The sequence below is a fragment of the Paracoccus sp. S3-43 genome (assembly GCF_029027965.1).
In the GTDB taxonomy this organism is placed as follows: domain Bacteria; phylum Pseudomonadota; class Alphaproteobacteria; order Rhodobacterales; family Rhodobacteraceae; genus Paracoccus.
This window is the reverse complement of sequence record NZ_CP119082.1, coordinates 2,235,092-2,344,722: the sequence shown is the minus strand read 5'-3', so window position 1 is coordinate 2,344,722 and position 109,631 is coordinate 2,235,092. Positions and strand designations below refer to the sequence as shown.

Below are 109,631 nucleotides of genomic sequence, written 5' to 3'. Positions count from 1 at the left end.
ACCGCCAGCACGTTCGGCACCAGCACCAGCAGCGACACGGGCGCGAAATCGGCCACCGGATCATAGGGTTTCTGCTTCAGGATCAGCGGGTTCAGCGCATGGGTCGCGACCGTGCCCATCAGGATCGTATAGCCGTCCGCGTCGGCCTGGGCGACCTGGTCCGCGCCCAGCGATCCGCCCGCGCCGCCGACATTCTGGACGACGACCTGCTGGCCCAGTTCCTGGCCCATGCGTTCGGCGACGATGCGGCCCACCACATCGGTGGACCCGCCCGCCGCGAAGGGGATCACCAGGGTGACGGGGCGGTCGGGAAATTCGGCGGCGGCGGCGCCGGCAAGGCCAAGCGCCAGGGCCGTGCCCAGCAGGATGCGGCGGGTGATGGTCTGCATGGTTTCCTCCTTGGTTGGGTCAGGCGTCGCTTTCGGTAAAGACCTCGTCGCGGCGCTTGCGGATCTGGGGCAGAAAGACCAGCACCAGGATCGCCAGCGACAGGACCAGCAGGCCCGCGCTGATCGGACGGGTCACGAAGGTGGTGGGATCGCCGCGCGACAGGATCATCGCCCGGCGCAGGTTCTCCTCCAGCAGCGGCCCCAGGACGAAGCCCAGAAGCAGCGGCGCGGGCTCGCAGCGCAGCTTGGACATGACATATCCCAGCAGGCCGAAGAAGGCGACGGCAAACAGGTCATAGGCGTTCGAGTTGACCGAATAGACACCGATGGAACACATCGCCATGATGATCGGGAACAGCACGTAATAGGGCACGGTCAGCAGCCTGACCCACAGCCCGATCAGCGGCAGGTTCAGCACCACCAGCATCAGGTTGCCGATCCACATCGACGCGATGATGCCCCAGAACAGCGCGGGCTGTTCGGAAACCACGTTCGGTCCCGGCACGATGCCCTGGATGATCATCGCCCCGATCATCAGCGCCATCACCGGGTTCGCCGGAATGCCCAGCGTCAGCAGGGGGATGAAGCTGGTCTGCGCGCCCGCGTTGTTGGCGCTTTCCGGCCCGGCGACGCCTGCCAGGGCGCCCTTGCCGAATTCCTCGGGGTGTTTCGACAGCTTCTTTTCGACGGTGTAGCTGGCGAAGGACGCCAGGATCGCGCCGCCGCCCGGCAGGATGCCCAGCACCGAACCGACCCCTGTGCCGCGCAGGACCGGGCCGATCATCTGGCGGAATTCCTCGCGCGTCGGGAACAGGCGGGTGATGTTTCTGGTCGTCACCTGGCGGTCGTGTTCGTCTTCCAGGTTGCGCAGGATCTCGGCGATGCCGAAGACGCCGACGGCGACGGCCACGAAGTTCAGCCCGTCCGCGAACTGGGTCATGCCCATCGTGAAGCGCGGCGCGCCGGTATAGACATCGGTCCCGACCATGCCCAGCAGCAGGCCCAGAACCACCATCGCCAGGGCCTTCAGCACCGATCCATGCGCCAAGGCCACCGACATCACCAGCCCCATGACCATCAGGCTGAAATACTCGGCCGCGCCGAATTTCAGCGCGATGGTGGTCAGCGGCGGCGCGAAGATCGCCACCAGAAAGGTCGCCACGCTGCCCGCGAAGAACGATCCTAGGGCCGCCACCGCAAGCGCCGTTCCCGCGCGGCCCTTGCGCGCCATCTGGTATCCGTCGATGGCGGTCACGGCCGAGGAGCTTTCGCCCGGCATGTTGATCAGGATCGCCGTGGTCGAGCCGCCATATTGCGCGCCGTAATAGATCCCCGCCAGCATGATCAGCGAGGACACGGGTTCCAGTTGAAAGGTGATCGGCAGCAGCATGGCGATGGTGGCCGTGGCGCCGATGCCGGGCAGCACGCCGATCAGCGTGCCCAGCAGCACGCCGATCAGGCAGAACATCAGGTTCGCCAGCGATGATGCGACGCTGAAGCCCAGGGCCAGGTTGGAAAGCAGGTCCATGCGCGCGACCCTTACAACGGCAGCCAAGGGCCGAAGCGCCGGAAGGGCAGGCCCAGGCCATAGGAGAAGATCAGCGTGGACAGGATCGTCACCGCCACCGCCAGGATTAGCGCGGCCAGCGGCCGCATCCGCACCGATGCCTGCGTGGCGATCAGCGTGGTGATGAACAGGGCGGGCACGAAGCCCAGGCCGCGCACCGTCAGGCCGAAGAAGATCGGCGCGGGCAGGATGAACAGGATGCCGCGCCAGGCGACGGCTCCGAAGGGTTCGTCATCGGCGCGCCCGAAGGCCTTGACCAGGATGATCGCGCCCAGCAGGAACAGCAGTCCCGACAGGACCATCGGGAAATAGCCCGGCCCCATGCGGATCGAGGTTCCCATCTCCAACCCCAGGCTCTGCCAGGCGAAGAAGGCGGCGATGGCCATGAACAAAAGGCCCGCCGCGATATCGGTGCCGTCTTTCGGTTTCGTGGACATGATCCCCTCGCGTGCCGGAAAAACCCGCCGCCCGTGGGACGGCGGGGCATGGGTCAGTCGGCATAGACGCCCGCGGCCTCGATCACCGGCTTCCAGCGGGCGATTTCGGATTCCAGCTTGGCCTTCAGCGCCTCGGGCGTGGCGTCCTCGGACGAGAACGGCGCGGTGCCCAGGTCGGCCATGGCCTTGGCCACGCCTTCGTCGGCCAACGCCTTTTGCAGCGATTCCGACAGGCGCTGATTGATCTCGGGCGCGGTGCCCTTGGGGGTATAGATGCCGTGCCAGATGCCGAACTGCATCGCCTCCAGCCCGGATTCGGCGGCGGTGGGCAGGTCGGGGAACAGGTCCAGCCGTTCGGGCGTGGTCACGGCATAGGCCTTGATCCTGCCCGCCTTGATCTGCTGGGTGGTGTTGGTGGTCTGGTCGCACATGATGTCCACCTGCCCCCCCAGCAGGTCGGTCATCGCGGGGCCGGTGCCCTTATACGGCACAGTGACCAGGGGCGCTTCCAAAGCCTGCATCAGCAGCATCCCGCACAGATGGCTGGCCGCACCGATGCCCGCATTCGCCAGGGTCAGTGAATCGGCGTTCGCCTTGACGTAGTCGATGAAGGCCGGGAAATCGGCCGGTTCGAAATCGGCCCGCGCAGTGACGACCATAGGCACCTCGGTGACAAGGCCGACATATTCGAAGGCGTTCAGCGTGTCATAGGGCAGGTTGCGATACAGCGTGGCCGAGGTGGCCATGCCGATGTGATGCAGCAGCACCGTGTATCCGTCGGCCTCGGCCTTGGCGACCTGGGCCGCGCCCAGCGTGCCGCCCGCGCCGCCGACATTCTGGATCACGATCTGCTGTCCCAGGTCGTCCGACATGCGTTCTGCGACCAGCCGGGCCACGGTGTCGGTCGGGCCGCCTGCGGAAAACGGCACCACCATGGTGATCTGGCGTTCGGGATAGCCCTGGGCAAAGGCGGGCGCGGTCAGGATCGTGGCGGCGAAAAGCGCGCCGATCAGTTTCGAAGCGGTCATGTGTCCTCCCAGACTGGCCGGCGGCGCGGTTGACGCCGCCGTCATGCTGACGACAGCTTGCGCCAGCATTCGGACAAGGCACAATCTTTTTTTTAGCCTTTGGAAAGCGCCGCGACCGGGTCCATCCGCGCGGCGCTGCGGGCGGGCAGAAAGCCGAAGGTGATGCCGATCAGGGTCGAGCTGATCAGCGCCGCTATCATCGCGTTCGGCGACTGGATCATGGTGAAGCTGGTGCTGAAGCGGTCGAAGACCAGGCCGAATCCAAGCGCCGCCGCGATGCCCAGGATGCCGCCGATCATGCAGACCAGCACGGCCTCGATCAGGAACTGTTGCAGGATGTCGCTGCGCCGTGCGCCGACCGCCATGCGCAGGCCGATTTCCGACACCCGTTCGGTGACCGAGACCAGCATGATGTTCATCACCCCGATCCCCCCGACCACCAGCGAGATGACGGCGATGGCCGCGATCAGCAGGGTCAGCGCGCCGGTGGTGCTGGTGATGGTCTGGCGGATCTGGTCGGTGTTGACGATGAAGAAATCCTGCGTGCCGTGCCGCTGGGTCAGGAACGCGGTCACGGCCGATTGCGCCGCCCCCATGTCGGCATCGTCGGCGATCCGCAGCGTCAGGCTGGACAGGGTGCTGGTCCCCAGATAGCGCGCCTGCACCGTGGTATAGGGCGCGTAAAGCCGCAGGCTCTGGCTGCCGCCCGGCCCGCGCGAGGCGATCTCGGCCACGCCGACCACCTGCAACAGCGCATTGCCCGCGTGGATCACCTGGCCCACGCCGCCGTCCGCGCGGTCCGGGAACAGGCTGTCGCGGGTGTTGGTGTCGATCACCACCTCTTGCGCCATGCGGTCGATGGCCGCCTGGCCGAAGCTGCGACCGGCGACGATGGCCGACCCGGTGACAGCGAAGTAATCTGCGCCGACGCCGCTGATCTGGGCGCTGGCCTCGGTCCCGCCGAAGCGGATGGTGGCGGTGGTGGCGGTGCCGGGGGTCGCGGCGGCGACGAAGGGCAGGCGGCCCAGGGCCTCGGCATCCGCCGCGACCAGGGTCTTGATCCGGCCCGAGCGCATGTCGCCGAAGTCGCGGCCCGGAAACACCTCCAGCGTGTTGGTCCCCAGCGACGAGATATTGGCCAGCACCTGCTGGCGCGACCCTTCGCCAAGCGCCACCACCGACACGACCGAGGCGATGCCGATGATGATCCCCAGCATGGTCAGGAAACTGCGCAGCTTGTGCGCGCGCATCGACACCAGGGCCATGCGCAGCGCCTCGCGGAAGGCCGAGCCGGGCAGGGCGGATGCGCCCCGGTCAGCCTTGTCGCGGCGGACGGGGGCGGTTTCGGGGCGGTTCTGGCGGTCGGCGATGATGCGGCCGTCGCTGATCTCGATCACGCGGCGGGCGCGGGCGGCGACCTTGGGGTCGTGGGTGACGATGATGATCGTGCGCCCGTCGGCGTTCAGTTCTTGCAGGATCGACAGCACCTCCTCGCCGCTGCGGCTGTCGAGCGCGCCGGTCGGCTCGTCCGCCAGGATGACGCTGGCGTCGTTCATCAGCGCGCGGGCGATGGACACGCGTTGCTGCTGGCCGCCCGACAGGGCCGCCGGGCGATGGTCCAGCCGCGCGCCCATGCCCAGCCGGTCCAGCAGCCCGGCGGCCCGCGCCCGGCGGACCGATGCGCCCTCGCCCCGATAGACGGCCGGGATCTCGACATTGCCAAGCGCGGTCAGTTCCGGCAGCAGGTGATACCGCTGGAAGATGAAGCCGAAGCGTTCGCGCCGCAGCGCTGCCAGTTCGGAATTGTCCAGCCCGCCGGTATCCTGGCCCGCGAACAGATAGCGGCCGGTGCTGGGCCGGTCCAGGCAGCCCAGGATGTTCATCAGCGTCGTCTTGCCCGACCCCGACGCGCCCATGATCGCCACGAATTCGCCGGGCCGGATGGTCAGGTCCACGTCGCGCAGCACCGTCAGGCTGCCCTCGCCCTGGGGATAGCTGCGCCCGATGCCCGTCAGCTGGATGATCGGCCGGTCCACCGGATCAGCCCCGCATCCCGCGCGGCATCCCGCCCAGCGGGTTGCGGGCGGGGGCGCCGCCGTCTGCGCCGCCGGTGCCGGTCACGATCTTCTCGCCCTCGGCCAGGCCCTCGGTGATCTCGGCCATGACCTTGTCGTTCAGCCCGACGCTGACCAGGCGTTCGGACAGCGTGCCGTCGCTGCCCTGGACCTGAAGCCGATAGCGCCCGTCCGGGCCGGGCGATCCAAGCGCCATCGACGGCACCGTCAGCACGTCCTGCGCGCCGCCCAGCACGATGTGGACCTGGGCGGTCATATAGGTGCGCAGGGTGCCGTCCGGGTTCGGCACGGTGAAGCGGCCGTTGTAATAGATCGCCTCGGACGTGGCGCTGCTGCCGGTTGCGGCGCTGCCGGCGATGCTGGGATCGTTGACGATGGAATCGGGGGCGGGGGCCAGGGCCTCCAGCACGGCGTCATAGCGGCGGTCGGGCGCGCCCAGGGTGGTGAACCAGACCGCCTGTCCGGGCCGCACCTGGCCGATATCGGCCTCGGATATCTCGGCGAAGACCTCCATCTGCGTCAGATCGCCCAGCACGACGATGGTGGGGGCGGATTGGGCGGCGTTGACCGTCTGGCCCTGCTGCGCGGTGATCGCCAGCACGGTGCCGTCGCTGGGCGCGGTGATGCGGGTATAGTCCAGGTTCGCCTGCGCCGTCTCGATGGCGACCTGGGCCTGGGCGATCTGGGCGTCCAAGGCCTCGATCTGGGCCTTGGATACCGCGACATCCGACACGGCCGTATCGTATTCGGCCCGCAAGGACAGGTTGCTGCGCTGCAATTTCGCCAGCCGGTCCAGGGTGCGTTCGGCCAAATCCAGCGTCGATTCCCGCTCGACCCGCTGGGCGCGGGCGACGGCCAGGTCGGATTGCGCGGATTTCAGCGCGTTCTGCTGGTTGACGGAATCGATCTCGGCGATCAGGTCGCCCTTCTTCACGGCCTGGCCCAGGTCCACGGCGATGCGGGTGATCCGCCCCGAGGCCTGCGCGCCCACCGCGACCAGGTTCCTGGGCTTGAGCGTGCCCTGGGCCAGCACCGTCACCTGGATGTCGCCGCGTTCCACGGGGGTGGTCAGCACGGTCGCGCCGCCGCGCGCGGTCTGGCCGATGCCCACCGCCGCCGCCCCGGCGGCAAGCGCCGCGCAGATCGCCAGTGCCAGCACCCCGTGGCGAAACCGAACCCGCATCTGCCCGTCCCTTTTCGGAAAACCATTCTCCGTCCCATAGATAGCGTCGGGGGCGGCAGATCCAATGCCGCACGCGCGGCTGGCGCGACAGATTTGCAAACCACTGTTGCGGCGACGGCGCGGGAAACGTCCGGTTGCGGATTTCCGCGCCGGCGGCGCGCCGGGCGTTCTGGTCCGGGTCGAACATGCGCCCCCACGGGGAGCGGCAGCGGGCGGTGTTGCCGACAAGATGATTGCAAGATGATTGCTGGCGGGCGGGATCAGGAAACGCATCGCGTTTCCCCCGCCCCTGGTGTGAGGTTTCCACCAGAGACGGTCCGATCCCACGACCACGGAAGGTCGGCGCCCGCCTGGGGGCGGGGCGGGCGCTGACCGGGCCTTGAAGGCCCGGCGGTTCGGGAAGGACAGGGCATCGCGTGGCGAAGGCGATGGCCTTCGCCAATCGGTTCGTCCGGCCTTACTGCACCGCCCGGATCGCCGGATAGGCGGCGCGGAACGCCTCGTATCCCGCCTCGAAGCGGTCGCGCAGCGCGGCGTCTTGTGCGATCTCCTCGACCACGTCGGGGGCGGTCATCACCTGGGCCACGCTGCCCGCCCCCGCCGCGACCATGCCCAGCCGCGCCGCGCCAAGGGCCGCGCCGAATTCGCCGTCCGCAGGCAGGGTCAGCGTCACGTCCAGCACCGTGGCGATCGCCCGCAGCCAGTATCGCGACCGCGTCCCGCCGCCGATGGCCATCATCCGATCCAGCCGCGCGCCGGTCGCCTTCAGCGCCTGATGGCTGTCGCGCAGGCCGAAGGCCACGCCCTCCAGCACGGCGCGCACCATGTCGTCGCGCGTCGTGCCCGACCCCAGGCCGGTGAAGGCGCCGCGGATGACCGCGTCGTTATGCGGCGTGCGCTCGCCCGACAGATAGGGCAGGAACCGCACCGCTCCGGGCGCTTGCAGCCTGTCGCCCAGGCCCGCCGTCAGGTCGGCGGGCCGCGCCCCGGTGATCCGCGACAGCCAGTTGAGGCTGTCGGTCGCCGACAGCATCACCCCCATCTGATACCATGTCCCCGGCACCGCATGGCAGAAGGTGTGCAGCGCCGTCCGGGGCGCCGGGTGATAGCCGTCGCGCGCCGCCACCAGCACGCCCGAGGTTCCCAGCGACACGAAGCCTTGGCCCTCGGCCATGGCGCCGATCCCGCAGGCGGCGGCGGCATTGTCGCCCGCCCCGCCCGCGACGGTCACGGGATGCGACAGCCCCCAGGACCGCGCCAGATCGCCGCGCAGCTGACCGGCGGGGTCCGACCCCTCGACCAGCCGGGGCATCTGGTCGCGGCGCATGTGGCCCGCCGCCAGCAGCGCGTCGGACCAGTCGCGCGCGCCGGTATCCAGCCAGGACGTGCCCGCCGCATCCGACATGTCGGTGACGTGATCGCCCGTCAGATACAGGTTCAGGAAGGCCCCGGGCAGCAGCACGCGCGCGATGCGGGCGTAATGGTCGGGTTCATGCGCGCGCACCCAGTCCAGCTTGGGCGCGGTGAAGCCCGGAAAGACGATGTTGCCCGACAGATCGCGGACGCCGGGGGTGGCGTCCAGGGCGGCGGCCTGTTCATGGCTGCGGGTGTCGTTCCACAGGATGCAGGGGCGGATCACCCGGTCCTCGGCATCCAGCAGCGTCGCGCCATGCATGTGGCCCGCCACGCCGATGCCGCGCAGGGCGGCGAATGCGGGATGGCGGTCGCGCAACTGGGCGACGGCGCCCTCAAGCGCGGCGATCCAGTCGGCGGGATCCTGTTCGGACCAGCCGGGATGGGGATGACTGACGGGATAATGCCGCTCGGTCGCGCCGATGGGCCTGCCGCCGCTGTCCACCAGCAGCGCCCGCAACCCCGATGTGCCAAGGTCGATCCCCAGAAAGCTCATGTTTCCCCCCGAATGCGTTCATCGCTCTGTCGGCTGCCGATCCAGAAGCGCGTCCAGCATCCCGTCCATGTCCGGCAGCACCACGGCGGCCCCGGCCTCGGTCAGGCGGCGCGCGTGATCGGCCTGCATCCCGGCCAGATGGCTGCCCCCGGTAAAGCCCACGGCGCGCATCCCGGCGGCGCGCGCGCCGACGATGCCATGGGGCGAATCCTCCATCACCGCGCAGGCTTCGGGTGGGATGCCCAGCCGCTCGGCCGCCAGCAGGAACAGGTCGGGGGCGGGCTTGCCGCGCTTGACCTGATCGGCGCTGAAGACGCGGGCGCCGAACCGGTCGGCCAGCCCCGCCACCCGCAAGGTCACGCCCAGCCGGTGGACCGAACTGCCGGTGGCGTTGGCCACCGCCACGCCGCGCGCCGCCAGATCGTCCAGCAGCGCCGGAATGCCGGGGATCACCCGCAATTCGGCGGGATAGCGCGCCAGCAGCCGGGTTTCGAACTCGCGGGCGAAATGGGGCAGGTCGTCGCGGTCCAGGGCCTCGGCGATGTGGCTGACGATGGACTGGATCGACACGCCCAGGAACCTGCGCCGCAGCTCGTCGATGGTGGTGTCCAGCCCCTCGGCCGCCATCAGGTCGGCCAGGGTTTGCAGCGCCATCGGCTCGCTGTCGACCAGGCAGCCGTCCATGTCGAAGATCACGGCGCGGATATCGGACATGCGGCCCCCGTGTGTTGGCGTTAACGGCCCGATCCCTACACCCAACGGGCGCGGATGACAAATGCCGCCGCCTGCGCTATGGCCGGGACCATGACCCATCCCCATCTTTCCCCCGTCCGAGAGCTTTACGTCTCGCCCGACGCCGCCGCCGCCCTGTTGGCCGAGGCCGGCAAGCTGCCCGCCTGGAGGCTGGAGGGGCGGCAGGCGGGCGACCTGGCGCTGCTGATGAACGGCGGCTTCTTCCCGCTGCGCGGCTACATGACCCAGGCCGACCACCACGCCGTCCCCGAGGCGGGCTGGCCGGCGCCGCTGGCCTTGCAGGTGACGGCGCATTTCGCAGCGCGGATCCAGCCCGGCGACGACATCGCCCTGTGCGACGAAGACGGCGTGGCGGCGGTGATGTCGGTGACCGACGCCTGGGGCGATCCGGTGCTGCTGGGCGGCAAGGTCAAGGGGCTGCGCCGCCTGGGGCAGGGTCCGACACCCAACGCCCTGCGCGCGCTGTTCCGCGACAGGGGCGCGGACCGGGTGCTGGCGGTCCAGCCGGACCGGCCCGATCAGGTCGCGCCCGCCGCCCGGCTGGCGCGGGATCTGAACGCCGCCCTGCTGATCCAGCCCCTGCCGGGCGTGGTGGCCGATGTCCCGGACGGCGCGATCCTGGCGCCGCTGCCGGTGGCCCCGCCCGCCGGTCCCCAGGGCGCGCAGTGGCAGGGGCAATGGCAGTGGCAGGGAATGGTCGCGCGCAACCACGGGGCCACGCATCTGATGCTGTTCGACGCCGCCGCACGGGACGGCTATCGCCCCCATCAGGACCGGATCGGGGTGAGGATGATCGGGCCGGACGAAACCCCGTGACAGCGGGGGCCGCCCGGTCCTGAGGGGCAGGGCGGCCCCCGCCCGCCGTCACCCGCCCGCCGTCAGTGGACGCTGACCGGCGTCAGTTCGTTCTGGCGCGCCAGCAGGAAGGCCAATGAGCGTTCCTTGACCAGGGCCAGCCGTTCGCCGTCCGCGTCGTGGACGGCATAGAGGCTGTCGATGCCCTCGAGCTGCCTGCGGACCTCGACGGGCAGGGTGCTGGTCTCGACCTGCCGGATATAGACGGTCTTCGCGGCGTCGCTGCCGCCGAAATCGAATTTGGTATCCATGATGATCCCCTTTACTTGCGGCTGATCGGAATGGTCTGGACGATCTGCCGGGGCTGCACACGCTTCAGATCCACATGCAGCAGTCCGTTTTCGATGGTCGCGGCCTCGACCTCGACCCCGTCGGCCAGAACGAAGCTGCGCTGGAAGGCGCGGGCGGCGATGCCCCGGTGCAGGAACACGCGGTCCCTGTCCGGTTCCGCCATCCGGCCGCGGATGACAAGCTGCCGGTCTTCGGTCGTGACGGACAGGTCCGGCTCGGCGAAGCCGGCGACGGCCAGCGTGATCCGAAACCCGTCGGGGGCGATATGTTCGATGTTATAGGGGGGATAGCCCTCGGCCCCCTTGGCGGCCCGTTCGGCTAGGCGTTCGATCTGGTCGAAGCCCAGAAGATAGGGATGCGCCCCCAGTGAAATCTTCGTCATGTCAGCCCTTTGCCCATCAAGCGACTGTGGCGCGGACCCCGTTTGCGGCAATCCGCCTGGGTTCAATATGTGGACGGGGCGGGGACCGTGCAAGGGGCGGTCCGGGATCAGGCCCGCCGGGGCCAGGAATATTCCGGCCGACACCGGGCGCAACGAAGCATCTTGTTAACATGCGCCCTGCTAACGATTATAGTCGATGCGAAGACCATTCGCGTCCAGCCGGGCAAGCCAGATGAACATGCACCACGAAATGTCCCATGACGAAATCGCCCGCGCCAAGCTGGCGGCGCTGCGCTGCGAACATCGCGACCTGGACGAGGCGATTGCGGCGCTGTCGGCCCAGCAACTGACATCCTCGCTGGCGCTGCAACGGCTGAAGAAGCAGAAGCTGGTGCTGAAGGACCAGATCGCCCGGCTGGAGGATGAGATCACCCCCGACATCATCGCCTGATTGCGGCGACGCGCCCCCCGCGCTATGGCAGGCGGGCAGATGCGGGGGATAATGATGGACAAACCTGTGGGAATCGTCATGGGCAGCCAGTCCGATTGGCCGACCATGCGCGAGGCCGCGGCGATCCTGGACGACCTGGGGATCGGTTACGAAGCCCGGATCGTCAGCGCGCACCGCACCCCCGACCGGCTGTGGCTTTACGGCAAGACCGCCGTGGAACGCGGGCTGCGGGTGATCATCGCGGGCGCCGGGGGGGCTGCGCATCTGCCGGGCATGATGGCATCCAAGACGCGGCTGCCGGTGATCGGCGTGCCGGTCCAGACCAAGGCGCTGTCCGGGGTCGATTCGCTCTATTCCATCGTGCAGATGCCCAGGGGCTATCCGGTCGCCACGATGGCCATCGGCGCGGCGGGCGCGGCCAATGCCGGACTGATGGCGGCGGGGATCCTGGCGCTGTCCGACCCGGCCCTTGCGCTTCGGCTGGATGCCTGGCGTCACGCGCTGTCCGATTCCATCCCCGAGGAGCCGCGCGATGAGTGACATCCGGACCATCGGCATCCTGGGCGGCGGTCAGCTGGGCCGGATGCTGTCGGTCGCGGCCAGCCGCCTGGGCCTGCGCTGCCACATCTATGAACCCGGCGCGGCGCCTGCGGGCGACGTGGCCTGGCGGGTGACGACCGCGCCCTACGAGGATCAGGCCGCGCTCCGCGCCTTCGCCGACAGCGTGGACGTGATCACCTATGAGTTCGAGAACGTGCCGACATCGGCGCTCGACCTGCTTGAAAGCCTGCGCCCGATCCGGCCCAACCGCCGCGCCCTGGCGGTGTCGCAGGACCGACTGACCGAAAAGACCTTTTTGAACGAGATCGGGCTGGCGACCGCCCCCTTCGCGGACGTGCCCGAACAGGCCGATCTCGACCCCGCCATCACCCGGATCGGCCGCCCCTCGATCCTCAAGACCCGCCGCATGGGCTATGACGGCAAGGGACAGATCCGTGTCGGCGACGGTCCGGCCGAATGGACCGGCGCGCCCTCGGTCCTGGAAGGCTTGGTCACCTTCAGCGCCGAGATCAGCGTCGTCATCGCCCGCGGCACCGACGGTCAGGTCGCGGCCTTCGACCCCGGCCTGAACGTCCACGACGGCGGCATCCTGCGCACCACCACCGTCCCCTGCGGCCTGCCCGGCAAGGTGACGACCGACGCGGTTCTGATCGCCGCGCGCATCGCCAATGCGCTGGATTACATCGGTGTCATGGGGGTCGAGCTGTTCGTGACCCCGCAGGGCCTGATCGTGAACGAGATCGCGCCGCGCGTCCATAATTCCGGCCACTGGACCCAGGCGGGCTGCGCCGTGGACCAGTTCGAACAGCATATCCGCGCGGTCGCGGGCCTGCCGCTGGGCGACGGCCGCCGCTACGCCGATGTGGTGATGGAGAACCTGATCGGCGACGACCTGGACCGCGTCCCCGACCTGCTGAAGGCGCCGGACACGCAGATCCACCTGTATGGCAAGGGCGCGCCGCGACCGGGGCGCAAGATGGGGCATGTCAACAGGATCATCCGGTGAAACCGCCCCGGCTGGCCGTCCGCGCCGCGATCCTGCGGGACGACCGGCTGCTGATGGTCAACGCCTATGCCGGGCGGAAATACGACCTGTGGTGCCTGCCCGGCGGCGGGGTCGAACCCGGCCAGTCCCTGCCGGAAAACCTGATCCGCGAAGTGGCCGAGGAAACCGGCCTGACAATTGCCGTCGGCGCGCCGATCCTGGTGAACGAATTCCATGACCCCACAGGCGGCTTCCACCAGATCGACCTGATCTTCCGCGCCAGACTGGCGGATGACAGCCCGGTCACGCTGAACGACCCCGAAGGCGTGGTGAACCGCGTCCTATGGGCGACCCGCGCCGATCTCCGCGCCCTGCGCCACTAGCCCGACACCCTGGCCCGCGCGGTCTGGGGCCAGCACGCCGCCTGGTATGACCCGCTGGAACGGATCGTCCGCTAATTCGTCTTCACCTAAATATCTTCGGGGGGTCCGGGGGGCGAAGCGCCCCCGGCTTATTCCGCCGCCTCGTTCATCGCCGTCTCGGAGCCGGCCTTCATGCGGAAGCCGCGCTCCAACTGATCGAAGGGCGCCACCGGATAATCGCCGGAAAAGCAGGCGTCGCAATATTGCGGGCGGGCATTGTTGCGGCCCTGCGCCTCGCCCACGGCGCGATAGAGGCCGTCCAGCGACACGAAGGCCAAGCTGTCCACGCCGATCCAGTCGCGCATCTCCTCGGGCGTCATGTTCGCGGCCAGCAGCTTGTCGCGGTCGGGCGTGTCCACGCCATAAAAGCACGGCCAGGCGGTGGGCGGCGAGGCGATGCGAAAATGCACCTCGGCCGCGCCGGCATCCAGGATCATGTCCTTGATCTTGCGGCTGGTCGTGCCGCGCACCACCGAATCGTCCACCAGCACCACCCGCTTGCCCGCGATCAGCGACCGGTTCACGTTCAGCTTCAACCGCACGCCCATGTTGCGGATCTGCTCGGTCGGCTCGATGAAGGTCCGGCCCATATACTGGTTGCGGATGATCCCCATGCCATAGGGGATGCCCGATTCCTGGGCATAGCCGATGGCGGCGGGCGTGCCGCTGTCGGGGACCGGGCAGACCAGATCGGCCTCGATGGGCGCCTCGCGGGCCAGTTCCACGCCGATCTGGCGGCGGGTTTCATAGACCGACCGCCCGCCGATGATCGAATCGGGGCGCGAGAAATAGACATGCTCGAAGATGCAGAAACGGCCGGTGGAGGGTCCGAAGGGACGCGAGCTTTCGACCTCGCCGCGCGAGATCACCACCATCTCGCCCGGCTCGATCTCGCGCAGGAAATCGGCGCCGATGATGTCCAGCGCGCAGGTTTCCGACGCCAGCACGAAGCCGTCGTCGCCGACCTTGCCCAGCACCAGCGGGCGCACGCCCAGCGGATCACGCACGCCGATCAGCTTGGTCCGCGTCATGGCGATCACGGAAAACGCGCCCTCGATCCGGCGCAACGCGTCCTTCATCCGTTCGGGGATGTTGCGCTGGATCGACCGCGCCATCAGGTGGATGATGCATTCGCTGTCGCTGGAGGACTGGAAGATCGAGCCGCGCTCGATCAACTCGCGGCGCAGGGCGGCGGCGTTGGTGATGTTGCCGTTATGGGCGATGGCGCAGCCGCCCATGTGGAACTCGCCGAAAAAGGGCTGCACGTCGCGGATCGCGGTGGCGGCCTTGGTCCCGGCGGTGGAATAGCGCACATGGCCGATGGCCAGCGGCCCCGGCAGGGTCGCCATCACATCGGCCTTGGTGAAGTTGTCGCGGACATAGCCGAAGCGGTGGGCGCTGTTGAAGCCGCTTTCCGGGTCGTGGGCGACGATGCCGCCTGCCTCTTGCCCGCGATGCTGCAAGGCATGCAGGCCCAGGGCCACGAAGTTCGAGGCATCGACGACGCCGATGGCCCCGAAAATGCCGCATTCCTCGTGCAGGCGGTCCGAATCGAACGGATGGGCCAGGAAGGGTTTCATCGCGGCATCCTGAATGGCTTTGGGCTGTCACGCCCCATGTAGTGCGGGTGCGTCCCAAAGTCACGCCCCCACGGCGCGGCAGGGGCGGATTTTCGTCATCGAAGCGTCATGCACAGGACAGCCATGCGGCCCCTGCATCAGTTCGCGGCAGGCGGGGTTTCCTGGGCCGAGGGCGTGGAGGCAGCCGTGCAGCCCGCCACCATCTGCTCGTAGCGGCTGACGATCCAGCCCGGCGCGTCGTCGGGAACCTGACTGTCCAACTGCCCGCGCATCCGTTCGAACACCTGGGCGGACCGGCTGTTTTCCACGACCGCGACCTGCTGGCTTGTCATCACGCGGTCATAGACGATGAAGGCGATGGCGACCAGCAGGATGCCGCGCGCCACGCCGAACAGGAAGCCCATGCCCTGATCGACCCCGCCAAGCGCGGACCGCTGCACCACCGAGGAAAACAGCGGCGTGATGATGGAAAACACCACAAGCGCCAGGGCGAAGACCACGGCGAAACCGGCGATCGTGGCAAGCTCGCAACTGTCGCCCAGGAAACGGTCCAGCACCGGAAGCTGCGCGATCAGCGGGCGCATGGCGGCGGCGAAGATGAAGGCCAGGATGGCCGCGCCGATCCAGCCCAGGATCGCCAGCGATTCGCGCACGAAGCCGCGCGACCAGGCCAGGATGGCCGAAAGGATGATGACCGCAGCCACCACCGCGTCGATAATCGTGAAACCGTCCATGGAACTGCCCCTCGCGCCGGTTATGGTTTCAAGTCAAGCACTTCAGCCGGCGCCGAAGACCTCGCCCACAAATCCCGTCAGGTCGGCGATGCGCCTTGTGCCCATGCCGCCCCCACCCTCGACCTTCTGGCTGTCGGGTAAAATCGCCTGTGAAAAACCAAGTTTCTGCGCTTCTTTCAACCTGTTTTCCGCCTGCGCGACGGGACGTAGCGCGCCGGACAGGCTGATTTCGCCAAAGAGCACCGCATCCGGGGGCAGGGCGCTGTCCTCGCGCGCCGACAGAAGCGCGCCCGCGATGGCCAGATCGGCGGCCGGTTCGTTGACCCGCATCCCGCCCGCGACGTTCAGGAACACGTCGAGGCCCGCGAAGGGGATGCCGCAGCGCGCCTCCAGCACCGCCAGGATGGTGCTGACCCGGCCTGAATCGAGGCCGACGACCGTGCGACGCGGGGATGCCAGGGTCGAAGGCGCCACAAGCGCCTGCACCTCGGTCAGGACCGGCCGCGTGCCCTCGATCCCGGCGAAGACGGCGCTGCCGGGAACCGGCTGGCCGCGTTCGGACAGGAACAGGGCCGAGGGGTTGGCGACCTCGGCCAGACCCGCGCCGGTCATCTCGAAAACGCCGATCTCATCCGCCGGGCCGAAGCGGTTCTTGACGGATCGCAGGATGCGGAACTGGTGGCCGCGCTCGCCCTCGAAATAGATCACCGTGTCGACCATGTGTTCGACCACGCGCGGCCCGGCGATCTGGCCTTCCTTGGTGACATGGCCGACCAGGAAGATCGCCACGCCCTTGCGCTTGGCGAAGGTGACAAGCTCATGCGCGGCGGCGCGGACCTGGGCGACGCTGCCCGGCGCGGCCTCGACCTGGTCGGACCACAGCGTCTGGACGGAATCGATGATCGCCAGATCGGGGCGTTCATTGTCCAGCGTGGTCAGGATGTCGCGCAGGTTGGTTTCCGCCCCCAGCCGGACCGGCGCATCGGCCAGTCCCAGACGCTGCGCGCGCATCCGAACCTGGGCGCTGGCTTCCTCGCCGCTGATATAGACGGCGTTCAGCCCGCGCCGGGCAAAGGCGGCCGCGCCCTGCAACAGCAGCGTGGACTTGCCGATGCCGGGATCGCCGCCGACCAGCACCGCGCTGCCGGGCACCAGCCCGCCGCCCAGAACCCGGTCCAGCTCGTCCATCCCGGCCAGGTGGCGGGGCGGCGCGGCCTCGGTCGTTTGCAGGCTGGACAGGGGCACGGCGCGGCCCTTGTGGGCGCCGAGGCCACGGCCCGGACCCTGGGACAGGGGCGCCTCCTCGACGATGGTGTTCCAGGCGCCGCAGGCATCGCAGCGCCCGGCCCATTTCTTGTGCGCGGCGCCGCAGGCGGTGCAGGTGAAAGCGTTGACGGGTTTTGCCATGGGGCCGATGTGGCACCTGGCGGCCCCTGTCGCAAGATGGATATTTGAGTGAAGAAGAAGCCCCTCACGCCTTTGTCGGCTTGATCTTCGCGCGGCGTCCGGTCAGGTTCCGGGCGCAAAATCAAGGCGTCCCGATGGCCAACCCCCGACCGTTCTCTCGATACGAGTTCCTGATCGCCTGGCGATACCTGCGCGCCCGCCGGGCGGAAGGGGGCGTCAGCGTGATGACCTGGATCAGCCTGATCGGCATCGCCCTGGGGGTGATGGCGCTGATCGCCACGCTGGCGGTGCGGGCGGGGTTCCGGGCGGAATTCGTGGACACGATCCTGGGGGCGAACGCTCATACGACCGTCTATATGGCGCCGCAGCGGATCACCAACGACTTCACCGACGACGTCTATGTGGTGCCGGGCCGGATGGCCGATTACGACGCGATGGCCGCCAGGCTGGCGCAGGTTCCGGGCGTCACCCGCACCGCGCCGGTGGTGCGCGGACAGGTCATGGCGACCGCCAACGACAGCTCGAACGTGGCCGAGGTTTTCGGCATAAGCCTCGACAATCTCAAGGCAATGCCGCGGATCGTGGATCCGGCGACCTCGGTCGGCAGTCTTGAGGATTTCGACCGGGGCATCGCCATCGGCTCGGGCATCGCGCGCGAACTGGCGGTGGGCCTGGGCGACCGGATCCGCCTGATCGCCCCCGAAGGCGCGCGCACCGCCATAGGCACCACGCCGCGCGTCAAGGCCTATGAGGTGACCTATATCTTCAGCGCCGGGCGATACGACATCGACCGCACCCGCATCTATATGCCGATGGCCGAGGCGCAATCCTATTTCAACCGAGAGGGTGTCGCGGACGAGATCGAGGTCTTCGTGACCCACCCCGAACAGGTGGACGACTGGACCCTGCCTCTGCTGGCGGCGGCGGGCGAGGGGGCGCAGGTCTGGAACTGGCGCGACAGTTCCGGCAGTTTCCTGGCGGCGCTGGACATGGAGGATGACGTGATGTTCGTGATCCTGTCGGTGCTGGTGCTGATCGCGTCGATGAACATCACGTCCGGCCTGATCATGCTGGTCAAGAACAAGGGCCGTGACATCGGCATTTTGCGCACCATGGGCCTGACCGAGGGCGCGGTGCTGCGGGTGTTCTTCCTCTGCGGCGCCTTCACCGGGATCATCGGCACCATCGCGGGCGTGATCCTGGGGGTGCTTCTGGCGCTGAACGTGGACGGCATCATGGCGGCGCTGAACGCGCTGACCGGCGGCGGCGCCTGGCAGCCCGAGGTGCGCGGCATCTATCGCCTGCCGGCCGAGTTGCGGGCCTGGGACATCTTCCGCGCGGTGGCCCTGTCGCTGGTGCTGTCCTTCGTCGTCACCATCTTCCCCGCGCGCCGGGCCGCGCGCATGAACCCGGTCGAGGCGCTGCGCTATGAATGAGGTGCTGCGGCTGGAAGCGGTCGGCAAGACCTATGGCAAGGGCGGTCCCGCCCCGGTCGAGGTGCTGCGCGGCCTGGATCTGACGGTGGCGCGGGGCGAGGTGGTGGCCCTTGTCGCGCCCTCGGGGGCGGGGAAATCGACGCTGCTGCATATCGCCGGGCTGCTGGACACGCCCGATGCGGGCCGGGTGATCCTGAACGGGCGCGACATGACCGGCCTGCCCGACAGGCCCCGGACCGAGGCGCGGCGGCGCGAGCTGGGCTTCGTCTATCAGTTCCACCACCTGCTGCCGGAATTCAGCGCGGCCGAAAACATCGTCCTGCCGCAGCTTGCCAATGGCGTGGCCCACCGCGATGCCGCCGCCCGCGCCGCCGACCTGTTGGGCCGGGTCGGCCTGTCGGCGCGCGCCGATCACCGCCCGGCGCAACTGTCGGGGGGCGAACAGCAGCGGGTGGCCTTCTGCCGCGCGCTTGCCAATGCGCCCAGCCTGCTGCTGGCGGACGAGCCGACCGGCAACTTGGACCCCGAAACGTCCGACCGGGTGTTCGACATGCTGATGGCCCTGGTCCGCGACACCGGGCTGGCGGCGCTGATCGCCACCCACAACCATGGCCTTGCCGCCCGGATGGACCGGGTGATCGGCCTGAACGCGGCGGTTGCCTGAGGCATCCCGCCGGGGCAAACTTGCCGAAAGCAACCAGAGAGGCAGCGATGAAGGCGATATATGGGGCGGCCCTGACCGGACTGGCGATGGCGGGCGTGATCGCCGCCTGCGCGCCCACCCCGACCGACCAGGCCCGCGCGCGCAATGATTTCAACACGCTCTGCGTGGATTGCCACGGCCCCACCGGCCATGGCGACGGCCCGGCGGCCGAGGGGATGGTGCCGCATCCGGTCGACCTGACCCGCGTGGCCGCCGAGAACGGCGGCGTCTTCCCGCGCCTTCAGGTGATGGGCCATATCTACGGCTTCACGCCGGGGCGCAGCGAATCGCCGATGCCGGAATTCGGCGACCTGCTGGACGGACCGACCATCCCCTATGACGCGGGCGACGGCGTGCTGACGCCCACCCCGGTGCGGCTGGTGGCGCTGATGGAATATGTCGAGGCGATGCAGCGTTGAAGATCCTGCCCGTCGCGGCCCTTGCGGCGAGTCTGGCCCAGCCCGCAGCCGCCGACCCGTTCGAGGATTTCGGCACCGCGATGAAATACGGCCTGCCGCTGGCCGCCGCCGTCTGCGCTGCCCGCGACGACCGGCTGGAGGATTTCGCGATCCGGGGCGCCCTGCAAGCCGTCATGGTGCTGGGCCTGAAGACCTGGCTGGACGGCACGCCGATCTCGGTCAGGCCGAACGGAGAGGGGCGGGGCTTTCCCTCGGGCCATTCCGCGTCGGCGGCCTTCGGCGCGGCCGACCTGGCGGGCAAGTGCTTTCCCGACGACCGGGCGGCGGGGATCGGGCTTTACGGCGCGGCGGGCCTGACGGCGGCCAGCCGGGTCCATGCCGGTGAACACAGGATGCAACAGGCCCTGACGGGCGCGCTGATCGGCGTTTCGTTCGGCGCCGCCGATTTCGGCATCGGGACCGAGGGCGCCAGCTTCAGCGTCGGAATGCGCTTCTGAGCCGTCCGCAGCGGTCCAGCCAGGCGTCGAACGCGGCCAGCGAGTCCGGTTCGTCCAGCCAGGGGACATGGGCGCGGCCCGGCACCTCGGCAAAGATCGTGTCGGGGCGGCGACGGACCATCTCGGCCGCGACCCCGGCGGACAGCAGGTCGGAATTCGCGCCCCGGATCAGCGCCACCGGCAGGCCCGCCGTGGCGTCCCACAGGGGCCATTGATCCGGCGCCCCGCCCTGGAAGGCCCCCAGGAAGGCCTCGCGCAGGGCCGGGTCATAGCGGATCCGCAGCCCGCCCGGCGTTTCCTCGTAATGCCGCCGCGCATCCTCCAGCCAGCGGCCCTCGGGGACATCGGCAAAGCCCGGCATCGCCGCGGGCAGCCGGTCCGCAAGCGCCTGATGCGTCCGCGCGGACGGGTTGCGCCCCACATAATCGAAGATCCGCTCCAGCCCCGTCCGTTCGATCACCGGGCCGACATCGTTCAGGCACAGCCCCAGCAGCCGGTCATGGGCCAGGGCGGCCAGCAGAAGCCCGATCAGCCCGCCGCGCGACGTGCCCAGCACCGCCGCCCGCTCGATCCCCAGATGGTCCATGAGCGCCAGGGCGTCCTGGCCCTCCTGCGGCACGGTATAGCTTGCCGCGCCGGTGAAATCCGACTGCCCGCGCCCGCGATAATCCATGCGGATCAGCCGCACGCCCGAAAGATGCGGCGCGACATAGTCGAAATCGCCCATGTTCCGCGTCAGTCCCGACAGGCACAGGACCGGCAGCCCCCGACCCTCATCCGAATAGGCCAGCCGCGCCCCGTCATTCGCCGTGAAGAACATGGCCCGCCCCTTTGCCTTGGCCGAAATATCCCGCAGGGGCCGCCGGACGGTGCGCCACCGGTTTCAGAACCGGCGGGCGACGGGCTGGCCCCCGGCTTTGCTCACAGATTCTCGCTCTGCGGCATTCCCAGAATGTGATAGCCGCCGTCCACCAGCACCACCTCTCCGGTCGTGCAGGCGCCCCAGTCCGACAGCAGCCAGACGGCGGTGCCGCCGATCGCCTCCAGCGTCGCGTTCCGGCGAAGGGGGGCGTTTGCCTCGGTATGGCGGAAGGTCTTGCGCGCCCCGCCGATGGCCGCGCCGGCCAGCGTCTTCATCGGGCCGGGGCTGATCGCGTTCACGCGGATCCCGTCCGGTCCCAGGTCGTTCGCCAGGTAACGCACGGTCGATTCCAGCGCCGCCTTGGCCACGCCCATGACGTTGTAGAAGGGCGTCACCCGGTTCGACCCGCCATAGGTCAGGGTGATCAGCGACCCGCCTTCCGCCATCAGCGGATGCGCGCGCCGCGCCACCTCGATCAGCGAATAGCACGAGGTTTCAAGGCTGTGCTTGAAATTCGCCCGGCTGGTATTCATGAACCGGCCGGTCAGTTCGTTCTTGCTGGAAAAGGCGATGGCGTGGATCACGAAGTCCAGCTTGCCCCAGCGTTCGGTGATTGCCCCGAAGGCCGCGTCCAGCGATGCGTCGTCGGTCACGTCCACGTCCAGCAGGACATCCGACCCCAGAGACGCGGCCAGCGGCTGCACGCGCTTGCCGAACGCCTCGCCCTGATAGGAAAACGCAAGCTCGGCCCCCTGGTCCGCCACCGCCTTCGCGATGCCCCAGGCAATGGAATGGTCGTTCGCGACCCCCATCACAAGCCCGCGCTTGCCCTTCAGAAGATCGCCCATCCATGACCTCGTTTCTTATTCTTTGTATCGCGACATCAGCAGGGTGGCGTTGGTGCCCCCGAAGCCGAAGCTGTTCGACAGCACGGAATCCAGTCCCGCATCGTCCACCCGGCTTGTCGCAATCTCGCCCGGCTGGATCTCTGGATCCAGAGTAGCCACATTTGCAGATGCTGCAATGAAGTCATTTTGCAACATCAGCAGGCTATAGATCGCCTCGTGCACGCCGGTCGCGCCCAGCGAATGCCCGGTCAGCGACTTGGTGGAACTGATCGGCGGCGTGTTGCCCTCGCCCCAGATGCGGCGGATCGCCTTGACCTCGCCGATATCGCCCACCGGGGTCGAGGTGCCATGCGCGTTGATATAGCTGACCTTGCGCCCCTCGGGCAGGGTGGCGAGCGCCAGCCGCATCGACCGCTCGCCGCCCTCGCCGGACGGCGCCACCATGTCATAGCCGTCGCTGGTCGCGCCATAGCCGGTCACTTCGGCATAGATTTTCGCGCCGCGCGCCAGGGCGTGTTCCAGCTCTTCCAGCACCACGACGCCGCCGCCGCCCGCGATGACGAAACCGTCGCGCGTCGCGTCATAGGGGCGGGACGCCGTCTGCGGCGTGTCGTTGTATTTCGACGACATGGCGCCCATCGCGTCGAACAGGCAGGACAGCGTCCAGTCCAGTTCCTCGCCCCCGCCGGCAAAGACGATGTCCTGCTTGCCCATCTGGATCTGCTCCACCCCGTTGCCGATGCAATGCGCCGAGGTCGAACAGGCCGAGGTGATGGAATAGTTCACGCCCTTGATCTTGAAGGGCGTCGCCAGGCAGGCCGAATTGGTCGAGGACATGCAGCGCGTCACCATGAACGGCCCCATCCGCTTGGGGCTGCCCTTCTGGATGACGGTCTGGTGGGCCTCGAAGAAGTTGCTGGTCGACGGCCCCCCCGATCCCATGATCAGGCCGGTGCGCGGGTTCGACACGTCGCCTTCCTCAAGCCCCGAATCCTTGATCGCCTGTTCCATGGCGATGAAGTTATAGGCCGCGCCCGGACCCATGAAGCGCAGGTTGCGCTTGTCGATATGATCCTCCAGCACGATCTGCGGCATCCCGTGGACCTGGCTGCGGAATCCGTGTTCGGCATAGTCGGGGGCAAAGACGATGCCCGAACGGCCCTGTTTCAGGCTCTCGGTCACTTCCTTGGCGTTGTTGCCGATGGGCGAGACGATGCCAAGGCCGGTGATGACGACGCGTCGCATGGGGCCTTCCTCCTTCTGGTTAGATGACCGCCATCAACTGGATGACAGCGCGACCTTCATGTCCCTGACCTGATAGATGGTCTCTCCATCCGCCTCGACGCGGCCATCGGCCACACCCATGGTCAGGCGCCGTGTCTGCACGGCCTTCGTGAAATCCACGTGATAGCGCAGCAGCTTGCGGTCGGGGCGGACCATGCCGGTCAGCTTGACCTCGCCCACGCCCAGGGCATAGCCGCGCCCCTGCCAGCCGCGCCAGCCCAGGTTGAATCCGGTCAGCTGCCACAGCCCGTCCAGGCCCAGGCAGCCCGGCATGATCGGATTGCCGGGGAAATGGCAGGCGAAGAACCACAGGTCGGGGGCGATGTCGAATTCCGCGACCACATGGCCCTTGCCATGTTCGCCGCGATCCTCGGAAATGTCGGTGATGCGGTCCATCATCAGCATGGGCGGCTCGGGCAGTTGCGCATTGCCGGGGCCGAACAGTTCTCCGCGCGCGCAGGCCAGAAGGTCGCCCTTGTCGAAGCTGGTTTTCTCCATCGCCATGCGGGTCTTGCCTTTCGTGTCGGCACGCGGCCGGGCCTGTCCAAGTTGACGTTCCGTCTATCACCCGCCGGGAAGGCGGTGCAAGTCCAAGCCGCGCGCCCAGACTCAGCGTTTGCGCACGAACTCGGTCCGCAGCACCAGGCCCTTGATCGTGTCGTGGCGGCAGTCGATTTCCTCGGGATTGTCGGTCAGCCGGATCGACCGGATCACGGTGCCCTGCTTCAGCGTCTGGCCCGCGCCCTTGACCTTCAGATCCTTGACCAGCACCACCTGGTCGCCATCGGTCAGCACATTGCCCGCCGCGTCGCGCACCACGGCCCCCGCCGCCGCCTCGGCGGCGATTTCGGATGCCGGTCGCCATTCGCCGGTCGCCTCGTCATAGACATAATCCTCGTCGGCCATCGCCCGTCCTTTCGCTGCGGTTTCCCCGCCCCTACGCCGCCGCCGCGCCCGGCGCAACGCTTGCATCCCGCCCCGCGCCGCGCCACAAGCATCCCAGCCCCCGCAAGGAGAACCGCATGAGCCTGTATGTCGCCCTGCAAATGGACCCGGTCGAGGATGTCTCGATCACCGCCGACAGCACCTTCCGCATCGGGCTGGAGGCCCAGGCGCGCGGCCACAGGCTGTTCCAGTATACGGTCGATCAACTGCGCTATGACGAGGGCCGGGTGATCGCGCGCGGCCGCCCGGTGACGTTGCGGCGCGAGCAGGGCAACCACGTCACCTTCGGCGACTGGGCCGAGGTCGACCTGTCCGACTTCGACGTGGTCTGGCTGCGCCAGGATCCGCCTTTCGACATGGCCTATGTCACCTCGACCCACCTGCTGGACCGGGTGCATCCGAAGACGCTGGTCGTCAACGATCCGTTCTGGGTCAGGAACTGCCCCGAAAAGCTGATGGTGCTGGATTTCCCCGACCTGACGCCGCCCACCATGATCGCCCGCGACCCCGCCGCGATCCGCGCCTTCCGCGAACGCCACGGCGACATCATCGTCAAGCCCCTTTACGGCAATGGCGGGGCAGGGGTGTTCCACCTCGACCCCGAGGACCGCAACCTCTCGGCGCTGCTGGAACTGTTCTCGGGGATCAGCCGCGAGCCGATGATCGCGCAGAAATACATCCACGCCGTCAGCCAAGGCGACAAGCGCATCATCCTGGTCGACGGCGAGCCCGTGGGCGCGATCAACCGCGTCCCGCAACTGGGCGAGGCGCGGTCGAACATGCATGTCGGCGGCCGCGCCGAAAAGATCGGCCTGACCCCCCGCGAATACGAGATCTGCAAGCGGATCGGCCCGGTCTTGCGCGAAAAGGGCCTGATCTTCACCGGCATCGACGTGATCGACGGCTGGCTGACCGAGATCAACGTGACCTCGCCCACGGGGATTCAGGAGCTTGAGCGGTTCGACGGGATCAACGCGGCCGAGGCGATCTGGGTGGCGATCGAGGGGCGGGTGGCTGCCGCCTGATCTTTGCCTTGGTCCAAATATCCTCGGGGGGTCGCCGGTTGGTGCGCCACTGGTTCGAGAACCAGCCGGCGACAGGGCGAAGCGCCCCCGGCTTCACCCCGCCTCCCTCACCCGTTCCTCGACCACCTCGAACGGCACCCCGGGCTGGTCCTTCGCCGCCCGGATCACCAGCGAGGTCTTGACGCTGGCGACGTTCGGCGCCGCCGTCAGCGATTGCGTCAGGAACCGCTGGAAGCTCGACAAATCGGGCGAGACGCATTTCAGGATGAAGTCGATCTCGCCGTTCAGCATGTGGCATTCGCGGACCAGCGGCCAGCCCTGCACAAGCGCCTCGAAGGCCGACAGGTCGCGTTCGGATTGCGACGCCAGGCGCACCATGGCGAAGACCTGCACCTCGAAGCCCAGTTCGCGCGCGTCGATGTCGGCGTGATAGCCGCGGATGAAGCCCGTCTCCTCCAGCGCCCGGACACGGCGCAGGCAGGGCGGGGCCGAGATGCCGACGCGGCGGGCAAGCTCGACATTGGTCATCCGGCCGTCGGCCTGCAATTCGGCCAGGATCTTGCGGTCGATGTCGTCCAGTTTCGCGCCGGCCATGCTGTTCTTTCTTTATCGGGTTCTTGGCGTTGCCGGAAACTACAATGGGGGCGACAGGCGCGCAACATTCTTTCCGGGCGCGTGCTGCGTTGCAGAGTCGGGTGGGAAGGACTACCTCATGCACAAACACCGGATGGGACGCAAGATGACCGACACGACGCATGTGAAACTTCTGATCGTTGGCTCCGGCCCGGCGGGCTATACCGCCGCCGTCTATGCCGCGCGGGCCATGCTGAGGCCGATGCTGATCCAGGGGATGCAGCCCGGCGGCCAGCTGACCATCACCACCGAGGTCGAGAACTGGCCCGGCGAGACCGAGATCCAGGGCCCGGACCTGATGGTCAGGATGGAGGAGCACGCCCGCGCCATGGGTGCCGAGATCGTCGTGGACATGGTCACCCACCTGAACCTGCGCCAGCGTCCCTTCGGCGCCACCTGCGACAGCGGCCGGGTCGTGACGGCCGATGCGGTGATCCTGGCGACCGGCGCGCAGGCCCGCTGGCTGGGCCTGCCGTCCGAGGAGAAGTTCAAGGGTTTCGGCGTCAGCGCCTGCGCGACCTGCGACGGCTTCTTCTATCGCAACCGCGAGGTGCTGGTGATCGGCGGCGGCAACACCGCCGTTGAAGAAGCCTTGTTCCTGACCAGGTTCGCCAGCAAGGTGACGCTGGTCCACCGCCGCGACAGCCTGCGGGCCGAGAAGATCCTGCAACAGCGCCTGTTCAAAAACCCCAAGGTCGAGGTGATCTGGGACCACGAACTGACCGAGGTTCAGGGCGTGGACATGCCGCTGGGCGTGACGGGCGCGGTCCTGACCTCGACCAAGGACGGCGGCACCCGCACGGTTCCGGCGGACGGCATCTTCGTGGCCATCGGCCATGCGCCCGCCAGCGATCTGGTGCGCGGCCAGCTGGACCTGCACAATGGCGGCTATGTGAAGGTCGAGCCGGGCAGCACCCGCACCTCGATCCCCGGCGTCTTCGCGGCGGGGGATCTGACCGACCACATCTATCGCCAGGCGGTGACGAGCGCGGGCATGGGCTGCATGGCGGCCCTGGATGCCGAACACTGGCTGGCCGAACATGACGCGGCGGGCGAGCCCGACCCGGCCCACGGCGAGCTGCCCGAGGACGTGGCGGGATAGCTGGGCGCGACGGCTATGCCGGATTGCGGAGGTCGGTTTGGCGCACCCCTCTTGCCCTGCGGCTTGCGCCTATGGGCAATCGGTCCGGCAAACCGTTGAAAAAGCGAAAGCCGGGGACATCGCCCCGGCTTCGGTCTTCCTTGATCCTTACTGCGACAGCGTGAACGGTTCGGTCATCTGGTCCACGTTGTCGGCATTGACCAGGATGCAGTCGAACAGTTGCTTTTCGGTCTCGACACCGGTCGAGCCGTTCTTGATGACGTTGTCGGCCTGGCGCACGGCTTCCTCGGCAAAGACCGCGACGGGTTGCAGCACGGTATACTGCATCTCTCCGGCCTTCACCGCCGCCACCGCGTCGGGGGTTCCGTCGAAGCCGCCGACCTTCACCTGGTCCAGCTTGCCCGCCTCTTTCAGCGCCGCGATCGCGCCGAGCGCCATTTCATCATTGCCCGAGATCACGCCGATGATGTCGGGATTGGCTTGCAGCAGCGACTGCATCTTCTGATAGCCCTGTGTGCGATCCCAGTTGGCGACCTCTTGCCCGGCCTTCACCAGGTCGGGATACTGGCTCAGCACCGTCTCGAACCCGTTCGACCGGGTCTGGGCGTTGTTGTCCGACGGGGCGCCGAACAGTTCGACATAGTTGCCGGTATCGCCCACGGCCTCGACCCAGGCCTGCGCGCCAAGGGCCGCGCCCTGGGCATTGTTCGACACCAGCTGCGCCTTGGCCAGGCCCTCCTGGTTGATCTCGGCGTTGATCAGGATGACCGGGATGCCCGCATCGACGGCCTTCTGCACCGCGCCGACCGATCCGTCGGCATTGGCCGGATCCAGGATCAGCGCCACCGACTTGTTGGTGATCGCGGTATCGACCAGGGTGCTTTCGGTATTGGTGTCGCCGCGATGGGCCGCGACATTGGCGGTATAGCCCAGATCCTCGGCAGTCTTCCGGGCGACCTCGCCCTCGGCGAACCAATAGGGGTTCGCGGGGTCGTTGACGATGATGGTGATCAGCCCCTCGGCCTGGGCCGCGGCGGCCATCAGCGGCAGCGAGGCGGCGGCGGCAAGCAGCGCGCGGCGCGTCAGTTTGAACATGTGGTCACTCCCTTGAGGTTGTTTCACTGCCGGTCGGGCAGGCTTTCCGCCCGGACCCCCTGTGGCCCGGACGGGGAAGGTCCGGCGCGTCAGCCCTTGCGGGTGCCGCGCCCGTATTGGATCGAATTCATCAGCACCGCCAGCACGATCACCGCGCCGGTGAACACCGTCTGCCAGTATGACGACACCCCGATGATCACCAGGCCCGCCGACAGAAAGCCGATCACGAAGGCGCCCAGCATGGTGCCGCGCACCCCGCCGCGCCCGCCGGTCAGGGCCGCGCCGCCGATCACCACCGCCGCGATGGCGGTCAGCTCATAGGTGGTCCCCGCCGTCGGCCCGGCCGAGGTCAGTTGCGAGGCCAGCACCAGCCCCGCCACCGCCGCCAGCGCGCCCGAGACGGTATAGACGGTGATCTTGACCAGCCGCACCGGCACGCCCGACAGTTCCGCCGCGCGCTCGTTCCCGCCCGAGGCGTAAAGCCACCGCCCGAAGGCCGACCGCGACAGCATCAGCCCGGCCAGGATCGCCACCACCGCCAGCACGATCACGCTGATCGGCACACCCCACAGCCGGTTGAAGCCCAGCCAGTTGAAGCCGGTATTGCCCAGGGCCTCGGACCCGCGCAGGTTGTTGTAGGTCAGCCCGTTGGTCATCAGCAGCGCGACCCCGCGCGCCACATACATCACCCCCAGCGTGGCGACGAAGGGCGGCACCTTGAAGACGGCGATCAGCACCCCGTTCAGCGCCCCAACCAGGGCGCCCACGGCGATGGTCAGCACCACCACCGCCCAGACCGGCGGATAGAGGATCACCCCCGCCCAGTCCAGCGTGACGCCCTGCATCATCGCCCCCGCCACGACGCCGCACAGCGCCAGGATGGACCCCACCGACAGGTCGATGCCGCCGTTCAGGATCACCAGCAGCATCCCGATGGACAGGATGCCATAGATCGCTACCTGCGACGACATGATCAGGAAGTTCGACAGCGTGAAATAGTTGGGCGACAGGATCGAAAAGACCGCGATGATGGCGATCAGCGCGAAGAAGGCGCGGCCCTCCAGCAGCAGGCGGCCCAGGCTGAAGCCGCCGGACTTGGGCGCAGTGGTCGTGGTGGCAGACATTGGTTTCCTCCCCTCGATCCGTCAGGCAGCCACGGACTCGCCCGAGGCGGCCATGATCTTTTCCTTGGTGACGGTGGAATCGAATTCGGCCGAGATCCGGCCCTTGTGCATGACCACGATCCGATGGGCGACGGACAGGCATTCGCCGACCTCGGAGGTGGAATAGATCACCGCAAGCCCCTGGCGGGCGCCCTCGGCCAGCAGGCGGAAGACCTCGGCCTTGGCGCCGATGTCGATGCCGCGCGAGGGTTCGTCCAGCAGGATCACGCGGGGTTTCGTGGCCAGCATCTTGCCGATCACCACCTTCTGCTGGTTGCCCCCCGACAGCGACCCGATGGGCGCAGCCCCTCCCGCCGTCTTGACGGTGACGCTGCGGATGCTGTCCTGGATCAGCTTGCGTTCCGCCCGCGTGCTGGTGAACAGCCCGCGCGTGAAATCGCGGATGGATGCCAGCGACAGGTTCTGGCCGACGCTCATCGTCTGGACCAGGCCGTCGCGCTGCCGGTCCTCGGGGACGAGCGCCAGGCCGCGCGCGATGCGTTCGGCGATGGACAGGTGGCTGATCTCCTGGCCTTCCAGCACGATCTCTCCGGCGCTGGCGCGCAGCCGTCCGGCGCAGGTCTCCAGCAGTTCCGTGCGCCCCGCGCCCATCAGGCCATAGATGCAGACGATCTCGCCCGCGCGCAGGTCCAGCGACAGGTCGCGCACCAGATCCTTGCCGGTCGCGTCGGGCACCGACAGATTGCGGATCGACAGGGCGATGCCCTGCTTGTCGCTGTCGGGCGGGCTGCCCAGGTCATAGTTCTCGCCCACCATGTTGCGCACGATCCAGTCCAGGTCGATCTGATCGCGCGGCGCATAGGCGGTCATCGTGCCGTCGCGCAGCACCACCGCGTGGTCGGTGATGGTCAGCGCCTCCTCAAGGTGATGCGAGATATAGACGATGCTGACCCCCTTGGCGGTCAGGTCACGGATGACCTTGAACAGCACCTCGACCTCGCTGGCCGACAGCGCGCTTGTGGGTTCGTCCATGATCAGGATGCGGCTGTCCACCGACAGGGCGCGGGCGATCTCCACGATCTGCTGCTGGCCCAAGCGCAGTTCCTCGACCGGAGTCAGGGGGTCGATCTCCTCCTCCAGCTCCTCCATCAACCGGCGAGTCTGGCGCTCCTCCTCGGCGAAATCGACGCCCATCGGGCCACGGATCTCGCGGCCCATGAAGATGTTGTCGCGCACCGACAGGTTCGGTGCCAGGGACAGTTCCTGATGGATGATCGAGATCCCCCGGTCGCGCGCCTCGTTGGCATTGGCGAAGCTGACCGGCTGGCCGTCCAGGATGATCTGGCCGGTGGTGGGCCGGATCACGCCCGACAAGATCTTCATCAGCGTCGACTTGCCCGCACCGTTTTCGCCGAACAGCGTCGTCACCTGGCCGCGATGGATGTCGAAGTTCACGCCCTTCAGCGCGTGGACATTGCCATAGGACTTGGCGACGTTGCGGGCGGCCAGCACGACCTGTCGCGCGTCGGGGGCGCCTTGGGTCTGCGCGCTCATTGGACCGAAAGCTCCACCGGGGTGATCATCCAGTTCTTGGGATTGATCAGGCGGAACGCGCCGGTGACGGTCACGGTCCTGCCGGTCAGGGCCGCCGTGTCGATTCCGTCCAGCACGGCGGCCTTCATGGCGCGGTTGATGCCGGACCCGGCGTCCTGATATTCGATCTGGTTCTTGAAATCGCCGAAGGCGATGTCGCCCGGCGCGTCGCGCAGGTCGGTGCCGTTGATCGCCGGGCCGGTCTGGACGCGGACCGTGATCTCCTCGGGGACGCCCTCGACCGCCAGCGGATAGACGCCTGATCGCGGCTCGCCCGCGATGCCGGTCAGGGTCACGAACATGATCGCGCCGGTGGACGACGCCGTGCCGTATTTCTGCGCCGCCGCGTCCTTGTCGGCCAGAATCTCGGGCGCCAGGGTCGCGGCATCCACCGCCTTTTCGGTCACGAAGGCCTGGATGCGGGGAAACTGTTCCTGCCCATAGCTGTCGGCGGAAAAGGCCTGCGCGCGCAGGTCCGATTCCGATCCGATATGGACCACTGTGGTATCAAGCGCGATGCCGCCGACCAGCAGAACGGCGGCCGCCACGCCGATCAGCAGGCCGCGCCGCGAGGATGCGGGGGCCTTGGGCCCGGGGGTGGTGATGGTCTGCGTCATGGATGATCCCTTCGGCCAAAGATGCGGATCAGCGGGCGCGGAACCGGGACCGCGCGGAACCCGCCCCGCCGCCGGGCATTCACGGATCCAGTGCTGCATATGCGATTCCCCCCCCCTGCTTTCCCTGCGGCGCTGCCTGCGATCCTGGGACCGCGACGGGCAGGCCGGGCAGCGGCGCCTCCTCAGGGCGCCCTCGCCTTCATTACACCTTAACTGAAAATAATTTCGGTGTCTGCAAAAAAATGCATTCCCGATCCTTGTCCTTTCGTGTATGGATTTTGGACGGGGCGTGGTCCTGCGATGGACCTGCGCAGGAGGAATTGGAATGAACGCCGACGCATTCGGCCCGGCTGGCAGGGGCCTTGTCCATGGCCGGTCGTGACATCCTGATCGGCGTCGATGCCGGAACCTCGGTCATCAAGGCGGTGGCCTTCGACCTGGGCGGGCGGCAGGTCGCGGCGGCCTCGGTGCCGAACCGCTATCATTCGGGCGCGGACGGATCGGCCACGCAGTCGCTGGCCCAGACCTGGGACGATTGCGCCGCGGCCCTGCGCGGCCTGGGCGCCAAGGTGGACGGGCTGGCGGGCCGCACGGCGGCGCTGTCGGTCACGGCGCAGGGCGACGGGACATGGCTGGTGGGTCGCGACGGGCCGGTGTCCGACGCCTGGCTGTGGCTGGACGCGCGCGCCGCCCCGACGGTGGCGCGGCTGGCGGGGCGCGCGGCCGACCGCGCCCGGTTCGAGGCGACGGGCACCGGGCTGAACACCTGCCAGCAGGGCGCGCAGATGGCGCATATGGACACCCGGACCGACCTGCTGGACCGGGCCGAGGTCGCGCTGCATTGCAAGGACTGGCTGTATCTGAACCTGACGGGGGTGCGCGCCACCGATCCGTCCGAGGCCAGCTTCACCTTCGGCAATTTCCGCACCCGCCAATATGACGATTCGGTGATCGCCGCGCTTGGCCTGACCCATCGCCGCGACCTGCTGCCGCCGATCATCGACGGCACGCAGGTCACACATCCGCTGACGCCCGACGCCGCGCGCCAGACCGGGCTGCTGGCGGGGACGCCGGTCGCCCTGGGCTATGTGGACATGGTGATGACCGCGCTTGGCGCGGGCGTCTATGGCGGGGCGGCGGGCGACGTGGCCTGTTCGACCGTGGGATCCACCGGCGTCCACCTGCGCGCCATGCGCGACGACCGGGTGCATCTGAACGACCAGGGCACCGGCTATGTGATCTGCCTGCCGATCCCCGGCATCGTCACCCAGGTCCAGACCAACATGGCGGCGACGCTGAACCTCGACTGGGTTCTGGGTCTGGCGGCGGGGCTGCTGTCCGACATGGGCCATGCCGTGACCCATCGCGATCTGGTCGCCCATATCGAGGGCTGGCTGGCCCGGTCCCGGCCCGGCCAGATCGTCTATCACCCCTATATCTCGGACGCGGGCGAGCGCGGGCCGTTCGTTAACGCCGACGCCCGCGGCGGATTTGTCGGCCTGTCGGCGGGCCACCGCTATCCCGACCTGATCCGCGCCGTGGCCGAGGGGCTGGGCATGGCGATGCGCGACTGTTACGCCGCGATGGGTCCGCTGCCCGGCGAATTGCGCCTGACCGGCGGCGCGGCCCGGTCGCGGGGGCTGCGCGCGATCCTGTCGGCCAGCCTGAACGCGCCGGTCCGCGTGTCCGACCGCGACGAGGCCGGCGCGGCGGGTGCCGCGATGATGGCCGCCGTCGCCATCGAAGCCTATTCCGACATGGACGCCTGCATCGCCGAATGGGTCACGCCGCTGCTGGGGAACCCCGAATCCCCCGATCCCGCCCTTGTCGCCGCCTATGATGCGCTGTTTCCTGCCTTCACCGCGTCGCGCCGGGCCCTGCCGCCCGCCTGGAACGCGCTGGCCGCGGCCCGATCCCTGAAAGGACAAAGACATGAGCCATGACACCGACATGATCGACCTGTTCGTCATCGGCGGCGGCATCAACGGCGCGGGCGTCGCGCGCGATGCGGCGGGCCGGGGCCTGAAGGTGGTCTTGTGCGAAAAGGACGACCTGGCGCAGGGCACCTCCTCTCGGTCGGGCAAGCTGGTCCATGGCGGGTTGCGCTATCTGGAATATTACGAATTCCGCCTGGTGCGCGAGGCGCTGATCGAACGCGAGGTGCTGATGGCCGCCGCCCCGCATATCATCTGGCCGATGCGCTTCGTGCTGCCGCATTCGCCGCAGGACCGCCCCGCCTGGCTGGTCCGTCTGGGCCTGTTCCTGTATGACAACCTGGGGGGCCGCAAGAAGCTGCCCGGCACCCGCACGCTGGATCTGCGCCGCGACCCCGAGGGCGCGCCGCTGCTGGACCAGTATCACAAGGGCTTCGAATACAGCGACTGCTGGGTGGACGATTCCCGCCTGGTGATCCTGAACGCCCTTGGCGCGGCGGAAAAGGGCGCGACGGTGCTGACCCGCAGCCCCTGCATCTCGGCCCGCCGCGAAAACGGCGCCTGGACCGTCCAGACCCGCAGCGAGACGACCGGAGAGATCCGCACCTTCCGCGCCCGCTGCGTCGTGAACTGCGCGGGGCCGTGGGTCAGCGACGTGATCAACAACGTCGCCGGGTCCAATTCCAGCCGCAACGTCCGGCTGGTCAAGGGCAGCCACATCATCGTGCCGAAATGGTGGGCGGGGGCGAACGCCTATCTGGTCCAGAACCACGACAAACGGGTGATCTTCATCAACCCGTATGAAGGCGATCTGGCGCTGATCGGCACCACCGACATCCCCTATGAGGGCCGGGCCGAGGATGTGGCGGCGGGGGAGGACGAGATCGCCTATCTGCTGGCCGCCGTGAACCGATACTTCAAGGAAAAACTGCGGCGCGAGGATGTGCTGCATTCCTTCTCGGGCGTGCGGCCGCTGTTCGACGACGGCAAGGGTAACCCCTCGGCCGTGACGCGGGATTACGTCTTCGACCTGGATCAGACGGGCGGGGCGCCGCTGCTGAACATCTTCGGCGGCAAGATCACCACCTTCCGCGAACTGGCCGAACGGGGAATGCACCGCCTGCGCGGCATCTTCCCCAAGATGGGACCGGACTGGACCGGCGAGGCCCCGCTGCCGGGCGGAGAGATCGCCAATGCCGATTTCGAATCCTTCGTGGAATTGCAGCGCGAACTGAACCCCTGGATGCCGCGCCCGCTGGTCCTGCATTACGCCCGTCTTTATGGCGCGCGGACCAAGGACGTGGTGGCGGGCGCGATGACCTTGGACGGGCTGGGCCGCCACTTCGGCGGCACCCTCTATGAGGCCGAGGTTCGCTATCTGGTCGCCCGCGAATGGGCGCGGACGCCGGAAGACATCCTGCTGCGGCGCACCAAGCATTACCTGCACCTGACCCCGACCCAACGCGATGCCTTCGCCGACTGGTTCGCCGGGTCGGATCTGGCCCAGGCTGCGTGACCGCCATGCCCCTGACGCTGTCCCTGAACACCAACCCGCTGGTCAACCGCTTCGCCGACCCGGACGACCTGATCGACACGGTGGCGCGCGATTTGCGCATCCGCGATCTGCAACTGACCCATGAGTTCATCAACCCCGGCTGGCCCGCCCCGGTGATCCGCCGGCTGACCCGCCGGATGGGCGCGGCCCTGGACCGCACCGGGGTGCGCGTGACCAGCGGCATGACCGGACCTTACGGGCGGCTGAACCATTTCGGCCATCCCGACCGCGACGTGCGGCGGTTTTATGTCGACTGGTTCAAGACCTTCGCCGACATCATCGCCGACCTGGGCGGCACCTCGGTCGGCACGCAATTCGCGATCTTCACCTATCACGACTATGACGACCCGGCCCGGCGCGAATCGCTGATCCAGACCGCCATCGACTGCTGGGCCGAGGTCGCCGACCACGCTAAATCCGCCGGGCTGTCCTATGTCTTCTGGGAACCGATGAGCGTCGGGCGCGAATTCGGTGAAACCATCGCGGCTTGCATGGAGTTGCAGGACCGGCTGACGGCGGCGGACATGGCGGTTCCGATGTGGATGATGGCCGATATCGACCATGGCGACGTGACCAGCCCGAACCCCGACGACACCGACCCCTATGCCTGGGCGCGGGCGGTGCCGCGGTTCAGTCCGATCATCCACATCAAGCAGTCGATGATGGACAAGTCGGGCCACCGCCCCTTCACCGCCGAATACAACGCCAGGGGCCGGATCCAGCCGGAACCGCTGCTGGCGGCCTTGGCCCAGGGCGGCGCGGTCGACAACGAGATCTGCCTGGAGCTGTCCTTCAAGGAACGAGAGCCGAACGATCGCCAGGTGATCGCCCAGATCGCCGAAAGCGTGGCCTTCTGGGCGCCGCATATCGACAGCGGCGCCGGGGATCTGAGGGTCTGATGCAGCCCTTCGCCTTCGCCACCGCGACCGAGATTCTGTTCGGCAGGGGGCAGGCGGATCATGCGGCGACGCGCGTGGCGGGGATGGGGCGGCAGGTGCTGCTGGTCCATGGCCGCGACGGCGGGCGCGCCGCTTGGCTGGCGGATGAATTGGCCGGGCAGGGCTGTGCGGTGACGGGTCTGTCGGTCCCGCGAGAGCCGGACACCATGCTCATCGAAGACGGCATCGCCGCCGCCCAAGGCGCGCAGGTGGTCGTGGCGCTTGGCGGCGGCGCGGTGATCGACGCGGGCAAGGCCATCGCTGCCCTGCGTCCCGCCACCCGCCCGATGCTGGATCATCTTGAGGTCGTGGGCCGGGGCCTGCCGCTGGACAACCCGCCCTTGCCCTTCGTCGCCATCCCCACCACGGCGGGCACCGGGGCCGAGGTCACCCGCAACGCCGTGATCGGCGTGCCCGAACACCGCCGCAAGGTCAGCCTGCGCGACGCCCGGATGCTGCCGCGCCTTGCCATCGTCGATCCGGCGCTGACGGATGGCTGTCCCCGCGCGGTGACGCTGGGCTCGGGCCTCGACGCCATCACCCAGGTGATCGAGCCGTTCGTCTGCACCCGCGCCAACCCCCTGACCGACGCGCTGTGCCGCGACGCGATCCCGCGCGGGCTGGCGGCGATCCGGCGGCTGATGGAGGGCGAAGACGCCGGCGCCCGCGACGACATGGCCTGGGTCTCGCTGTCGGGCGGGCTGGCGCTGGCCAATGCGGGGCTCGGCGCGGTCCATGGCCTCGCCGGCCCGCTGGGCGGGCTGACCGGGGCGCCGCATGGGGCGATCTGCGGGGCGCTGCTGCCGCCCGTGCTGCTGGCCAACCGCCGCGCCGCGACCGACCCCGCCGCCATCGACCGAATCGATCAGGTCGCCCGCTGGATCGGCGCGGCCTTCGACACGCCCTTCGCCTCGATGGCCGAGGCCGCGCGCGTCCTGGCCGACTGGTCCCACCGCGCGGGCCTGCCCGCCCTGTCGGCCCTGGGCATCGGTCCCGAGGCGCAGGCCGCGGCCGTCAAAGCCGCCGCAAGCTCCTCCTCGATGAAGGCCAACCCTGCGACCCTGACCCCCGGCGACCTGCGCCGGATCATGGAGGATGCGGGCTGATGGCGCGCGGCGATCCCGAACAAAGCCTGGCGATCCGCGCGGCCTGGCTGCATTACGCGGGCGGGCTGACGCAGGCGGCGGTCGCCAAGCGGCTGGGCGTGACCGGCGTCAAGGCCCACCGGCTGATCGCCCGCGCCGTGGCCGATGGCGTCGTCAAGGTCAGCGTCGACGGCGAGATCGTCGAATGCGCCATGCTGGAAGACCGGCTGTGCCAGCGATACGGCCTCGAATTCTGCGAGGTCGCGCCCGATCTGGGCGAGGACGGGCCGCCCTTCCGCGCGCTTGGCCTTGCCGGGGCCAGCTTCCTGCGCCGCCAGATCGAAAGCGGCGAACACCGCGTCATCGGCCTGGGCCATGGCCGCACCCTGGCGGCGGCGGTGGAACAACTGCCGCGCTTCGATGCGAACGGCGCGCATTTCGTGTCGCTGCTGGGCGGGCTGACGCGGCATTATTCGGCCAACCGGCATGACGTGATGCACCGGCTGGCCGAAAAGACCGGCGCGCAGGCCTATGTCCTGCCGGTGCCGTTCTTCGCCAATTCCGAATCCGACCGCGCGGTGCTGCTGGCCCAGCCGGGCGTGGCCGAGATCGTCGACCTGGCGAACGGCGCGGGGCTGAAGGTCGTGGGCATGGGCACCGTCGATCCCGGCGCGCAGCTTGTCGCCTCGGGCATGATCGAGCCGCGAGAGATCGACGAAATCCGCGCGGGCGGCGGCGTGGGCGAGATGATGGGCCATTTCTTCGACGCCGACGGCCGGGTGCTGGAGACCACCCTGTCGGCGCGCACGCTGTCGGCCTCGCTGGACGGGCCGGGCGACAGCCGCACCGTGGTGATCGCGGGCGGCGCCGACAAGGTCCAGGCCATCCGCGCCGCGCTGCGCAGCGGACGGTTGCGCGGGCTGATCACGGACGAGGCGACGGCCGAAGCGCTGGCCGGTTGACCAGCGGAGGGGGACGGGCTGAGGGGGACGGGCCGGGCAAAGCCCGCCCCGGACGCTGCCGCTGGGCCCGAGGCGCGCTGACGCGCGCGCTTCTTCTTCACGAAAATATCCTCGGGGGGAGTTGCGGCCTCGCCGCAACCGGGGGGCAGACAGCCCCCCGACTTCTGTCCGCCGTCTTCCGGCCCCCGCCTTCGCCCGACGAAAAACGGCCCGCGCGACGCGGGCCGTTCGTTCGAACATCACGGCACGGGATTACTTGCCGGTCAGCGCCTTGGCCCGCGCGACGATGGCGTCCGTGGTGATCCCGAACTCCTGATAGAGCCGGTCGATGGGGGCGGAGGCGCCGAAGCCGGTCATGCCGATCACGTCGTCCTCGGATGCGACATAGCGGGTCCAGCCGAACTTGCCCGCAGCCTCGACGGCGATGCGGGGCGCCTCGCCCAGAGTGGCCTTGCGATACTCCTCGGGCTGGGCGTCGAACAGCTCCCAGCTTGGCATCGACACGACGGCGACGTTCAGGCCGCCCCCGTGCAAGGCCTCGGCGGCCTGCACGGCCAGCTGCACCTCGGTGCCGGTGGCGATCAGGGTCACATCACGGTCCCCATCGTCCCTGGCACCGAACTGGCGAATGACATAGGCGCCCTTCGCGGTCAGGTTCTCGTCGCCCGCCTCCAGCCGCAGTTGCGGCACGTCCTGGCGCGACAGGGCCAGCAGGGACGGCACATGGCGGTTGCGGATGGCGATGTCCCAGGCTTCCAGCGTTTCCACCGTATCCGCCGGGCGCAGCACCGTCAGGCCGGGGATGGCGCGCAGGGATGCCAGATGCTCGATCGGCTGGTGGGTCGGGCCGTCCTCGCCCAACCCGATGCTGTCATGGGTCATCACGAAGATCGTGCCCACGCCCATCAGCGCCGACAGGCGGACGGCGTTGCGGGCGTAATCCGAGAACACCAGGAACGTCCCGCCATAGGCGATGAAGCCGCCATGCAGGTTGATGCCGTTCATTGCCGCCGCCATGCCGAATTCGCGCACGCCATAGCCGATATAGCGGCCCGGCGCCTGCCGCGTATACTGGCTGTCCACGGCCTTGACGCGGGTCAGGTTCGATCCGGTGAGGTCGGCCGATCCGCCGATCATCTCGGGCAGCACGGCGGTCAGCGGTTCCAGGGCCATCTGGCTGGCCTTGCGGGTCGCGGCCTTCTTCGGGTCCGCGAACAGCGCGTCGCGGGCGGCCTTGACGGCGGCGTCGTAACCCTCGGGCAGGGTGCCCGACTGGCGGCGGTTGAATTCGTCGCGGATCTCGGCGGACTTCGCGGCAAGCCGCGCTTCCCAGGCTTCGCGATCCCTGGCGCCGCGCGCGCCGATGGCGCGCCATTCGGCGGACAGGTCGTCGGGGATCACGAAAGGCTCGGCCGTCCAGCCGATGGCTTCCTTGGTCAGCGCGGCCTCGTCCTTGCCCAGGGGCGAGCCGTGGACCGCATAGCTGCCCGCCTTGTTGGGCGAGCCGAACCCGATCACCGTCTTCATCGCGATCAGCGAGGGCTTGCCGGTCTCGGCCCTGGCCGCTGCAATCGCGGCATCCAGAGCCTTGCCGTCATGGCCGTCGCAGGATTGCACATGCCAGCCGCAGGCCACAAACCGCGCCGGAACATCCTCGGAAAAGCTGATCGAGGTCGGGCCGTCGATGGTGATGCTGTTGTCGTCATAGAGCACGATCAGCTTGCCCAGGCCCAGATGGCCCGCAAGGCTGATCGCCTCTTGCCCGATGCCTTCCTGCAAACAGCCGTCGCCCACGAAGACATAGGTGTGATGATCGACCAGATCGTCGCCGAACTCGGCCGCCAGCCGCCGTTCGGCAAGCGCCATGCCCACGGCGGTGGCGATGCCCTGGCCCAGCGGGCCGGTCGTGGTCTCGATCCCCTTGGCATGGCCGTATTCCGGGTGGCCCGCCGTGATCGACCCCCACTGGCGGAAGTTCCTGATCTGCTCCAGCGTCATGTCCTCATACCCCGTCAGGTGCAGCAGGCTGTAGAGCAGCATCGAGGCATGGCCGTTCGACAGCACGAAGCGGTCGCGGTCCGGCCAGTCGGGGTTTTTCGCGTCGAATTTCAGGTGGTTGCGGAACAGCACGGTGGCCGCGTCCGCCATGCCCATGGGCGCGCCGGGATGGCCCGAATTCGCCGCGTTCACCGCGTCGATGGACAGCGCCCGGATGCAGTTGGCCAGCGCGAAGTTCTGCGGGTCGAGATCCGCCTTGGCGGCGATCTTCGGGTCTTTGGGCGAATCTAGGGGCATGTGGTCCTCCGACGGTTTGAGGGGTGAATACCCCGGAAGGGCCGCCGCCACAACAATAATCACAAAATGACGTCACAATGTCACAAAAATCATGTTGCGATTTTTGCAATAAGTGTTACAAACCCAGCAGGCAAGGAGGCACGGGTGAAGCGCGAGGAACGCAGGCAGGCGATCATGGATCTGCTGGTCGGGGCGCGGGCCGTCGATCTGGACGATCTGGCCGACCGTTTCGCCGTGTCGCGCATGACCATCCACCGCGATCTCGACGACCTGGAACAGGCGGGCCTGCTGCGCAAGGTGCGCGGCGGCGCCACCATCGAGGCGGGGACGCAGTTCGAAAGCGACTTTCGCATCCGCGCGTTGCAGGACAGCGACGCCAAGGCGCGCATGGCCCGCGCGGCGCTGGAACTGGTCGAGCCGGGCATGACCGTGATGGTCAATGACGGATCCATGGCCGCGCTGCTGGGCGCCAGCCTGGCCGAGAAGGCGCCGCTGACCGTCATCACCAACAACGCCGCCGTGATCGACCGGCTGAAGGATGCGCCGCGCGTCACGCTGATCGCGCTTGGCGGCACCTACAGCGCCAAGTTCAACGGCTTCTTCGGCGTGGTGACCGAGGATGCGCTGTCGCGGCTGCGCGCGGATCTGGCCTTCATCTCGACCCCCGCCGTGGCGGGGCTGCGGGCCTTCCACATGGATGACGCCGCCGTCCGCGCCAAGCGCGCCATGATCTCTGCGGCCGACCGCGCCGTGCTGCTGGTCAACCACACCCGCTTCGGCCGGTCCGCCCTGCACGCGCTGGCGGATCTGACCGATTTCGACGCCATCATCACCGATGCCGCCCCCGCGCCAAGTGATCGCGCCGCGATCGACCGCGCCGGGCTGCGGCTGACCATCGCAAGGGAATGACATGACGGATTTCTGGATCGGCACAAGCTGGAAGATGAACAAGACGCTGGATCAGGCGCGCGTCTTCGCCGAAGGGCTGGCCGCAGCGGACGGCGACCGCGACCCGCGCATCCAGCGCTTCGTGATCCCGCCCTTCACCGCCGTGCGGCAGGTCAAGGACTGGCTGGCGGATACCTCGGTCAAGGTCGGCGCGCAGAACATGCACTGGGCCGACGAGGGCGCCTGGACGGGCGAGATCAGCCCGCTGATGCTGAAGGACTGCAAGCTCGACCTGGTGGAGCTGGGCCATTCGGAACGGCGCGAGCATTTCGGCGAGACGGACGAGACGGTGGGCCTGAAGACCGAGGCCGCCATCCGCCACGGGTTGATCCCGCTGATCTGCATCGGCGAGACGCTGGCCGAGCGTGAGGCGGGCCGGGCGAGGGAAGTTCTGGAAACACAGGTTCGCGCCGCCCTGTCCCGCGTGGCGGGCAGCGATGCGACGATCCTGCTGGCCTATGAACCCGTCTGGGCCATCGGCGTGAACGGCATCCCCGCGACCTCGGACTATGCCGACGCGCGGCAGGCGGAAATCATCGCGGTGGCAGCGGACGTGCTGGGGCGCCGCGTGCCCTGCCTCTATGGCGGCTCGGTCAATCCGGGCAACTGCGAGGAACTGATCCAATGCCCGCATATCGGCGGTCTGTTCATCGGCCGCTCTGCCTGGACCGTGGACGGCTATCTGGATATCCTGGCGCGCTGCGCCGCAACCAACGGAGAAACCAAATGAAACTGGCAATCGCAGGCGACAGCGCGGGTGAGGGTCTGGCCAAGATCCTGGCCGACCACCTCAAGGACAAGCATCAGGTGGCCGAGATCAGCCGCACCGACGAAGGCCCCGACGCCTTCTATGCCAACCTGTCCGACCGGGTGGCAAGCCAGGTCAAGGACGGCACCTATGACCGCGCCATCCTGGTCTGCGGCACCGGCATCGGCGTCTGCATCGCGGCCAACAAGGTGCCCGGCATCCGCGCCGCGCTGACCCATGACACCTATTCCGCCACCCGCGCGGCGCTGTCGAACGACGCCCAGATCATCACCATGGGCGCCCGCGTGATCGGCCCGGAACTGGCCAAGGCCATCGCCGACGCCTGGCTGGCCGAGACGGAAAACTTCGACAGGGCCGGCAAGTCGGCGGGCAATGTCGGCGCCATCGACGCCGTCGATGCCAAATACAACAAGGCGTGAGCCATGCTGAAACTGCCCAATGACGGCCCGGCGACCGGCCGCCTGCTGTCGCAGGTGCTGACCGGGGCCAAAGATGATGGTGGCCTCGCCGCCCTCGTCCTCGCCATCGCAAGCGCCCAGCCGCCGCTGATGGAGCGCCTTGCCGCAGGCCGCCTGCATGGCGACCCGACCGAGATCGTCGGCGTCAACGACACCGGCGACCGGCAGAAGGCGCTCGACGTGGGCGCCCATCACCACATGATCGAGGTCTTGCGTCAGGCGGGCGTCCGCCAGGTGCTGTCCGAGGAAGCCGAGGCGGTGATTCCGCTGAACCCCGACGGCGCCTGGGACGTGGCGATGGATCCCATCGACGGGTCGGGCAGCATCGGCATCGGCGCGCCGCTGGGGATGTTGTTCAGCATCCTGCCCGCCGCGCCCGAAGGCTTTTTGCGCACCGGCGAGGCGGTCGTGGCCGCTGGCTATGCCTCCTTCGGGCATTCCATGGACTTCGGCTGGTCGCGGGGCGACGGCACCCATATCGCCGGCTGGGACGCCGAGGCGGGCGAGTTCCGCGTGGTGCGCGAGAACGTCACGCTGAAACCTGCGGCCTCGACAATCGCCTATAACGCGTCGAACGAACGTCACTGGGAGCCGGGCCTGCAACGCTGGGTCGCCGATCTGCGCGCAGGCCGCGACGGGCCGCTGGGCAAGAACTACAACATGCGCTGGCTTGCCGCCGCGGTCGGCGAATTGCACCGCATCCTGCTGAACGGCGGCGCCTTCCTCTATCCCGCCGACCGCCGCCCCGGATACGGCAAGGGCAAGCTGCGCCTGGCCTATGAGGCGATGCCCATCGCCTTCCTGGTCGAACAGGCGGGCGGGCTGGCGTCGGACGGCACCCAACCCATCCGTTATCGCAAACCGTTAGCGGTACATGACATGACGCCCCTGATATTCGGCGCTAAGGACGAGGTCGAGACGATCCTCGGCTATCTGGCCGAACCCACGGAAGGATAACGACATGGCTATGATTACCCTGCGCCAGCTTCTCGACCACGCGGCCGAGAACGGCTACGCAGTCCCCGCCTTCAACATCAACAACATGGAGCAGGGTCTGGCGATCATGACCGCGGCGCAGGCGACCCGGTCGCCGGTGATCCTGCAAGCCAGCCGGGGCGCGCGCGCCTATGCCAACGATCTGGTGCTGGCCGGGCTGATCCAGGGCTTTGCCAGGGCCTTCCCGGACATCCCGCTGTGTATGCATCTGGACCACGGCAACGGCCTTGCGACCTGCGCCACCGCGATCCAGAACGGCTTTACCAGCGTGATGATGGACGGGTCGCTGAAAGCCGACGGCAAGACGCCCGCCGATTACGACTATAACCGCGACGTGACCGCCAAGGTCGTGGAAATGGCCCATGCCTGCGGCGTCTCGGTCGAGGGCGAACTGGGCGTTCTGGGTTCGCTGGAAACCGGCATGGGCGATCAGGAGGATGGCCACGGCGCGACCGAGCAGCTGGGCCACGACCAGCTTCTGACCGACCCGGACGAGGCCGTGCGCTTCGTGAACGACACCAAGGTGGACGCGCTTGCCATCGCCATGGGCACCTCGCACGGCGCCTACAAGTTCTCGCGCAAGCCCGACGGCGACATCCTGGCGATGCATGTGATCGAGGAAATCCACACCCGCCTGCCCAACACCCATCTGGTGATGCACGGGTCTTCCTCGGTCCCCGAGGATCTGCAACAGATCATCAACAGCCATGGCGGCGACATCAAACCGACCTGGGGCGTCCCGGTCGAGGAAATCCAGCGCGGCATCAAGCACGGCGTGCGCAAGGTCAACATCGACACCGACAACCGCCTGGCCATGACCGCCGCGATCCGCAAGGTGTTCTCCGAGGAGCCGTCCGAGTTCGACCCGCGCAAGTATCTGAAACCCGCGATGGCGATGATGTCGCAGGTCTGCAAGGATCGCTTCGAGGCCTTCGGGACGGCGGGCAACGCCGACAAGATCGTGCCGCTGCCGCTGTCGGTGATGGCCTCGCGGTATTGATCCGGCGGGGATGAAGGGAAGGGGCCTCGCCGGGTGGCGGGGCCTTTTCTTGTTGGCTATGATGCTACGCGATTAAGTTGCGGCTCATTGTTGTTGGATTAAGCATCAGCAGCTTGCTGAATCGCATCTATCATACTGTGAACCTCATCTTTGAACGCTTGACTCCAAGTATTTGCAAAGGCCATCTGAACTGTTTTTTCAGGGATAAACCCAAGTCTTTCGCCAATTTGATTAAATAACACATGCTGGTCCATATTCGATAGTCTAACATCCTCCAGCACCTTTTTTGTTTTGTCGGCCTCACCAAATTCTTGAAGCAGTGCAACCGTTAACCGGCCTCCTACTTGATCCCATTTTTCCATGATGCAATCAAATACGTATGCCTCAGGCATTTCGCCAGGGAGTTTGAAAATAAAGTCGTGAGTAGTAGGATCTTGAGCGCTATCTCCATCCAGAACACATATGGCATGGGTTTGGATAGCAGGGTTGGCATTGTGAGATATAGACATCTTGTATGCATTACCATCTCCGGCCAGCGCATGAATTTCGACCTGATCTAGGGCAGAGATTGCATTTACACGCAATATAGCCTCCACCCAGATCTTGGCAAATTCGTCCTCAACAAATATTGCAACTTTCTTCTCAATTTTTCCAGAAATTGCCCTTAGCGAAGCAACATCAAGCTTACCTTGAAAGATGCTTGTCTGACTTGCTACCCAAACTGCTTTGTCGGGCAGGGGTATAAGGGCATCATTAGAGTGTGTCGTGAAGATGACTTGCAAATTTTTGCGTTTCGACACACTAATGAGGTAGTCAACAAGCCTGATAGTAGCTACAGGATGAAGCCCATTTTCTATTTCTTCGATTAGAACGAGAGCATTTTGAGTCGCTGACTCAATTTGTGAAATCATTCTAATAACACTCGATTCTCCAGCACCAAAATGAAACTCCGAATAAGATATGCTATCTGCCGCCGTTGCTGCCAAGAGCGTAACTCGCCCACTTACATCAACCTTGAGTTCCTTAAATTTCGATATATCCTTACCAAGGACACGACTTGCTGCATCAATCACATCTGCTCCAAAAAGTGCTTCATTCGCTTTTGGAACCGAAAAACTATTACTTGCAAAGCGGCGGAACTCTTTTTTCTCCGACGCAGGAACTGTTCTGTTCACACCAAATACAAGAACTTCTCGATCAAGAGAATCTCTGTTCCACTTCTTTTGTCTAAAGCTTGCTGTTCTGTTGGTAATAGAATTTTTGTTTTGAGATCTGTCAATTATTTCATAGCCAATGCGCCAGTCTTGCATTGTATTGTCATATAGTCCGCCTTTTGAAAAAAATCTAGCGGGGGGAACGCTTTTGTAGATTAAGCCAGCCGCGCCGAGGATTGTTGTTTTGCCGCCGCCGTTAGTGCCAATAATTGCTGTAACAGGAAAGTCAAAAGAAACTCTCTGATCGCGAATGCCTCGAACATATGTTAAATCAATTGCTGCGAGATATTTTCCATAATTTCTGTCGCGAGCTTTTTCCAGTAGCTGATTTATCTCAGAAGGGCGAATTTCCGAGCGGCTCATATTTCCTCCAAAGTCAGTATATTAGAAAGCACTATCGCACGCATCGCATAACTAACGTGCGTTTGCGTAACTTGTAAACTGGCTAATTGCTCGCAGCCTATCCGACTGCTTGCACAGTATTGACACATTCTCACCCCCTTGACGCGCCCTCTCCCGTCCTCCATCCCCCACCCATGCTGCGCATCGACGACATCTCCTATTCCATCCAGGGCCGCCCTCTGTTCGAGGGCGCAACCGCCACCATTCCCGAAGGCCACAAGGTCGGCCTTGTCGGCCCGAACGGCGCGGGCAAGACCACGCTGTTCCGCCTGATCCGGGGGGAACTGTCCCTGGATGGCGGCGACATCAGCCTGCCGTCCCGCGCCCGCATCGGCGGCGTCGCGCAGGAATCAGCGGCGACCGCCACCTCGGTCCTGGACACCGTGCTGGCCGCCGATACCGAACGCGCCGCCCTGCTGGCGGAAAGCCATACCGCCAACGACGCGCATCGGATCGCCGGAATCCAGACCCGGCTGGCCGACATCGACGCCTGGTCGGCCGAGGCGCGGGCGGCCTCGATCCTCGACGGGTTGGGCTTCTCGACCGCCGATCAGGCGCGGCCCACAGCCGATTTCTCGGGCGGCTGGCGGATGCGGGTCGCCTTGGCGGGGGTGCTGTTCGCGCAGCCCGACCTGCTGCTGCTGGACGAGCCGACGAACTATCTGGACCTGGAAGGCGCGCTGTGGCTGGAAACCTATCTGGCGCGCTATCCGCATACGGTCATCATCATCAGCCACGACCGCGACCTGCTGAACCGCGCCGTGGGCCATATCCTGCACCTGGAAAATCGCAAGCTGACGCTGTATACTGGCGGCTATGACGATTTCGCCCGGATGCGCGCGGAACGCCGCGCCCTCCAGGCGGCCGAGGCGAAGAAGCAGCAGGCCCGGCGCGCGCATCTGCAAAGCTTCGTGGACCGCTTCGGCGCCAAGGCCAGCAAGGCGCGCCAGGCCCAGGCCCGCGTCAAGATGCTGGCCCGGATGGAGCCGATCACGGCGCCCGAGGAGGCCAAGTTCCACCGCTTCGGCTTTCCCCAGCCCGAGGAACTGTCGCCGCCCATCGTCGCGATGGAGGGGGTCAGCGTCGGCTATGACGGTCGCGCGGTGCTGCGCAAGCTGACGCTGCGGATCGACCAGGACGACCGGATCGCGCTTCTGGGTCGGAACGGGCAGGGAAAATCGACGCTGTCCAAGCTGCTTGCCGAACGCCTGCCCGCGATGGAGGGCAAGGTCGCGCGGTCCTCGAAGCTGCGCATCGGATACTTCGCCCAGCATCAGGTCGATGAACTGGACCTGAACGAGACGCCCCTGGCCCATGTCCGCCGCCTGCGCCCGGCCGAGGCGCCGCCCCGGCTGCGCGCCCGGCTGGCGGGTTTCGGGCTGATGGAGGCTCAGGCCGAGACCAGGGTCGGCCAGCTGTCCGGCGGGCAGAAGGCGCGTCTGTCGCTGCTGATCGCCACCATCGACGCGCCGCATCTGCTGATCCTGGACGAACCGACCAACCACCTGGACATCGAGAGCCGCGAGGCGCTGACCGAGGCGCTGAACGACTATACCGGCGCGGTGGTGCTGGTCAGCCACGACATGCACCTGCTGGGGCTGGTGGCGGACCGGCTGTGGCTGGTGCGTGACGGCGCGGTGGCGCCCTATGACGGCGACCTGGACGATTACCGCCGCTTCCTGCTGGGCGGGGATGAGCCGAAACGGGTCGATGAGGCTCCGAAGCCCGCCCCGAGGCGCGCGCCCCGCGACGAATTGCTGGCGCTTCGGTCCGAGGCGCGGCGGGCCGAGGAGCGGGTCCAGAAGCTGACCGAGATGCTGGCCAAGCTGGACGTGAAGCTGGCCGATCCGGCGCTGTACAACGACCCCTACGAGGCGAAACGCTGGACCGCGAAGCGCGCCGAGGCTGTGCAGGCCATGGCGCGGGCCGAGGAGATCTGGATGACCGTGCTGGAGAGCCTGGAAGGGGCGGAACGCGGCTAGGCTGTTGCCCAAATGCGCCGCCCCCTGGACGAAGGTCAAGGAAGGGCGCGGCCCGCCTTGTGCAAGGGCGCGATTCGACCCTAGGAAGCATGTACATTCCGCCGACCCCCTGAAGGATCCGACCATGAAGATGACGCTGGCCCTGGCCGTTCTTGCCGCATCCGCTGCCACGGGTGCCCTGGCGCAGGATTTCGGCTTTGCCGGCCGCGAGTTTTCGGTCGATCTGGGGGTCGGCGTGGATGTCGGACCGGACTACCCCGGTTCCGACGATGCCGAGGCCGGGCCATGGCTGATCTGGCGCAACGCCGGGTTCGGCCAGCCCGGAACCAATGAAAGCGAAGGCTTCGCCATTTCGCCGTCCTTCAACATGGTGGGCGAACGCGAGGCATCGGACAACGACGCCCTGGCAGGGATGGAGGACATCGACCGCGCCTATGAACTGGGCCTGCGCGTCAGCTATGGCACCGGACCCTGGACCACCTTCGGTTCGGTGCGCCGCGGTTTCGACGGGCACGAGGGCGTGACCGGCGAAATCGGCGCCAAGTACCGCACCGACCTGTCCGACCGCCTGTCTCTGTGGTCCGGCCTGTCGCTGGGCTATGGCAACGGCGATTACAACGACACCTATTTCGGCGTGAACGCGGCAGAAGCGGTTCCCGGCCGTCCCGCCCATGACATCGGCGGCGGCTTCAACAAGGCCACGATCAGCTTCGAGGCGCGCTATTCCCTGACCGAGAACGTCGCCCTGCTGGGCGAGGTCGAATACGGCAAGCTGATCGGCGACGCGGCGGATTCCCCCGTGGTGCAGGAAGAATACCAGCCCGCGCTGAAGCTGGGCATCGTGCGGAAATTCTCGTTCGGGTTCTGATCGGGGCGGGATTTTGGCGAAAGGCCGCGGTGGGAACCGCGGCTTTTTTGTTGATCGTGCCTTAACTTTCGGCCATGCACGCAGGCTTCGACAAGCTGGAACATCTCGTGCGCGAGCAGCGTGCTGCGGCGGCGGAAGAACGGGTGCACCTGCGCGGCCTGATGCAGACCACGGGCGGCACGAAGCCGCTTTGCCGCCTTGACGCCCGCCTCGACCGGATCGAACGGCGTCTGGACCTGACAAGTCAAGGATAAGCTGGAGCGGGTGAAGGGAATCGAACCCTCGTATTCAGCTTGGGAAGCTGCTGCTCTACCATTGAGCTACACCCGCGTGGCGCCTTGGCTAACCGATGGCAGGGACGTCGTCAAGCGTCAGACAAGGCCCATTTCGGCAAGGGCGGCGGCCATCTGCGGGGGCAGGGCCGCATCGCCCGCGCGGCTGCGCGGCATGTCGGCGGGGGCGTCCTGGGCGGGAAGATAGCGCCAGCCCTGGAAGGGGCGGCGCGGCACGGCCGTCACCGGCACGATGTCGCGGTCCAGGATCAGGGCGCAGCGGCGGATGCCGTCGTCGCGGTGGTGCTCGTCCAGCCGGACGATCCGCTGGCGGGCCAGCATCACCCCCTTGAACACCCAGAAGATCGACCCGCCCGCCAGCAGCTCGTCCTGCCGTTTGGGCCACATCCGGGTGACGTGGACGGCAGGGCCGTCGCCGAAGCGGCGCTGCCATTCCAGCAGGTCGTCCGGGCCTTCGGCGCCGACGCACAGCTTCATGAGGTGGAGTTGGCCTGACATGACCGCAAGATAGGGGGCAGGGCGGCCCGTCGCAAGGATGCCGCAAACGAAAAGGCCGCGCGGATGGCGCGGCCTTTCGAAGCAGGGTTCAGCGGGCGATCAAAGCTCGTCCAGGGCCTCGACGGCCTTTTCCAGCTCTTCCTTGGTCACGGTCTTTTCGGTGACCTTCGCCTGTCCGGCGATATGGTCGACGACCTTGTCCTCGAAGATCGGGGCGCGCAGCTGCTGCTGCACGGCCTGGTTCTGCTGGACGAATTCGAAGAAGGCCCGTTCCTGGCCCGGATATTGGCGCGCGGCGCGCAGCACGGCCTGGGTCATCTCCTGGTCGGTGACGGTCACCTCGGCCTTCTGGCCGATCTCGGCCAGCAGCAGGCCCAGGCGCACGCGCCGCTCGGCCAGCTTCTTGTGTTCGTCGGTGGGCTCAATGCTGCCGTGGTTGTGGTCGTGGACCTCGGGGTTTTCCTCGTGCCACAACTGATGGGCGATCTGCTGGGCCTCGGCCTCGACCAGCGATTCGGGCAGGTCGAACTTCACCTTCTCGTCCAGCTGGTCCAGCAGCGAGCGTTTCAGGATCGCGCGGGCGGCGCCGGCATATTCCTGTTCCAGACGGCCGGCGATCTGCTTTTTCAGACCGTCCAGATCCTCGGCGCCGAATTTCTTGGCCAGCTCGTCGTCGATCTCGGCCGCTTGCGGTGCCTTCACGGCCTTGACCTTGCATTCGAAGGTCGCGTCCTTGCCTGCCAGGTGCTTGGCGCCGTATTCTTCCGGGAACTTGACGGTCACGGTCACGTCGTCGCCTTCCTTGGCGCCGACAAGCTGGTCCTCGAAACCGGGGATGAAGCTGTTCGAGCCCAGCACCAGCGGATAATCCTCGCCCGCGCCGCCCTCGAAGGCTTCGCCATCGACGAAGCCCTTGAAGTCGATGACCACCTGGTCGCCGTCCTTGGCCTTGCTGCCCTTGCGGCGATCCTCGAAATTCTGGGCGGATTTCGCCAGGTTTTCCAAGGCTTCATTGATCGCCGCGTCTTCGGCCGGGACGGTCAGCTTTTCCAGGGTCAGGCTGGACAGGTCGACCTCGGGGATCGGCGGCAGCGCCTCGTAAGAGACGTTGACGACCACGTCGTCGCCTTCCTTCCAGCCCTCGCCGTTCTGCATCTCGACCTTGGGCTGGGTGGCGGGACGGTCGCCGGAGTCCTCCAGGTGCTTTTTCAGCGCGCCGTCGATGGCGTCCTGCATGGCGTCGCCCAGGATGCGCGGGCCGAACTGTTTCTTCAGCATGGCCAGCGGCACCTTGCCCTTGCGAAAGCCCTTCAGCTCGACCTCGGGCTGGGCTTCCTTCAGCTTCGCATCGACCGTCGCGGCCAGGTCGGCCGCCGGAAGCGTAAACTGGTAGCCCCGCTTGAGACCGTCGTTCTGGGTTTCCTTGACCTGCATCATCGTCCTCGTGCCATAACGGCCGCCAAAGCCGGGGCGGCCTGAAAAATTCCCGCCCTTCTAGTCGCCGGGACCGCTGGCTGCAAGCGGAACCCGCGCCGCGGCCCGGGCGTTTTCCGCGGTCCCCTTCGTGCCAGAGGCCCGCCATGACCCGCATCAGCGCCATCATCGCCACCAGCCTTCTTGCGGCCAGCACCGGCTGGGCGCAGACCGCGCCGGTTCCCGCCGTGGACCAGCCGCGCGCGGTGAACGAAGCCCCCGCCAAGCAGGCCCCCGCCACGACCGAGGCGCAGGGCCAGTCGGGCGAAGGCGATTGCCCGGCCCGCGACACCGTGGCCGAGGCCGCGACCGCCCCGCAGCCCGGCGCCGACAGCACCGACGCCAACAATGCCGGCAGCAGCGGCTGGAGCGGGGGCCTGGGCGGTTCCGTCCTGGGCACCAACACCCAGGGCGCCGTCACGCAATCGCCCACCTGGCAGCCGCCCACCGCGCGCGGGCTGGATCTGGTGGGGCGCGGGGACCCGGTGCCCAGCCGGTGCTGATCAGTTCAGGATCGGCACCTGCGGTTCGGCATCGTCCAGCCGCAGGCGCAGCCCGTCGCGATTAAAGAATTCGCCGTCCCGGATCAGCGTCCGGTCGCCGTTCAGCGCGCGCATAAGCTGGTCCAGCCGGTCCTTGGCGATGCCGTCGGCCACCAGCCCCTCGCGCCCCGCCCGAAACAGCGCCACCGCCTCCCAAGCCACGCCCGACCCGTCCAGACGCGCCGCCATGTCGGGCCAGGCGATGTCGTCGCCGATCACATGCAGATGCGCCGACCGCAGCAGGTCGACACGGCCCCCCTGCGTGCCGACCAGGACGATCAGCAGGGTGAAGCCCTGCGTTTCCGCGAAGGTGGCGCGCAGCCAGTCGTCGAAATCGGTCATGGCGAGCCTTCGGAAGATGGCGGAAGGGAATGGGAGTCGAACCCACCCGAGACAGTCTCGCTGCCCCAACCGGATTTGAAGTCCGGCCGCCCCACCGGGGACGATTCCCTTCCGTGTTCCGTCTGCGCCGTGCCGAACAGGTCGGCGCGATGCGGGTTGATGCGACGGAAATCGCCCCGGCGCAAGGTCAGGCCGTGGCGGTCGAAGAAATCCAGGATCTCGATGGCGACCTTGCGGCCGTTCTGCACGCGGTCGCGAAAGGCGGGGGCGGTGAACCAGCCGTCGGGGGCCTGCGACGCCACGTCCAGGAGGATCGCCACCATTTCCGCCGTGACGGGGCGGGCGAAGAAATGGTCATGCGCGATCTGGTCGGTGCGGCCCAGCCTCGCGGTCAGCTTCAGGACGCGGCGCACCTCGCGTTCGTCGATGCCGAAGTCGGTCGCGAAATCTCGCACGCGCGGCGGGCGGAAGCGGGCCTCGCCCACAAGGCCGGGGGCGATGCGGTCCCACAGCGCCTCGTCCTCGGGCGTCAGGCGGACCTCGTGGCCGGGCAGGCGGACGAAGGCGCCGTCCAGGGTGGCGCGGCCCGCCTCGGCCTCGGCGCGCAGGAAGGCAAGAGACGCCTCTTTCGGCAGGCGCGGTTGCAGGGTCAGGCGCAGGCGTTCGCGGCCCAGGCCGGACAGGTCGGGGTTGTCCTGATGGAACTGCGTCAGGGTTTCGATCAGCTGGGTCCGCAGCACCTCCAGAACGGTGCGGCTGATCGCCAGATCGCCGATGGTCGCGGCCTGGGCCGTGCGGACGGCATCCGCCCATGCTGCGGGCGACAGGCTGCGGTCGCGGGCGAAACCCGGCAGATCCACCGGGGCCACGGCCAGCATCGCGGCCAGGGCGGCGGCGGGATCCTCGGCGCGGGCGGCGGCGATCAGCGCCAGGCGTTCGGGCGTGCGGCGCTTGCGGGCGGGGGCGCGCAGGTCCAGGAAGCGCCCGCCGCCGAGGGTGCGGCTGGCCGACACGTTGCGCAGGATGAAGCGGTCATGCACCGCCGCCGCGATGGGACGGTCCAGCACGATCTGCACCGGGCCGCTGCCGCCGGGCGGGATGGGATCGGCCAGCGGCACGATCCGCGCGCTCACCTCGACCGCGTGGCTGTGCAGGCGGGCGGGGAACCAGGTGCCGATGGGCCTGGGTTCGCCGGCCAGCACCGTCAGCCAGGCGTCGATCCGGTCGGTCGGCGCGTGCAGGCCGGGCGACAGCACCACGTCGCCGCGATGCAGGGCATCCTTGCTGATCGCCTCGCCCGCCAGGTTCAGCGCGCAACGCTGGCCCGCCAGCCCTTCGGCCGCCGGGCGGTTCTGGGCGTGAATGCCGCGCACGCGGGCGGGCAGGCCCGAGGGGCTGACGGTCACCTGATCGCCGACCGCGACGCGGCCGGTCAGCATGGTCCCGGTGACGACCGTGCCCGTGCCGGACAGGGTGAAGCTGCGATCCACCGCCAGCCGCATCGGGCCGTCGGCATGGCGGGCGGTGGTCTCGGCCTCGGCGGCGACAAGGGCGGTGCGCAGGGCGTCGATGCCTTCGCCGGTCAGCGAGGACACCGGCAGAATCCGCGCATCGGCCAGGGCGGTCCCCGCCAGCGCGGCGCGGATTTCCGCCGTCACGGCCGCGCGGCGGGCATTGTCGGCCAGATCGGCCTTGGTCAGCGCGACGATCCCGCGCGCGATGCCCAGCAGGTCCAGGATCGCCACATGCTCGCGCGTCTGCGGCATCACGCCGTCGTCTGCGGCCACCACCAGCAGCGCCAGGTCGATGCCGCCCGCGCCCGCCAGCATGGTATGGATCAGGCGTTCATGCCCCGGCACGTCCACGAAGCCCGTGATCGCCCCGCCGCCCAGGTCGGCATAGGCGAAGCCCAGGTCGATGGTGATGCCGCGGGCCTTTTCCTCGGCCAGGCGGTCGGCATCGGTGCCGGTCAGCGCCTTCACAAGCGCCGTCTTGCCGTGGTCGATATGCCCCGCCGTGCCGACGATCATGCCGACAGCGCCCGCAGCAGGTCGGCGTCGCGGTCGAGGGTGCGCAGGTCCAGAATCAGCGCCCCGTCCCGGATATGGCCGAGGATGGGGCAGGGCAGGGCGCGCAGCCGGGCCGACAGCCGGTCGGGCGCGTCGCCGCCCTGACCGGTGATCCGCAGCCCCGCCGAGGGGATTCTGTCCACCGGCAGCGCGCCCGATCCGATCTGGCTGGCGCAATCGGTGGCCGTCACGCTGTAGCCCGGCAGCAGCGCCGCGACCTGCGGGGCCAGGCGCGCGGCCTGGGCGGCGATATCCGCCTGCCGGCGCGCCAGATGGCGCAGCGTCGGCAGGCGTTCGGCCAGCCGGTCGGGGTCGCGGTAAAGGCGCAGCGTCGCCTCCAATGCCGCGATGCGGATCTTGTCCAGCCGCACGGCGCGTTTCAGCGGGTTCCTGTTGATCTGCGCGATCAGCTCGCGGCGTCCGACGATGAAGCCCGCCTGCGGTCCGCCCAGCAGCTTGTCGCCGGAAAAGGTGATCAGGTCCGCCCCCTCGGCCACCGCCTCGGCCACGGTGGGTTCGCCGCGCAGCCCGAACTGCGCCAGATCGACCAGCGACCCGGACCCCAGATCGTTCAGCAGCACCACGCCCGCTTTGCGCGCGATCTGCGCCAGTTGGGACGCGGGGACTTCGGCGGTGAAACCCTCGATCCGATAGTTGGAGGTATGGACCTTGAGGATCAGCCCCGTGTCCGGCGTGATCGCGGTTTCATAGTCGCGGGGATGGGTGCGGTTGGTCGTGCCGACCTCGACCAGGTGGGCGCCCGCGCGGGCCATGATGTCGGGCATCCGGAAGGCGCCGCCGATCTCGATCAGCTCCCCGCGCGAGACGATGGCCTGCCGCCCCTGGCCGAAGGTGTTCAGCGCGATCAGCACGGCGGCGGCGTTGTTGTTGACGATGGTCGCGTCCTCGGCCCCGGTCAGCTCGCACAGAAGCCCGCGCAGGTGGTCGTCGCGCTGCCCGCGCCCGCCGCCGTCCAGGTCGAACTCCAGGGCCAGCGGCGCGGCCATCGCCGCCGATGCCGCGCGGATGGCCTCATCCGCCAGGATGGCGCGGCCCAGATTGGTGTGCAGCACGGTGCCGGTCAGGTTCAGCATCGGGCGCAGCTTCGACTGCGCGCCTGCCGCCAGATCGGCGGCCATCAGATGCGGCAGGCGCGCGGCCTCGGTGGCGCCATCGGCGCCGTCGCGGATCGCCGCGCGGGCGGTCTCCAGCCGGGCGCGCAGGGCGGCGGTGACCGCCGCGCGGCCATGGGCCTCGATCAGCGCCCGGCCCATCTCGGACAGCAGAACCTGATCCACCGAGGGCAGGGCGCGGAACCCCGTCATCAATAGCCCGCGATGAAGGGGTTGAAGCCGCCGCGCCGGAAATCGGTGTCCTTCATCAGCATGTCCAGCCCCAGGCTGGACACGTCGTCGGCGATGGGATCCAGGCTGGGGTTCTTGTTCTGATAGAGGATCTTCACCCAACCGCCGCATTCGGAACATAATTCCGCCTTGACCGTCGCCTCGTCCGTCTCGACGCTGCGATAGCTGATGCCCTTGGTGGACCCGCAGCAGAGGCAGGTCACGCGCACCTCGTTCCATTGCGTCGCGCAGCCGCCGCAGGTGGCGTATCGGGTGCTTTCGATCCCCGCCGCGCCCATCACGGACGATGTCGCGGGCCTGCCGCCGCAGGCGGGGCAGGTGCCGGTCCTGATCTTGACCAGCTGCCTGGCGTCCAGCGTGGCGGCCAGCCGCGCCAGATGGATCTGCACCGCCGCGCCGACGAACAGATGCGGCGCGGCGCTGTCATCGGGGATGCGGTCGGACAGGATATTGTCCAGCAGCCAGTGCCGGTCGGCGATTCCCGCCGCCGTCACGGCGGACAAGGCCAGACGCGCGGGCTGGGGCATGTCCAGCGTCGCGGCCTCGGCCAGGAAGCGGTCCAGCGTGGCGTGCAACCCCTCGTCCCCGGCCAGGGCGGCGCGGTCGATGGGGGGCATCCGGCTTTCGCGGGCGATGCGGATGCGGTCGGCTTGGATCGGCGCGGGGGCGGGCAGATCGCGCGCCAGCCGCGCCAGCCGCGCCTGCAAGGCGGTCAGGTCGGCCAGGAAGCGCAGATAGGGCGCCAGGTTGCCGCCGTGATCGGCCAGAAAGGCGAACCGCCCGGCCCGCTTGTCGAAGACCGCTACGGGATCGGGCAAAAAGGCCAGCGGCGCCACGGGGACGCCGCCGATGACCGAAGGGTCGGGTTGCATGGTGGTTGTCATACCGTCTCCGGGCCGGACCGGCCACTTGCCTTTGCGTTATTCTGCCGGGCCGTTTTGGCGGCGTCCAGCCAGTTCGCGCAGCCATTTGCGGTGGTGGCGATAGGCCCAGCCGCCGGTCACGGTGCCCCGCGTCATCGCCCGCAGCGTGCCGCGCGTCCAGATCGCCGCATAGACATGCAGGATGAAGACCAGGATGATCGCCACCGCCGCCAGCGAATGCGCCAGCACCGCGATGCGCCGGGTCGGGATCGTCACCAGACCGCCGAAGAACTGTTCCCAGATCATCACGCCGGTCACGATCAGCACCACGATCAGGATCGACATGGCCCAGAAGATGAACTTCTGCCCGGCATTGTATTTGCCAAGCTCGGGCAGCTTTTCCTCGTGGCCCGCCATCACGTCGCCGATCTGGACGACCCAGGTGGTATCCTCGGGGCGCGGCAGGTTCAGGCGCCACAATTGCACGAACATCACCAGGAAGCTGAAGAACAGCACCACCCCGATGAGCGGATGGATCCAGCGCGTCGTCTGCCCGCCGCCGAACAGGCCGGTCAGGAAATACAGCGACGGATGGAACAGCGCCAGACCCGACAGCAGCAGCAGGATCAGAGACAGCGCCGTCAGCCAGTGGTTCGCCCGGATGAAGCCCCGGTAACGGCTCACCGTCACCGGCTTGACGCTTTCGATCCGGTCGCCCGGTTCGGAATAAAGGGGACGCCGCATCACACGCCCCCCCTGTCCTGCGGCGCGTCGGCCTGGACCAGCCGCTCGGCCGCCTGTTCCTCGTGTTCGTCCACGCGGTTGGCGCGGGCGAACAGCCCGTGGATCGCGGCCCCCACGGCGGCCACGCCCATCACCGCCAGACCGGCGGTCTTGGTGACGCCCTTCCAGCCCTCGACCACCGGCGAGATGCGCGGGTTTTCCGGCAGCCCGTCATAGATCTGCGGCTTGTCGGCATGGTGCAGCACATAGATCACATGCGTGCCGCCCACCCCCTGCGGATCATAGATCCCGGCATTGTCGTAACCCCGGGACTTCAGATCCTCGATCCGGTCGTTGGCATGGGCGATCATGTCCTCCTTGGTGCCGAAGACGATGGCCTGGGTGGGGCAGGCCTTGGCGCAGGCCGGACCCTGGCCCACGGCAACCCGGTCCGAACACAGGGTGCATTTATAGCTCTTGTGATCGACCTTGCTGATGCGCGGGATGTCGAAGGGGCAGCCGGTCACGCAATAGCCGCAGCCGATGCAGTTTTCATGGATGAAGTCGACGATGCCGTTGGAATACTGCACGATGGCGCCGGGCGCCGGGCAGGCCTTGAGGCAGCCCGGATCCTCGCAATGCATGCAGCCGTCCTTGCGGATCAGCCATTCCAGGTTGTCGGTTTCCGGGTTCACCCATTCGCTGAACCGCATCAGGGTGAACATGTTCGGCGTCAGGTCGTGAGGGTTTTCATAGACCCCCACGTTGGTCTCGACTTCGGGCTTGGTGTCGTTCCACTCGATGCAGGCCGACTGGCAGGCCTTGCAGCCGATGCACTTGGACACGTCGATCAGCTTGGCGACCTTGGTCAGCTGCCGGTCGGGCTGCGGCACGTCCTTGGTGGCCGAGATGCGGACAACGTCGGACGGCAGCAGGTTCGACGCGATCGGCTGGACGGGCGGGTTCGCCGCCGCCGTGGTGGGTTGGGGCGCGGTTTCGGTCATGCCACCGGCTCCTCTGACGGTTCGATATTGACCATGAAGGCCTTGAATTCAGGCGTTTCCACATTGGCGTCGCCGACTTGCGAGGTCAGGCTGTTCGGGCCGAAGCCCTTGCGCGCCGATCCCATGAACCCCCAGTGCAGCGGGATGCCGATGACATGGACGGTCTTGCCGTCCACCTGCAACGGCCGCAGCCGCTTGGTCACGACCGCCTTGGCCCAGACCTGCCCGCGCTTGGACCAGACCCGGACGCGCCCGCCCTTCGCGATGCCGCGTTCGGCGGCAAGCTCCTCGCTGATCTCCACGAAGAACTCGGGCTGCAACGCGGCGTTTACCGGATTGTGCTTGGTCCAGTAGTGGAAATGCTCGGTCAAGCGATACGAGGTCGCGACGAAGGGGAATGCGGGATCGCCGATGTCGGCGAACTGGTTCGCATCGGACTCGAACACCCGCGCCACCGGGTTGCCCCGCATTTTGGGATTGAACACGTTGGCGATGGGCGCCTCGAACGGCTCCATATGCGTGGGGAAGGGGCCGTCCCGCATCATGCCCCGGCTGAACAGGCGCGACACGCCTTCGGGGTTCATGATGAACGGGCCGACCTCCTCGGGCTTGGCCGTGACCGGGATGTCGGGCACGTCATAGCCCTCCCATTTCTCGCCGGTCCATTCGATGATCTTGCGGGTCGGATCCCAGGGTTTGCCCTGCAAGTCGCAGGACGCCCGGTTATAGAGGATCCGCCGGTTCGCGGGCCAGGCGAAGGCCCAGTTCAGGAAGGCGCCGGTGTCGTCGGGATCGTTGTTGTCCCGCCGCGCCATCATGTTGCCCGCCTCGGTCCAGCTTCCGGCATAGATCCAGCAGCCGCCCATGGTCGATCCGTCGTCGCGGTAATGCCCGAAGCTTGACAATTGCTGCCCGGCCTCGGCCACGACCTTGGTGGGATCGGCCGCGTCATAGACGGTGGCCAGCGCGCGACCGTTCATTTCCTTGGCCAGTTCGTCGGCCTTGGGGTCGCCCGGATCGCGATAGTCCCAGGTCAGGTTCAGGATCGGATCGGGGAACACCCCGCCCTCGTCCTGATACAGCTTGCGCACCCGCTGGAAGATCTGCGCCATGATCCAGGTGTCGTGCCTGGCCTCGCCCGGCGGGGTCGCCCCCGGCCAGTGCCATTGCAGCCACCGGCCCGAGTTCACCAACGCGCCCTCATCCTCGGCAAAGCAGGTGGTGGGCAGTTCCAGAACCTCGGTCTGGATCGCCGTCGGGTCCACGTCGTTGTGGATGCCGTGGTTCTGCCAGAAATGCGAGGTTTCCGTCGCCAGCGGATCCATGACCACCAGCATCTTCAGCTTGGAGAACGCCTCGGTCATCTTGCCCCGGTTGGGGAAGGACAGGATCGGGTTGAAGCCCTGGCAGAAATACAGGTTCACCTTGCCGTGGTTCATCAGCTCGAACATGCGCATGGCGTCATAGGCGGGCACGTCCAGTTTCGGCAGATAGTGATAGGCCCAGTCGTTTTCGGCCGTGGCGGCATCCCCCCACATGGCCTTCATGAAGCTGACCATGAACTTGGAATAGTTCTGCCAGTAACTGGTCTGCCCCGGCACGATCGGCTGGAAGTCGCGCGTGGACATGTAGGTCGCCCAGTCCGCTTCCGCTTCGGTCGGGATGTTCAGGTATCCGGGGATCAGGTTCGACATCAGCCCGATATCGGTCAGGCCCTGGATGTTGGAATGGCCGCGCAAGGCGTTCATGCCCCCGCCCCGGACGCCGATATTGCCCAGGATCAGTTGCAGCATCGCCATGCCGCGGATGTTCTGCGCGCCCTTGGAATGCTGGGTCCAGCCAAGCGCATACATCGAGGTCATGGTCCTGGTTGGCGTCGAGCATTCGCCGATCATGCCGCAGATATGCAGGAACTTGTCCTTGGGCGTGCCGCAGATGCGTTCGACGAAGTCCGGCGTATAGGCGTCGACATGCGCGCGCAGCAGGTTCCAGACGCAGCGCGGATCCTGCAAGGTCGGGTCGGTCTGGACGAACCCGTCCTCGCCCATCTTGTAGTCCCAGCTGGACTTGTCGTAGTCGCGCTTTTCCTCGTCATAGCCGGTGAACAGACCGTCGGACCAGCCGAACTCGTCCTTCACCAGGAAGCTGGCGTTGGTGTAGTTGCGGACGTAATCCCATTGCACCTTGTCGTTCTCGATGCACCAGCGGATCACGCCCATCAGGAACACGATGTCGCTGCCCGGACGGATCGGGGCATAGTAATCCGACACGGATGCCGTGCGGTTATAGCGCGGATCGACCACGATCAGCTTGGCGCCGCGATGATGCTTGGCCTCGGTCACCCATTTGAAGCCGCAGGGATGCGCTTCGGCGGCGTTGCCGCCCATGACGACCACAAGGTCGGTATTCTTGATGTCGGTCCAGGAGTTGGTCATCGCTCCACGGCCAAATGTCGGGCCCAAACTGGACACCGTGGGGCCGTGTCAGACGCGCGCCTGGTTATCGAATCCGACGATCCCCATGGACCGGACCGTCTTGTAGGTCAGCCATGCGGTCTCGTTTGTCGTGGCCGATGCCGCGAGAAAGCCGGTCGTGGTCCAGCGGTTGACGGGCACGCCCGCCTCGTTCACCTGGATCAGGTTGGCGTCGCGGTCGTCCTTCAGGGCGCGGGCGATCTTGTCCAGCGCGTCTTCCCAGGTGATGTCCTGGAAGTCGCCGGCACCGGCGGGACGATAGCGCGGCTTGGTCAGGCGCGTGGGCGCATGGACGAAATCCTTCAGCGCCGCGCCCTTGGGGCACAGCGTGCCGCGATTCGTCGGATGGTCGGCGTCGCCTTCGATATGCAGAAGCTGGGCGGTCTCGCCCGCCTTCACGTCGCCCTTGGAATACATGATGATCCCGCAGGCGACCGAGCAGTAAGGACAGGTGTTGCGCGTTTCCGTGGTCGTGGCCAGCTTGAAGGCGCGCACATGCGCCTGTTCCGCCGCCTCGGCCCCGCCGAAGCCCATGGCCCCCAGCGATGTCGCCGCAACCCCCGCTCCCGCCAGCTTGAAGAAGCCGCGGCGCGAAAGGTCGATGTTCATAAGACCCCTCCTGCTGCCTGTCGATAGATAGGTATGGTTCAAGTTTGCTGACCGGCTGGTCAAAAGTCAAGGCGAAGGGGAACCGGCCAGGAACACTTTCATGTATGATAAATGCTGCGAGATCTGCTGCTTTCGAAGGCCGTGCATCCGTCGGATCGTGTTTTCAGGCCCCGGTGACCTCGTGCCGCGCGGCCGCCGCGAGGAATGCGGAGCGGGTCATTCCACGCGCTTTTGCCGTGCGGTCGATGGACCGCAGAAGGCCGCGCTCGATCGAGACGTTGATCCGCTCGGGCGCGCCGTCCGCGCTGATATAGGGGATGGTGATGAGCGATCCCCCCTCTTTCAGGCTGATGGCGACATCCTCTCGCTTGCGGATAGCCTCGATCGAGGACGGTTCGACATCGGCCTGATCGTCGAACCAGAGATCGAGGGCCTGGGCGGCAGCGGCGGGAATGTCGTCCCATTCGTCGGCTGCCGCATGGCAGCCGGGAAGATCCGGGAAGGTCAGCCCATAGGCCGACCCGGCGTCCTTGTGAACGATGGCGGTGTAAAGTTTCATGGCGGCTTACCTGTCCTGGGTGTCAGAGGAGACCGGCCTGCCAATAGATGCTGCGCACCGTTCCGACGGGCAGGTTCTTTTTCGGATGCGGCACGATCACCGTTCTGTCGCCTTTCCTGAGCTTGAGGTGCGATCCGCGCTTCGAGACCTCCTCGAATCCCTCGGCCTTCAGCATCTGGATGATCTTCCGGCTGTCGGTTTCCAGGTTCATCCGGATCCTCGGGTGAGCAAGTATATACACATCAAGCCGCGAGTCGGTCAATGACTCTGCGCAAAATGGTGTGTATTTCCGTGCGATGCTTTCGCCCGATCATCAGGGCTCTGGTGCGCGGCGAGGGACTCGAACCCCCACGCCGAAGCGGTTGGACCTAAACCAACTGCGTCTACCAATTCCGCCAGCCGCGCACGGGGCCAGCCTTACGCCGGGACGGGCGGGGCGGTCAATGGGTCATCGTTCGGTCATGGCGGCGGCGATACGCGCGGCAAGCCGGGCGTTGTTCAGGACCAGGGCGATGTTCGATTCCAGCGAGCGGCCCCCGGTCAGTTCGAAGATGCGTTGCAGCAGGAAGGGCGTGACCTCCTTGGCGGCGACGTTCCGGGCCTCGGCCTCGGACAGGGCCTGTTCGATGACCGGGCCGATCACATCGGCGGCGATCTCGGCGTCGGGCGGGATCGGGTTGGCGACAAGCTGGCCGCCCTTCAGGCCCAGACGGGCGCGCATGGCGGCGGCGGCGGCGATCTGGTCGGCGCTGTCCATGCGCAGCGGCGCCCTGATGCCGCTGGCGCGCGACCAGAAGGCGGGCAGCTCGTCCTGGCCATAGGCGATCACCGGCACGCCCAGGGTCTCCAGCACCTCCCAGGTCTTGGGCAGGTCCAGGATCGCCTTGGCCCCCGCCGCGACCACCGTCACCGGGGTCTGCGCCAGTTCCTGCAAGTCGGCGGAAATGTCGAAGCTGGTTTCCGCGCCGCGATGCACGCCGCCGATGCCGCCGGTCGCGAAGACCCGGATGCCCGCCAGATGGGCGCAGATCATCGTCGCGGCGACCGTGGTCGCGCCGGTGCGGCCATCGGCCAGGCAGACCGCCAGATCGGCGCGCGACAGCTTCATCGCCTGATCGGGCGGGGTCTGCGCCAGCGCCTGCAACGCCTTGTCGTCCATGCCGACATGGATCCGCCCGCCCATCACGGCGATGGTGGCGGGCACCGCGCCGTTGTCGCGGATCGCCTGTTCGACCTGCCGCGCCATGTCCAGGTTCTGCGGCCAGGGCATCCCGTGGGTGATGATCGTCGATTCCAGCGCCACGACCGGGCGCCCGGCGGCCAGCGCGTCGGAAACTTCGGCAGAGAAGGTGAGGGGGGCGGTCATGGAACATCCTTTCCGGAAACATGCGCGGCGGCGGCACAGGCGGCCTGGCGCAGCGCCGCGTCGCGCGGCTGTCGGTTCAGTTCGGCGGCCAGATGCGCCGCGAGGAAACAGTCGCCCGCGCCGGTCACGCGCGCGACGGTGACGGGCGGCGGGGCGAAGGTCAGGGTCGGGCCGCCCGCCACCGCCTCGGCCACCGGGCGGGGGCCGTCGGTGACCAGCACGCGGGCGGCGCCGCGCGCCACCACGGCCTGCGCGGCGGTGGCGGCGTCCGGGCAGGCGCGGCCGGCGAGGATCTCGGCCTCCAGCCGGTTGAGATAGAAGCAGCCGCGCCGGGCGGCGATCAGCGGTTCCAGCCGCTCGGCCTTGCCGGGGCTGGCGGGAACCACGCGCAGATCGGCCTGCGCCAGGCGCGGGTCGCGGGCGACGGTTGCCAGCAGATCCTCGGTCAGGTTGCCGTCCAGCACGACCGGACCGGCCCAGCCGGACAGCGCCCCGTCCAGCGGGGCCAGGATCGCGGTGCCCGCATCCTCCAGGCTATGGACATCGGCGACGGCGGCGATCAGCCCCTCGCTGTCCTCGATCCCCATATAGGTGTCGGTCGGCAGGCCGGTGTCGCGGGCCAGATGCGCGGTCAGAACGCCCAGCCGTTCGGCCTCGGCCACCAGGGCGCAGCCTTCGGGGTCGCGGCCCACGGCGGACAGGACGGCGGGGCGCAACCCCCGGCGGGCCAGCGCCACCGCGACGTTCAGCGCCACGCCGCCGGGGATGTGGCGGATCCGGCCCGGCACGTCGGCGCCCGGCGCCATCCGGCGCGGCGCGCGGCCGATCACGTCCCACAGCATCGCGCCGATGCAGAGGATGTCAGTCGGCGCCGTCATCGCTGCTCCATTCGCTGATCTGCGCCTCTAGAAACCGTTCGAAATCGTCCAGATCCACCGGGTCGAACTGCCCGAAGCCCCGCATCCAGACGGATGCCGCGCGCATCCCGTCCGGATCCAGCTTGCACCAGGTGATCCGGCCCCGGCGTTCCTGCCGGATCAGTCCCGCCGCCGCAAGCACCGACAGATGCTTGGAAATCGCCGCCAGGCTCATGGCGAAGGGGGCGGCCACGTCGCTGACGGCCATGTCGTCTTCCAGCAGCATCGACAGCACCCGCCGCCGCGTGGGGTCGGCAAGGGCCGAGAAGATCAGGTCCAGCCGGTCGGGCGCGGGGGCGTTCATCCGCCCGTGATGGCGCGGAATGGCGGGAATGGTCAACTGTCCGGTTGAATATTGTCCGGCCGGGGCAGGGACCGCGGGGCGCAAGACGCCCGCCCCGGAATCCGGAATTTCATTGAAAAACAGTGAATTGAGGCAATTTTATCGGTCCTTGACTTGGCCGGGGATCCACCCTAGACAGCCCCGCAACGAAGAGCGGGCGCGACAGATGGCCGAAGACCCCAGGGACAGCGCGGACCGGCACGCGGATGCCGCCCGCCTGCGCGACCTGGAGGAGCGGCTGTCCAAGCTGACCGCGAAGCCAGAGGCCGCCGGGCCGATGGCGGGCTATGACAAGGCGCATGTCGCCTGGCGCATGGTCACCGAGATCGTCGCGGGCATCATGCTGGGCGCCGGGATCGGATACGGGTTGGACTGGCTGTTCGGCACCCTGCCGATCATGCTGATCCTGTTCATACTTCTGGGCTTCGTGGCCGGCATCAAGGTGATGATGCGCACGGCAGCCGAACTTGGCAGCACATCCGGCAAGCCGCCGGGCACCGACGAGAGGGACTGATCGTGGCGACAGAAGCGCATGGCGAGGCAACCGGCCTGTCTTTCCACCCGATGGACCAGTTCATCGTGCGCCCGCTGTTCGGGGACGGTGCGGTCCACTGGTATACGCCGACCAATGTCACGCTGTGGCTGGTCCTGATCGTCGCGGCCACGCTGGCCCTGCTGGTGATGGGCACGCGCGGCCGGGCCATCGTCCCCAGCCGCAGCCAGTCGATCGCCGAGCTGGCTTATGGCCTGGTCCACAAGATGGTCGCCGACATCGCCGGCAAGGACGGGCTGAAATACTTCCCCTATATCATGACGCTGTTCATGTTCATCGTCTTCGCCAACGTCCTGGGCCTGCTGCCCATGGCCTTCACGGTCACGTCGCATATCGCGGTGACGGGGGTGCTGGCGCTGGCGGTGTTCCTGACGGTGACGATCATCGGCTTTGTCAAGAACGGCGCGCATTTCCTGGATCTGTTCTGGGTCCGCTCGGCCCCCCTGGCGATCCGACCGGTGCTGGCGGTGATCGAGGTCATCAGCTATTTCGTGCGCCCCGTCAGCCACTCGATCCGACTTGCGGGCAACATGATCGCCGGTCACGCGGTCATCAAGGTCTTCGCGGGCTTCGCGGCCATCGCCGCCGTCGCGCCGATCTCGATCATCGCGGTGGTCGGCATGTATGCCTTTGAAATCCTGGTGGCCTTCATCCAGGCTTACGTCTTCACCATCCTGACCTGCGTTTACCTGAAAGACGCGCTGCATCCGTCGCATTGACGTCGGACGCACAGGTCATCATCCCAATCCATCACTTCCAACCGCAAGGAGCATCATCATGGAAGGCAATATCGGAGAACTGGGCCAGTATATCGGCGTCGGCCTGACCGCCATCGGCATGGGCGGGGCCGCCATCGGTGTGGGCAACGTCGCCGGCAACTTCCTGTCGGGCGCGCTCCGCAATCCGTCGGCCGCCGCCGGCCAGACCGCCACGCTGTTCATCGGCATGGCCTTCGCCGAAGCCCTGGGGATCTTCTCGTTCCTGGTCGCGCTTCTGCTGATGTTCGCAGTCTGATCCAACGCCATCCTTGCGGCGGGGTGGGGGTTCGGCCCCCGCCCCTTCGTGACCTTCAAGGCCAAGGGGTTTGGACATGATCAGCCTGTTGCAAGAGGCCGCCCATACCGCGGCCGAACATACCGAAAGCGTGGCGAGTTCCGTCACGCATGGCGAGACCGAGACAGCCACGGGCCTGCCCCAGCTGGATCTGACATCCTTCGGGAACCAGATTTTCTGGCTCATCGTCACCATGCTGGTGCTGTATTGGGTCGTGGCCAAGATCGCGCTGCCGCGCATCGGCGCCGTGTTGTCCGACCGCCAGGGCGCCGTGACCGGCGACCTGATGGCCGCCGAGGAATTCAAGCTGAAGGCCAAGGAGGCCGAGGCCGCCTATGACAAGGCCCTGGCCGACGCGCGGGCCGAGGCGGGCAAGATCGTCGCCGCCAACCGCGCCGAGATCCAGAAGGAACTGGACGCGGCCATCGCCCATGCCGATGCCGAGATTTCGGCGCGGGCGGCGGAATCGGAACAGCGCATCCGCGAGATCCGCGACAGCGCCGATAGCGATGCGCGCGAGGTCGCCCGCGACGTTGCCGCCGAACTGGTGCGCAGCTTCGGCGGGACGGTCGATCAGGCGGCCGTCGATCAGGCCGTGGACAGCCGCATGAAAGGGGCCTTGCAATGAAGAAACTTTCCCTCATTGCCGCCACGTCGCTGGCAGCCGGACCGGCTGCGGCCGCGGCCGGCCCGTTCTTCTCGTTGCGGAACACGGACTTCATCGTGCTGGTGTCGTTCCTGGTCTTCGTGGGCGTGCTGCTGTACTTCAAGGTTCCCGCCCGTCTGGGCGCGCTGCTGGACCAGCGGGCCGTGGGCATCCGCCGCGATCTGGACGAGGCCAAGCGCCTGCGCGAGGAGGCGCAGGAAATCTATGCCAGCTATGAGCGCCGTCAGCGCGAGGTGGCGGGCCAGGCCGAGCAGATCGTCGCCAATGCCAAGCGCGAGGCCGAGGCCCAGGCCGCCAAGGCCAAGGCCGACCTGAAGACCTCGATCGAGCGTCGGCTGAAAGCGGCCGAGGACCAGATCTCCAACGCCGAAAGCGATGCGGTGCGCGCGGTGCGCGACCGCGCGGTGCAGGCGGCGGTGGCTGCGGCCTCGACCCTGCTGGCGCAGCAGGTGGCGGCGGGCCAGCGGTCCGCCGGGATCGACGATGCCATCGAAGACGTGGCCCGCCGGTTGAACTGACGGCATTCGGACAGTGATCACGAAAAAACCCCCGGTCCCGCGACCGGGGGTTTTGCGTTTCAGGCGGTGCGATCAGCGGGTCGGCCAGATCAGGATCTCGACCCGGCGGTTCTGGGCACGGCCTGCGGCGGTGTCGTTCGAGGCGACCGGCTGGTTGAAGCCCTGCCCGGTGGCGGTCAGGCGCGCCGGGGCGACGCCCGCGGCGGTCAGGATGCTGGCGACCGACTGGGCGCGGCGCTGCGACAGGTCCATGTTATGCGCGGCCGATCCGGTATTGTCGGTATGGCCCACGACCTGCACGCGGCTGTTCGGATACTGGTTGAGGTTGCGCGCCACGGCATAGAGGTCGTTCTGCGCCTGACCGGTGACGGCGGCGGAATCTGTGGCGAACAGGATGCCCTCGGGCAGGATGACTTGCAGGTGGTCGCCCCGGTTCACGACCTGGACGTTGCTGCTGACCGATTGTTGCAGCGCCTGCGCCTGGCGGTCCAGGACGTTGCCCGCGATGGCCCCTGCCGCCGCGCCCAGGATCGCGCCGCGCGCGGCGTCCCGGCCCTGGTTGTTGCTGTCGCTGTCGCGGGTGCCCGCCAGCACGGCGCCGACGGCGGCCCCGGCCAGGGCGCCTTGCTGGGTGCGGCTCATCCCTGCGGTGCCGATGCCGGTGCCGTCGGTGGGGGCGCAGGCGCCAAGGGCGGCAAGGCCGGCGGTGGCAAGGATGGTGGTGACGCGAAGGTTCATGGATTTTCCCTTTCCTGGTCTTGCGGCTTTGATCACGCGGCAATGTCCGGTTGCCGCCCAACGCCCCGACGCTGGCCCAGTTCCGGCGGAAAGGAAAGTCACGGCTGCGTGGAAGATGCTGGATTGGCGGAAAAAAACCCGTGGCTTCGGGGCCGGGCTTGCATTGCCGGGCGCGGACGGCCAAAAGCGTCGGGCCATGGTCCAGCCCCGCCGTCCGCCGCAGCCCTTGCCCTTTGCCCAGCAGGTCGCGATCTTCTCGCGCCTGGCCGAGGCCAATCCGCAGCCCCGGACCGAGCTGGTGTTCTCGAACCCCTTCACGCTGGTGGTGGCGGTGGCGCTGTCGGCGCAGGCGACCGATATGGGCGTGAACAAGGCCACCAAGGGCCTGTTCGCCTTGGCCGACACGCCGCAGAAGATGCTGGATCTGGGGCTTGAAGGCGTGACCGAGCATGTCAGGACCATCGGCCTGTTCCGCCAGAAGGCGAAGAACGTGATCGCCCTGTCGCGCATTCTGGTCGATGATTACGGCGGCGAGGTTCCCGACAGCCGCGCGGCGCTGATGAGCCTGCCGGGCGTCGGGCGCAAGACGGCCAATGTGGTGCTGAACAGCGCCTTCCATTTTCCCGCGCAGGCGGTCGATACGCATATTTTCCGGGTCGGCAACCGCACCCGCATCGCGCCCGGCCGCGATGTCGAGGAGGTCGAGCGCGCCATCGAGGACAACGTGCCCGCCCGCTTCCAGCAGGACGCCCATCACTGGCTGATCCTGCACGGCCGCTATATCTGCCAGGCACGCCGCCCGCGCTGCGCGGTCTGCCCTATTTACGATCTGTGCCCCTATGAGGAGAGGACCGCATGACCACCCCCTATGTGATCGGCATCGGCAATGCGGTGATGGACGTGATCTCGCCCACCGAGGACGACCGGCTGGCCGCGTTGGGGATCCGGAAGGGGATCATGCAGCTGATCGAGCGCGAGCGGTCGGAATACCTGATGGCCGCGCAGGCGGATGATCACGGGCCGGGGCGCGCGCAGTCCCGGCTGGTGCCGGGCGGGTCGGTGGCGAATACCCTGGCGGGCATCGGGATGCTGGGGCTGCGCACGGCCTTCATCGGCCGGGTGGCCGACGATCCGCTGGGCCTGTCCTATGCCGAGCAGACCGAGGCGGCGGGGACGGTGTTCGTGAACCCTCCGGTCGCGGGCGATCAGTTGCCCACGTCGCGCAGCATCATCTTCGTGACGCCGGATGGCGAGCGGTCGATGAACACCTATCTGGGGATTTCCGCCGAACTGGGACCGGAGGACGTGAACCCGGCGGTGTTCCAGGGGGCGGGCTGGCTGTTCCTGGAGGGATACCTGTTCGACAAGCCCAAGGGGAAGGAAGCCTTCCTGAAGGCCGCGCGGTCCTGCCACGCGGCGGGCGGGCAGGCGGGAATCGCCCTGTCCGATCCCTTCTGCGTGGACCGCCACCGCGCGGATTTCCGCCGCCTGGTCTCCGGGCCGATGGATTACGTGATCGGCAATATCCATGAATGGCAGTCGCTGTATCAGGTCGAGGATCTGGAGGAGGCGCTGCGGCTGGCCAGTGCTGATTGCGGGACGGTGATCTGCACCCGGTCGGGCGAGGATGCGATCCTGATCCGCGAGGGCGAGCGGGTGACGGCGACCGTGCATCGGATCGTGCCGGTGGACGCGACCGGGGCGGGGGACCAGTTCGCCGCCGGGCTGATCTATGGTCTGGCTTTGGGCGTCCCGCTGGCGGTGGCGGGGCGGATGGGCTGCATCGCGGCGGCCGAGGTGATCGGCCATGTCGGGCCGCGCCCCGAGCGCGACTTGCGGGCGGATTTCCGGGCCGAGGGGTTGGTCTGATTGCGTCCCGCGACTGCTGGGGGACTTCACGTCCCCCAGACCCCCTGTGGGATATTCGGATGAAGAAGAAAGCCGCCGAGTGGCGGGTGTTCGCAGCGTTGCGCGGTTCCTCCGCCGCGTGTATCAGGGCCGAACGAATTCGCAGCGTGAAGGACATCGTGGATGCGCAGGGTTGTTGTCACCGGATTGGGGATGGTCACGCCGCTGGCCTGCGGCGTCGAGGCGACCTGGGACCGGCTGCTGGCCGGGCAGTCCGGCGCCGGGCCGATCACCCGCTTCGATCCCAAGGACGTGGTGACGAAATACGCCTGCGAGATCCCCTTCGGCGACGGCGGCGACGGCACGTTCAATCCCGATGACTGGATGGAGCCGAAGGACCGGCGCAAGGTCGATGACTTCATCCTGTATGGCATGGCCGCGGCCGAGCAGGCGGTGAGGGATTCAGGCTGGGAGCCTGCGACCGAGGAGGACCGCGAGCGGACCGGCGTGATGATCGGGTCGGGGATCGGCGGGCTGACCTCGATCGCCGATACGGCGGTGCTGATCAAGGAGCGCGGGCCGAAGCGGGTGTCGCCCTTCTTCATTCCCGGCGCGCTGATCAACCTGGTCTCGGGGCAGGTCAGCATCCGCTTCGGCTTCAAGGGGCCGAACCATGCGGTCGTGACGGCCTGTTCCACGGGGGCGCATGCCATCGGCGACGCGGCGCGGCTGATTGCGCTGGGCGATGCCGATGTGATGGTCGCGGGCGGGGCGGAAAGCCCGATCAGCGAGATCGGCATCGCGGGCTTCAACGCCTGCAAGGCGCTGTCGACCAAGCGCGGCAACGATCCGCAGGCCGCCAGCCGCCCCTATGACGCGGATCGCGACGGCTTCGTGATGGGCGAGGGCGCGGGCTGCGTCGTGCTGGAGGAATACGAGCACGCCAGGGCGCGCGGGGCCAGGATCCATGCCGAGGTTCTGGGCTATGGGCTGTCGGGCGATGCCTATCACATCACCGCGCCTTCCGAGGATGGCGACGGCGGCTTCCGGGCGATGCGGAACGCGCTGAAGAATGCCGGGCTGGAACCGGGGGCTGTGGATTACATCAACGCCCATGGCACCAGCACCATGGCCGACACCATCGAACTGGGCGCTGTGGAACGGCTGCTGGGCGATCATGCCAAGGACGTGGTGATGTCCTCCACCAAGTCCAGCATCGGGCATCTGCTGGGGGCTGCGGGCGCGGTCGAGGCGATCTTCTGCGTGCTGGCGATCCGCGACCAGATCTGCCCGCCGACCATCAACCTGGACAATCCGGCGGTCGAGCCGCGGCTGGATCTGGCGGCGAACGCGGCCGTGCGGCGGCGCGTCGATGTGGCGCTGTCCAACAGCTTCGGCTTTGGCGGGACGAATGCCTCGCTGGTCCTTGGGAAGGTCCGGGAATGATCTGGCGCAACATCGCGTCGAACTTTCTGACGCTGCTGATCGTGATGCTGATCGCGGCGGCGGCGGCGGTGGCCTGGGCCAGGCACCAGTTCAGCGGGCCGGGGCCGAGCGCGGTCGCGCAATGCGTGCAGGTCGCGCCGGGGGCCAGCCTGAACGCGGTCAGCCAGCAGCTTGTCGAGCAGGGGGCGATCAGAAATTCCTATGTCTTCCGGGCCGGGACGGATTATCTGGACAAGGCGCGGGAGCTGAAATTCGGCAGCTATCTGGTGCCGCCCCATGCCAGCATGGAGCAGATCGTCGGGGTCATCACGGCGGGCGGGCCGTCGACCTGCGGGACCGAGGTTCTGGTGCGCGTGGGCGTGCGCGAGAACGCCGTGCTGCTGCGCGACATGAACCCCGATACCGGCGCCTTCGAGGAAATGGCGCGCTTCAACCCGGCGACCGAGGAATCGCCCGAGGCGATCTCGGCCGCGGTCGAGAAGCCCGGCGTGCGGCTGCGCGTGGCCCTGGCCGAGGGCGTGACGAGCTGGCAGGTGGTCGAGGCGCTGAAGGCCGCGCCTTTCCTGACCGGCGAGGTCGAGGATGTCCCGGCCGAGGGCAGCCTTGCCCCCGACACCTATGAGGTCGAGAAGGGCCGCGGCCGTTCGGCGCTGCTGGCCGAGATGGCGCAGCGGCAGGCGGCGATCCTGGCCGAGGAATGGGAGGCGCGGCCCTTCGGCCTGCCCTACGAGACGCCCGAGGAGGCGCTGATCATGGCCTCGATCGTGGAGAAGGAGACCGGCGTGGCGGACGAGCGGGCGCAGGTCGCCAGCGTCTTCGTCAACCGGCTGGAACGCGGGATGCGGCTGGAGACGGATCCGACGGTCATCTATGGCATCACCAACGGCCAGGGGGTTCTGGATCGCGGGCTGCGGCGGTCGGAACTGGCGGTGCGGACGCCCTATAACACCTATCGCGTGGACGGGCTGCCGCCGACGCCCATCGCCAATCCGGGCCGCGCGGCGATCCATGCGGCGCTGAATCCCGACAGCACGGATTACGTCTTCTTCGTGGCCGACGGGACCGGCGGGCACACGTTTTCCCGCACGCTGGAGGAACATAACGCCGCCGTCGCCCGCTGGCGCGAGATCGAGCGTCAGCAGGGCGGCGACCCGACAAGCCCGGTCCAGGGCGACGGCTAGGCCGCAAGCGGTTCAAGGCATTTGACAAAGCCCGCCCGGTTGCGCAGCATTGCAGGCAAGGGCGGGCTTTTTCGTGGCGCGGACCGCGCCCGGCCATCGCCTTGCAGGAGGATGAGCCATGAAACTGTCCGACATGTTTTCGACCCTGGCCGAAAATGCGCGCACCTATGAAAAGCGCGTGGCGGAATGGCAGGACGACCTGAACAGCCGCAACGACGAGATGCTGGCAAGCGCCCGCAAGTGGCAGGAAACCGCCCTGCAACGCCAGGACGAGATGAACCGCCAGTTCAGGGGCTATTTCGAGGAAGCGGGCGAGAATGTCCGCAACCAGTGGCAGGCGATGCAGAACGCCTGGGAGGAGCAGTTCGAGAAGATCCGCGAAAAGGGCGAGGAGATGCGTGCCGCCGCGCTGAAATCGGGCCATCTGCCGGAATGGGCCGAGGCCTATGCCGCGCAGATGGTGGGGTTCGCCCAGAAGATGCAGGACGAGGCCGCCAATGCCATCGCCGCCGCGACCGAGGCCAAGGGCCAAGGCAGGGCGTCGCAGGGCAAGGGCACGAAGGAGACCTGAAACCGAATCCCCGTTGCGCCTGCCGGGCGGTTTCGGCCGGGCTGGTGCGCAGGGAAATGCCGGGTGTTGCGCAGGGGTGTTGCGCGGCGCAAGTCTTTGTTCGGACTGGATAACAAAGCCCGCGCCGTGCGCGCCCCGGTTTAGTAATTGACTTACCGAACGCCCTGGGGTAGAAACTTTCCATGCTGGGAGAAGTGGGCAAGCGGCCGGGGGCAACCTCTGGGCCGCTTTTTCATTTTTCGGCTCGTGCGGACAGGACACGAGGCGGGACAGTTTGCATGAACGATATGGAATGGCGCGGGATCGGCATCGGTGATCCCGAAGGACCGTTCGCGGCCAGGCGAAACACGGCCGCGGCGGACGTGAAGCCGGTTGCGAGTGCGGAGGCAGGCATGGACCCCAGCGAGGCCATCGCCGTCGCCGAAGGGTTGTTCTGGTCCTATGTCAAGGATTTGAAACGTCACGAGGCCGCGCTGGAGGCCCGGCAGAGCGGGGCCGTCGATCCCGCCGAGCTGAAGGAAGCCATGCAAACCGCGAAGGTCGTCCGCGAGGCGGTCGGCCTTCTGATGGCGGAAAGGAACAGGGTTGACAAGTTACGCAAGGACATCGCCGGCGTGGTCGGAGGCGGAAGCCTCGACCTTGACGCGGCAAGAGATGAAATCGGGCGCCGCCTGGCTTGCCTCCGCCGCGCCGGAGGAGGTTGACGCATTCCTGGGCGGGCTGTCGGAAAACGCTCTGATGGCGCTGCCCTGGCTGTTCGAGTTCTGGGCCCTGCCGCACCAGCTGCCCCCCGAGGGCGACTGGAAAACCTGGGTCATCATGGGCGGGCGCGGCGCGGGCAAGACCCGTGCCGGGTCCGAATGGGTGCGGCGGATGGTCGAGGGACCGAGTGCCGCCGCACCCGGCCGGTGTCACCGTGTCGCCCTGGTGGGCGAGACCTTCGACCAGGTGCGCGAGGTGATGGTGTTCGGTGAGTCTGGGATCCTCGCCTGTTCGCCGCCCGACCGGCGTCCCGTCTGGGAGGCCGGGCGCAAGCGGCTGGTCTGGGCCAATGGCGCGACGGCCACCGTCTATTCCGCGCATGAGCCGGAGGCCTTGCGCGGGCCGCAATTCGACGCGGCCTGGGCGGACGAGCTGGCCAAGTGGAAGAAGGCCGAGGATGTCTGGGACATGCTGCAATTCGCGCTGCGCCTGGGCGAGCATCCGCAGCAGGTCGTCACGACGACTCCGCGCAATGTGGGCGTGTTGAAGCGGATCCTGGGCAATGCGTCAACCGTGACGACCCATGCGCCGACCGATGCGAACCGCGCCTATCTGGCGGAAAGCTTTCTGGCCGAGGTGGCGCAGCGTTACGGCGGCACCCGGCTGGGGCGGCAGGAACTGGACGGTGTGCTGCTGGACGATGTGGAGGGCGCGCTGTGGACCACGGCGATGCTGGAAGGCTGCCGGGTGGACCGGGCGCCGAAGCTGTCGCGGGTTGTCGTGGCGGTCGATCCGGCGGTGACGGCGGGCAAGGCCAGCGACGAATGCGGCATCGTGGTCGCGGGCGTCGTCGCCGAGGGCGAGCCGGGCGACTGGCGGACCTATGTGCTGGAGGACGCCACGGTCAAGGGCGGTCCCCTGGACTGGGCGCGCGCCGCCATCGCGGCGATGGATCGCCACGGCGCCGAGCGGCTGGTAGCCGAGGTGAACCAGGGCGGCGATCTGGTGGAAAGCGTGATCCGGCAGGTGGATCCTCTGGTGCCGTTCCGCGCCCTGCGGGCCGGTCGCGGCAAGGGGCTGCGGGCCGAGCCCGTGGCGGCGCTCTATGAGCAGGGGCGGGTGAAGCATCTGCGGGGCCTGGGCGCGCTGGAGGACCAGATGTGCCAGATGACGGTGCGCGGTTTCGAGGGGCGAGGCAGCCCGGACCGGCTGGATGCGCTGGTCTGGGCGATCCATGAGCTGGTGATCGAGCCGGGGGCTGGTTGGCGGCGGCCGCAGATGCGGCGGTTGTAGGCCGGGGGCCAGCCCCCGGACCCCCGGGATATTTTCATGAAGAAGAAAGGGCTGCCCGCCGGGGCGGCCCTTTTTCGTTGGCATGGAGGCAGAGATGGCGTTTCGGTTGTTTGCGCGGGAGGAGAAGCAGGCTCCTCCGCTTGAGAGAAAGGCCAGTGCGACCGGCCGGGTGGTGGCGCTTGCCGGCGGCGCGGGGCGCACGGTCTGGTCGTCGCGGGATACGGCCAGCCTGACGCGGGGCGGCTTCGTCGGCAACCCGGTCGGCTTTCGCTGCGTCAAGCTGATCGCCGAGGCGGCGGCGGCGGTGCCGGTTGTCTGCGAGGATCGCGACCGCCGCTATGACGTGCATCCGGTGCTGGATCTGCTGCGCCGCCCCAATCCGGGGCAGGGCCGGGCGGAACTGTTCGAGGCGCTGTTCGGGCAGATGCTGCTGTCCGGCAACGGCTATGTCGAGGCGGCGGGCCTGGGCGCGCAGGGCCTGCCCGAGGAGCTGCATGTGCTGCGATCCGACCGGATGAGCATCGTTCCGGGGGCGGATGGCTGGCCGGTCGCCTATGATTATGCGGTGGGTGGGCGCAAGCATCGGTTCGACATGACCGGCAGCCCCGATCCGATCTGCCACGTCAAGTCCTTCCATCCGCAGGACGACCATTACGGGCTGTCGCCCATGCAGGCGGCGGCGGTGGCGCTGGACGTGCATAACAGCGCAAGCGCCTGGTCCAAGGCGCTGCTGGACAATGCGGCGCGGCCCAGTGGCGCGATCGTCTACAAGGGGATCGACGGGCAGGGGGTTCTGTCGCCCGAGCAATACGACCGGCTGGTGGGCGAGATCGAGGTGAACCACCAGGGCGCGCGCAACGCGGGACGTCCGATGCTGCTGGAAGGCGGTCTGGACTGGAAGCCGATGGGGTTCTCGCCGTCCGACATGGAGTTTCATGAGACGAAGCTGTCGGCGGCGCGGGAAATCGCGCTGGCCTTCGGAGTGCCGCCGATGCTGCTGGGGATCCCCGGCGACGCGACCTATGCCAATTATGCCGAGGCGCATCGAGCCTTCTATCGCCTGACGGTGCTGCCGCTGGCGACGAGGGTCTCGGCATCAGTGGCGTGGTGGCTGTCCGAGCATCTGGGCGCCGAGGTCGAACTGCGCCCCGATCCCGACCGCATCCCGGCCCTGGCTGAGGAGCGGGACCAGCAATGGGCGCGGATCGGCGCCGCGACCTTCCTGACGGATGCGGAAAAGCGGGCATTGCTGGGTCTGCCGCCGCTGGCCGGGGCGTGATCCCATGGAGGGGTCGCGTTTCGTGAAGGACGGCTTCGGCTGGCACGACCAGCGGTTCGAGGCGCAGGAGCGGATCATGGCGCTGCAATTCGGCACCGTGGAAAAGCGGCTGGAGCGGATCGAGACGCTGATCGAGGGGCTGGAGCGGCGGCTGTGGATGACCGTCTATGGCGTCGTCGCGGTGATCCTGACGCAGGCGGTGCAGGGCATTTTGGAATTCGCGCCGAAAGGAGGCTGACGGATGGTTCCGGGACTTGAGGTGAAATTCGCGGGCGGTGCGCCCGTGCTGTCGGACGGGCAGGTGATCGAGGGCTATGCCAGCCTGTTCGGGCTGACCGACCAGGGCGGCGATGCGGTGGCGCCCGGCGCCTTTGCCGCGTCGCTGGCGCGGCTGGCGGCCAAGGGCGACAAGGTGCGGATGCTGTGGCAGCACGATCCGGCAAAGCCCATCGGCGTGTGGGAGGATATCCGCGAGGACGAGAAGGGGTTGTGGGTCAAGGGCCGGCTGCTGCCCGAGGTGGCGCAGGCCCGAGAGGCTGCGGCGCTGATCCAGGCGGGCGCCATCGACGGGCTGTCGATCGGCTATCGCACCATCCGTGCGGAACGCGACAAGCAAGGCCGCCGGGTGCTGGCCGAGGTCGAGTTGTGGGAGGTGTCGCTGGTCACCTTCCCGATGCTGCCCGAGGCGAAGGTGGGCCGCAAGGAGGCGGACGACCTGCGCGAGATGGCGGCGCTGTTCACCGCGGCCGCCGAGGCGTTGCGGGTCTGAGATTGCTGGCCGGGCAAGGCCCCGGTCGACGGGTTTGGATCGCCCCGGCGGTCCGAAAACAGGGGCAGGTCGGCCCCGATCATCGCGATGAGGAGACAGACCATGACCGAGGTGAAAGCCGCGGACGGTGGCGGCACGGCCGCCGACCTGAAGGGGGCCATGATGGGGTTCGTCAGCGAACTCAAGGGCTTTCGTGACGATATTGAGAAGAAACTCACTGCACAGGACGAACGCATGACCATGCTTGATCGCAAGACCGCCCTTCGCGGCCGCACCCCGCTGTCCGCCACCGCCGAGGTCGAGGTGCCGCATCAGAAGGCCTTCAACGCCTATCTGCGCAGCGGCGACGATGACGGGCTGCGCGGCCTGGTCATCGAGGAAAAGGGCCTGACGGTCGCCAGCGACGGCGGCTTCCTGGCCGCGCCGCAGGTCGCCGAAACGGTGCAGAACGTGCTGCGCTCCGGCGCGTCCCTGCGCAAGCTGGCCAATGTCGTGACCATCGAATCCGCCAGCTATGAAGTGCTGGTCGAGAAGGGCGAGACCGGCGCGGGCTGGGCCGACGAGGATACGGCGGCTGAGACGACACCGGGCGGCATCGACCGCATCTCGATCCCGCTGCACGAGCTGTCGGCCATGCCCAAGGCCAGCCAGCGTCTGCTGGACGATGGCGCCTTCGATGTCGAGGCCTGGCTGGCCGAGCGCATCGCCGACAAGTTCGCCCGGTCCGAGGCGGCCGCCTTCGTCACCGGCGACGGCGTGTCGAAGCCCAAGGGCATCCTGTCCTATCCGACCGCGCCCAATGCGACGGCGGGCGACGGCACCATCGGCATCGTCAAGACCGGCGCTGCGGGCGGGTTCGATCCGGCGGCTCCGGCGGATGCGCTGATCGACCTGATCTATGCCCTGGGGGCCGAATACCGGGTCAATGCCAGCTTCGTCATGAATTCGAAGACCGCCGCCGCCATCCGCAAGATGAAGGACGCCGATGGCCGGTTCCTGTGGACCGACGCGCTGGCCGCGGGTCAGGCCCCGCAGCTGCTGGGCTATCCGGTGCTGATCAGCGAGGACATGCCCGATATCGGCGCCGATGCGCTGTCCGTGGCATTCGGCGATTTCCGCGCTGCCTATACCATCGTGGAACGCCCCGACCTGCGCGTCCTGCGCGACCCGTTCAGCGCCAAGCCGCATGTGCTGTTCTATGCGACCAAGCGCGTGGGCGGCGGCGTGACCGATTTCCGCGCCGTCAAGCTGTTGCAGTTCGCCTGATCCCCGATCGCGGGACCAGGTGAGGGAAAGACCGCGCACGGGTCGCTGGCCATGCCGGTTTGCAACTGTCCGCGCGCGCTGATGGCCGACGCGCGGGCGCGGTCTTTCCCATTTGATGCGACGGCAAGGCCCCAGGCGGGCCTTGCCCCGATGGATGACGAGCGGACAGCAAGACGGGAGGTTCGCGAGATGATGCTGATCGAGGAAACGGCGCCCGAAGCCGAGGCGCTGCCTGTCGCGGCGCTGCGCGAGCATTTGCGGCTTGGAACGGGCTTCGAGATTGCGGATGACACGGCCGAGGACGCGGCCCTGGCGGGGTTCCTGCGCGCGGCGATCGCCACGATCGAGGCGCGCACGGGCAAGGTGCTGCTGACCCGGCGCTTTCGGATGCAGCTTGACGACTGGCGCGACCGGCTGGGCCAGACACTGCCCCTGGCGCCGGTCATCTCGGTCGACAAGATCGAGATCGACGACGGCATGGGCACCGTGACCGAAGTGCCGGCCGAAAACTGGCGGCTGCTGCCGCATGGGCAGCGGCCGATGATCCTGCCGGCCGGGGTGATCCTGCCGCATGTGCCGCGCCGGGGCATGGTCAGCGTGACTTTCACCGCCGGTTTCGGCGATGCCTGGTCCCAGGTTCCGGCGGATCTGGCGCAGGCCGTGGTGATGCTGGCGGCGCGGTATTACGAGGATCGCAGCCATGACGGCGCCAGGGCAGCGATGCCCTTTGGCGTCAGCGCGCTGATCGAACGCTGGCGGCAGGTCCGCACCCTGGCCGGTCGCGGCAGCCGCGAGGCGCGGCGATGAGCGGGCCGAACCTGAACGTGCGGCTGGATCTGGAAGGCTCGGTTCGGCAGGACGACGGGATCGGCGGCTATCGCACCGTCTGGCAGCGAATCGGATCGCTGTGGGCCGAGATGAAGGCCGGGACGGGGCAGGAACGCGGCGCCGAGGTCGGGCCCGAAAGCGTCGTGGCCTGGCGGATCACCGTGCGGGGCGCCCGCGCGGGCGATCCCCGGCGCCCGGTGGCGGGCCAGCGGCTGCGGATGGGCAGCCGCCTGTTCGCGGTCGAGGCGGTGGCCGAACGCGACCCCAGCGGCCAGTGGCTGACATGTTTCGCGCGCGAGGAGGACCAGACATGAGCTTTGCGGCAAGCCTCGCCCTGCAGGGGGCGGTCTATCAGCATCTGCGGGCCGATGCCGCGCTGAGCGATATGGTCGGCGATGCGATTTTCGACGCGATGCCGGTCGAGGCGCCTGCGGGCGTCTTCGTCTCGCTTGGTCCCGAGGATGTGCGGGACGCGGGCGACATGACGGCGGCCGCGTCGCAGCACGATTTCGTCGTCTCGGTCCTGTCGGGCGCGGATCAGGGCGTGGGCTTCGCGGCGGTCAAGGCGGCTGCCGTGGCGGTGGCCGATGCGCTGGATCAGGCGCAGTTGGCGCTGAGCCGGGGACGGCTGACGGGCTTGTGGTTCCAACGCGCTAGGGCGCGGCGGATTGAAAAAGGCGCGGCGCGGCGGGTCGATCTGACCTTTCGCGCGCGCATTGACCTGGGTTGAGGAGTAAGGGCCATGGCGGCACAGAATGGACGCGATCTGCTGATCAAGATGGACATGACCGGGGAGGGGGCGTTCGAGACGATTGCCGGGCTGCGCGCATCCCGCCTGTCGTTCAACGCCGAGACGGTCGATGCGACCAGTCTGGAAAGCGAGGGCGGCTGGCGTGAACTGCTGGGCGGGGCAGGGGTGCGCAGCGCCTCGATTTCCGGGTCGGGGGTGTTTCGCGACGCCAAGACCGACGGGCGCGCGCGGCAGATCTTCTTTGACGGAGAGGTGCCCCGGTTCCAGGTGGTGATCCCGGATTTCGGCACGGTCGAGGGGCCGTTCCAGCTGACCGCGCTGGAATATGCGGGCAGCTATAACGGCGAGGCGACCTATGAGGTGACGATGGCCTCGGCCGGCGTGCTGACCTTCGTGGCGCTGTGATGGCGAACCCGATGCGCGGAGAGGTCGAGGTGGTGCTGGACGGCGCCGCCCATGTGGCGCGGCTGACCCTGGGCGCCCTGGCCGAACTGGAGCATGACCTGGGCGCCGACAGCCTGATGGAGATCGCCGGGCGGTTCGAAGCGGGCCGCTTCAGCAGCCGCGACGTGCTGGCGGTGCTGGTCGCGGGCCTGCGCGGCGGCGGCTGGCGGGGCACGGCGGCGGATCTTCTGACGGTCGAGATCGGCGGTGGGCCGGTCGCGGCGGGGCGCGCGGCGGCCGAGCTTCTGGCGCGGGCGTTTCGGATCGCCGCATGAACGGGGGCCTGGACTGGCCCGGCCTGATGCGGGCCGGGATGCGGGGCCTGGGCCTGCGCCCGGATCAGTTCTGGGCGCTGACCCCGGCTGAGTTGGCGCTGATGCTGGGGGTCGAGGCAGGGCCGCCCGCCATGACGCGGGACCGGCTGGCGGAACTGGCCGCGCGCTTTCCCGACCGGCCGCGCGACACATCTGGATAAGGGGCAAGGGCTATGGCCAACAAGGATGGTTTCAGCACGACGCTGGACGACCTGGATCAGGGGTTCGGCCAGACCAGCCGCATGACCGCCGCCTTCGAGGCGGAACTGGATCGGCTGCGGCAATCGGTGACGGTCACCGCGCGCGAGGTCGGATCGCTGAGTTCCGGGATCGAGGGCGGCCTGCGGCGCGCTTTCGACGGGCTGATCTTCGACGGCGAAAAGCTGTCCGAGTCGCTGAAGGGCATCGGGCGGTCGATCGCGGACACGGTGTTCTCGATGGCGATGAAGCCGGTCGAGAATGCCCTGGCCGGATCGCTGGCCCAAGGGATCGGCGGGATGCTGTCGGGCGCCATGCCCTTTGCCAATGGCGGGGCCTTCGTTCAGGGCCGGGTGATGCCCTTCGCCAAGGGCGGCGTCGTCAGCCAGCCCACGCATTTTCCGATGCGGGGGGCCACCGGCCTGATGGGCGAGGCCGGACCCGAGGCGATCATGCCGCTGCGCCGGGGGGCGGATGGCAGGCTGGGTGTTGCGGCGGCCAGTGGCGGGTCGCGGCCGATGAACGTGACGGTGAACGTCACCACGCCGGATGTCGCGGGCTTCCAGCGCAGCCAATCCCAGATCGCCGCGCAACTGGGCCGCGTTCTGGCGCGTGGCGAACGCAACAGTTGAAACAGGGACCGACATGGCATTTCACGAGGTAAGATTTCCGGCGAACCTGTCCTTCGGTTCGGTCGGGGGGCCTGAACGGCGCACCGAGATCGTTGCCCTTGCCAGCGGATTCGAGGAGCGCAACACCCCTTGGGCGCATGCCCGCCGCCGCTATGACGCGGGCATGGGGCTGCGGTCCCTGGACGACCTGTCGGCCCTGGTGGCCTTCTTCGAGGCGCGGGCGGGGCAGTTGCACGGCTTCCGCTGGAAGGACTGGACGGATTACAAAAGCTGCCTGCCGTCGCGCGCCCCGGCCTTTGACGATCAGGTCATCGCGCAGGGCGACGGCGCGACGCGGGTCTTTCAACTGGCCAAGACCTATGTCTCGGGGCCGGGCCGCTATGCCCGGCCGATCGGCAAGCCGGTCAAGGATACGGTCCGCGCCGGTGTCGGCGGCAACGAGGTCTTTCCCGGCACGCATTACGAGGTCGATCCCGCCACGGGCCTGATCACCTTTTCCGATGCGCCCCCGCCGGGGGCCGAGGTGACGGCGGGCTTCGAATTCGATGTGCCGGTGCGGTTCGATACCGACCGGATCGCGGTTTCGGTCGCGTCATTCCAGGCGGGCGAGATGCCGTCCATTCCGGTGGTCGAGGTGCGGGTATGACGGTCACGACCACGGCGCGCGCCTGGATGGTGCGCCGCGCGGACGGGATGGTTCTGGGTTTTACCGACCATGATGCGGCGCTGACCTTTGGCGGGATCCGGTTCCGCCCCGACCATGGCATGTCGGCCCGTGCCCTGGTCCAGGCCACCGGGCTGTCGGTCGACAACTCGGAAGCGGAAGGGGCGCTGTCCGACGATGCGATCACGGAACGCGACGTTCTGGCGGGCCGCTGGGACGGCGCCGAGGTCAAGATGTGGGAGGTGGACTGGACCGACGTTTCTGCCCGGCGGCTGGTCTTCGCGGGCAGCCTGGGAGAGATCGCGCGGGCCCAGGGCGCGTTCCGGGCAGAGCTTCGCGGTCTGGCGGAACCGTTGAATGCCGCACGGGGGCGGGTGTTTCATCCGCGCTGCTCGGCCCGGCTGGGGGACGGGCGCTGCAAGCTGGCGCTGACAGGGGAAGTCTTTGCCATCCAGACAGAAATCGCGGTTATCGAGGATGGACGGATCCTGCGCTTTGCGGATTTTCCGGCCTATGACGCGGGCTGGTTCGAACGCGGCAGCCTGCTGGTCCTGACCGGCGGGGCCGAGGGGCTGAGCGCCACGGTCAAGAACGATACCGCGCTGCCGAACGGCCAGCGAGAGATCGAGCTGTGGCATGGCCTGGGGATCGCGCCGGTCGCCGGGGACCGGATCAGGCTTCTGGCCGGTTGCGACAAGCGGGCCGCGACCTGTCTGAAGAAGTTCAACAATTTCGTCAATTTTCGCGGATTTCCTCATCTTCCTTCGGAAGACTGGATCATGGCGCCGCAAGCGGGGTCGCGTCGTGGTTGAGGATGTCGTGACGCTGGCGAGGGCCTGGATCGGCACGCCCTATCAGCATCAGGCCAGCATCCGGGGCGTGGCCTGCGACTGCTTGGGCCTGATCCGGGGCATCTGGCGCGAACGCCTGGGCACCGAACCCGAGGCTCCGCCCCCCTATACCCCCGACTGGGGTGAGGGGGGCGGACAAGAGGTTCTGATGGAGGCCGCGCTGCGCCATCTGGCACCCGTCCCGCGCGAGGATGCGTTGCGGGCGGGCGACGTGCTGCTGTTTCGGATGCGCGAAGGGGCGGTGGCCAAGCACCTGGGCATCCTGTCCGATGCGGGCGAGGCGCCGCGCTTCATCCATGCCTATAACGCGCATGGCGTCATCGACAGCCCGTTGACGACGCCCTGGCGGAACCGGATCGCTGCCCGGTTCCGCTTTCCCTGAGTTCAAGACAAGGAGGCCATCATGGCGACCATCGTGCTGTCCGCCGTCGGGGCGTCGATTGGCGGAAGCTTCGGCGGCGCGGTTCTGGGCCTGTCGGGCGCTGTCATCGGCCGCGCGGTCGGCGCGACGGTCGGCCGGGTCATTGACCAGCGGCTGCTGGGCAGCGGGTCCAAGGCCGTGGAAACCGGCCGCATCGACCGCCTGCGCCTGCAAACCGCGGGCGAAGGCGCGCCGATTCCGCGCATCTGGGGACAGATGCGGCTGCCGGGGCATGTCATCTGGGCCTCGCCCCTGGAGGAGATCGCACGGTCCGAGGATGCGGGCGGCGGCAAGGGCACGCCCCGGTCGGCCGTCACGCAGATCAGCTATCGCCTGTCGGTGGCGCTGGCGCTGTGCGAAGGGCGGATCCTGGGCGTCGGCCGTGTCTGGGCCGATGGCGAGGAGATCTCGGCCAACGACCTGAACATGCGCGTCTATAACGGCGACGAGAGTCAGCAGCCCGACCCCGCCATCGCGGCGCACGAAGGCGATCTGGCGCCTGCCTATCGCGGGCTGGCCTATGTCGTGCTGGAGGATCTGAACCTGGAAGCCTGGGGCAACCGGATGCCGCAGCTGAGCTTCGAGGTCACCTCGCCCGCGCAGGACGGCAGCGGTCTGTGCCGCGACGTGCGCGGGGTCGCGCTGATCCCCGGCACCGGCGAATATTCGCTGGCGACGACGCCGGTCAATCAGGATCTGGGCCTGGGCGAGCTGCGCTCCATCAATGTGAACACGCCGATGGGGGGGACGGATTTCAGCGCCTCGATGACCATCCTGGGGCGCGAATTGCCGAATGTGGGGTCGGTGTCGCTGGTCGTGTCCTGGTTCGGCAGCGACCTGCGGATCGACCGCTGCACGGTTCAGCCCAAGGTCGAGCAGAGGGAAACCGACGGGTCCGAGATGCCCTGGACAGTTGCGGGCATCGGCCGGTCCGCCGCGGCGCAGGTGTCGCGGGTGAACGATCGTCCGATCTATGGCGGAACGCCTGCGGATCAGGCGGTCGTCGAGGGCCTGCGCGCGATCGCCGCGTCGGGGCGGAAGGCGGTTTTCTATCCCTTCATCCTGATGGAGCAGCTGGCCGGCAACGGCTTGGCCGATCCCTATGGCGCGGTCGAACAGCCGGTCATGCCCTGGCGCGGGCGGATCACCACGTCGGTGGCGCCGGGTCGGTCCGGGTCGGCCGACGGCACGGCCAAGGCCAAGGCCGAGGTCGATGCGTTCTTCGGCCAGGCCGCCGTCGGCGATTTCGCACCGGATGGCGACACGGTTCGCTATACCGGGCCTGACGAATGGTCCTATCGCCGGTTCATCCTGCATTACGCCCATCTCTGCGCGGCGGCGGGCGGGATCGACGCGTTCCTGATCGGGTCCGAGATGGTCGGCATGACCCGGATCCGGGGCGCGGGGAACAGCTATCCCGCCGTCCAGCAGCTGTGCCGCCTGGCCCGGGATGTTCGCGCGATCCTGGGTCCGACGGTCAAGATCGGCTATGCCGCCGACTGGTCGGAATATTTCGGCCATCATCCCGGCAACGGAGAGCTTTTCTTCCATCTGGATCCCCTGTGGGCGCATCCCGAGATCGACTTCATCGGCATCGACAACTACATGCCGCTGTCCGACTGGCGCGACGGCGAGGATCATCTGGACGCGCATTGGGGCCGCATCGGCAATCCCGCCTATCTGGAGGCCAATGTCTGCGGCGGCGAGGGGTATGACTGGTATTACGCCAGCGACGCCGACCGCGACGCGCAGCGGCGCACGCCGATCACGGACGGCGCCTATGACGAGGCATGGGTCTGGAAATACAAGGATCTGGCGGGCTGGTGGCAGAACCTTCACCATGACCGCCCGAACGGCGTGCGGTCGCCGCAGGCGACCGGATGGGTGCCGGGATCGAAGCCGATCTGGTTCACCGAATACGGCTGCGCGGCCCTGGACAAGGCCACCAACCAGCCGAACAAGTTCCTGGACGCCATGAGTTCGGAAAGCACGCTGCCGCATTATTCGAACGGGCAGCGCGACGATGCGATCCAGGCTGCCTATGTCCAGGCGGTCACGTCCTATTGGTCGAAACCCGCGAACAATCCGGCCAGCGAAGGCGGCGGCCGGATGGTGGTCCTGGACCGGGCGCATGTCTGGTGCTGGGACGCACGACCCTATCCGGCCTTCCCGGCGCGGACCGACCTGTGGTCCGACGGTCCCGCCTGGGAGCGCGGCCATTGGCTGAACGGCCGCGCGGGATCGGTGATGCTGGCGGCGGTCATCGCCGATCTCTGCCGCGAGGCGGGTGTCGACAATTTCGATGTCGGCGCCGTCACGGGCGTGGTGCGCGGCTTTCACGTCAATGGCGGGGAAACGTCGCGCGCGGCCTTGCAGCCGATCCTGCTTGCCCATGGCATCGACGCGGTGGAACGCGACGGCTGCCTGCGTTTCCTGCCCAGGGACGGGCGGGTCACGCGTGACCTGGGGCAACGGCATCTGGCAATAGGCGAAGAGGTGCGGGGGTTCGAAACCCTGCGCCTGGCCCCGGCGGAACTGACCGGGCGGCTGCGGGTGACGCATGTGGAGGCCGGGGGCGATTACACCACCGCCACGACCGAGGCCAGTTTGGCCGACACCCTGGGCGACACCGCCAGCGACAGCGAGTTCCCCATGTCGCTGACGCGCGCCGAGGGCCGTGCCATTGCCGAACGCTGGCTGGCGGAATCGGTGGTGTCACGGGATACGGCGCGACTTGTTCTGCCACCGTCGCAAGGAGATCTGGGGCCGGGCGATGTCATACGCATGGATGACGGAAAGGCCGAACCCAAACGTTGGCGGATCGACCGGGTCGAACGCGCCGGGGCCGTGACCGTGGATGCGGTCCGCGTCGAGCCGGGCGTTTACCGCCAGGCCGTCACCAACGAGGATGACGGCATCGTCACCCGCTACAGTCCGCCGCTGCCGGTGTGGTCGCTGTTTCTGGATCTGCCGCTGCTCAGGGGCGACGAGCAGCCGCACGTCCCCTATGTGGCGGCGACCGCCAAGCCCTGGCCGGGTTCGGTGGTCGCCTATTCGTCGGTCGAAAGCGATGGAGGGCTCGAGTTGAACACCACGGTGTCGCGGCGCGCCTTCATCGGTCGGACGGAAAACCCGTTGGGCCGCGCCCGGTCCGGCGTGATCGATCGCGGCGCGCCCCTGCGTATCCGGCTGAAGGATGCGTCGCTGCGATCGGTGGGCCGGAAGGCCCTGCTGGCCGGCGCGAACGCCCTGGCGATCGGGGACGGGTCGTTGGAAAACTGGGAGATCCTCCAGTTCTGCAACGCCGTTCCCGTGGACAAGGACCTGTGGGAGATCAGCGACAGGCTGCGCGGCCAGGCCGGAACCGACGGCATCATGCCCGAGATCTGGCCCAAGGGAAGCGTGGTCGTGCTGCTGGACGGGGCGGCGCAGCAGGTGAACCTGCCGCCCTCGGCCAGGGGGCAGGAACGGTTCTGGCGCATCGGCCCGGCCCGGCGGGCCTTCGACGATCCCAGCTATCGCGCCCAGGTGACCGAGGCGCGCGGAATCGGCCTGCGGCCCTATGCGCCCTGCCATCTGCGCGCTTCGGGCCGCACGCTGTCCTGGATCCGCCGCAGCCGTGTGGACGGCGATGGATGGGACGGCGCGGACATTCCCTTGGGCGAGGTTCGCGAACGCTATCGCGTCCGCATCCTGCGGGACGGCATCGTCCTGCATCAGGCGGATGTCGGCCTGCCGGAATATGCCGTGCCCGAACAGGTCTGGACCACGGCCCTGCAAGGCGGGGCCTTTGTCGTCGCCGTCGCCCAACTGTCCGACCAGTTCGGCCCAGGCCCCTTTGTCAGGAGGATTTTCAATGACAACTGAAACCAGGCGTCTTCAACTGCCGCTGCTACAATCGGCGCAGGCCCAGAAGCATGTGACGGTGAACGAGGCGCTGATGCGCCTGGACGGCCTGACCAACGCGGTCCTGGAAAGCGTCTCGGTCGCGGCCCCGCCGGAAACGGTGATCGACGGCCAGGCCTGGGGCGTGCCGCAAGGCGCGTCCGGCGGTTGGGCGGGGCAGGCGGGACGGATCGCGGTCGGCGCGAATGGCGGCTGGGTCTTCGTGCCGCCGTCGCGCGGGATGCGGGCCTTTGTCGCGGATCGCGGGGTCGAGGCCGTCTTTGACGGGCAAGCCTGGTTCATGGGCGCCGCGACCTTTGGCAGCATGGGGTCGGGGCTGGCCTTCGGCATGGCCCAAGGAGAGGTGACGGTGGGCACCGGCACGTCCTTCGACACCGGCATCGCCATCCCGGCCGGCGTCATGGTGATCGGCGCGGTGGCCCGGATCACCCAGGCCCTGACCGGCGGGCTGACGACCTGGCGGCTGGGCACGGCGGATTCCGACAATCGCTTCGGCCAGGGACTGGGGAAAGCGACAGGGTCATGGGCGCGCGGGATGCTGGGCACACCGATGACCTATTACAGCAGCGCGACCCTGCTGATGACGGGCGAGGGCGGGGGCTTCACCGGCGGAACGGTGAAGCTGGCGGTTCACTGGCTGGACCTGCGGCTGCCGGACTGAGACCCGTCCTTTTCCCGGCCGCCTGTTCGCGCTAAGAAGGGCTGAAGACTGGCCTGGATCCGTGACATGAACATGCAAAGCAGCACCAAGAAGAACCTGGGCCTTGATCGCGATGCGATCTGGGCGCAGTTGCGGGACGAGGCGCGGGCGGCGGTTCAGGATGAGCCGCTGCTGGGATCGCTGATCCATGCGGGCCTGCTGCATCACGACAGCCTGGAAGCCGCCTTGGCCTATCGCTTTTCCCTCAAGCTGGCCAGCGGCGAGATGAGCGAGCAGATCCTGCGCGAAATCGCCGACCAGGCCTATCGCATGTCGCCCGCACTGGGGGATGCGGCGCGGGCCGACCTGATGGCGGTCTATGACCGCGATCCGGCGACGCACCGGCTGCTGCAGCCCATCCTGTTCTTCAAGGGCTTCCAGGCGCTGCAAGCTTATCGCATGGCGCATTGGCTGTGGCAGGAAGGGCGCCGCGACATGGCCTATTTCGTGCAGATGCGCTGTTCGGAATGCTTCGGCGTGGACATTCACCCGGCGGCGGTCATCGGCACGGGCGTCATGATCGACCATGCCCATTCCATCGTGATCGGCGAAACCGCGACGGTCGGCAATGACGTGTCGATGCTGCATTCGGTCACGCTGGGCGGCACCGGCAAGGAGGATGGCGACCGGCATCCGAAGATCGGCGACGGCGTGATGATCGGGGCAGGGGCCAAGGTTCTGGGCAATATCCATGTGGGCCACCATTCCCGCATTGCGGCCGGCTCGGTGGTCCTGCACGAGGTGCCGTCCTGCAAGACCGTCGCCGGGGTTCCCGCCCGCGTGATCGGCGACGCGGGATGTCCCGAGCCGTCGCAGAGCATGAACCAGCTTCTGGGCCTGGGCGAAGATTACCTTTGAGCCCAGCCGGCGGCTCCGCTGCCGCGCAGAGCCTCCAACGTGACGCCCTGGTCGCGCAGTCGCGTGTCCAGGTCTTTCGCCATCTGCCTCACCAGCGAAAAGCCGTGATAGATCAGGGCGGAATAGATCTGCACGGCACTGGCGCCCGCGCGGATTTTTTCCCAAGCGTCGTTCGCCGATGAAATTCCCCCTACTCCGATGATCGGGATGGCACCGCCCGTGGCGCGATACAGCAGGGCCAGAACCGCGGTCGAGCGTTCGAACAGCGGGCGTCCCGACAGCCCGCCCGCCTGGCCCGAATGCGGGCTTGCAAGGCCGGTGCGCGACAGGGTGGTGTTCGTGGCGATGATGCCGTCGACGCCGCTCTCCAGGGCAACGGCGGCGATGTCGCCGATTTCCCCATCGCTCAGGTCGGGGGCGATCTTCAGGAAGACCGGAGGGCGCGAGGGCAGCCGGTCCCTGGCCTCCAGCACACCTCGCAGCAGCGCGGCCAGGGCGTCGGCGCCCTGAAGATCGCGCAGCCGTTCGGTATTGGGCGACGAGACGTTGACGGTCAGGAAATCCGCCGATGCCCCCGCGACATCCACTACGGCCGCGAAATCCGCCGCCCGGTCGGCGCTGTCCTTGTTCGCCCCGATGTTCAGGCCCACCGGAATTCCCGCAGGCCGCGCCGCCATCCGCGCCGCGATCGCCTGCGCGCCGTCATTGTTGAAGCCGAAACGGTTGATGACGGCCCGATCCTCGGACAGACGGAACAGGCGCGGCCTGGGATTGCCCGGCTGCGGGCGGGGCGTGGCCGCGCCCAGTTCGACGAAGCCGAAGCCCGCCCGCATCAGCGGCGCGACGGCCCTGGCATTCTTGTCGTATCCCGCTGCCAGACCGATGGGGTTCGGCAGATCCAGCCCCGCCAGCGTGACCCGCAGCCTGTCCGAAGTGACGGGCGATCCGGGCAGCGGCACCAGCCCCGCCGACAGCGCGCGGATCGACAGGTCATGCGCGCGTTCCGGGTCCATCCGATGCAGCGCGGCCAGGCCGAATTTTTCCACAAGGTTCATTCCAGCGGTCCCGTCTCGTGGCCGTTTTCGCCGCGTCCGATGACGCGCGACCAGGCGATATCCCGCATCGCCAGCGGGCGATAGAGGTGGGGGAACACATCCCCGCCGCGCGACGGCTCCCACCGCAGGTCGTCGCCAAGGGCTGCCGGATCGCAGGCCAGCAGGATCAAATCCCCCTCGGACCCGAAATGCTTCGACAATGTGACGCCAAGCTGCGCTGCTGTCGAGAAATGCACGAATCCATCGGCCAGATCGACCGGCGCGCCCTGGGTGACGCCGGCGGCTTGCAGATCGGCCCATTCGGCCGGGCGAAGAACCTTGTAGATCATCATGCCCGCATTTGCCGCGTGACCCTGCGCCCGGTCAAGCGGCGGCGTTGGCGCATTTGACCCTTTTGGCGCCCTGGGCCAAGCTTCCTTTCGATCCGACCCACCGGAACGAGAAAGGAATCACCCATGTCATTTCGCCTTCTGACCGCCGCTTCGGCCGTGGCGCTTTTCGCGGGCGCGGCCCAGGCCGAGACGGTTCTGCACATCCTGCACACCAACGACCTGCACAGCCGCATCGAGGCGATCAACGAGTACGACAGCACCTGCGACGCGGAGACCCTGGCGGCGGGCGAATGCTTCGGCGGCGTCGCGCGGGTGGCGGCCAAGGTCAAGGAACTGCGCGACCGGATCACCGCCGAAGGGGGCAATGTGATCGTGCTGGACGCGGGCGACCAGTATCAGGGATCGCTGTTCTATATGACCTACAAGGGCAAGGATGTCGCCGAATTCATGACCGCCATCGGCTATGACGCGATGGCGGTCGGCAACCATGAATTCGACGACGGTCCCGAGGGCCTTGCAGTGCTGGCCGACGGGGTCGAATTCCCGATCCTGTCGGGGAACCTGGATCTGTCGCGATCCAACGTGCTGAAGGGCAAGATCGACAATGTCGTGACGCTGGATGTCGGCGGGGAAAAGATCGGCATCGTTTCGGCGCTGGCGATGGATACGCCGGAAACCGCCTCGCCCGGCCCGAACGTGATCTTCCAGGACGATATCGAAAGCCTCAAGGCCGATGTGCAGGAACTGACCGACCGGGGGGTGAACAAGATCGTCGCCCTGACCCATGTCGGCTATCTGCGCGACCAGGAATTCGCCAGGCAGGTGCCGGGCCTGGACGCCATCGTCGGCGGGCATTCCCACACGCTTCTGGGCGACATGGAGGGGGCCGAGGGGCCTTATCCCACCACGGTCGCCGGACCTGACGGGGCCGAGGTTCCCATCGCGACCGCCTATGCCTATTCGAAATATCTGGGCCACCTGACCCTGACCTTCGACGACGACGGCACCCTGACCAAGGCCGAGGGGCAGCCGATCCTGCTGGACAATTCGGTCCCCGAGGACCAGGCCATCGCCGCGCGGGTCAAGGAGATGGCCGCCCCCATCGAGGAGTTGCGCCAGAAGGTCGTGGCGGAGGCCGCGGCGCCCATCGTCGGCGACCGCGCCAACTGCCGCGTCCGGGAATGCGAGATGGGCAACCTGGTCGCCGACGCGATGCTGGACCGGGTGAAAGGCCAGGGCATTACCCTGGCCATCGTCAATGGCGGCGGCCTGCGGGCCTCGATCGACCGGGGGCCGGTCACGATGGGCGAGGTCTATACCGTCCTGCCCTTCCAGAACACGCTGGCCACCTTCCAGCTGAAGGGCGCGGACGTGATCTCGGCCCTGGAAAACGGCGCCAGCCAGTATGAGGAAGGCGCGGGGCGCTTTGCCCAGGTGGCGGGGCTGAAATACACCGTCGATCCGGCGGCGGAACCGGGCGGCCGCATCAGCGAGGTGATGGTGATGAAGGATGGCGCATGGGCGCCCATCGATTCGGCCGCGACCTATGGCGTGGTGTCGAACAACTACATGCGCGCGGGGGGCGACGGTTACGAGGTCTTCGAGACCAAGGCCCAGAACGCCTATGACTTCGGTCCCGACCTGGCCGAGGTGGTGGCCGCCTATCTGGGCGCGCAGGACGGGGCCTACAAGCCCGCGCTTGACGGGCGCATCACGGTCAAGTGACGCCCGCCGGCCCTCGGCCGGATCGGGGGCGGCCCTTACAGAAGTTCGACCAGGCGGTGCCGGCCCGCTTTGCACGGGTCGCTCTGCACGGGCCGCTGGACGGGCGGAAACGCAGCCGTTCCCCGCCGGGCTACCCGCCGATGGTCAAGGAAGCGTCAACCATCGGTTTACCAGATGGTGATCCGTCCCGTCAGGGCCTCCAGGCCAGGAAATTGGCGATCAGGCGCAGGCCGACAGCCTGGGATTTTTCCGGGTGGAACTGGGTGCCGACGATATTGTCGCGCCCGACCACCGCCGTCACCGGCCCGCCGTAATCGACATGCGCCAGCAGATGCGCGGGATCGGCGACCTGGAACTGCCAGCTATGGACGAAATAGGCGTGATCGCCGGTGGCGATGCCGTCCAGCACCGGATGGGGACGGTCGATCGCCAGATCGTTCCAGCCCATATGCGGCACCTTCAGGCCGTGCGCGGCGATCGCCTGAATCTGCCCGCTGATCCAGTCGAGGCCCGGCGTTTCCCGGTATTCATGGCCCGTCGTCGCCAGCATCTGCATTCCGACGCAGATCCCCATGAACGGCACGCCGCGGCCCAGAACCGCTTCGCGCAGCGCCTCGGCCATGCCGTCGACCTCGCCCAGGGCGGCGCGGCAGGCGGGAAAGGCGCCGTCGCCCGGCAGCACGATCCGATCGGCGCGCGCCGCCACCGCCGGATCCGAGGTCACGACGACATCGGCCCCGGCCTCTCGGCCCATCAGCTGGAACGCCTTTTCCGCGGAATGCAGGTTGCCGCTGTCATAGTCGATCAGCGCCACCCGCATCACAGCGCCCCCTTGGTCGACGGCAGCACGCCAGCCATGCGCGGATCGGGTTCCACCGCCTCGCGCAAGGCGCGGGCCACGGCCTTGAAGGCGGCCTCGGCGATGTGGTGGCTGTTGACGCCGTGGATGCGGTCCACATGCAGGGTGATGCCGCCATGCGTGGACAGCGCCTGGAAGAATTCGCGCACAAGCTGGGTGTCGAACGTCCCGATCTTCTCGGTCGGGAAATCGACGTTCCACACAAGGAACGGCCGCGCCGACAGATCCAACGCGGCGCGGACCAGCGAATCGTCCATCGCCAGCAGGAAGCTGCCGTAACGGCGGATGCCCTTCTTGTCGCCAAGCGCGCGGGTCAGGGCCTGGCCGATGGCGATGCCCGTATCCTCGACCGTGTGGTGGTCGTCGACATGCAGGTCGCCCTTGGCGCGGATGGTCAGGTCGATCAGCGAATGGCGCGCCAACTGGTCCAGCATGTGATCGAAAAAGCCGACCCCCGTCTGGTTGTCATAGACGCCGGTCCCGTCCAGGTTCAGCGCGACCTCGATCTGGGTTTCGGCGGTGGTGCGGGTGATGGTGGCTTCGCGCATGGCAATGTCCTTTCGTCGGGTGCCTTATAGGCGTCCGTGCGGGGCGCGCCAAGCGGCAGGCTTGTCATGGGCCAGAGGCAATGCGACAACCGGGGGAACGCTACGAAAGGACCGCCGATGAGCGATATCTCTGTCAGCGAACGCCGCCTGAGTGCCGCATTGGACCGCATCGACCAGTTTCTGGATCGCGGCGGGCCGGTCCACGCGGCGCATGGTCCCGACCTGCGCGAAGACCTCGCGGCGGCCCAGGCGCGGATCAGGATGCTGACGGACCAGTTGGGGCGGCAGGACATGGCCGAACAGGCCGCGCGGCTGGCCGCCGCCAATGACGACCTGATCGCCGCCAACCGCGCGCTGATCGAGGAGGCCGGAGAGGAGGGCGACATGGTCGAGGCGGTCAGCCGCGCCCTGGAGGCCGAGATCGAGGCCCTGCGCGCCGCCCGCGCGGCCGAGGCGGCCCAGCTTGGCGCCCTGATGGCCGAGGTGGAACGGCTGCTGGCCGACGACGCCGCCGCGTCGGTCGCCACCCCCGAGGCCGCGGGCGATGCGGGCGGGGTTCCCGAAAGCATCCAGGACGGCGACACGGACGGCGACCAGGACGGCGACACCGAGGAGGACAGGTAATGGCCGAGGTCGATTTCACCATCGGGCACAAGGAATACCGCGTCGCCGCCCAGGACGGAGAGGAGCGGCTGCTGCAACGCGCCGCCGCGCTTCTGGACGCCGAGGCGCAGCAGATCCTGGCCCAGGCGGGCCGCACGCCCGAACCGCGCCTGCTGCTGCTGGCCGGGCTGCTGCTGGCCGACCGCGTGGCGACGCTGGAGGAACGCGCCGAAAAGGCCGAACGCCACCTGAACCGGCTGCAAGCCAATCCCACGCGGGTCGAGGTTCCGGTCATCCCCTCGGACCTGAAAGAGGCGATGGCCGAACTGGCCGCGCGGGCCGAATCCCTAGCCGACCGGCTGGAGGATCAGGGCGGTCGTTAACCCGGCCTTAAACATTCGGTGCCAGACAGGGGCCATGCGTGCCCTTGTCCTGTTGCTGATACTGTGCGCCTGCGCCAGCCCCTCGCCCCGGATGCTGGGGGCGTTGCGGCACGATGTCCGTCTTGAGGGCATCGACTTCGCGGTCTTTCACAAGGACGAGATGGCCGAGTTCGCGCGGATGACCTTTGTCGCCCGGCCGTGGCGCCGGGATATTCCGGCGCTGATGGTCCAGGCCGCCGCCCAGGCCACGGGATGCGAGGTGATCGCCTTCAGCGGCAAGGCGCTGACGCCGCGCGATACCGGGGTGCTGCGATTCGACCTGGATTGCTGGGGCGCCCTCAGCCGTCGCCCAGATAGCTGATCAGGATCTGGGCCACCGCCTCGGGGGCGTCGGCGTGCAGCCAGTGCCCCGCGCCCTTCACGCGCACCACCCGCGCCTGGGGGAAATGATCGCGCAGCGCCGCCTGGCCGGCATCGGTGACGTAATCGGACCGTTCGCCGGCGATCTCCAGCACAGGGCCGTCGAAGGTCGCGCGGGGCAGGCCCTCGGGCCAGCCGACCAGCCGGTCCATCTGGTCGCGCAGGGCGGCCAGGTTCAGCCGCCACGCCTTCGGATCGGATTTCAGATCCAGCGATTGCAGCAGGAAGGCGCGCACGCCCGGATCGTCGACCTGCCGCGCCAGGGCGGCGTCGGCGGCGCTGCGCCGGTCGATCGAGGACAGATCCAGGCTCTCCATCGCGTCTATCAGCGCGGTCTGCGAATGGCCGTATGCGACCGGGGCGATGTCCATCACCGCCAGCTTGCGCACCAGGCCGGGGCGCGTCAGCGCCAGCACCATGGAGGCCTTGCCGCCCATCGAATGGCCCACCAGATCGACCCGGCCGCCCAGATCCCCGATCACCTCGGCCAGATCCCCCGCCAATGCCGGATAGCCATGGTCGGCGTCGTGGAAGCTGTCGCCATGGTTGCGCATGTCCACGGTCACGACGCGGCGCCGTTCCGCCAGCCTGCGGGCCAGCGCCCCAAGGTTGCGGCCCTGGCCGAACAGGCCGTGGACCATCAGGACGGGCAGGCCGTCGCCGGTGCCGGTGATGCTGTGATTCAGTCTCATGCCCGCGATCCTAGATCGTCTGGCGCCCCCGGACCAGAGCGTCTAGACTGCGCCCCATGACACGACACGCAACCAGTGCCGAGGACATCCGCGACATGGCGGACGAGGTGTCGCGCCTGATCGCCGCCCGCTTCGGCGGCGCGCGGCGGGGCGAAAGGCCGCCCTTGACGGCGATGCTGCGCCGCCGGGGCGGGGCCTTGCCACGCCGGTTGCGCAAGCAGGCCTGGACCCTGGCGCGGGCGGACGAAATCTCGGCCCAGCCCAAGGTCGCGCGGCAACTGGATCTGGTCCGGCTGTCGCGCGCGCATCAGGCGCTGACCGCCCATCTGCGACCTCTGGGCGAACTGTCCCGCTGGCGGGGCCGGGCGATCGGCTTTGCGGCCTCGGTCGTGTTCGGCCTGCTGGTTCTGGCGGCAGCCGTGATCTGGATCCTGCTGAAACGCGGCCATCTCTAGCGGTTGCATTCCCTGCATGGCGGGTTTACTGCGCGTCGGACTTGCATTCCCAGCATTCGCTGGGATGTTAGGGCAAACCCCCACAGGAACGCGCGCATGACTGAACACGGAAATCTCCGCCATGCCATCTTGGCACTGGCGCTTGGCGCCTTCGCCATCGGCACGTCGGAGTTCGCGGCGATGGGGCTTTTGCCCTATTTCGCGGGCGATCTGGGCATTACCGAGCCGCAGGCGGGCCATGTCATCAGCGCCTATGCCCTGGGCGTGGTGATCGGCGCGCCGGTGACCTCGATCCTGGGGGCGCGGCTGCCGCGCCGGCGGTATCTGGCGGCGCTGATGGCGTTCTATGGGGTGATGAACATCGCCGCCGCCGTGCTGCCGGGGCTGGCGGCGCTGACCGGGATGCGGTTCCTGGCGGGCCTGCCGCATGGCGGGTTCCTGGGGGTGGCGATGCTCTATGCGGCTGACGCCCTGCCGCGAGAGCATCGGGCGCGGGGCGCGGCGCAGGTCATCATGGGGCTGACCGTCGCCAATATCGTCGGCGTGCCCTTGGCCGGATGGCTGGGCCAGAGCATCGGCTGGCGATGGGGCTTCGCGCTGCCGGGCTTCATCGCGCTGCTGTCGGCCTGGCTGATCCTGAAGGTCGCCCCGCGCGTTGGCGGCAACCCCGACGCCCGGCCCTGGGACGAATTGCAGGCCCTGCGCAATCCGCGCGTGCTGTGGCTGCTGGCCGTGGGGGCCATCGGCTTCGGCGGCTTCTTCGCGGTCTACGCCTTCCTGACCGCCGCGATGATCGCCACCACCCAGGCGCCCGCCTATGCGATCCCGCTGGCGCTTGGCGTCTTCGGCGTGGGCGGCACGCTGGGCACCTGGGTCGCGGGGCGGCTGACCGAACGCATGGGTCAGATCCGCGCGGCCTATATCAGCCTGGCGGCGATGGCCGCGACGCAGGGCTTTGCATCCCTGGCGGTCGGCAACTGGCAGATGATGGTGCTGTCGTCCTTCCTGCTGGCGGCGGGGGCGGGGCTGGTGATCCCGCTGCAAACCCGGCTGATGGATGTCGCGGGCCGGGCGCAGAACATGGCCGCCGCGATGAACCACGCCGCCTTCAACGCCGCCAATGCCCTGGGTCCGTTCCTGGCCGGGCTGGCGCTGACGGCGGGATGGGGCTGGGCCTCCAGCGGTCTTGTCGGCATCGCGCTTACGGCTGCGGGGGCCTTGGTGCTGACGATGGCGGTCTGGCATGATCGGGCAAGCGGGGCGGTGGCAGACTGCGCATGATCACCTGCCGCGACGTGGACGCGAATTCGCGCCGCCAGGTCACGAACAGCACCACGGCGGTGCCCAGCATCAGCACCCAGGGTCCGGCCAGCCAGCCCAGCGATCCAAGCGCGAAATAGACGCTGCGCAGCCCCGCGTTGAAGTTGCGCGCGGCGGTGATGTTCAGATCCGCCGCCTGCATCGCCCGGTCGCGCGCCATCGGATCGGCGGGATCGTTGGGCACAGCCGCCATCATGATCGCGCAATAGCCGAACAGACGGTGCGACCAGACGAATTTCAGGAAGGCGTTGACGACGAAGAACATCGTCACCAGCAGCTTCAGTTCCCACAGGATCTTTGCGCCGCCTTCCAGTGCCAGCTCCTCGGCCAGCCCGCGCAGCTTTTCGGTATTGCCGATCAGCGCCAGGATCCCGCCCGTCGCGATCATGCAGGCCGATGCGAAGAAGGCCGTGCCCTCGCGCAGGCTGCCCAGGATGTTGCCGTCGAAGATCCGCGGGTCGCGCGACAGGAAATGCACCATCCATTCCCGCCGGAACCGCGTCATCAGGACCGAGACCGAGGGCTTTCCCGCAGGCGGCCTTTCGGTGAACCAGCCGATGGCGAGCCAGACCGCGAACAGCAGGACCACCGCCGCAAGATCGACGATGGGGATGCGGTCGGGAAGGGCAAGCTGGATGGTCATGGCCCCGGTTTAGGACGGCCCGACCCATCTTGAAACCCCCTTCCGCCCCGCATAGGCTGCCCGCACGGAGCGCGCTGGATCGGAGGACTTCATGGCTGCACCCCACGCCATTCACGAGGAATTTCCCCAGGATGCAGCGCGCATCCACGACCTGAAGCTGAAGGACGCGCATTTCGCGCGGCTTCTGGAGGAATACGATCAGGTCAACGATGCCGTCTATCAGGCCGAATCGCTGATTCAGCCGTCCAGCGATGCCGCCGAGAAAGAGCTTCGCCGCAAGCGCGCGCATCTGAAGGATGAAATCGCCCGGCTGCTGTCGGCGCATTCGGCCGCCTGACCCGCGGTCCCGCCCGTCGCGATCGCGCGGCGGGCCAGTCGCAAAAGCGCGCATTCCCCTCTTGAAGGGGGCAGATCCCATCCTAGATCTTCGTCACCGGCGGCCATGATGGCGCCGGTTTCGACGGCCCGCCCGGAAACCGGGGGGCAAACCTGCATCGCTTGTGAAGGATGTGACCCATGCGCAACTTTGACCTGACCCCGCTGTATCGTGCCTCGGTCGGCTTCGACCGGCTTGCCGATGTGATGGACCGCGCTTTGTCGGCCGACGTGTCCGCACCGACCTATCCCCCGTATAATATCGAAAAAACGGGCGAGGACGCCTATCGCATCTCGATCGCCGTGGCCGGTTTCGCGCCCGAAGACCTGAACGTCGAGGTTCGCGACGGTGCCGTGATCGTCTCGGCCCGCAAGGCCGAAGAGGACGACAGCCGCACCTATCTGCATCGCGGCATTGCCACCCGCGCCTTCGAACGCAAGTTCACCCTGGCCGATCATGTCCGCGTCGACGGCGCCAGCCATGCCGACGGGATGCTGCATATCGACCTGGTCCGCGAAATCCCCGAGGCCCTGAAGCCCCGCCGGATCGAGATCGCGAAATCCATCCCGAAGGTCGAAAAGCTGGATTCGTAAGACTCCGCTCGGCCGTTTCGCAAGGCCCGAATGCCCGTCGGTTTCCCGGCGGGCATTTTGCATCGGGTGACGCTTGGGGGATGGTAGGCCCGGAGGGACTCGAACCCCCAACCAAGGCGTTATGAGCGCCCTGCTCTGACCATTGAGCTACAGGCCCAGCGGTTTCGGGTTAATCGCGCGCGCCCCTTGGGTCAAGCGCGATCACCGTTGCCCCGGTTGGCGCCATCCGCTATCGGGGGCGCAAATTCAGCCGGGGGCCGCCATGACCAGGAACGGGATCAGCTATCGCGACGCGGGCGTCGATATCGACGCGGGCAACGCGCTTGTCGAACGCATCAAGCCCGCCGCCGCCGCGACCGCGCGTCCCGGCGTCATGGACGCGCTTGGCGGCTTCGGCGCGCTGTTCGACCCGCGCGCGGCGGGCTATGACGATCCGGTGCTGGTGGCGGCGACCGATGGCGTGGGCACCAAGCTGCGCATCGCCATCGACACCGGCCATCTGGACGGCATCGGCCAGGATCTGGTGGCGATGTGCGTGAACGACCTGGTCTGCCAGGGGGCGGAACCGCTGTTCTTCCTGGACTATTTCGCCACCGGCAAGCTGTCCGTGGACGAGGGCGCGCGCGTCGTCGAAGGCATCGTGCGCGGCTGCAAGGCGGCCGGCTGCGCCCTGATCGGCGGCGAAACGGCCGAGATGCCCGGCATGTATCACGACGGGGATTTCGACCTGGCGGGCTTTGCCGTGGGCGCCATGCAGCGCGGCACGGCGCTGCCTGCCGGCGTGGCCGAGGGCGACGTGCTGCTGGGCCTCGCATCCGCCGGTCTGCATTCCAACGGCTATTCGCTGGTCCGCAAGGTGGCCGAGCGTGCGGGCCTCGGCTGGGACGCGGCCTCGCCGTTCGGCGATGGCGACCTGGGCGCGGCGCTGCTGACGCCCACGCGGCTTTATGTGAAACCCGCTCTGGCGGCGATCCGGGCGGGCGGCGTCCATGCGCTTGCCCATATCACCGGCGGCGGCATCACCGAGAACCTGCCGCGCGTTTTGCCGAAAGACCTTGGAGCCGAGATCGACCTGACCGCCTGGCCCCTGCCGCCGGTCTTCGGCTGGCTGGCCGAGGCGGGCGGGATCGACCAGGCCGAGATGCTCAAGACCTTCAACAGCGGCATCGGCATGATCCTGTCGGTCGCCGCCCACCGCGCCGATGACCTGGCCGACCTGCTGGCCGGACAGGGCGAAACCGTCCACCGCCTGGGCCGCGTCACGGCGGGGCAGGGCGTGCGCTACAGCGGGGCGCTTGCGTGAAGCGCGTCGCCATTCTGATTTCGGGCAGCGGGTCGAACATGGTCCGCCTGGTTCAGGACATGCAGGGCGGCGACCATCCGGGACAGCCCGTTCTGGTCGCCTCGAACGATCCTGCGGCGGCGGGTCTGGCGAAAGCCGCCGCGCTTGGCGTGCCGACCGCCGCCGTCGATCATCGCGCCTTCCGGGGCGACCGCGCGGCGTTCGAGGCCGCCCTGCTGGAACCGCTGCTGGAGGCGCGCCCGGACATCCTGTGCCTGGCGGGGTTCATGCGCATCCTGACGCCCGGCTTCATCGACCGGTTCGAAGGCCGGATGATCAACATCCATCCGTCTTTGTTGCCCAAATACCCCGGCCTTCACACCCATGCCCGCGCCATCGAGGCGGGGGACAGCGAGGCAGGCGCGACGGTCCACGAGGTCACGACCGATCTGGATTCAGGCCCGATCCTGGGTCAGGTCCGCGTCCCCATTGAGCCGGGCGACACGCCCGACACGCTCGCCGCGCGCGTCCTGCAACAGGAACACCGGCTTTACCCGCTGATCCTGCGCCGCTTCGCGTCCGGGGCGCGCGAGCGTTTCGATATCTAGCCCCACAGCGCGGTCAGCGCCGCCACCGGGTCGTCGGCCGACCAGATCTCGGGTCCGATGGCGATGAAGTCGCTGACCGGCGACAGCTGCTCCAGCAAGGCGCGGGTGATCGCCCCCTCGGCCACGACCGGAACCTCGATCGTCTCGGACCACCACTGGAACAGGTCCAGATCCACCGGCTCGCCCCGATACAGGGCCGATGCGCCGACCGGGCCGAAGCTGACGTAATCGGCCCCGGCCTCGCCCGCGTTCATGCCGTCATGCCGCGATCCGGCGCAGAAGGCGCCGACGATGGCATCCGCGCCCAGTTCCTTGCGGGCATACCGGACCGCCTTCGCGCCATCCGTCAGATGCACCCCGTCCAGCCCGTGCCGCTGGGCTAGGACGACATGATCGTCGATCACCACCGCCACGTCGCGGGCATGGGCGATCTCTCTCGCCAGATCGGCGATGCGGCCCAGCTCGTCCTCCTCGGCGCCCGCGCGGATGCGCAGGCAGGCGACCGGAAAGGCGTCCATCACCGCCGCAAGCTGGGGCCCCAGGGCCGAGGCCTGGGCGCCCGCGGGCGTCATCAGGTAAAGCTGCGGGACGTCTTGGGCGTCTGACATGGCGGCACTCCTTTCGGCTGCCCATAGCGCAGCTTGCCGCCCGCCGCCAGACGGACTATCTGGCCCCCCATGCACAGCAATCGCCAGCCCGTCGTCATCCTCGTCCGCCCGCAGATGGGCGAGAATATCGGCGCGGCCGCCCGCGCCATGCTGAATTTCGGCCTGACCGAGATGCGGCTGGTCGATCCCCGCGACGGCTGGCCCAACCCGCGCGCCGTGGCCATGGCCTCGGGGGCGGCGGGGCAGGTGCTGGACCGGGCGCGCCTCTATCCGTCGCTGGCACAGGCGATGGAGGGGATCGACTTCGCCTTCGCCACCACCGCGCGGGGCCGCGAACTGTCGAAACCCGTCCACACGCCCGCCACGGCGATGCGGATGGCACGCGACCATGACGGGCGCTGCGCGATCATCTTCGGCCCGGAACGCACCGGCCTTGAAAACGACGACGTGGCCCGCGCCAACGCCATCGTGACGGTGCCGGTGAACCCGGACTTCCCCTCGCTGAACCTGGCGCAGGCGGTGCTGCTGATGGGATACGAATACGGGCGCGACGTCCTGCCCGCCGAGCCGTCCCCCCACCACGCCCACCCCGAGGCGATTGCCCTGGCCGACCGGCTGGAGATCGAGAAGCTGGGCGATCATTTCGAGGAGCGCCTGACCGAGGCGGGCTTCTTCTTTCCCGACACCAAGGCCGCATCCATGCGGCTGAACCTGCGCAACATGTGGGCGCGGCTGGCGCTGACGCGCGGCGACGTGCGCATCCTGCACGGGATGCTGCGGCAGTTGACCCGGCGCTGACCCCCACCTACCCTCTGCCCGACCTGAAGGAGCAAGCGATGGCCAAGCGCCCCGTTTTCGAGGAAGTCCTTGACCCGGCCGCCAGCAGCCGCCCCGTCACCCGGACCGGCATGATCGACGCCGCCCCGCGCGGCGCGCGGCGGGCGATCCGCATCTGGATGATGGTGCTGTTCGCGATGGTCCTGGCGATGATCGCCCTGGGCGGGGCGACGCGGCTGACCGGATCGGGCCTGTCGATCGTCGAATGGGCGCCGGTGACGGGCACCATCCCGCCGATGTCGCCGGCGGAATGGCAAGCGGAATTCGAGGCTTACCAGCAGATCCCCCAATATGTCGAGGTCAATCCCGGCATGGATCTGGCGGGCTTCAAGCAGATCTACTGGTGGGAATGGTCGCACCGCCTGCTGGGCCGTCTGGTCGGGCTGGTCTGGGCGGCGGGCTTCGTCTTCTTCCTGGCGACGAAACGCATCCCGGTCGGCTGGACGCCGCGCCTTCTGGGCCTGGGCGCGTTGGGCGGGCTGCAAGGCGTCATCGGCTGGTGGATGGTCAGTTCCGGCCTGACCGAGGGGATGATCCGCGTCGCCTCCTATCGGCTGGCGACGCATCTGGGGCTGGCCTTCGTCATCCTGGGCCTGATCGTGTGGTATGTCCTGCTGCTGGGCCGGACCGAGGCCGACCTGCTGCGCGCCCGCCGCGCCGGGGAACCGAAGCTGTTTTCCATGTCCACCGGCCTGATGCACCTGGCCTTCGTGCAAATCCTGATCGGCGCGCTTGTCGCGGGGATCGACGCGGGGCGGACCTATACCGGCTGGCCGACCATGGGCGGCGAATGGATCCCGGCAGCGGTCTGGGATCCGGCCCTGGGCTGGCGCAACCTGTTCGAGAACCCGGCCCTGGTGCAGTTCGTCCACCGTGTGGTGGGCTATCTGCTGGCGATCTTTGCCGTGGTCGTCTGGCTGCGCGCCCGCCGCTCGCCCCATCCGGTGACGCGCGGGGCCTTTACCGCGATGATCGCGGCGGTGGCGGTGCAGGTCGGCCTGGGGATCATGAACGTGATCCATGCCTCGCCCCTGCCGCTGGCGCTGGCGCACCAGTTGGGCGCGGTGGCGCTGTTTTCGCTGATCATCCGGGGGCGGCATCACGCGCGTTTTCCGCATGAAACTTCGGTCAGGGGGACCATCCGATGACGGCCATCAACGACCTGCTTGCCTTTCAGCGCCAGACCGAGGCGCTGTCCTCGGTCGCCGAACGCCTCGGCTGGGATCAGGAAACCGTCATGCCGCGCGGCGCGGTCGAACAGCGGGCCGAGGAAATGGCCGCGATCGAGGCCGTACTGCACGAACGCCGCACCGACCCCCGCATCGGCGAATGGCTGGAGGTGGCAGAACCGCAGACCGAGGCCGAGGCCCGGTCCGTCGAACTGATCGCGCGCGATTTCAACCGCGCGAACCGCGTCCCGGCCCAGCTGGCGCAGGAACTGGCGCGCCTGACCTCTCTGGCGCAGGGCATCTGGGCCGCCGCGCGGGCCAATGACGCGCCCGAGGATTTTCTGCCGACGCTGGATCAGGTTCTGGTCCTGAAGCAGAACGAGGCCGCAGCCATTGCCGATGGCCGCGACCCCTATGACGCGCTGCTGGACGATTACGAACAGGGCATGACGGGCGCGCACATCGCTGCGCTGTTCGACACCATGCGCCCGCGCCTTGTGGCCCTGCGCGAGGAGGTGCTGGGGTCCGACAACCAGCCGCAGCCCTTGACCGGCCATTTTCCGCAGGAAACCCAGATCCGGCTGGCGCGCATCTGCGCGACCGCCTTCGGCTATGACTGGTCGCGGGGGCGGATGGACATCGCCGTCCATCCCTTCAGCAGCGGCCGCTGGCAGGACAGCCGCATCACCACGCGGGTGGTGGAAACCGATCCCTTCAACTGCCTCTATTCGACCATCCACGAGGTGGGCCATTCCAGTTATGAACTGGGCATCGACGACGACTATGCCTTCACCCCGCTGGGCCGGGGCGTGTCCATGGGCGTCCATGAAAGCCAGAGCCGCATCTATGAAAACCAGCTGGGCCGGGGCCGTGCCTTTACCGGCTGGCTGTTCAACCGCATGTCGGACGCCTTCGACGGGCTGAACATCGGTGACGAGGACGCCTTCCACGCCACCGTGAACCGCGTCACGCCGGGCTTCATCCGCACCGAGGCCGACGAGGTGCAATACAACCTGCACATCATGATGCGGTTTGATCTGGAACGCGACCTGATCTCGGGGCGGCTGTCCACCGACGATCTGGTCGAGGCATGGAACGCCCGTTTCCTGCGCGACTTCGGCGTGGTGGTGGACCGGCCCGCGAATGGCGTCTTGCAGGACGTGCATTGGGCGGTGGGCCTGTTCGGCTATTTCCCGACCTATGCCCTGGGCAATGTCTATGCGGGCTGCCTGAACCAGGCGATGCGGGAGGCCGTGCCCGACCTGGACGCGGCGCTTGCCGCGGGCGATGCCGCGCCCGCTGTCGAATGGCTGCGGGAAAATGTGCAGCGCCATGGCGGGCTGCTGCCTCCGCGCGCGCTGATCGAGGAGGCGACCGGCGCCGATGTCTCGCCCGAGCCGCTGCTGACCTATCTGGAGGGGAAGTTCGGGCAGATCTACGACCTGTAACGGAAAAGGCCGGGCATCGCGCCCGGCCTTTCGCCTATCTGTTCGGCCACAGGGGCGCGTGGCGGTTCACGTCCTTATACAGCAGGTAACGGAACGGCCCCGGCCCGCCCGCATAGCAGGCCTGCGGGCAGAAGGCGCGCAGCCACATATAGTCGCCGGGGCCGACCTCGACCCAGTCGCGGTTCAGGCGATAGACGGCCTTGCCCTCCAGCACGAACAGCCCGTGTTCCATGACGTGCGTTTCCGCGAAGGGGATGGAGCCGCCCGGCTTGAAGGTCACGACGGTGATATGCATGTCGTGGCGCAGGTCGGCTGGGTCCATGAAGCGCGTCGTGCCCCAGGCCCCGTCCGTGTCGGGCATCATCGAGGGGGCGATGTCCTGTTCCTGCGCGATGATCGGGTCGGGGCGGCTGACGCCCTCGACCGGCTGCCACCGCTTGCGCCACCAGTGAAAGCCGGTGTTGCCGGGGGTGGTGTTCTGCACCGACCAGACCGTGCCGGGCGGGACATAGGCGAAGCCGCCCGGACGCAGCAGGTGTTCGGCGCCGTCGATGGTGACGGACAGTTCGCCGCCGGTGACGAACAGGGCGTGCTGGATTTCCGGGTCGTCGTCGGGATTGTCGGACCCGCCGCCCGTCGCCAGCTCGACGATGTACTGGCTGAAGGTCTCGGCAAAGCCCGACAGGGGCCGGGCGATCATCCACATCCGCATCCCGGTCCAGCCGGGCAGATAGCTGGTGACGATGTCGCGCATCACGCTGCGGGGGATCACCGCATAGGCTTCGGTAAAAACCGCCGTGTCGGTGGTCATGCCGGTCTGCGGCGGCAGGCCCGCGACGGGACCGGCATAGGGCACGCGGTTCGGCTGCGGGACGGCGATCTTGGCGATGTCGCCGGTCGGTGCGCCGGCGGGCGGCAGATCCGGGGTGGTATCGGTCATTTCAGGGCCTCTTTCAGGCGAAGCTCGCCGATTCGCGCGACCTGGCGTTCGGCCTCGGCGCGTTCGGTCGGGGTGTCGTTGTCGATGCGGGCCTGCATGGCGCGCATGATGCCCGCCTTGTCATGGTCGCGCACGGCGATGATGAAGGGAAAGCCGTGCTTGGCGACATAGGCGTCGTTCAGGCGGGTGAAGGTCGCGCGTTCCTCGTCGGTCAGGCTGTCTAGACCGGCGCTGGCCTGTTCTGCGGTGCTGTCCGCCGTCAGCCGCCTGGCCTGCGCCAGCTTGCCCGCCAGGTCGGGGTGGGCGTTCAGCACGCCCAGCCGCTCCTCGTCCGAGGCGCTGCGGAACACCTGCGCCATCCGCGCGGCAAGGCCCGTCGCGCTGTCATGGACCGCGCCCATCTCGGCGTCCCAGACGCGCTCGGCGATCCAAGGGGAATGTTCATAGATGCCGCCGAACCTCGTGACGAAGCTGTCGCGATCCATCCCGGACGGGCGGGTCTTCGGCTGATAGGGATGCATCTCGGCCCAGTGGCGCGCGATGTCCAGCCGCGTGGCGAACCAGACGCCCTCATGCGAGCGGCTATGATCCAGGAACCGCTGGATCGCCATGGCCCGGCCCGGACGCCCGGCAAGACGGCAATGCAGCCCGACGCTCATCATCTTGGGCGCGCCCGCAGCCCCTTCGGCATAAAGGATGTCGAAGCTGTCGCGCAGGTAATCGAAGAACTCGACCCCGGTGCCGAAGCCCTGACCGCTGGAAAAGCGCATGTCGTTGGCGTCCATCGTATAGGGCACCATCAGTTGCGGGCGGCCCTGATGGACATGCCAATAGGGCAGGTCGTCGGCGATGCTGTCGGCCAGGTATTCGAAGCCGCCTTCCTCGCAGCCAAGCGCCACCGTGTTCATGGACGTGCGGCCTTGATAGAAGCCGCGCGGGCGTTCGCCGGTGACGGCGGTGTGCAGGGCGACGGCCTGGGCGATATGCTCGGCCTCCACCTCGCGCGGCACATCGCGATAGTCGATCCATTTCAGCCCATGGGTTGCAATCTCCCACCCGGCGGCCTGCATGGCGGCCACCTGTTCGGGGCTGCGTTCCAGCGCGGTCGCGACGCCATAGACGGTGACGGGAATGTCGCGCAGCATCCGGTGCAGCCGCCAGAAGCCCGCCCGCGCGCCATAGTCATAGATCGATTCCATGTTCCAGTGCCGCTTGCCGGGCCAGGGCTGGGCGCCGATGATCTCGGACAGGAAGGCCTCGGACGCGGCATCGCCATGTTCGATGCTGTTCTCGCCGCCTTCCTCGTAATTGACGACGATCTGCACGGCGATCCGGGCGCCGCCGGGCCATTGCGGGTCGGGGGTGGTCTCTCCATATCCTCGCAGGTCGCGGCTATAGCGCATCGGGCATCCTTTCGTGGCAGCATGGCGACAGGAAACCGCGCGACGGCTTGCGCGGCAAGCGGGCAGTGGCACAATTCTGTATCAACGAATCGGAAAAGATCGTTTCGGGTTTCAAATCCTCATTGAAAGACTTGCGGGATCAGTCCGATTGTCGGCGTGAACCCGCCGCTTCTAGACTGGCGCATTGCGGTGGGGAGAACCGCGCGGAGGGACCATATGGAACGCTATTTCAAGCTGGCCGAACACGGCAGCACCGTCAGGACCGAGGTGATCGCCGGGGTCACCACCTTCCTGACCATGGCCTATATCATTTTCGTCAACCCCGACATCCTGTCCACCACCGGCATGGACCGCAACGCGGTGTTCATCGCCACCTGCCTGGCCGCCGCCATCGGCTCGGCGGTGATGGGGCTGTGGGCCAACTGGCCCATCGGCATGGCGCCGGGCATGGGGCTGAACGCCTTTTTCGCCTTCACCGTGGTCGGCGCCATGGGCTTCACCTGGCAGCAGGCCTTGGGCGCGGTGTTCATCAGCGGCATCATCTTCCTGATCCTGTCGGCCACCGGCATCCGCCGCTGGCTGGTGGCCGGGATCCCGCTGTCGATGCGCAGCGGCGTCGCGGCGGGGATCGGCATGTTCCTGGGCATCATCGCGCTGAAATCGTCCGGCATCGTCGTCGGCAGCGAGGCGACGCTGGTCGCATTGGGCGACCTGACCGCGCCCGGCACGCTGCTGGCGATCCTGGGCTTCTTCATCATCGTGGCGCTGGACGCGCTGAAGGTGACGGGGGCGATCCTGATCGGCATCCTGGTGGTCACGGTCGCCGCCATCCTGCTGGGCGTCAGCCAGTTCGGCGGCGTCATGTCCGTGCCGCCGTCGATCGCGCCGACGCTGCTGCAACTGGATATCATGGGGGCGCTGCATTACGGCATCTTCCACGTGATCCTGGTGATGGTCCTGGTCGAGGTCTTCGACGCCACCGGCACGCTGATCGGCGTGGCCAAGCGCGCGGGCCTGCTGACCGAAGGCCCGGCCCATACCAATCCCGGCCTGTCGCGCGCGCTGATGGCGGATTCGACCGCGATCACCGTGGGGTCGATGCTGGGCACCTCGTCCACCACCGCCTATGTCGAAAGCGCGGCGGGCGTGCAGGCGGGCGGGCGCACCGGGCTGACGGCCCTGGTCGTGGCGCTGCTGTTCCTTCTGGCGATGTTCTTCGCGCCGCTGGCCGGATCGGTCCCCGCCTATGCCACCGCGCCCGCGCTGCTGTATGTGGCGACGCTGATGGTGCGCGAGCTGGCCGAGATCGCCTGGGAGGACGTGACCGAGGCTGCCCCCGCCGTGCTGACCGCGCTGGCGATGCCCTTCACCTATTCCATCGCCAACGGCCTGGCCTTCGGCTTCATCAGCTATGCGGTGATCAAGCTGCTGACCGGCAAGGCGTCGCAGGTGCACCTGGCGACCTGGATCGTGGCGGCGCTGTTCGTGATCAAGTTCGCGTTCTTCGGGGGGCATTGATAGACAGCTTCGGCAGACAGGTCCGGGCGGGAAACGGAAACGCATGCGTTTCCCCCCGCTTCCCGACATTGCCCCAAAGACGGTGCCGCCCCATGACCACGGAAGGCCGACGCCCGTCCAGGCGGGGCGGGCGTCGGCCGGGCCTGTGAGGCCCATGCCCGGCGGTTCAGGTGGATATGGCGCGTCGTGGCGAAGGCGGCGAAATCTGGTCCCTCTGAAGCTCAGCCCCCCATCGCCGCGGACAGTTCCGCCGCCGCAGCCGCCACCACCGCGCCCAGCGTCTTGACGTGCTCGTGCCCGATCCGGTGGGTGGGGCCGCTGACGCTGACGCCTGCGATCGCCTCTCCGGTCAGGTCGAAGACCGGGGCGGCGATGCAGCGCATTCCGCGCGATTTTTCCTCGTCGTCGAAGGAAAAGCCGCGGGCGCGGATGCGGGCCATGTCCTCGGACAGCGCGTGGGGCGTGGTCAGCGTCCGGTCGGTGAACCGCGTCAGGCCGGGACCGTCCAGATAGCCGCGCAGGATCTCGGGGCGGCCGAAGGCCAGCAGCGCCTTGCCGATCCCCGATGCGTGCAGGGGCGACCGGGTGCCGGGCGGAAAGAAGGCGCGGATGGTTTCCTGCGTCTCGGCCTGGCTGACGAACAGCACCGCATCGCCGTTCAGGATCCCTAGGTTGGCGGTTTCCCCGGTATGCTTCATCAGCGCTTGCAGGATCGGGCGGGCGCGTTCGACGATGCCCGACCGGCGCATGAAGGCAGACCCCAGCCGGAAGGTCGCGGGGCCGATGTTCCAGGCCTGCGTGGCCGGGTCGCTTTCCACCATGCCGCGCGCGGCCAGCGAATGCAGCAGGCGGTGGACGGTGGATGGCGACTGCTCCATCCGCTCGGCCACTTCGGAAAGCGTCAGGCCCGGATGGGCGGCCAGCAGGTCCAGCATGTCAAGCGCGCGGTCCAGCACCTGCACGGTGCCGCCCGTGTCCTTGGCGCTGCGGGGGCGGCCCCGGCGGCGGGTCGGTTCAGACATTTTCGCCCTTTTCTAAAGAATACATTTTCAGAACCGCGAAAATCGAAAAAGCGGCCTGAAAAATAGCAAGCCTATGATGATGCTTACCGATTCTGCTTTCTGCGCCAAAATGGAAATGTTTTCCAGAAAAATTGTCGCATCTGGCCGCAGGGGGTATCCTGCGCTTATCAGAGGAGGAACAGCCATGACCAGCCAGAATCCCGTGTTCATTCCCGGTCCGACCAATATCCCCGAGGTGCTGCGCAAGGCCGTGGACATGCCCACGATCGACCATCGCAGCCCGGCCTTCGGGCGGATCCTGCAT

119 protein-coding genes, 4 tRNA genes and 1 pseudogene (2 of these 124 running past the window's edge) are annotated in these 109,631 nt (G+C 67.8%); 69 read left to right on the top strand and 55 right to left on the bottom strand.

Annotated features, from left to right (window positions below):
* The 8 genes from PXD02_RS12220 to PXD02_RS12185 all read right to left on the bottom strand — a co-directional run.
* A protein-coding gene (locus tag PXD02_RS12220) for a Bug family tripartite tricarboxylate transporter substrate binding protein (RefSeq protein ID WP_275104138.1) crosses the window boundary here: on the bottom strand, positions 1–389 show its 5' portion. 574 nt of this gene lie to the left of the window's left edge; 389 of the gene's 963 nt are visible here — the first part of the coding sequence; it begins with the start codon at positions 387–389; its stop codon lies off the left edge, out of view.
* Between the two features lie 19 nt (positions 390–408).
* Positions 409–1,917 carry a tripartite tricarboxylate transporter permease gene (locus PXD02_RS12215; RefSeq protein ID WP_275104137.1) on the bottom strand — a complete coding sequence of 503 codons (1,509 nt, stop codon included), beginning with the start codon at positions 1,915–1,917 and terminating at the stop codon, positions 409–411.
* Between the two features lie 11 nt (positions 1,918–1,928).
* Positions 1,929–2,393: a tripartite tricarboxylate transporter TctB family protein gene (locus PXD02_RS12210; RefSeq protein WP_275104136.1), complete on the bottom strand. Its 465-nt coding sequence runs from the start codon at positions 2,391–2,393 to the stop codon at positions 1,929–1,931.
* Between the two features lie 53 nt (positions 2,394–2,446).
* A complete protein-coding gene (locus PXD02_RS12205; protein ID WP_275104135.1) occupies positions 2,447–3,421 on the bottom strand; it encodes a tripartite tricarboxylate transporter substrate-binding protein in 975 nt (324 codons plus the stop codon).
* A 92-nt stretch (positions 3,422–3,513) separates the two neighbouring features.
* Positions 3,514–5,457, bottom strand: coding sequence for a MacB family efflux pump subunit (locus PXD02_RS12200; RefSeq protein ID WP_275104134.1), 1,944 nt, complete (start codon positions 5,455–5,457; stop codon positions 3,514–3,516).
* 4 nt (positions 5,458–5,461) lie between these two features.
* The gene (locus PXD02_RS12195; protein WP_275104133.1) at positions 5,462–6,679 is read right to left on the bottom strand and encodes an efflux RND transporter periplasmic adaptor subunit; all 1,218 of its coding nucleotides are present in this window, start codon (positions 6,677–6,679) and stop codon (positions 5,462–5,464) included.
* A 457-nt stretch (positions 6,680–7,136) separates the two neighbouring features.
* Entirely contained in the window at positions 7,137–8,588 is a 1,452-nt protein-coding gene (xylB, locus tag PXD02_RS12190) for a xylulokinase (RefSeq protein ID WP_275104132.1), read from the bottom strand.
* Positions 8,589–8,606: 18 nt separating this feature from the next.
* A complete protein-coding gene (locus PXD02_RS12185; protein WP_275104131.1) occupies positions 8,607–9,302 on the bottom strand; it encodes an HAD family hydrolase in 696 nt (231 codons plus the stop codon).
* A gap of 90 nt (positions 9,303–9,392) precedes the next feature.
* Between PXD02_RS12185 and PXD02_RS12180 the strand changes: the two genes are divergently transcribed.
* Positions 9,393–10,157 carry a bifunctional sulfate adenylyltransferase/adenylylsulfate kinase gene (locus PXD02_RS12180; protein ID WP_275104130.1) on the top strand — a complete coding sequence of 255 codons (765 nt, stop codon included), beginning with the start codon at positions 9,393–9,395 and terminating at the stop codon, positions 10,155–10,157.
* A gap of 62 nt (positions 10,158–10,219) precedes the next feature.
* Here the strand turns inward: PXD02_RS12180 and PXD02_RS12175 are convergent, their stop codons facing one another.
* The gene (locus tag PXD02_RS12175) at positions 10,220–10,447 is read right to left on the bottom strand and encodes a DUF1150 family protein (RefSeq protein WP_275104129.1); all 228 of its coding nucleotides are present in this window, start codon (positions 10,445–10,447) and stop codon (positions 10,220–10,222) included.
* Between the two features lie 11 nt (positions 10,448–10,458).
* Positions 10,459–10,869: an Hsp20 family protein gene (locus PXD02_RS12170; RefSeq protein ID WP_275104128.1), complete on the bottom strand. Its 411-nt coding sequence runs from the start codon at positions 10,867–10,869 to the stop codon at positions 10,459–10,461.
* A gap of 232 nt (positions 10,870–11,101) precedes the next feature.
* Between PXD02_RS12170 and PXD02_RS12165 the strand changes: the two genes are divergently transcribed.
* The 4 genes from PXD02_RS12165 to PXD02_RS12150 are packed head-to-tail and all read left to right on the top strand — an operon-like array spanning position 11,102 to position 13,249.
* Positions 11,102–11,320, top strand: a complete 219-nt coding sequence (locus PXD02_RS12165) for a YdcH family protein (protein WP_126155230.1) — start codon at positions 11,102–11,104, stop codon at positions 11,318–11,320.
* A 54-nt stretch (positions 11,321–11,374) separates the two neighbouring features.
* Positions 11,375–11,860, top strand: coding sequence for a 5-(carboxyamino)imidazole ribonucleotide mutase (gene purE / locus PXD02_RS12160; RefSeq protein WP_275106419.1), 486 nt, complete (start codon positions 11,375–11,377; stop codon positions 11,858–11,860).
* Positions 11,853–12,887, top strand: a complete 1,035-nt coding sequence (locus PXD02_RS12155; protein WP_275104127.1) for a 5-(carboxyamino)imidazole ribonucleotide synthase — start codon at positions 11,853–11,855, stop codon at positions 12,885–12,887. Before purE ends, PXD02_RS12155 begins: the two co-directional genes overlap by 8 nt.
* Positions 12,884–13,249, top strand: a complete 366-nt coding sequence (locus PXD02_RS12150; RefSeq protein WP_342758983.1) for an NUDIX hydrolase — start codon at positions 12,884–12,886, stop codon at positions 13,247–13,249. The genes PXD02_RS12155 and PXD02_RS12150 overlap by 4 nt, the downstream gene beginning before the upstream one ends.
* Before the next feature lie 128 nt (positions 13,250–13,377).
* Here the strand turns inward: PXD02_RS12150 and purF are convergent, their stop codons facing one another.
* From purF to radA, 3 genes are all read right to left on the bottom strand, one after another.
* Positions 13,378–14,868 (bottom strand): amidophosphoribosyltransferase, encoded by a 1,491-nt coding sequence (purF, locus tag PXD02_RS12145; protein ID WP_275104126.1) that lies wholly within the window; start codon positions 14,866–14,868, stop codon positions 13,378–13,380.
* A 137-nt stretch (positions 14,869–15,005) separates the two neighbouring features.
* Positions 15,006–15,602, bottom strand: a complete 597-nt coding sequence (locus PXD02_RS12140) for a CvpA family protein (RefSeq protein ID WP_275104125.1) — start codon at positions 15,600–15,602, stop codon at positions 15,006–15,008.
* Between the two features lie 42 nt (positions 15,603–15,644).
* Entirely contained in the window at positions 15,645–17,009 is a 1,365-nt protein-coding gene (gene radA / locus PXD02_RS12135; protein ID WP_275104124.1) for a DNA repair protein RadA, read from the bottom strand.
* A gap of 134 nt (positions 17,010–17,143) precedes the next feature.
* Here radA and PXD02_RS12130 point away from each other — a divergent pair, with 134 nt between their 5' ends.
* Genes PXD02_RS12130 through PXD02_RS12115 form a run of 4 tightly spaced genes read left to right on the top strand, consistent with a single transcriptional unit; the run spans position 17,144 to position 20,064 of the window.
* On the top strand, positions 17,144–18,445 hold the full coding sequence (locus PXD02_RS12130) for a lipoprotein-releasing ABC transporter permease subunit (protein WP_275104123.1): 1,302 nt from the start codon (positions 17,144–17,146) through the stop codon (positions 18,443–18,445).
* Entirely contained in the window at positions 18,438–19,109 is a 672-nt protein-coding gene (locus tag PXD02_RS12125; protein ID WP_275104122.1) for an ABC transporter ATP-binding protein, read from the top strand. The genes PXD02_RS12130 and PXD02_RS12125 overlap by 8 nt, the downstream gene beginning before the upstream one ends.
* Before the next feature lie 47 nt (positions 19,110–19,156).
* Positions 19,157–19,567 carry a c-type cytochrome gene (locus PXD02_RS12120; protein ID WP_275104121.1) on the top strand — a complete coding sequence of 137 codons (411 nt, stop codon included), beginning with the start codon at positions 19,157–19,159 and terminating at the stop codon, positions 19,565–19,567.
* Positions 19,564–20,064 carry a phosphatase PAP2 family protein gene (locus PXD02_RS12115; protein WP_275104120.1) on the top strand — a complete coding sequence of 167 codons (501 nt, stop codon included), beginning with the start codon at positions 19,564–19,566 and terminating at the stop codon, positions 20,062–20,064. Before PXD02_RS12120 ends, PXD02_RS12115 begins: the two co-directional genes overlap by 4 nt.
* On the opposite strand, the gene PXD02_RS12110 is transcribed toward PXD02_RS12115, so the two are convergent.
* The 5 genes from PXD02_RS12110 to PXD02_RS12090 form a co-directional block, all read right to left on the bottom strand.
* The gene (locus tag PXD02_RS12110) at positions 20,042–20,884 is read right to left on the bottom strand and encodes an alpha/beta fold hydrolase (RefSeq protein WP_275104119.1); all 843 of its coding nucleotides are present in this window, start codon (positions 20,882–20,884) and stop codon (positions 20,042–20,044) included. The two genes, PXD02_RS12115 and PXD02_RS12110, sit on opposite strands and share 23 nt — an antisense overlap.
* Positions 20,885–20,985: 101 nt before the next feature.
* Positions 20,986–21,774 carry an enoyl-ACP reductase FabI gene (locus tag PXD02_RS12105; RefSeq protein ID WP_275104118.1) on the bottom strand — a complete coding sequence of 263 codons (789 nt, stop codon included), beginning with the start codon at positions 21,772–21,774 and terminating at the stop codon, positions 20,986–20,988.
* 15 nt (positions 21,775–21,789) lie between these two features.
* Complete coding sequence (fabB, locus tag PXD02_RS12100) at positions 21,790–23,019, bottom strand: beta-ketoacyl-ACP synthase I (protein WP_275104117.1); 1,230 nt, start codon at positions 23,017–23,019, stop codon at positions 21,790–21,792.
* A gap of 33 nt (positions 23,020–23,052) precedes the next feature.
* Positions 23,053–23,562 carry a bifunctional 3-hydroxydecanoyl-ACP dehydratase/trans-2-decenoyl-ACP isomerase gene (fabA, locus tag PXD02_RS12095; protein WP_275104116.1) on the bottom strand — a complete coding sequence of 170 codons (510 nt, stop codon included), beginning with the start codon at positions 23,560–23,562 and terminating at the stop codon, positions 23,053–23,055.
* 105 nt (positions 23,563–23,667) lie between these two features.
* Positions 23,668–23,964, bottom strand: a complete 297-nt coding sequence (locus PXD02_RS12090) for an alkylphosphonate utilization protein (protein WP_275104115.1) — start codon at positions 23,962–23,964, stop codon at positions 23,668–23,670.
* 116 nt (positions 23,965–24,080) lie between these two features.
* Between PXD02_RS12090 and gshB the strand changes: the two genes are divergently transcribed.
* Complete coding sequence (gene gshB / locus PXD02_RS12085) at positions 24,081–25,028, top strand: glutathione synthase (RefSeq protein ID WP_275104114.1); 948 nt, start codon at positions 24,081–24,083, stop codon at positions 25,026–25,028.
* A gap of 93 nt (positions 25,029–25,121) precedes the next feature.
* On the opposite strand, the gene PXD02_RS12080 is transcribed toward gshB, so the two are convergent.
* Entirely contained in the window at positions 25,122–25,622 is a 501-nt protein-coding gene (locus tag PXD02_RS12080) for an Lrp/AsnC family transcriptional regulator (protein ID WP_089388691.1), read from the bottom strand.
* A gap of 118 nt (positions 25,623–25,740) precedes the next feature.
* Here PXD02_RS12080 and trxB point away from each other — a divergent pair, with 118 nt between their 5' ends.
* Positions 25,741–26,763: a thioredoxin-disulfide reductase gene (gene trxB, locus PXD02_RS12075; RefSeq protein ID WP_275104113.1), complete on the top strand. Its 1,023-nt coding sequence runs from the start codon at positions 25,741–25,743 to the stop codon at positions 26,761–26,763.
* Between the two features lie 147 nt (positions 26,764–26,910).
* Here trxB and PXD02_RS12070 read toward each other — a convergent pair whose 3' ends face one another.
* From PXD02_RS12070 to PXD02_RS12055, 4 genes are all read right to left on the bottom strand, one after another.
* Positions 26,911–27,858: a D-ribose ABC transporter substrate-binding protein gene (locus PXD02_RS12070; protein ID WP_275104112.1), complete on the bottom strand. Its 948-nt coding sequence runs from the start codon at positions 27,856–27,858 to the stop codon at positions 26,911–26,913.
* Positions 27,859–27,947: 89 nt separating this feature from the next.
* A complete protein-coding gene (locus PXD02_RS12065) occupies positions 27,948–28,982 on the bottom strand; it encodes an ABC transporter permease (protein ID WP_275104111.1) in 1,035 nt (344 codons plus the stop codon).
* A gap of 21 nt (positions 28,983–29,003) precedes the next feature.
* Positions 29,004–30,536: a sugar ABC transporter ATP-binding protein gene (locus tag PXD02_RS12060; RefSeq protein WP_275104110.1), complete on the bottom strand. Its 1,533-nt coding sequence runs from the start codon at positions 30,534–30,536 to the stop codon at positions 29,004–29,006.
* Positions 30,533–31,192, bottom strand: coding sequence for a DUF2291 family protein (locus PXD02_RS12055; RefSeq protein ID WP_275104109.1), 660 nt, complete (start codon positions 31,190–31,192; stop codon positions 30,533–30,535). Before PXD02_RS12055 ends, PXD02_RS12060 begins: the two co-directional genes overlap by 4 nt.
* Before the next feature lie 368 nt (positions 31,193–31,560).
* Between PXD02_RS12055 and PXD02_RS12050 the strand changes: the two genes are divergently transcribed.
* From PXD02_RS12050 to PXD02_RS12030, 5 genes are read left to right on the top strand one after another with little or no spacing between them, the layout of a single operon-like run.
* Positions 31,561–33,135, top strand: a complete 1,575-nt coding sequence (locus PXD02_RS12050; protein ID WP_275104108.1) for an FGGY-family carbohydrate kinase — start codon at positions 31,561–31,563, stop codon at positions 33,133–33,135.
* Positions 33,125–34,642, top strand: coding sequence for a glycerol-3-phosphate dehydrogenase (locus PXD02_RS12045; protein WP_275104107.1), 1,518 nt, complete (start codon positions 33,125–33,127; stop codon positions 34,640–34,642). Before PXD02_RS12050 ends, PXD02_RS12045 begins: the two co-directional genes overlap by 11 nt.
* Positions 34,643–34,647: 5 nt before the next feature.
* Entirely contained in the window at positions 34,648–35,580 is a 933-nt protein-coding gene (locus tag PXD02_RS12040) for a sugar phosphate isomerase/epimerase family protein (RefSeq protein ID WP_275106418.1), read from the top strand.
* A complete protein-coding gene (locus PXD02_RS12035) occupies positions 35,580–36,725 on the top strand; it encodes an iron-containing alcohol dehydrogenase (RefSeq protein ID WP_275104106.1) in 1,146 nt (381 codons plus the stop codon). Before PXD02_RS12040 ends, PXD02_RS12035 begins: the two co-directional genes overlap by 1 nt.
* Positions 36,725–37,666, top strand: coding sequence for a sugar-binding transcriptional regulator (locus tag PXD02_RS12030; protein WP_275104105.1), 942 nt, complete (start codon positions 36,725–36,727; stop codon positions 37,664–37,666). Before PXD02_RS12035 ends, PXD02_RS12030 begins: the two co-directional genes overlap by 1 nt.
* Positions 37,667–37,918: 252 nt before the next feature.
* Here the strand turns inward: PXD02_RS12030 and tkt are convergent, their stop codons facing one another.
* Positions 37,919–39,961, bottom strand: coding sequence for a transketolase (tkt, locus tag PXD02_RS12025; protein ID WP_275104104.1), 2,043 nt, complete (start codon positions 39,959–39,961; stop codon positions 37,919–37,921).
* A gap of 144 nt (positions 39,962–40,105) precedes the next feature.
* On the opposite strand from tkt, the gene PXD02_RS12020 reads away from it, so the two are divergent.
* Genes PXD02_RS12020 through fba form a run of 5 tightly spaced genes read left to right on the top strand, consistent with a single transcriptional unit; the run spans position 40,106 to position 44,132 of the window.
* On the top strand, positions 40,106–40,870 hold the full coding sequence (locus tag PXD02_RS12020) for a DeoR/GlpR family DNA-binding transcription regulator (RefSeq protein WP_275104103.1): 765 nt from the start codon (positions 40,106–40,108) through the stop codon (positions 40,868–40,870).
* Between the two features lies 1 nt (position 40,871).
* Entirely contained in the window at positions 40,872–41,639 is a 768-nt protein-coding gene (locus PXD02_RS12015) for a triose-phosphate isomerase (protein WP_275104102.1), read from the top strand.
* Positions 41,636–42,097: a D-erythrulose-4-phosphate isomerase gene (gene derI / locus PXD02_RS12010; protein WP_275104101.1), complete on the top strand. Its 462-nt coding sequence runs from the start codon at positions 41,636–41,638 to the stop codon at positions 42,095–42,097. Before PXD02_RS12015 ends, derI begins: the two co-directional genes overlap by 4 nt.
* A 3-nt stretch (positions 42,098–42,100) precedes the next feature.
* Positions 42,101–43,093, top strand: a complete 993-nt coding sequence (locus PXD02_RS12005) for a class 1 fructose-bisphosphatase (protein ID WP_275104100.1) — start codon at positions 42,101–42,103, stop codon at positions 43,091–43,093.
* A 4-nt stretch (positions 43,094–43,097) separates the two neighbouring features.
* Positions 43,098–44,132 (top strand): class II fructose-bisphosphate aldolase, encoded by a 1,035-nt coding sequence (gene fba / locus PXD02_RS12000; protein WP_275104099.1) that lies wholly within the window; start codon positions 43,098–43,100, stop codon positions 44,130–44,132.
* A 98-nt stretch (positions 44,133–44,230) separates the two neighbouring features.
* Here the strand turns inward: fba and PXD02_RS11995 are convergent, their stop codons facing one another.
* The gene (locus tag PXD02_RS11995) at positions 44,231–45,709 is read right to left on the bottom strand and encodes an ATP-dependent nuclease (protein WP_275104098.1); all 1,479 of its coding nucleotides are present in this window, start codon (positions 45,707–45,709) and stop codon (positions 44,231–44,233) included.
* A 173-nt stretch (positions 45,710–45,882) separates the two neighbouring features.
* Here PXD02_RS11995 and PXD02_RS11990 point away from each other — a divergent pair, with 173 nt between their 5' ends.
* The 3 genes from PXD02_RS11990 to PXD02_RS11980 all read left to right on the top strand — a co-directional run bounded on the left by PXD02_RS11990 (position 45,883) and on the right by PXD02_RS11980 (position 48,852).
* Positions 45,883–47,730, top strand: a complete 1,848-nt coding sequence (locus tag PXD02_RS11990; protein WP_275104097.1) for an ABC-F family ATP-binding cassette domain-containing protein — start codon at positions 45,883–45,885, stop codon at positions 47,728–47,730.
* A 124-nt stretch (positions 47,731–47,854) separates the two neighbouring features.
* Positions 47,855–48,598 carry a MipA/OmpV family protein gene (locus PXD02_RS11985; RefSeq protein WP_275104096.1) on the top strand — a complete coding sequence of 248 codons (744 nt, stop codon included), beginning with the start codon at positions 47,855–47,857 and terminating at the stop codon, positions 48,596–48,598.
* Between the two features lie 74 nt (positions 48,599–48,672).
* The gene (locus tag PXD02_RS11980; RefSeq protein WP_275104095.1) at positions 48,673–48,852 is read left to right on the top strand and encodes a hypothetical protein; all 180 of its coding nucleotides are present in this window, start codon (positions 48,673–48,675) and stop codon (positions 48,850–48,852) included.
* A gap of 2 nt (positions 48,853–48,854) precedes the next feature.
* Here PXD02_RS11980 and PXD02_RS11975 read toward each other — a convergent pair.
* The 3 genes from PXD02_RS11975 to tig all read right to left on the bottom strand — a co-directional run bounded on the left by PXD02_RS11975 (position 48,855) and on the right by tig (position 50,823).
* Positions 48,855–48,928: transfer RNA gene (locus PXD02_RS11975), tRNA-Gly, on the bottom strand.
* Positions 48,929–48,969: 41 nt separating this feature from the next.
* A complete protein-coding gene (locus PXD02_RS11970) occupies positions 48,970–49,389 on the bottom strand; it encodes a DUF1489 family protein (RefSeq protein ID WP_275104094.1) in 420 nt (139 codons plus the stop codon).
* A 99-nt stretch (positions 49,390–49,488) separates the two neighbouring features.
* A complete protein-coding gene (tig, locus tag PXD02_RS11965) occupies positions 49,489–50,823 on the bottom strand; it encodes a trigger factor (RefSeq protein ID WP_275106417.1) in 1,335 nt (444 codons plus the stop codon).
* A gap of 146 nt (positions 50,824–50,969) precedes the next feature.
* Here tig and PXD02_RS11960 point away from each other — a divergent pair, with 146 nt between their 5' ends.
* Positions 50,970–51,365 (top strand): hypothetical protein, encoded by a 396-nt coding sequence (locus tag PXD02_RS11960; RefSeq protein ID WP_275104093.1) that lies wholly within the window; start codon positions 50,970–50,972, stop codon positions 51,363–51,365.
* On the opposite strand, the gene PXD02_RS11955 is transcribed toward PXD02_RS11960, so the two are convergent.
* The 15 genes and pseudogenes from PXD02_RS11955 to PXD02_RS11890 all read right to left on the bottom strand — a co-directional run bounded on the left by PXD02_RS11955 (position 51,366) and on the right by PXD02_RS11890 (position 63,998).
* Positions 51,366–51,746, bottom strand: coding sequence for a hypothetical protein (locus PXD02_RS11955; protein WP_275104092.1), 381 nt, complete (start codon positions 51,744–51,746; stop codon positions 51,366–51,368).
* Positions 51,747–51,763: 17 nt separating this feature from the next.
* Positions 51,764–51,859, bottom strand: a tRNA-Sec gene (locus PXD02_RS11950).
* A gap of 105 nt (positions 51,860–51,964) precedes the next feature.
* Positions 51,965–53,776 (bottom strand): annotated as a pseudogene (gene selB, locus PXD02_RS11945) (selenocysteine-specific translation elongation factor); the annotation flags it as partial.
* Positions 53,773–55,140 (bottom strand): L-seryl-tRNA(Sec) selenium transferase, encoded by a 1,368-nt coding sequence (selA, locus tag PXD02_RS11940; protein ID WP_275104091.1) that lies wholly within the window; start codon positions 55,138–55,140, stop codon positions 53,773–53,775. The gene selA and the pseudogene selB, both read right to left, overlap by 4 nt.
* Positions 55,140–56,063, bottom strand: coding sequence for a formate dehydrogenase accessory protein FdhE (gene fdhE, locus PXD02_RS11935; protein WP_275104090.1), 924 nt, complete (start codon positions 56,061–56,063; stop codon positions 55,140–55,142). The genes selA and fdhE overlap by 1 nt, the downstream gene beginning before the upstream one ends.
* A 36-nt stretch (positions 56,064–56,099) precedes the next feature.
* The gene (locus PXD02_RS11930) at positions 56,100–56,786 is read right to left on the bottom strand and encodes a formate dehydrogenase subunit gamma (RefSeq protein ID WP_275104089.1); all 687 of its coding nucleotides are present in this window, start codon (positions 56,784–56,786) and stop codon (positions 56,100–56,102) included.
* Complete coding sequence (gene fdxH / locus PXD02_RS11925; protein WP_275104088.1) at positions 56,786–57,769, bottom strand: formate dehydrogenase subunit beta; 984 nt, start codon at positions 57,767–57,769, stop codon at positions 56,786–56,788. Before fdxH ends, PXD02_RS11930 begins: the two co-directional genes overlap by 1 nt.
* The gene (fdnG, locus tag PXD02_RS11920; RefSeq protein ID WP_473092021.1) at positions 57,766–60,240 is read right to left on the bottom strand and encodes a formate dehydrogenase-N subunit alpha; all 2,475 of its coding nucleotides are present in this window, start codon (positions 60,238–60,240) and stop codon (positions 57,766–57,768) included. The genes fdxH and fdnG overlap by 4 nt, the downstream gene beginning before the upstream one ends.
* 12 nt (positions 60,241–60,252) lie before the next feature.
* The gene (locus PXD02_RS16900) at positions 60,253–60,852 is read right to left on the bottom strand and encodes a hypothetical protein (RefSeq protein ID WP_473092020.1); all 600 of its coding nucleotides are present in this window, start codon (positions 60,850–60,852) and stop codon (positions 60,253–60,255) included.
* A gap of 163 nt (positions 60,853–61,015) precedes the next feature.
* Positions 61,016–61,411: a type II toxin-antitoxin system HicB family antitoxin gene (locus tag PXD02_RS11915; RefSeq protein ID WP_275104086.1), complete on the bottom strand. Its 396-nt coding sequence runs from the start codon at positions 61,409–61,411 to the stop codon at positions 61,016–61,018.
* 22 nt (positions 61,412–61,433) lie between these two features.
* Complete coding sequence (locus PXD02_RS11910) at positions 61,434–61,622, bottom strand: type II toxin-antitoxin system HicA family toxin (RefSeq protein WP_275104085.1); 189 nt, start codon at positions 61,620–61,622, stop codon at positions 61,434–61,436.
* 111 nt (positions 61,623–61,733) lie between these two features.
* A tRNA-Leu gene (locus PXD02_RS11905) sits at positions 61,734–61,816 on the bottom strand.
* A 43-nt stretch (positions 61,817–61,859) separates the two neighbouring features.
* A complete protein-coding gene (locus tag PXD02_RS11900; RefSeq protein ID WP_275104084.1) occupies positions 61,860–62,777 on the bottom strand; it encodes a pseudouridine-5'-phosphate glycosidase in 918 nt (305 codons plus the stop codon).
* A complete protein-coding gene (locus tag PXD02_RS11895) occupies positions 62,774–63,655 on the bottom strand; it encodes a PfkB family carbohydrate kinase (protein ID WP_275104083.1) in 882 nt (293 codons plus the stop codon). Before PXD02_RS11895 ends, PXD02_RS11900 begins: the two co-directional genes overlap by 4 nt.
* Positions 63,639–63,998, bottom strand: coding sequence for an ArsR/SmtB family transcription factor (locus PXD02_RS11890; protein WP_275106416.1), 360 nt, complete (start codon positions 63,996–63,998; stop codon positions 63,639–63,641). Before PXD02_RS11890 ends, PXD02_RS11895 begins: the two co-directional genes overlap by 17 nt.
* A 205-nt stretch (positions 63,999–64,203) precedes the next feature.
* Here PXD02_RS11890 and PXD02_RS11885 point away from each other — a divergent pair, with 205 nt between their 5' ends.
* The 5 genes from PXD02_RS11885 (at position 64,204) to PXD02_RS11865 (ending at position 66,828) form a co-directional block, all read left to right on the top strand.
* Complete coding sequence (locus PXD02_RS11885) at positions 64,204–64,551, top strand: AtpZ/AtpI family protein (RefSeq protein ID WP_275104082.1); 348 nt, start codon at positions 64,204–64,206, stop codon at positions 64,549–64,551.
* 2 nt (positions 64,552–64,553) lie between these two features.
* Complete coding sequence (locus PXD02_RS11880) at positions 64,554–65,309, top strand: F0F1 ATP synthase subunit A (RefSeq protein WP_275104081.1); 756 nt, start codon at positions 64,554–64,556, stop codon at positions 65,307–65,309.
* A gap of 58 nt (positions 65,310–65,367) precedes the next feature.
* Positions 65,368–65,604: a F0F1 ATP synthase subunit C gene (locus PXD02_RS11875; RefSeq protein WP_089343169.1), complete on the top strand. Its 237-nt coding sequence runs from the start codon at positions 65,368–65,370 to the stop codon at positions 65,602–65,604.
* 76 nt (positions 65,605–65,680) lie between these two features.
* Entirely contained in the window at positions 65,681–66,271 is a 591-nt protein-coding gene (locus PXD02_RS11870; RefSeq protein ID WP_275104080.1) for a F0F1 ATP synthase subunit B', read from the top strand.
* Positions 66,268–66,828, top strand: coding sequence for a F0F1 ATP synthase subunit B (locus PXD02_RS11865; protein WP_275104079.1), 561 nt, complete (start codon positions 66,268–66,270; stop codon positions 66,826–66,828). Before PXD02_RS11870 ends, PXD02_RS11865 begins: the two co-directional genes overlap by 4 nt.
* Before the next feature lie 72 nt (positions 66,829–66,900).
* Here the strand turns inward: PXD02_RS11865 and PXD02_RS11860 are convergent, their stop codons facing one another.
* Entirely contained in the window at positions 66,901–67,566 is a 666-nt protein-coding gene (locus tag PXD02_RS11860; protein WP_275104078.1) for a YiaD family glycine zipper/OmpA-like lipoprotein, read from the bottom strand.
* Positions 67,567–67,762: 196 nt separating this feature from the next.
* Here PXD02_RS11860 and nth point away from each other — a divergent pair, with 196 nt between their 5' ends.
* The 24 genes from nth to cysE all read left to right on the top strand — a co-directional run bounded on the left by nth (position 67,763) and on the right by cysE (position 88,488).
* Positions 67,763–68,425 carry an endonuclease III gene (gene nth / locus PXD02_RS11855; protein ID WP_275104077.1) on the top strand — a complete coding sequence of 221 codons (663 nt, stop codon included), beginning with the start codon at positions 67,763–67,765 and terminating at the stop codon, positions 68,423–68,425.
* Positions 68,422–69,435, top strand: coding sequence for an adenosine kinase (locus tag PXD02_RS11850; protein ID WP_275104076.1), 1,014 nt, complete (start codon positions 68,422–68,424; stop codon positions 69,433–69,435). Before nth ends, PXD02_RS11850 begins: the two co-directional genes overlap by 4 nt.
* Before the next feature lie 162 nt (positions 69,436–69,597).
* A complete protein-coding gene (fabF, locus tag PXD02_RS11845; protein WP_275104075.1) occupies positions 69,598–70,860 on the top strand; it encodes a beta-ketoacyl-ACP synthase II in 1,263 nt (420 codons plus the stop codon).
* The gene (gene mltG / locus PXD02_RS11840) at positions 70,857–72,041 is read left to right on the top strand and encodes an endolytic transglycosylase MltG (RefSeq protein WP_275104074.1); all 1,185 of its coding nucleotides are present in this window, start codon (positions 70,857–70,859) and stop codon (positions 72,039–72,041) included. The genes fabF and mltG overlap by 4 nt, the downstream gene beginning before the upstream one ends.
* A 118-nt stretch (positions 72,042–72,159) precedes the next feature.
* Positions 72,160–72,612 (top strand): hypothetical protein, encoded by a 453-nt coding sequence (locus PXD02_RS11835; RefSeq protein ID WP_275104073.1) that lies wholly within the window; start codon positions 72,160–72,162, stop codon positions 72,610–72,612.
* A 278-nt stretch (positions 72,613–72,890) separates the two neighbouring features.
* Positions 72,891–73,316, top strand: coding sequence for a permease (locus PXD02_RS11830; protein ID WP_275104072.1), 426 nt, complete (start codon positions 72,891–72,893; stop codon positions 73,314–73,316).
* Positions 73,267–74,607 (top strand): DNA-packaging protein, encoded by a 1,341-nt coding sequence (locus PXD02_RS11825; RefSeq protein WP_275104071.1) that lies wholly within the window; start codon positions 73,267–73,269, stop codon positions 74,605–74,607. The genes PXD02_RS11830 and PXD02_RS11825 overlap by 50 nt, the downstream gene beginning before the upstream one ends.
* Before the next feature lie 94 nt (positions 74,608–74,701).
* Positions 74,702–75,886: a phage portal protein gene (locus tag PXD02_RS11820; protein WP_275104070.1), complete on the top strand. Its 1,185-nt coding sequence runs from the start codon at positions 74,702–74,704 to the stop codon at positions 75,884–75,886.
* Positions 75,887–75,890: 4 nt separating this feature from the next.
* A complete protein-coding gene (locus PXD02_RS11815; protein ID WP_275104069.1) occupies positions 75,891–76,124 on the top strand; it encodes a GTA head formation protein, RCAP_rcc01685 family in 234 nt (77 codons plus the stop codon).
* A 3-nt stretch (positions 76,125–76,127) separates the two neighbouring features.
* A complete protein-coding gene (locus tag PXD02_RS11810; RefSeq protein ID WP_275104068.1) occupies positions 76,128–76,655 on the top strand; it encodes an HK97 family phage prohead protease in 528 nt (175 codons plus the stop codon).
* 102 nt (positions 76,656–76,757) lie between these two features.
* Positions 76,758–77,921, top strand: coding sequence for a phage major capsid protein (locus PXD02_RS11805; RefSeq protein WP_275104067.1), 1,164 nt, complete (start codon positions 76,758–76,760; stop codon positions 77,919–77,921).
* Between the two features lie 189 nt (positions 77,922–78,110).
* Positions 78,111–78,728, top strand: coding sequence for a head-tail connector protein (locus PXD02_RS11800; protein WP_275104066.1), 618 nt, complete (start codon positions 78,111–78,113; stop codon positions 78,726–78,728).
* A complete protein-coding gene (locus PXD02_RS11795; protein WP_275104065.1) occupies positions 78,725–79,063 on the top strand; it encodes a head-tail adaptor protein in 339 nt (112 codons plus the stop codon). Before PXD02_RS11800 ends, PXD02_RS11795 begins: the two co-directional genes overlap by 4 nt.
* Positions 79,060–79,479: a DUF3168 domain-containing protein gene (locus PXD02_RS11790; RefSeq protein WP_275104064.1), complete on the top strand. Its 420-nt coding sequence runs from the start codon at positions 79,060–79,062 to the stop codon at positions 79,477–79,479. The genes PXD02_RS11795 and PXD02_RS11790 overlap by 4 nt, the downstream gene beginning before the upstream one ends.
* A gap of 12 nt (positions 79,480–79,491) precedes the next feature.
* Positions 79,492–79,905, top strand: coding sequence for a phage major tail protein, TP901-1 family (locus PXD02_RS11785; protein ID WP_275104063.1), 414 nt, complete (start codon positions 79,492–79,494; stop codon positions 79,903–79,905).
* A complete protein-coding gene (locus PXD02_RS11780) occupies positions 79,905–80,219 on the top strand; it encodes a gene transfer agent family protein (protein ID WP_275104062.1) in 315 nt (104 codons plus the stop codon). Before PXD02_RS11785 ends, PXD02_RS11780 begins: the two co-directional genes overlap by 1 nt.
* The gene (locus tag PXD02_RS11775) at positions 80,216–80,419 is read left to right on the top strand and encodes a rcc01693 family protein (protein WP_275104061.1); all 204 of its coding nucleotides are present in this window, start codon (positions 80,216–80,218) and stop codon (positions 80,417–80,419) included. Before PXD02_RS11780 ends, PXD02_RS11775 begins: the two co-directional genes overlap by 4 nt.
* A gap of 12 nt (positions 80,420–80,431) precedes the next feature.
* The gene (locus PXD02_RS11770; protein ID WP_275104060.1) at positions 80,432–81,088 is read left to right on the top strand and encodes a phage tail tape measure protein; all 657 of its coding nucleotides are present in this window, start codon (positions 80,432–80,434) and stop codon (positions 81,086–81,088) included.
* A 13-nt stretch (positions 81,089–81,101) separates the two neighbouring features.
* Positions 81,102–81,734: a DUF2460 domain-containing protein gene (locus PXD02_RS11765; RefSeq protein ID WP_275104059.1), complete on the top strand. Its 633-nt coding sequence runs from the start codon at positions 81,102–81,104 to the stop codon at positions 81,732–81,734.
* Complete coding sequence (locus tag PXD02_RS11760; protein WP_275104058.1) at positions 81,731–82,564, top strand: DUF2163 domain-containing protein; 834 nt, start codon at positions 81,731–81,733, stop codon at positions 82,562–82,564. The genes PXD02_RS11765 and PXD02_RS11760 overlap by 4 nt, the downstream gene beginning before the upstream one ends.
* Positions 82,557–82,985, top strand: a complete 429-nt coding sequence (locus tag PXD02_RS11755; protein ID WP_275104057.1) for an NlpC/P60 family protein — start codon at positions 82,557–82,559, stop codon at positions 82,983–82,985. Before PXD02_RS11760 ends, PXD02_RS11755 begins: the two co-directional genes overlap by 8 nt.
* 21 nt (positions 82,986–83,006) lie before the next feature.
* Positions 83,007–86,891 carry a baseplate multidomain protein megatron gene (locus PXD02_RS11750; RefSeq protein WP_275104056.1) on the top strand — a complete coding sequence of 1,295 codons (3,885 nt, stop codon included), beginning with the start codon at positions 83,007–83,009 and terminating at the stop codon, positions 86,889–86,891.
* Positions 86,881–87,591, top strand: coding sequence for a DUF2793 domain-containing protein (locus tag PXD02_RS11745; protein WP_275104055.1), 711 nt, complete (start codon positions 86,881–86,883; stop codon positions 87,589–87,591). Before PXD02_RS11750 ends, PXD02_RS11745 begins: the two co-directional genes overlap by 11 nt.
* 66 nt (positions 87,592–87,657) lie before the next feature.
* Complete coding sequence (cysE, locus tag PXD02_RS11740) at positions 87,658–88,488, top strand: serine O-acetyltransferase (RefSeq protein ID WP_275104054.1); 831 nt, start codon at positions 87,658–87,660, stop codon at positions 88,486–88,488.
* Here the strand turns inward: cysE and PXD02_RS11735 are convergent.
* Positions 88,479–89,543, bottom strand: coding sequence for a quinone-dependent dihydroorotate dehydrogenase (locus PXD02_RS11735; RefSeq protein WP_275104053.1), 1,065 nt, complete (start codon positions 89,541–89,543; stop codon positions 88,479–88,481). The genes cysE and PXD02_RS11735 overlap by 10 nt on opposite strands.
* On the bottom strand, positions 89,540–89,875 hold the full coding sequence (locus PXD02_RS11730; RefSeq protein ID WP_275104052.1) for a DUF952 domain-containing protein: 336 nt from the start codon (positions 89,873–89,875) through the stop codon (positions 89,540–89,542). The genes PXD02_RS11735 and PXD02_RS11730 overlap by 4 nt, the downstream gene beginning before the upstream one ends.
* Before the next feature lie 123 nt (positions 89,876–89,998).
* On the opposite strand from PXD02_RS11730, the gene PXD02_RS11725 reads away from it, so the two are divergent.
* Entirely contained in the window at positions 89,999–91,600 is a 1,602-nt protein-coding gene (locus PXD02_RS11725; RefSeq protein WP_275104051.1) for a bifunctional metallophosphatase/5'-nucleotidase, read from the top strand.
* Positions 91,601–91,790: 190 nt separating this feature from the next.
* On the opposite strand, the gene hisH is transcribed toward PXD02_RS11725, so the two are convergent.
* Together hisH and hisB are read right to left on the bottom strand one after the other, a co-directional pair.
* Positions 91,791–92,420 (bottom strand): imidazole glycerol phosphate synthase subunit HisH, encoded by a 630-nt coding sequence (hisH, locus tag PXD02_RS11720; protein WP_275104050.1) that lies wholly within the window; start codon positions 92,418–92,420, stop codon positions 91,791–91,793.
* Entirely contained in the window at positions 92,420–93,007 is a 588-nt protein-coding gene (hisB, locus tag PXD02_RS11715) for an imidazoleglycerol-phosphate dehydratase HisB (protein WP_275104049.1), read from the bottom strand. Before hisB ends, hisH begins: the two co-directional genes overlap by 1 nt.
* A gap of 117 nt (positions 93,008–93,124) precedes the next feature.
* On the opposite strand from hisB, the gene PXD02_RS11710 reads away from it, so the two are divergent.
* From PXD02_RS11710 to PXD02_RS11700, 3 genes are read left to right on the top strand one after another with little or no spacing between them, the layout of a single operon-like run.
* Entirely contained in the window at positions 93,125–93,631 is a 507-nt protein-coding gene (locus PXD02_RS11710; protein WP_275104048.1) for a hypothetical protein, read from the top strand.
* Positions 93,631–93,993 carry a cell division protein ZapA gene (locus PXD02_RS11705; protein ID WP_275104047.1) on the top strand — a complete coding sequence of 121 codons (363 nt, stop codon included), beginning with the start codon at positions 93,631–93,633 and terminating at the stop codon, positions 93,991–93,993. The genes PXD02_RS11710 and PXD02_RS11705 overlap by 1 nt, the downstream gene beginning before the upstream one ends.
* A 34-nt stretch (positions 93,994–94,027) precedes the next feature.
* Positions 94,028–94,354, top strand: coding sequence for a hypothetical protein (locus tag PXD02_RS11700; protein ID WP_275104046.1), 327 nt, complete (start codon positions 94,028–94,030; stop codon positions 94,352–94,354).
* Here PXD02_RS11700 and PXD02_RS11695 read toward each other — a convergent pair.
* Positions 94,332–95,105 (bottom strand): alpha/beta fold hydrolase, encoded by a 774-nt coding sequence (locus PXD02_RS11695; RefSeq protein ID WP_275104045.1) that lies wholly within the window; start codon positions 95,103–95,105, stop codon positions 94,332–94,334. The genes PXD02_RS11700 and PXD02_RS11695 overlap by 23 nt on opposite strands.
* A gap of 56 nt (positions 95,106–95,161) precedes the next feature.
* Between PXD02_RS11695 and PXD02_RS11690 the strand changes: the two genes are divergently transcribed.
* Together PXD02_RS11690 and PXD02_RS11685 are read left to right on the top strand one after the other, a co-directional pair.
* Positions 95,162–95,560, top strand: coding sequence for a hypothetical protein (locus PXD02_RS11690; protein ID WP_275104044.1), 399 nt, complete (start codon positions 95,162–95,164; stop codon positions 95,558–95,560).
* A gap of 96 nt (positions 95,561–95,656) precedes the next feature.
* On the top strand, positions 95,657–96,841 hold the full coding sequence (locus PXD02_RS11685; RefSeq protein WP_275104043.1) for an MFS transporter: 1,185 nt from the start codon (positions 95,657–95,659) through the stop codon (positions 96,839–96,841).
* Here the strand turns inward: PXD02_RS11685 and PXD02_RS11680 are convergent.
* The gene (locus PXD02_RS11680; protein WP_275104042.1) at positions 96,762–97,523 is read right to left on the bottom strand and encodes a DUF599 domain-containing protein; all 762 of its coding nucleotides are present in this window, start codon (positions 97,521–97,523) and stop codon (positions 96,762–96,764) included. The two genes, PXD02_RS11685 and PXD02_RS11680, sit on opposite strands and share 80 nt — an antisense overlap.
* A 91-nt stretch (positions 97,524–97,614) precedes the next feature.
* On the opposite strand from PXD02_RS11680, the gene PXD02_RS11675 reads away from it, so the two are divergent.
* Together PXD02_RS11675 and PXD02_RS11670 are read left to right on the top strand one after the other, a co-directional pair.
* Positions 97,615–97,860 carry an HP1242/YdcH family protein gene (locus tag PXD02_RS11675; protein ID WP_275104041.1) on the top strand — a complete coding sequence of 82 codons (246 nt, stop codon included), beginning with the start codon at positions 97,615–97,617 and terminating at the stop codon, positions 97,858–97,860.
* Positions 97,861–98,039: 179 nt separating this feature from the next.
* Positions 98,040–98,492 (top strand): Hsp20 family protein, encoded by a 453-nt coding sequence (locus tag PXD02_RS11670; RefSeq protein ID WP_275104040.1) that lies wholly within the window; start codon positions 98,040–98,042, stop codon positions 98,490–98,492.
* Between the two features lie 81 nt (positions 98,493–98,573).
* On the opposite strand, the gene PXD02_RS11665 is transcribed toward PXD02_RS11670, so the two are convergent.
* Positions 98,574–98,649 (bottom strand) — tRNA-Ile (locus PXD02_RS11665).
* A gap of 105 nt (positions 98,650–98,754) precedes the next feature.
* Between PXD02_RS11665 and purM the strand changes: the two genes are divergently transcribed.
* The gene (gene purM / locus PXD02_RS11660) at positions 98,755–99,795 is read left to right on the top strand and encodes a phosphoribosylformylglycinamidine cyclo-ligase (protein WP_275104039.1); all 1,041 of its coding nucleotides are present in this window, start codon (positions 98,755–98,757) and stop codon (positions 99,793–99,795) included.
* On the top strand, positions 99,792–100,382 hold the full coding sequence (purN, locus tag PXD02_RS11655; RefSeq protein ID WP_275104038.1) for a phosphoribosylglycinamide formyltransferase: 591 nt from the start codon (positions 99,792–99,794) through the stop codon (positions 100,380–100,382). Before purM ends, purN begins: the two co-directional genes overlap by 4 nt.
* Here purN and PXD02_RS11650 read toward each other — a convergent pair.
* Positions 100,379–100,990 (bottom strand): thiamine phosphate synthase, encoded by a 612-nt coding sequence (locus tag PXD02_RS11650; protein ID WP_275104037.1) that lies wholly within the window; start codon positions 100,988–100,990, stop codon positions 100,379–100,381. The genes purN and PXD02_RS11650 overlap by 4 nt on opposite strands.
* A 69-nt stretch (positions 100,991–101,059) precedes the next feature.
* On the opposite strand from PXD02_RS11650, the gene PXD02_RS11645 reads away from it, so the two are divergent.
* Genes PXD02_RS11645 through PXD02_RS11635 form a run of 3 tightly spaced genes read left to right on the top strand, consistent with a single transcriptional unit; the run spans position 101,060 to position 104,444 of the window.
* On the top strand, positions 101,060–101,788 hold the full coding sequence (locus PXD02_RS11645) for an RNA methyltransferase (RefSeq protein WP_275104036.1): 729 nt from the start codon (positions 101,060–101,062) through the stop codon (positions 101,786–101,788).
* Between the two features lie 38 nt (positions 101,789–101,826).
* The gene (ctaA, locus tag PXD02_RS11640; RefSeq protein ID WP_275104035.1) at positions 101,827–102,975 is read left to right on the top strand and encodes a heme A synthase; all 1,149 of its coding nucleotides are present in this window, start codon (positions 101,827–101,829) and stop codon (positions 102,973–102,975) included.
* On the top strand, positions 102,972–104,444 hold the full coding sequence (locus tag PXD02_RS11635) for a carboxypeptidase M32 (protein WP_275104034.1): 1,473 nt from the start codon (positions 102,972–102,974) through the stop codon (positions 104,442–104,444). Before ctaA ends, PXD02_RS11635 begins: the two co-directional genes overlap by 4 nt.
* 34 nt (positions 104,445–104,478) lie before the next feature.
* On the opposite strand, the gene PXD02_RS11630 is transcribed toward PXD02_RS11635, so the two are convergent.
* Together PXD02_RS11630 and puuE are read right to left on the bottom strand one after the other, a co-directional pair.
* Positions 104,479–105,384 (bottom strand): bifunctional allantoicase/(S)-ureidoglycine aminohydrolase, encoded by a 906-nt coding sequence (locus PXD02_RS11630; RefSeq protein ID WP_275104033.1) that lies wholly within the window; start codon positions 105,382–105,384, stop codon positions 104,479–104,481.
* Entirely contained in the window at positions 105,381–106,787 is a 1,407-nt protein-coding gene (gene puuE, locus PXD02_RS11625; RefSeq protein ID WP_275104032.1) for an allantoinase PuuE, read from the bottom strand. Before puuE ends, PXD02_RS11630 begins: the two co-directional genes overlap by 4 nt.
* A 216-nt stretch (positions 106,788–107,003) precedes the next feature.
* On the opposite strand from puuE, the gene PXD02_RS11620 reads away from it, so the two are divergent.
* Complete coding sequence (locus PXD02_RS11620) at positions 107,004–108,305, top strand: NCS2 family permease (RefSeq protein ID WP_275104031.1); 1,302 nt, start codon at positions 107,004–107,006, stop codon at positions 108,303–108,305.
* A gap of 221 nt (positions 108,306–108,526) precedes the next feature.
* Here the strand turns inward: PXD02_RS11620 and bhcR are convergent, their stop codons facing one another.
* Positions 108,527–109,327, bottom strand: a complete 801-nt coding sequence (gene bhcR / locus PXD02_RS11615; protein ID WP_275104030.1) for an HTH-type transcriptional regulator BhcR — start codon at positions 109,325–109,327, stop codon at positions 108,527–108,529.
* Positions 109,328–109,511: 184 nt separating this feature from the next.
* On the opposite strand from bhcR, the gene bhcA reads away from it, so the two are divergent.
* Positions 109,512–109,631: the 5' portion of an L-aspartate--glyoxylate aminotransferase BhcA gene (gene bhcA / locus PXD02_RS11610; RefSeq protein ID WP_275104029.1), read on the top strand. 1,068 nt of this gene lie beyond the right edge of the window; the window shows 120 of its 1,188 coding nt (coding positions 1–120); the start codon lies at positions 109,512–109,514; its stop codon lies off the right edge, out of view.

Coding starts and splice junctions, on each gene's coding strand:
- PXD02_RS12215 (WP_275104137.1), bottom strand. CDS start 1,917: ATGGACCTGCTTTCCAACCTGGCCCTGGGCTTCAGCGTCGCATCATCG.
- PXD02_RS12210 (WP_275104136.1), bottom strand. CDS start 2,393: ATGTCCACGAAACCGAAAGACGGCACCGATATCGCGGCGGGCCTTTTG.
- PXD02_RS12205 (WP_275104135.1), bottom strand. CDS start 3,421: ATGACCGCTTCGAAACTGATCGGCGCGCTTTTCGCCGCCACGATCCTG.
- PXD02_RS12195 (WP_275104133.1), bottom strand. CDS start 6,679: ATGCGGGTTCGGTTTCGCCACGGGGTGCTGGCACTGGCGATCTGCGCG.
- xylB (WP_275104132.1), bottom strand. CDS start 8,588: ATGAGCTTTCTGGGGATCGACCTTGGCACATCGGGGTTGCGGGCGCTG.
- PXD02_RS12185 (WP_275104131.1), bottom strand. CDS start 9,302: ATGTCCGATATCCGCGCCGTGATCTTCGACATGGACGGCTGCCTGGTC.
- PXD02_RS12180 (WP_275104130.1), top strand. CDS start 9,393: ATGACCCATCCCCATCTTTCCCCCGTCCGAGAGCTTTACGTCTCGCCC.
- PXD02_RS12175 (WP_275104129.1), bottom strand. CDS start 10,447: ATGGATACCAAATTCGATTTCGGCGGCAGCGACGCCGCGAAGACCGTC.
- PXD02_RS12170 (WP_275104128.1), bottom strand. CDS start 10,869: ATGACGAAGATTTCACTGGGGGCGCATCCCTATCTTCTGGGCTTCGAC.
- PXD02_RS12165 (WP_126155230.1), top strand. CDS start 11,102: ATGAACATGCACCACGAAATGTCCCATGACGAAATCGCCCGCGCCAAG.
- purE (WP_275106419.1), top strand. CDS start 11,375: ATGGACAAACCTGTGGGAATCGTCATGGGCAGCCAGTCCGATTGGCCG.
- PXD02_RS12155 (WP_275104127.1), top strand. CDS start 11,853: ATGAGTGACATCCGGACCATCGGCATCCTGGGCGGCGGTCAGCTGGGC.
- purF (WP_275104126.1), bottom strand. CDS start 14,868: ATGAAACCCTTCCTGGCCCATCCGTTCGATTCGGACCGCCTGCACGAG.
- PXD02_RS12140 (WP_275104125.1), bottom strand. CDS start 15,602: ATGGACGGTTTCACGATTATCGACGCGGTGGTGGCTGCGGTCATCATC.
- radA (WP_275104124.1), bottom strand. CDS start 17,009: ATGGCAAAACCCGTCAACGCTTTCACCTGCACCGCCTGCGGCGCCGCG.
- PXD02_RS12130 (WP_275104123.1), top strand. CDS start 17,144: ATGGCCAACCCCCGACCGTTCTCTCGATACGAGTTCCTGATCGCCTGG.
- PXD02_RS12125 (WP_275104122.1), top strand. CDS start 18,438: ATGAATGAGGTGCTGCGGCTGGAAGCGGTCGGCAAGACCTATGGCAAG.
- PXD02_RS12120 (WP_275104121.1), top strand. CDS start 19,157: ATGAAGGCGATATATGGGGCGGCCCTGACCGGACTGGCGATGGCGGGC.
- PXD02_RS12110 (WP_275104119.1), bottom strand. CDS start 20,884: ATGTTCTTCACGGCGAATGACGGGGCGCGGCTGGCCTATTCGGATGAG.
- PXD02_RS12105 (WP_275104118.1), bottom strand. CDS start 21,774: ATGGGCGATCTTCTGAAGGGCAAGCGCGGGCTTGTGATGGGGGTCGCG.
- fabB (WP_275104117.1), bottom strand. CDS start 23,019: ATGCGACGCGTCGTCATCACCGGCCTTGGCATCGTCTCGCCCATCGGC.
- fabA (WP_275104116.1), bottom strand. CDS start 23,562: ATGGCGATGGAGAAAACCAGCTTCGACAAGGGCGACCTTCTGGCCTGC.
- PXD02_RS12090 (WP_275104115.1), bottom strand. CDS start 23,964: ATGGCCGACGAGGATTATGTCTATGACGAGGCGACCGGCGAATGGCGA.
- gshB (WP_275104114.1), top strand. CDS start 24,081: ATGAGCCTGTATGTCGCCCTGCAAATGGACCCGGTCGAGGATGTCTCG.
- PXD02_RS12080 (WP_089388691.1), bottom strand. CDS start 25,622: ATGGCCGGCGCGAAACTGGACGACATCGACCGCAAGATCCTGGCCGAA.
- trxB (WP_275104113.1), top strand. CDS start 25,741: ATGCACAAACACCGGATGGGACGCAAGATGACCGACACGACGCATGTG.
- PXD02_RS12070 (WP_275104112.1), bottom strand. CDS start 27,858: ATGTTCAAACTGACGCGCCGCGCGCTGCTTGCCGCCGCCGCCTCGCTG.
- PXD02_RS12065 (WP_275104111.1), bottom strand. CDS start 28,982: ATGTCTGCCACCACGACCACTGCGCCCAAGTCCGGCGGCTTCAGCCTG.
- PXD02_RS12060 (WP_275104110.1), bottom strand. CDS start 30,536: ATGAGCGCGCAGACCCAAGGCGCCCCCGACGCGCGACAGGTCGTGCTG.
- PXD02_RS12055 (WP_275104109.1), bottom strand. CDS start 31,192: ATGACGCAGACCATCACCACCCCCGGGCCCAAGGCCCCCGCATCCTCG.
- PXD02_RS12050 (WP_275104108.1), top strand. CDS start 31,561: ATGGCCGGTCGTGACATCCTGATCGGCGTCGATGCCGGAACCTCGGTC.
- PXD02_RS12045 (WP_275104107.1), top strand. CDS start 33,125: ATGAGCCATGACACCGACATGATCGACCTGTTCGTCATCGGCGGCGGC.
- PXD02_RS12040 (WP_275106418.1), top strand. CDS start 34,648: ATGCCCCTGACGCTGTCCCTGAACACCAACCCGCTGGTCAACCGCTTC.
- PXD02_RS12035 (WP_275104106.1), top strand. CDS start 35,580: ATGCAGCCCTTCGCCTTCGCCACCGCGACCGAGATTCTGTTCGGCAGG.
- PXD02_RS12030 (WP_275104105.1), top strand. CDS start 36,725: ATGGCGCGCGGCGATCCCGAACAAAGCCTGGCGATCCGCGCGGCCTGG.
- tkt (WP_275104104.1), bottom strand. CDS start 39,961: ATGCCCCTAGATTCGCCCAAAGACCCGAAGATCGCCGCCAAGGCGGAT.
- PXD02_RS12015 (WP_275104102.1), top strand. CDS start 40,872: ATGACGGATTTCTGGATCGGCACAAGCTGGAAGATGAACAAGACGCTG.
- derI (WP_275104101.1), top strand. CDS start 41,636: ATGAAACTGGCAATCGCAGGCGACAGCGCGGGTGAGGGTCTGGCCAAG.
- PXD02_RS12005 (WP_275104100.1), top strand. CDS start 42,101: ATGCTGAAACTGCCCAATGACGGCCCGGCGACCGGCCGCCTGCTGTCG.
- fba (WP_275104099.1), top strand. CDS start 43,098: ATGGCTATGATTACCCTGCGCCAGCTTCTCGACCACGCGGCCGAGAAC.
- PXD02_RS11995 (WP_275104098.1), bottom strand. CDS start 45,709: ATGAGCCGCTCGGAAATTCGCCCTTCTGAGATAAATCAGCTACTGGAA.
- PXD02_RS11990 (WP_275104097.1), top strand. CDS start 45,883: ATGCTGCGCATCGACGACATCTCCTATTCCATCCAGGGCCGCCCTCTG.
- PXD02_RS11985 (WP_275104096.1), top strand. CDS start 47,855: ATGAAGATGACGCTGGCCCTGGCCGTTCTTGCCGCATCCGCTGCCACG.
- PXD02_RS11980 (WP_275104095.1), top strand. CDS start 48,673: ATGCACGCAGGCTTCGACAAGCTGGAACATCTCGTGCGCGAGCAGCGT.
- PXD02_RS11970 (WP_275104094.1), bottom strand. CDS start 49,389: ATGTCAGGCCAACTCCACCTCATGAAGCTGTGCGTCGGCGCCGAAGGC.
- tig (WP_275106417.1), bottom strand. CDS start 50,823: ATGCAGGTCAAGGAAACCCAGAACGACGGTCTCAAGCGGGGCTACCAG.
- PXD02_RS11960 (WP_275104093.1), top strand. CDS start 50,970: ATGACCCGCATCAGCGCCATCATCGCCACCAGCCTTCTTGCGGCCAGC.
- PXD02_RS11955 (WP_275104092.1), bottom strand. CDS start 51,746: ATGACCGATTTCGACGACTGGCTGCGCGCCACCTTCGCGGAAACGCAG.
- selA (WP_275104091.1), bottom strand. CDS start 55,140: ATGACGGGGTTCCGCGCCCTGCCCTCGGTGGATCAGGTTCTGCTGTCC.
- fdhE (WP_275104090.1), bottom strand. CDS start 56,063: ATGACAACCACCATGCAACCCGACCCTTCGGTCATCGGCGGCGTCCCC.
- PXD02_RS11930 (WP_275104089.1), bottom strand. CDS start 56,786: ATGCGGCGTCCCCTTTATTCCGAACCGGGCGACCGGATCGAAAGCGTC.
- fdxH (WP_275104088.1), bottom strand. CDS start 57,769: ATGACCGAAACCGCGCCCCAACCCACCACGGCGGCGGCGAACCCGCCC.
- PXD02_RS16900 (WP_473092020.1), bottom strand. CDS start 60,852: ATGAACATCGACCTTTCGCGCCGCGGCTTCTTCAAGCTGGCGGGAGCG.
- PXD02_RS11915 (WP_275104086.1), bottom strand. CDS start 61,411: ATGAAACTTTACACCGCCATCGTTCACAAGGACGCCGGGTCGGCCTAT.
- PXD02_RS11910 (WP_275104085.1), bottom strand. CDS start 61,622: ATGAACCTGGAAACCGACAGCCGGAAGATCATCCAGATGCTGAAGGCC.
- PXD02_RS11900 (WP_275104084.1), bottom strand. CDS start 62,777: ATGACCGCCCCCCTCACCTTCTCTGCCGAAGTTTCCGACGCGCTGGCC.
- PXD02_RS11895 (WP_275104083.1), bottom strand. CDS start 63,655: ATGACGGCGCCGACTGACATCCTCTGCATCGGCGCGATGCTGTGGGAC.
- PXD02_RS11890 (WP_275106416.1), bottom strand. CDS start 63,998: ATGAACGCCCCCGCGCCCGACCGGCTGGACCTGATCTTCTCGGCCCTT.
- PXD02_RS11885 (WP_275104082.1), top strand. CDS start 64,204: ATGGCCGAAGACCCCAGGGACAGCGCGGACCGGCACGCGGATGCCGCC.
- PXD02_RS11875 (WP_089343169.1), top strand. CDS start 65,368: ATGGAAGGCAATATCGGAGAACTGGGCCAGTATATCGGCGTCGGCCTG.
- PXD02_RS11870 (WP_275104080.1), top strand. CDS start 65,681: ATGATCAGCCTGTTGCAAGAGGCCGCCCATACCGCGGCCGAACATACC.
- PXD02_RS11865 (WP_275104079.1), top strand. CDS start 66,268: ATGAAGAAACTTTCCCTCATTGCCGCCACGTCGCTGGCAGCCGGACCG.
- PXD02_RS11860 (WP_275104078.1), bottom strand. CDS start 67,566: ATGAACCTTCGCGTCACCACCATCCTTGCCACCGCCGGCCTTGCCGCC.
- nth (WP_275104077.1), top strand. CDS start 67,763: ATGGTCCAGCCCCGCCGTCCGCCGCAGCCCTTGCCCTTTGCCCAGCAG.
- PXD02_RS11850 (WP_275104076.1), top strand. CDS start 68,422: ATGACCACCCCCTATGTGATCGGCATCGGCAATGCGGTGATGGACGTG.
- fabF (WP_275104075.1), top strand. CDS start 69,598: ATGCGCAGGGTTGTTGTCACCGGATTGGGGATGGTCACGCCGCTGGCC.
- mltG (WP_275104074.1), top strand. CDS start 70,857: ATGATCTGGCGCAACATCGCGTCGAACTTTCTGACGCTGCTGATCGTG.
- PXD02_RS11835 (WP_275104073.1), top strand. CDS start 72,160: ATGAAACTGTCCGACATGTTTTCGACCCTGGCCGAAAATGCGCGCACC.
- PXD02_RS11830 (WP_275104072.1), top strand. CDS start 72,891: ATGAACGATATGGAATGGCGCGGGATCGGCATCGGTGATCCCGAAGGA.
- PXD02_RS11825 (WP_275104071.1), top strand. CDS start 73,267: ATGAAATCGGGCGCCGCCTGGCTTGCCTCCGCCGCGCCGGAGGAGGTT.
- PXD02_RS11820 (WP_275104070.1), top strand. CDS start 74,702: ATGGCGTTTCGGTTGTTTGCGCGGGAGGAGAAGCAGGCTCCTCCGCTT.
- PXD02_RS11815 (WP_275104069.1), top strand. CDS start 75,891: ATGGAGGGGTCGCGTTTCGTGAAGGACGGCTTCGGCTGGCACGACCAG.
- PXD02_RS11810 (WP_275104068.1), top strand. CDS start 76,128: ATGGTTCCGGGACTTGAGGTGAAATTCGCGGGCGGTGCGCCCGTGCTG.
- PXD02_RS11805 (WP_275104067.1), top strand. CDS start 76,758: ATGACCGAGGTGAAAGCCGCGGACGGTGGCGGCACGGCCGCCGACCTG.
- PXD02_RS11800 (WP_275104066.1), top strand. CDS start 78,111: ATGATGCTGATCGAGGAAACGGCGCCCGAAGCCGAGGCGCTGCCTGTC.
- PXD02_RS11795 (WP_275104065.1), top strand. CDS start 78,725: ATGAGCGGGCCGAACCTGAACGTGCGGCTGGATCTGGAAGGCTCGGTT.
- PXD02_RS11790 (WP_275104064.1), top strand. CDS start 79,060: ATGAGCTTTGCGGCAAGCCTCGCCCTGCAGGGGGCGGTCTATCAGCAT.
- PXD02_RS11785 (WP_275104063.1), top strand. CDS start 79,492: ATGGCGGCACAGAATGGACGCGATCTGCTGATCAAGATGGACATGACC.
- PXD02_RS11780 (WP_275104062.1), top strand. CDS start 79,905: ATGGCGAACCCGATGCGCGGAGAGGTCGAGGTGGTGCTGGACGGCGCC.
- PXD02_RS11775 (WP_275104061.1), top strand. CDS start 80,216: ATGAACGGGGGCCTGGACTGGCCCGGCCTGATGCGGGCCGGGATGCGG.
- PXD02_RS11770 (WP_275104060.1), top strand. CDS start 80,432: ATGGCCAACAAGGATGGTTTCAGCACGACGCTGGACGACCTGGATCAG.
- PXD02_RS11765 (WP_275104059.1), top strand. CDS start 81,102: ATGGCATTTCACGAGGTAAGATTTCCGGCGAACCTGTCCTTCGGTTCG.
- PXD02_RS11760 (WP_275104058.1), top strand. CDS start 81,731: ATGACGGTCACGACCACGGCGCGCGCCTGGATGGTGCGCCGCGCGGAC.
- PXD02_RS11750 (WP_275104056.1), top strand. CDS start 83,007: ATGGCGACCATCGTGCTGTCCGCCGTCGGGGCGTCGATTGGCGGAAGC.
- PXD02_RS11745 (WP_275104055.1), top strand. CDS start 86,881: ATGACAACTGAAACCAGGCGTCTTCAACTGCCGCTGCTACAATCGGCG.
- cysE (WP_275104054.1), top strand. CDS start 87,658: ATGAACATGCAAAGCAGCACCAAGAAGAACCTGGGCCTTGATCGCGAT.
- PXD02_RS11735 (WP_275104053.1), bottom strand. CDS start 89,543: ATGAACCTTGTGGAAAAATTCGGCCTGGCCGCGCTGCATCGGATGGAC.
- PXD02_RS11730 (WP_275104052.1), bottom strand. CDS start 89,875: ATGATGATCTACAAGGTTCTTCGCCCGGCCGAATGGGCCGATCTGCAA.
- PXD02_RS11725 (WP_275104051.1), top strand. CDS start 89,999: ATGTCATTTCGCCTTCTGACCGCCGCTTCGGCCGTGGCGCTTTTCGCG.
- hisH (WP_275104050.1), bottom strand. CDS start 92,420: ATGCGGGTGGCGCTGATCGACTATGACAGCGGCAACCTGCATTCCGCG.
- hisB (WP_275104049.1), bottom strand. CDS start 93,007: ATGCGCGAAGCCACCATCACCCGCACCACCGCCGAAACCCAGATCGAG.
- PXD02_RS11710 (WP_275104048.1), top strand. CDS start 93,125: ATGAGCGATATCTCTGTCAGCGAACGCCGCCTGAGTGCCGCATTGGAC.
- PXD02_RS11705 (WP_275104047.1), top strand. CDS start 93,631: ATGGCCGAGGTCGATTTCACCATCGGGCACAAGGAATACCGCGTCGCC.
- PXD02_RS11700 (WP_275104046.1), top strand. CDS start 94,028: ATGCGTGCCCTTGTCCTGTTGCTGATACTGTGCGCCTGCGCCAGCCCC.
- PXD02_RS11695 (WP_275104045.1), bottom strand. CDS start 95,105: ATGAGACTGAATCACAGCATCACCGGCACCGGCGACGGCCTGCCCGTC.
- PXD02_RS11690 (WP_275104044.1), top strand. CDS start 95,162: ATGACACGACACGCAACCAGTGCCGAGGACATCCGCGACATGGCGGAC.
- PXD02_RS11685 (WP_275104043.1), top strand. CDS start 95,657: ATGACTGAACACGGAAATCTCCGCCATGCCATCTTGGCACTGGCGCTT.
- PXD02_RS11680 (WP_275104042.1), bottom strand. CDS start 97,523: ATGACCATCCAGCTTGCCCTTCCCGACCGCATCCCCATCGTCGATCTT.
- PXD02_RS11675 (WP_275104041.1), top strand. CDS start 97,615: ATGGCTGCACCCCACGCCATTCACGAGGAATTTCCCCAGGATGCAGCG.
- PXD02_RS11670 (WP_275104040.1), top strand. CDS start 98,040: ATGCGCAACTTTGACCTGACCCCGCTGTATCGTGCCTCGGTCGGCTTC.
- purM (WP_275104039.1), top strand. CDS start 98,755: ATGACCAGGAACGGGATCAGCTATCGCGACGCGGGCGTCGATATCGAC.
- PXD02_RS11650 (WP_275104037.1), bottom strand. CDS start 100,990: ATGTCAGACGCCCAAGACGTCCCGCAGCTTTACCTGATGACGCCCGCG.
- PXD02_RS11645 (WP_275104036.1), top strand. CDS start 101,060: ATGCACAGCAATCGCCAGCCCGTCGTCATCCTCGTCCGCCCGCAGATG.
- ctaA (WP_275104035.1), top strand. CDS start 101,827: ATGGCCAAGCGCCCCGTTTTCGAGGAAGTCCTTGACCCGGCCGCCAGC.
- PXD02_RS11635 (WP_275104034.1), top strand. CDS start 102,972: ATGACGGCCATCAACGACCTGCTTGCCTTTCAGCGCCAGACCGAGGCG.
- PXD02_RS11630 (WP_275104033.1), bottom strand. CDS start 105,384: ATGACCGATACCACCCCGGATCTGCCGCCCGCCGGCGCACCGACCGGC.
- puuE (WP_275104032.1), bottom strand. CDS start 106,787: ATGCGCTATAGCCGCGACCTGCGAGGATATGGAGAGACCACCCCCGAC.
- PXD02_RS11620 (WP_275104031.1), top strand. CDS start 107,004: ATGGAACGCTATTTCAAGCTGGCCGAACACGGCAGCACCGTCAGGACC.
- bhcR (WP_275104030.1), bottom strand. CDS start 109,327: ATGTCTGAACCGACCCGCCGCCGGGGCCGCCCCCGCAGCGCCAAGGAC.